Below are 111,339 nucleotides of genomic sequence, written 5' to 3'. Positions count from 1 at the left end.
AAAAAAAAAAAAAAAGCATTTTATTTGACAAATTAGATTTATTGCTTATTTAATATTTAAAACTTTATCCTTTTGTTTTGGTCAAGATGTTTAATAAATATTTCATTAGAAAGTAAAAATATTTATGATTAAAAAATTCTTATAAAAATTTTAAACATTAAATAAATTAAAAACAAATTTAACTTTTTGCTTAAATCAACTAAAAATTAAAGCTAAATTAAAAGTAATTAAACATTTAACCATAACGTTAAAAGATTTTTTTTAAAATGTAAAAACCATTAGCAAACTTAATGTTTAAACAATGAATTAAATCTATAACAAATTTTCGAAAAACAATTTAAATTGACTTATTAATACATATAATCTTAATTTAATTATTTTAAAAGTAGTTTAAAAAATCAAAATTAAATAACTCTTTTTAAACTAAAAAAATAATTTAATTAAACAATATTATTTCTAGAATAAAATTTTGTGTTTGATTTTGCGAAGATGAAATATTATTAACTGCTTCAATTGCAAAAGCGCCACCAACAATTGCACCAATGGCAAAAATAATTAAAATACAACTAACTAATATTTTTACTCACAAAGGCAATCCATCAAGTTTAGATTTTGTTTGATAAGAATAGACATCCTTAATAACTTCATAGTCATTACCATCTTTTTTATTTTCATCAAAATCGAATTTTTTTGTAATAACTACTGGTTCTAATGGTGAATTATTATTATTATTATTATTGTTGTTATTGTTGTTATTCATCTTGGTTAACAGCTTGTCAATATAGAGTTCTTAGTAAGACTGCTTGACCTAAACCATTAATATCTGCAGTTCCAGCAATATCCATATGAACTAAATCAATTCCCTCAGTAAATTGAGTTAAAAACATTGCTGCACTACTTGAACCTGCTCCTGGTTTTGGAGCACAATTAACTAAATCAGCCAATGAAGAATCTAGCATTCTTAAATAATCCTCATGTAATGGCAAACGTCAAACTGGTTCACCAGCTATTTTGCTAGCACGATGAAGTGCTTTTCAATGAGCATCACTAGTTGCTCAAACACCACTATAAGTATTACCTAATGAATAAAGCATTGCTCCTGTTAATGTTGCAACATCAAAAATCCTTGTTGCTTTTAAATCTTTAGCAGCATATGAAATTGCATCTCCTAAAACTAAGCGACCTTCTGCATCTGTATTGTCAATTTCAACACTTTTACCATTGTAAGCAATTACAATATCATCTGGTCTTTGGGCAGTTGGGCTTGGTAGATTTTCAGTTAAAGGAGCAACAGCAATAACATTAGTTTTAATTTTATTCTTTGCAAGTGCTAAAACAGTTGCAACTACAATAGCAGCACCTGACATATCATACTTCATTGTTCTCATGTGTGCACCTGGTTTCAAATTCATGCCACCAGAATCATAGGTAATTCCCTTGCCAACATAAGCAAAACGATTTTTAGATTTTGGATTATTTAAATATTCAACCACTAACAAACGTGCTTCGCGAATTGAGCCCTTATTAACTCCTAACAACATACCCATTTTCTTAGCAGCAATTTGTTTTTTATCTAAAACACTAATTTTAACATTACTTATATTTTTAAATTCTTTTTTAAAGCGTTCAACAAATGTTTCAGGATATAAAACATCTGATGGTGTATCTTGCAATTCACGAACTAAAGTCATCGCTTTAGCAACATTTAAAGCAGGACCAATAATTTTTTCATATTTTTTATTAATTTTTAAGATAAAGTTTGGTTTGTCAACTTTTTTAGTTTTTTTAGAAAATGGGGTGCTTTCTACAAATTCAACAATAGCAACAATTAAATTAACAATTTGTTCAGCAGAATCATTGCCAATAACATTAATAAAACTATCTACATCAATAACATTTGTGTCATATTGTGATACTAAATAACTTTTAAATTTTGTATAAAAAACATCACTACAAAATGGTAGAACCACTTTAAATTCTACTTTTCCTGGTAAATCATTTTTTTTATCAACACCATAACCTTGTTTTGAATCAACTTTTTTAGCAACAATTGTTTTAATTGTTTTATTTGATGTTATGTTAATCTGCATATGCTAATTTTATCCTAATATAAACATGAAAATTTATTCACCGAAAACATTATTTTTTTCATTATTTTCTTTAATATCATTAATTGCTACTTCTGTAGTAATCATTAATCCTGCAACACTAGAAGCTTTTTCTAATGCAGTTTTAGTAACTTTAGTTGGATCAATTATTCCACTACGGATCATATCAACATACTCACCAGTTTCAGCATTAAAACCTATACCAACACCTTGATTTAAAATATAATTAATGGTTTTTGAACTATTAAATCCTGCATTTTCAATTATTTGTCTAGCAGGTGCTTTCAAAGCCTCACGAACAATGTCATAACCAATAGCAACTTCACGATCACTAGATGTTAAGTAAGCAATAGAAGAGATACTATTTATTAAAGCAATTCCACCACCAGAAACAATACCTTCTTCTACAGCAGCTTTGGTAGAATTCAAAGCATCTTCAATCCTTAATTTTAATTCTTTTTGAGCAATTTCAGTTGCCCCACCAACACGAATCACAGCAACACCTTGAGATAATGAAGCAATTCTTTCGCGCAATATTTCAGCACTATATTTGTCCTCATTGCCAATAGATCTTAATCTAGAATCTAATGTTTTAATATGGTTTTTAATAGCATCTTGGTTATCTTTACCACCATCAATAATTGTTGTTTTTTCTTTGCCAACAGTAACTTTACCAGCAGTACCAAGATGTTCCATTGTTACATTTTTCAAATCAACACCAATTGCAGAATCAATTAAAGTTGCACCAACAGTAATTGATAAATCTTCTAAAACAGCTTTTTGTCGTTCTCCATACTCATTACACTTAACAGTAATAACATTTAGTGTTCCTCGTAATTTGTTAACTGCCAAAGTGGTTACAACTTCATCACTAAAATCTGTTGAAACAATTACTAAAGAATCATTAGATTCCATGCAAGCTTCAAGAATAGGAACCAATTCTTTAACAGTATTAATTTTGTTAGCACTAACTAAAATTTTAGGTTGTTCTAAAACAGCAACCATTTTTTCATGATCTGTTACCATGTAAGGTGAACCATAACCGCCTTTAAATTCTAGACCTTCAGTTGTATCTAAGGTAGTTGTTAAGGTTTTTGCATCATCAATTGTAATCACACCTTGCTTACCAACAATTTGCATTGCTTTAGCAATTAGTTCACCAATTTGTTTAGAACCTGATGAAATAGCTCCAACTTGTGCTATTTCATCAGAAGTTGTAATTGATTTTGAAGCTTTTGTTAAAGCTTGAATTATTACTTGAGTTGCTTCTTCAATTCCACGACGAATATTTACCGGATTAGAACCACTATTTATTGCATCAACTGCCCGATTTACCATTTCTTGAGTCAAAATCGTTGCAGTTGTAGTTCCATCACCAGCAATATCATTTGTACTAATAGCTGCTTCAGCAATTAATTTAGCACCCATATTTTCAATTGGATCAGATAATTCAATTTCTTTAGCAATTGTTACTCCATCATTTGCAATTAAAGGAGCTCCATATTTTTTTTCTATTACAGCATTTCTACCTTTAGGACCTGCTGTAACTCTAACTGCATCAGCTAATTTATTTAAACCTACCATCAAACGGTTTCTTGCATTTTTTGCAAATGTTAGTTCTTTTGCCATAATATTAATATAAACCTACTCTTTGTTAAAAACTTCTATTTTAAAATAAACTAATTGCTTTCTTCAACTGCAACAATATCTTCATATGATAAAATTTTGTAACTTTTATTATCACTATCAATAATATTGGTTCCACTATATTCTTTAAAAAAAATAACATCACCAACTTTTACTTTAAAAACTACTTGAGTGTTTTTTGCATAAGCTAATCCATCACCAAGACTTACAACAACACCTTTTGTAGTATTTGAATTTTCATCATTATTTGTTGATAAAATTATGCCTTTTTTGGAAATTTTTTCTTCTTCAACTAATGGTTTTATTAAAATGTTATCATGTAATGGTCTAATCATATAAATTATTAACCTTTCACAGTTACTAGTTTGCTATTAACCAAGACAATACTTGGTAATCTCGACTTAATTATACCAAATTTTTTATATTTATTAATAGCCCTTAAACTAACCTCTTTTCATAATTTTTTTGCCATAGTTAAATCATCAACTTTGTAGGTAAAAATCCCATAATCAATACCATGACTAGTATAAACTTTATCATTGTCTGTAATTATGATAACACCTGCTGCTAAACGAATATTGGAAAGACTATAAATTTCATTTTCATCATTTGTAAAATGAACAATAAATTCATAACCAAATTCACCATTAACAACAATTCTTTTAGGACAAACTTTCTTAGCAATACTATTGACAATTTTACCAAATTTAGTTTTACTAATTTTTCCATTAGAATAATAATAAGTTGTTGCTCTTTCATAATCAAATAAAATTTCAGATTGCTTATTAATAAGTTGCATTACATTTACAGCTACCAATGGATATAAACCATTTGCTGTTTCTCCAGATAACATTGTTGCATCAGTACCACGATCAACAGCAAAATAAACATCAGTTACTTCGGCCCTAGTTGGTTGAATATTTTTTTCCAAAGAATCAAGCATTTGTGTTGCAACAATAACACGTTTATTTTTAAAGCGACATGCTTTAATAATATATCGTTCTCAATGTGGAACTTCATAAAAAGGTATTTCTAATGATAAATCACCCCGTGCAATCATGATTCCATCAGAAGCATCAATAATTGAATCAATATTTTTGATCGCATAACTAGATTCAATTTTTGAAATAATTTTAATATGTTCAGCATTATGCTTTTTTAAAATAGTTCGTACTTTTTTAACATCTAAAGCATTGTTAACAAAAGATAAAGCAAGATAATCAACTTTATTCTTAATTCCAAATAAGATATCAGCTTCATCTTTTTTTGACAAAAAAGGAATTGAATAATTAGCATTTGGTAAATTAATGCGTTTCCTACTTGTAATTGTGTGAGTATTTTGAGCAACACAAGTAATAATGTTATTTTTGTAATCAAATTTTTTTACTATTAAATGCAATTTTCCATCATCAACTAGAATGATAGAACCAACCTTTAAATCATTAATCATATTGTAAGTGCCAGTTGAATCACTTGCATAAAATGATTGTTTAGAACCAATTATGTTTTTAACAGTATAAATTTGGACTAAATCATTAGTTTTAATTTGACATCCTTCATCAACAACACTACCAACTCTAATTTCTGGTCCTTGAGTATCTAACATAATTGAAATTGGTATTTCTAATTTTTCTGCTACATCACGGCAAATTTTTATTCGAACTAACTGTTCTTCTTGATTTCCATGACTAAAATTTAATCTGATTGTTGTAACACCATTTTTTAAAATATTTTCAATATTTTCATATGCTTTTTTCTTTAAATCTTTGTTCTTTAAATTTTCTAAGTCACTAAGAGTTCATAATTTTTGAGTTAAAGATGGTCCGCAAGTTGCAATAATTTTTGTTCTTTTTAAATGGTTCATGATTTAAATTTTTTCCTGAATGCTGTTTAATTTTTGAATTTCTTTTAAATGTTTTGGTCTTTTTAAATTAAATCCAATCTTAAAATCTACATCAACAATTTTGTCATTTTTAATTGAAACAATTCGATTGTTTTTATTTTTGCTAATTAGATCAATTGCATACATACCCATTTTAATTGCTAAAATACGATCCATAAAATTGGGCATTCCGCCGCGCTGCAAATAACCTAAACGATTAATATTAGTTAAATGACCAGAAGTTTTTAAAATTGAAGATGCAATATCTTCTAAGGTAGGATTGTTATTAGCTCCATACATTCTTTCTGTAATAACAATAGTAAATGTTCTTCTTTTTTTGTTTTTTGTAAATGCATCTTTAACTTTTTTAGCAATTTCATTTGGCTGCATAAAATTTTCAGATGTAATGATTAAATCAGCACAACTAGAAATGGATGAATACATGGCTAAATCACCACAATAACGACCCATTACTTCAACTAATCCAACACGATTATGAGAAATAGAAGTATCTTTAATTTGACTAATTGCTAAATCAATTGATTCTAGTGCAGTATAAAAACCAATTGTTCAATCTGATGAGGCAATATCATTATCAATTGTTCCTGGCAAACATATACAATTAATTCCAAGTTCAGATAATAATTTAGCCCCCTGATAACTACCATCTCCACCAATAACAATTAAAGTATTTATAGATCTTTTTTTTAAATTTAGTGCAGCTTTTTGTCTAGTTAGCAATTCTTTAAACTCTAATAATCTTGCAGAGTATATGAATGAACCCCCTAAAAAAGCATTCTTTTTTACTTCCTCATAATTAGCAATAACAATATTATCTTCAACCAAACCTTTATAACCTTCAAATACTAAATAAGGTTCATAATCATAGTATAAACACTGTCTAACTAAAGAATAAATCGCAGTATTCATTCCGGGGCAATCTCCACCAGATGTTAAAATAGCAATTTTTTTCTTATTGTTTTTTTTGATTTTTTTATGAATAATTTGCTTCATTGTAAACAATCTAAATCCCAATTTTTTAAAAAACAAAAATGTTATTGTTTAAATTAAATACATAAACTTGATACATAATAAATATCTAATTAATTATAAATTCATTAAATATTAATCTAATATTAATTTTATTCACACTTAAAATCACTATCAAATATTAAGTAAAAATCTAATTTTTAAAACAAAAAAATAAAAAGGAATTAATTTATTATTTAATAAAACCTTTAATTTTGTTTGAAAACATTTGTATAGTTAGCATAAAATGGATATTCATTTTTTGAAATAATTTCTGTATCCTTATGCTTATTTGCAAATCCAATTAGCAAATTATTTTTATAAAAAATAATTTCAGCAATTCCTATTGTATCTTTGGTTATATTAACAATTAAAAAACCACGATTTTCTAATTCTTTGATGGTTCCAGAAGTACGTTGTGAAAAATTAAACAATTTTTTTAAATCATTTGGTTTTTTACTTAAAATTTCTTTAATAGATTGTTTTTTCTCAGTTGGTGTAAAATTTTCATCATTTTTTAAATTTGAATGACCGATTTCATATCAATCCAAAGTATCTATAATACTTGCTTTGTTATTTTTATCAATACTTGATTCAGAAATATAGTAATAAATTTTTTTGTTAAAAGTATCATAAACTTTATACCATGTAGCTTCAATTTTATTAATACCATCAAAACTACAAATTATTTGTTTATCTATCATTGAACCACTATCAATAAAAGTAAAACTATTTAATGACATTAAAAATTTTTTGGATATGTTTTTTGCCACTGGTAAATTATCATCTAAAATGATCGAATAAATATTTTCATTATCAAAATAACTTAAAATTTTACTTTGATTATCATAAGTGAAGTTAACTAATGTAGGTGTGAAATAAAAAGCACCTCCAGAAATAAATTTAATTCAATAAAATTTATCTCTAATAAAAACTCCTCATTTTTCATCATTGTAAGTTGCACCATTAAAAAAAACTAAAATTTTATTTTCTGAAAAAAAATTGCCAACAAAAGGTTTAGAAAAAATTGGAATATCAGCTTGTTCACCAGTTGTATAAGAGGAACTAATTAGATTTGTTTCAGATGAAATTATAGGTGTTGCATCATATAAACTAGTTGAATCATCATTTTGAAAATAATCAAATTTACAATATAAATATTCGCATACATTTTCGCATAAATAACCTGGGCCAGCAAAAAGTGAATAGTAATTTTTTGAATTTTCATCATATGATATTGCAACTGTATGAAATCAAATATTCAAAGGTTTTAAATCGCGTTTATGAACAAAATATGAATATTTAACGGATGAAGTTCTAGGTAAAAACAAAAATCATCCAGGTGTAAAAATATAAGTTGAACTATGAACTCAATCAAATTGATGATGCATTACATTAGGATAATAAATTTGAGATTTATCACCAAACGGTACTGGATTTTGAATAGCAAAATCCATCATAAATGCAATTGATATAGCTGCTTTTGTTGTTAATGAATCTTCATCAGATGCATTTCCAATATGACCATCTGGATATTGAATTGTATATGAGAATTTATTCTTAGATTTATATTGTTCATTTATTTCATATGCATGATGAAAATCTGATGGTGTGTGTCAAAAAACACTACTTAATTGATCATGCAAAAACATATCATTGTCTAATGCTGACATGCATGATTTATATTTTTTGTTGTAATATGCATACAAATTTCCCATTTCAATGTCAGGTCCTAGTTGCGAACTAATTAGTGCAAATTCATCTTCGTTTAAATTTTCATAATTATAAGCAAACAACTGACCATAAAACAAATATTGATAATATCCACCAGCTCCATAGTAAATATGATTGTTAATATCCTGTTGATTTTTAGTTGAGCAAAAAATACCTAAACGATCAAAAAAAAGTAATCCTGCATATTGTTTAATTGGTCCTGGAGAAAATTGATCAGAAAATTCTGGATAAACAAATTCATAGTAAGGATCATCTAAATCTGATGAAATAATATCATTATCAACATGAATTTTAAAAATTTTGATAGATGGAGCATGATCTAAATTAGTTTTAACAACATCATCAAAATAAATTTGAGATGAATTATAATAATCATAAACAATGTTTAAAGCCTTTGCTAAATTACTTATACCAGCTAAAACAAAAAAAGTATTTTGATTTTTTCCAGGAATAATATTTGTTGTGTAGTTCAAACTAGTATCAATGTTTTCTACATTTGATAGTAATCAGTTATTTATGATGTTAAGATGATCATCAACTAAACCAACTCCATAAAAATTTGTTTTACCAATTTTTTTTGTTGTTAAAACTAATTTTTTAGCTTTTTGATTATTATTTTTAGATACATCAAGACCACTAAAGTTATTAATAGGATTTCTTCTTATAACAACATTTGAAAAATCACTATCAATTGATTTTTTTGTTTTATTTAGTGATAAAGAAGATATTTTTTGGTGATTAATTTTTTTTCGATCTTGACTGATAGTAAAATAATTAAAATACAATAATGAAATTGTTGATAATGCTACAATAAATACTAAAAAAAATGAAATAAATAGTTTTAAACTAAACCTTAAATGCTTAAATTTTTTTAATTCATTTTTAGATTTATTAATATTCATACAAATTCAATCCATTCATAAAAATTTAAAGATAAAGATTTAATAACTAAATGTTTATGTATAAGACAATAACACAAAAAAGAATTATTAGTAACTTTATTTAAAAAATTTAAATAATTAAAATCTATTTAAAATAATTTAATTCTTAAATAATCTTTTTTAGGATTAGAATTAAAAAAGTATTCTTTAAATTTTTAAGTTAACAATTTTTAATTTTAAAAGAATACAAAGATTTAAAGCACTTGGTTTTTGCCTTTTAAATTTAAAAATAATTAGCAAATATAAATTACTTAAATCATATAAATTAATGTGTGAATCTCTTTAAATGAATAAACTTTTAGTAACCAAAATACCTTTTTTTAAAAAAACTTTATTTAGTTTTTTTATAGTTGCTTCTTCAATTAACATTGGAATATCTGCAAGCAATCAAAATTTGTTGCATAGTGAATTTTTAAAAAATGAAAAAATGAATTATTCTCAAAATAATTTTGATCTTTTGCAACAAAATAAATTAACTTCAATAAAAACAGAATACAAAAGAATTGAAACTAATATCCCAATAAATGAAGCATTAGTAATGACTGATTTAGAACCTTTTTGTACTTTTCAAGTTACAAATTACAAATATTTAAGTAATGTTAAAGCTAAAATTAATTCCTTAGATTTAGCTGAAATAAAAGATTATGGTAATGGAGAATTTGAAATAAAAGCACTAAGAACTGGTGTTGGTTTTTTAACTATTAATGCAGATGAAGTTAAGATTCCGTTTGTAACTAAAATTTCAATTGGTCCATTTAAAAAAGCTGATATCATATACTTTTCAGAACATTTTATTGCTTCAAAAAGAGGCTGTTTTTGATACTCATATTCATATCCAGATAAAAAAGTAATTATTAAACATCTTTTCAATGATATTTGATCAAAACCTCAAATTGATGATATTTTATTTCAAACTTCAATTATCCTTGTAACAAAATATGGTATTTTCAATACAGAAAAAGGTATCAAAATATTAAATAATGAATTTCCAAATAATATAAAAAAAGATGAAATTATACAAGTAACACCTTATATGATTGCAACCACTAAAGGTATTTTTAAAAATGATGGATCAAAGCTTCTTGTTTATGAATTTACTGGATTGGTTAGAAAAAGTGATGTTATTTTAATGGGTGGAAAAATTATAGTAACAAATAAAGGTGTTTTTAATAGTAATGGCACAGAAATTTTAATAGACAAATTTAGGGTTCCTGGAAAACTAAATTTACTTAATTTTTTTGACATTAGTTCATCTTACTCTCAAACCTTGGTTGCAACTTCTGATGGTGTATATAATTCAGATGGTATTCAAATATGCACACCAGATATTTTATCCAACTACAGAACAACTGTTTTGAATCAAAAAAGTTTTTACAAAATAACATATGCATATATTTTTACTTCATATGGAATATATTGATTTGCTGGAAAATTTCAATCAATGCCAAAAAATATTATAGATAAATTTGACTGCGGAATCGTTGCAACAGATGGAATTTATGGATTAAAAGGTAAAAAATTTGGTGAATCTTTGTATCCAGGTAATATATCAAGTGATGATATTCTTTTATCAAATGGCTCTATTGTTTTTACTAAAAAAGGTATTGTTGAAGTAGGTTTTTTATATGAATATAAAACTGCATTAACATATGATTCAATATATGCAGTCAATTCACTTGAAAATAATTATCCTGGAAAAACATATGTAACATACTCAGGTTTATATACTTCTACGAATAAAAAAATGAATCAAGTTTGTGATATAACTAGTAAACCTATTCAATTATTAAAAAATGAAATTGTAGAAATTAACGATAACAATATTATCACACCATATTCTTTAATATTTTTTGATACCTATGATCCAAGGAAATCTTATGAATTTGATATTTTAAAACCAAATGAATTGCATTTTCCAACAAAATCACCATCAAACTCTGAAACTATTGTACCAATTGATAAAACTTTTTTTATCATTTCGATTTGACTAATTATAGGCATGACAATAAGTTTATTAATACTAATACTTTATGGAGCAATAATCAAAATAAAAAAGATTATTAAAAAATAAATTTAATAAAACTAAAAAATTAATTTGTTTTCAACTAATATCTAGTTACTTATAAATTTCATATTTTTTTAATAAAGTGGTAAACGCCACTATTATTATTGTCCAAATCAGTAATGAATGTGGCAGCATCTTTAACAAATTGGGCTGCATTTGATAATGCAACACTATATTTTGCTATTTTGAACATTGGGATATCATTTCCACCATCTCCAAAAACCATAATTTGACTTGGATCAATATTTAATTTTTGCATTAATTTAACTAATCCGCTACCTTTATCAACCATAGGTTTACCAATATCAATTGAACTAGAAGTGCTTTTTGCCAAATATAACTTATCTCTAAATATTGATTTAATTTTATTAAATACCACATCTTGCTCCGAACTAGAAACCAAAAATTTAGTAACTGGATCATGAAAATTGTAAAAATTAATACCATCTATTTTTCATTGATAGTTTAATGGAAGTTTTTGAATAATTTCTTTTCATCTATTTACATGCGCAAAGTCATTAGGAAATGTATAAATTTGAGTAGAAGTATACAAATAAAAATTTAATTTTTCTTTTATTAAATAATGAATTAATTCATTAACAACATTTTGATCTATAAATGTTGAATACAAAATCTCATTACCATCAAAAATATGGGCACCATTACAAGCAATAATAGGAATTGTTGGTTTAATTTCATCAATTTCTTTCTGAAACATAAATGAAGGTCTACCAGTGATAATTGAATGTTTTAAATTTAAAGATGGCAATAAAGTTGATAATTTAGCATTTTCATCAGTCAAATAGCGTTCATTATTAACTAATGTCCCATCTAAATCAAATAAAAGATACTTAACATCATTTCGAATATTATCAAAATTCATAAATTTAATAAATAACCTTTAATAAATATAAACCTGATGAAGGTGCTTTAAAAATTGCACTTCCTTTCTTAGGATTTTTAAACAACTCAAGACAATCATCAAAAGTTATTTTACCACTAGCAAAACTTACCATACAACCAACAATCATTCTAACCATATGTCTTAGAAATCCAGAACCATTTATTTTTATTTGAATTAAATTTTTTTGTTTGGAAATTTTAATATCATTTATTTTTTTAATTGAATTTTTAGAATATTCAGTTGTAAATGACAAAAAATCATGTTCACCTTTAAACAATTTTGTAATATCTCTTAATTTTTTTAGTGATATATTTTCTAAAATTTGTCAAAAAAAATCATAACTTAAAGGGTCAACTACATTTACTAATTTTATTTTATAAAGATAAGTTTTGTTTTTAACATTAAATCGAGCATGAAATGGAGTATTTAAGATCTTACCCCCAAATACGTGTCACAAACCTTTATTGTAATTATTCAATTTAGAAAGAATTCCTTTAATTGATATATAACTTGGAGCATCAAAATGAAAGACCTGCTCAATGGCATGAACACCTGAATCAGTTCTACCAGAACCATACACTATTATTTTTTGTTTATACAAATCAAATAAAACATTTTGAAGGTCACCTTGAATTGTTTTATAATTTGTTTGAATTGCTCATCCATTAAATTTTGAACCATTGTAACTAATTTTAAAACAATACCTAGTTAAGTTATTTTTTGATTTAAGAATTGAAGACTTTGACATTGCTTCCTATTCCCTGAGTCATTCAAGCTGCTGAACCAAAAAATGCAAAAAAGACTAATTTAATTGTCACAAATATTCCAAAACCTAAAAAAATCATAATTAATAAATAAATTAATCAATCTTTAAAATGGATTTTAAAGATCCGGTAACGTGTTCTTGCATATCTAGAATTATAAGCACGAGCTTCCATTGCATTAGAAATTTCATTAGCATTTCTAAAAGCAATTGAAACCATTGGCACAATTAATGAAACTAAAGCATGCCCACGTTCAATAAAATTACCATTTTTAAAGTCAATTCCTCTAGATGCTTGTGCATTTAAAATTCTTTGTGATTCAAGCAATAAGGATGGTACAAACCTAATTGCAATACTAATTGTCATTGCTAAAGCACTAACAGGAAGTTTAAAAATTTTAAATGGTGATAACATTTGTTCAATCGCAAATGACAATTCAATTGATGTACTTGTTGAAGTTAAAATAATTGCCAAAATAATCATGATATGGATTTTCTGAGTAATAAATAAAGCCATAATTATCGCCCGAACAGAAAAAGAATATCCATTAAATTGCATTAACGGTTCAATGATATGCATATTATTATTTGTAACTAGATTTAAACCAACAATATTAGAACCAAAAAAATGACCAATTATTAATTTGTAATTATCACTAAGAGCTAATTGACCATTATGATCTATTACATTATCAAAACCTTTATTTTTTAGTAACAATAAAAAATCTTGATATGAATTAACTGGTTGATCAATACCATCTAATCGAACATGAAAATTAGGAAATTTTTGTGGATCGAAAAAAAAAGCAAAATTAGTTTGATCATAAATATTTGATAAAAATGTATCATTATAATAACCAATTTGTAGAAAATTATTTCTACTATATCCATTAAAAATTTCAATAAATCCTGGGTTACGGTAAGTAAATCAATTAATAAAAAGCAAAATAACAAACATAAAAATAACAGGCTTTAAGTTATTTAAATAAATTCGGTATGGTAATTTTGCAATAAAAAAAATAGCAGTTGCTAAAATAAAAATAAATGATTGAAAAATTAGTCCTAATGGTAATAAAATTAAAATAACAAAACAAATAAAAATTAAAATTTTTAAAACTGGGTTCATTTTATGAACAAATGAGTTTCTTAAAATATAACCATTAATAAAACTATTCATTATTTTCCTCATTAATTATTGAATTAATTGCAATAGCTAATTGTTTGACAGTCCTTGGTTCATATTTATAAAGTTTTAAAAATTTTGGATTTTTATTTACAAGATCCTTAATTACCTTAATAACTGGTGGAATAATAATTGTGGTGTTCTCTAGTAAATAATTATCAGTAAAAATTTCATATGGTGTTCCATGCTTAATAATTTGACCCTTTGACATAACAATAATTTCATCAGCAATTTCAAGAACTTTTTCCATTTGATGAGTAATAACAAAAACAGTTTTATTATTGGCTTTTTCTTCAAAAATAATTTTCATCATTTCATTCTCGCCTTGTGGATCTAATCCTGCTGTTGGTTCATCAAAAATAATTGCTTCAGATTCAATTGCCAAAATACCAGCAATTGCAACCCTTCTTTTTTGGCCGCCTGATAATTCAAATGGACTTTTTTCTAAATATGAATTGTCCAAACCCATTTTATTCAAATAAATTTCTGCTAACCTTTGACCTTCTTGTTTAGAAGCGCCTAAGGCAACTGGACCAAACATGATATCATGTTCAACTGTGTCTTTAAATAATTGATATTCAGGAAATTGAAAAACCATAGAAATAATTTTTCTTAATTTTTTAATGTTTTTAACTTTACGTTTATGGCCTCCTAAATAAAAATCACGAATTCAAATATCACCATACTTAGAAACTAATAAACCATTAAAATGTGAAACTAATGTAGACTTGCCGCTACCAGAATCTCCAATAATGCAATAAATTTTGTTTTCTTTAAAGGTATAACTAATATTACTTAAAGCAACAAAAGCATCTGATGTCTTTTCATTAAATATACAAGATAAATTATCAACTAATAAGAATTCATCACGCTGAAGCGGTGATGCTAGTTTTGTTTTTTTAAGCATGATGCAATCCCTTCAATTAGTTCATTATAATCTAATGTTGGTTCAATTTTATTATTAAATTCACTTAATTGCTGTGCCAATGACAATGTAAAAGGAATATCCAATTTAATTTTTCGTAAAAAAGACGTGTCAGCAAAAATTTCTTTTGGAGTTCCTTGTTTAATTAAATTGCCTTCATCCATAACAAAAACGCGATCACAATAAATAACTTCTTCCATATCATGAGTTATAGAAATAATTGATTTACCACGATTTTTTAAAGAAATCATAAATTGTTTTATGTCCATTTTACCCTTAGGATCAAGCATTGATGTAGATTCATCAAAAATAATAACATTAGGATTAATTGCTAAAATTCCAGCAATTGCTACACGTTGCTTCTGACCTCCAGATAATTTATGGGGTTCGTATTTAAGAATATTTTCAATTTGAACTTGCTTTGCGACATCATTTACAATCTTAATCATTTCTTCCCGAGGAATCTTACGATTTTCTAATCCAAATGCAATGTCATCCTCTGCAGTTATTCCAATAAATTGATTATCAGGATTTTGGAAAATAATACCAATGTTATCACGTAAAAATTTAACACTATTTTTATCAACTAAATGATCATACAAGTAAATATTACCTAATTGAGGTCTCAAAATCCCAGATAACAACTTAGAAATTGTTGATTTACCAGAACCATTATGTCCAATGATGCAAACATATTCATTTTGTTTAATTTCAAAAGTAACATTTTTAACAACAAAATCTTCACTATAAGCAAAACTTACATTTTGAAATCTAATTACTGCATTAGATGATGAATTTGTTTCCATTTTGTTTTACTCTATGTTATTTTGAAATATATGTTTAATATTTAATTATTACATTTAATGGCAATTTATTATTCAATAATTTTCGACCTTTTAAACTTTCTAGTTCAATTAAAAAACTATAACCAGCCAGCTTTCCACCAGATCTCTTAATTAAACGAGAAATAGCTTTAACAGTTCCTGCTGTAGCTAATAAATCATCAACAAGTAATAATTTTTGATTAGGTAATATAGCATCTTTGTGAATTTCTAGAGCAGCATTGTCATTATATTCTAATGAATAATTTTCACGTAGTGTTTTCCTTGGTAATTTATTTGGTTTACGAACAACAATAAATGGTAATTTAGTCGCATATGCTAAAGCAGAACCAAAAATAAAACCACGAGATTCAGGAGCTATAATTGCATCAACATCAAGTTGTTTTGCAAATCTTTTCATTTGATCAATAATTTTTGAAAATAATTCAGCATCATTAATTAATGGAGTAATATCATAAAACAACATATCTTTAATTGGAAAATTAGCAATTTTAAAGATTTTAGCATCAATTTTTTGTTTCATTTTTTCAGTCATAGAAATTAATATTGTCTTCCTATTCGATTGTCATTAATTCCAGGAATAATTTGTTCATCAAAACGGTCATAATCAGTTCTTTCATAACGAACTTCTAATTTTTTCTTTGTTTTATTCATAAGTGATTGGCGCGCAAGCATCATTAAACCTAAAAGTTGACTAAATAATATTTGGACTGCAATAGTCGAAAAGAAAATTGAAATAGCTAAAATTGCTAATAAAACAAACATAAAGCCATTCAAGGAGTCACTAGTAAGCATTCCATCACCACCTAAATTAAATAATGACAGAATTAACATCCCAATTAAAGGTAGTGCCATATAGCAAGTAAACATTTCTTTAGATGTAAAAATATTATTATTAGTTAACTTTATTAATGATTCTTTTTTGTAAATGACATAACTATATCAATAATTATAGTTTCAAGAAATCGAAAAAATAATTCCTACCTGACTAAATACTCAAGCAATTAACAAAACAAAAATACTTTCAAATTGCACATTTAAAGCAATTACGCTATTAAAAATTAATAATGTTGAAATTAAAATAAAGAAAATAACTATACTTGTTACCAAATATGGAAGAACAACAATTCAACGATACCTAACAATAAGATAAAGTGCAGTTATTCCCATTGCACCTAAAATTGAAATGAACATCAATAAACCAGAACGTTGAACACTAGCATCCAAAGGTAAAACAATACCAAGACCGAACAATATTAAGGTAATAACTCCCAAAACAACAACACTTGCTCAAATTAACAAGCATCATAAAGTTCTATTGTTGAAAAAAACATTTTTGAAACTTTGCTTAAATAAATTTTGCAATTCATCATCAACATTCATTAAAGATGAAGTTAAAATTTCTTTATTGCGAATTTCAGTTAAATTTAATTGTCCAGTAATTTGATTTAATCATTTTGCATCTTTTTTAAACACAAATAAATTTGGATTTGATCAATTATTCATTGACATAAATAATTTAATATAAATTGTTGAAGATCCATAAACAACAAAGAAAGATATAAATGTACCAACAACTAATAAAACACCAAAAGCACTTTCTTGGTATTTACCAACATACATTAAAAATAAACCTAAAATTAATAACACTAAATGAACATCAACAATTTTCATAAAAGTGTTTTTATAAGCTAACCTACTAGCCTCAATAATTGAGGTACTATTCCGGACATTTCGCCTAAATGTTTCAAAAATTAAAAGTAAACAGCCAATACCTATTGAAATGAGTCCTATCAAACCAATGAAGGTAAATAAATCTATAATTCCACCAAATTCATTGTAAAGTAATAAACTTAAAACTGCTCCAAGTAAAATTGGTAAAAAACTAAACAACCCTGGAATGCGATATAAAACACTAATAATAATTCCAATTAAAAGAACAAAAACTCCTAAAGCAATTATTGAAGCTGCAAATGCATCAATTTCAACAAAAGTTGATTGTAAAATTGGTAAATTATCGCTTGAATTAGCACTAATAATTTGAACATTATTGTTAAAATTACCTGAGTTGATTAAATTAGCAAAACGACTAGCAGTAGCAAAATCTAAATTTGCATAAGATCCAGTATCATTTAAAGTTTGGGTTAAAACAAACTTAGTATTTCCTCCATGACTAAAAGTTTGATTTTTAGGAAAAAGACTACTCAAAGTGGAATTTTGAGTGCTATCTTTAGCATTTGTTGTTCTAGCCTCATATAAAATGTATGGACTAAACAAAGAAGAATAATCATTTGGTGAACCACGACCAGTACGAGTTTCAAGTGGTGTAGAAATTTCTGAAGTTGATGAAGAATCGTCAGCAGCTGCTGATTTAAAAGCACTAGGGGCAGCATAAATATAGTAAAGGTTATCTAGTGTAATTTCGTTAGCACTTGAAAAAGAACGTTTTAATGATGTATTTTTAGTTGTATCAGTAGAACCATCATAAGGATCTCTGCGGTGTAAAAATTTTCAAAGATTTAGCTCTGGGGTACTAAAACTAATGAATTCTAAACTAGATTCAGTAACATTAAAAATATGACGAACATATGCCAAAGCAGCATCTTTGTCACTTCATAATATTAAATTACGATTACCTTCAACTGTTGTTCCATTGGCACCAGGATTAAAAAGACCTGTTGCAGTTCCTTCAACACTAGCTTGTCCATTCCCTACAAAATAATCACTAGAACCATGCCCATTATCATTAAGAAACTTGTTAATGTATGTCAAAGCACCATCATCAGTTACATTTAGATTACTTCCAGGAATGTTTAATTCTAATGTTAATGAACTATCAGTAGAACTTACAGAAGGTCTTGTTGCAGTTGCTGAACCCTGAATAAACTTAGCAGCTTGATTAACTGTTGATTCTGATTGACCAGTTAATGCAGAATCGAAAACAGAAATACCATCAGTTGTTTCAAATGATAACTTGAAACTTCTTGCAATATCAAAAGTTGTTTCTCTAATTACTTGTTGAGTATAATTTAATTCTTCACGCTTTTCAGGATTAAGTTTATTAACAGTAACTGTAATTGAAGGTAATGAATTATTAACCAATCATGAAGGATTCATTAAACTACTATCAATATTTTTCGCATTTGTATCAGCAACATTTGAACTAATAACAACTTGACTAAATCCTTGAGCATATAAACGATTTGCATAGACATCTGATATACCTTGAAGCATATTTGGGATATCTTGAATTAGTTGTGTATCTGCACTAACACGAGGTTTAGTAAAATCTAAAGTAGATTGTGATGAAGTGTTAGTAGATTCATAAGGAGAGAAGTAAACAGTTGTAGAAATCGTTCCTTCATAAGAAGGACCACGGTTAACTTTATCAGCAATCCTTAAAGACCCAAAAACAATACCAATGATACTTAAAATCATTAGTACAAAAATTATTGTACTTTTAAGTATCAAATCAAATGACAATCTTTTTTTTGACATTTTAAACTATTACCACATGTCAGTTATCATAAAATATCTTATATGAAAAATCACTACATATAAATATCAACCTATGATTATACCAAAATTAGCATATTTATGACTAAATCAATTAATACTATTTATATCTTTTAATGCTATCTGCATTTTAGAGTATTTATACCTTAACTTGATTTGTAAATGCAGATAAAAAAATACTTAATCATGATGTAATGAAATTAATAGACTAAATTTTAAATTTAATGAAGCTAACGTAAAACTGGTTTTAATAAAAGTTTAGTATCAAGGTAATTAAAAATTTTATTTTTTGTTATAATTATTATTCCAAGTTTAAAAAACTTGTGGTTGATGTTTAAATTGTTTTTATGTTAGATAAAAGAGGATGTAAAAATGAAAAATAAGAAGTTAAAGTTATCGTTCTTACTACCTGCTTTATCAATTGTCATTTGCTCAATTGGTGCTATTGCAGTTTCTTGTAATAATGTACAAAAAAATGATGAAAATAGTAGCAGTAATGATAATAGTTTAAATGATGCAAATGTAAATAATAACACAAACAATAATACTAACAACAACAACAACAACAACAACAATAATAATAATAATAATAGCAACAACAGTAATAGTAATGATAGTAGCTTAAATGATACAAATGTAAATAATAGTACAAACAATAGTAATAGCAGTAATAGTAGCAGTAATAATAATAGTGGTAGTAGTAGTAGTGGTAATAGTAGCAGTCTAGACAATGGAAACATTGATAGTAGCAATAATAGCAATAATTATTACCCAAATATTTCTATTAATGATAAAGTAAGAATTACATTAAATGATAATTCATATGTTTATGGTATTGTAGAAAACATCAATGGATCTATTTTGCAAGTAAACAATACAAATTACCCTAAAAATCGCATAAAAATAGTCGAACCAATTTCATTAAAAGAGGGTGATCAAGTTCGAATAACATATAAACATTATTTTAAAATAGGAATGATTAAATCAATTGATAGATTAGGAATATCCTTAACATTTAATAATCAAATAAGAACATATGAATGAAAAAAAATAGACAGTATTATTTACCAACCAATTAAATTTAATTTTAAAGAAAATGATATTGTTGAAATTCCCAATTTAGGAATATATGGACCAATATCATGCATTTCTCCTGATGGTTTTTTTATTAATAAAAATGCTCCTGCAGCAAAATATATTGTTCAATATAATTGAGATAATATGCCAACAAGTATAAAACAATTTTCATTCAAAATTGGTGATACTATATCAATTAACTTATATGATAAGAATTATATTGGTAAAATATCAGATATAAGTATTGATCAATTAGTAGTTGTAAAAGATCCTAGAGAAACAATGAGTATTAACAAAGAATGTCCTTGATACATTATAAAATCAATCACAAAAAAATCATAATATAAATTATGAAGTACTATTTTGCATTGTAATTTAATACAATACTTTGAATAGTTTTAAAATGATTTATTAATCTAATTGGATTTTTTAAAAGTTAATTAATCAAATAAATATTTGAATAAAAATATTGAGCAATTAGTGGTTTTTAATTCCTAATTAAAATCATAAAACTTGTTTACACTCAAATTTAAATTGAATAAACTAACATAAATTTTCTAAAAATAGTTAAAATTCATATTTCAGAACTAATAAATTGATTCAAATAATTTATTTACAATTGATCAATTTATTAACTAGATATCTACACTGATTTTGAGTTGATTATTATTTTTAAAATTGAAAATAATTTTTGAAAATTTGAATATAATATAAATTCAATAGTTCTATAGTATTCTAATTAAAGTTCTTAAAAAGTGTTATACCAAAAAAATTATTAGAACTAGTTAAATTTAGTTTAATTCAATTAAAAATTAAAATTTTATTGTTTTTAGTATTTTTGCAAAATAATACCCATCTTTGATAATTTTACCTATCATTAGTTTTGATGTAAATTGTTTTTTAATAAAATTTAAAAATATTAATTTTATTGATTTAACTAATTATAGATGCTTCATATTATTTAAAAAGTAAGTTTTTACTCTCTTGAAATTAATCCATTAGGAAAAAGTCTAGTTTTAAAATTAGAATCCTTACCATATAACTTTACTAAACCATCATAATATGAGCCTTTTTGTTTAGGATAGCCTCCACGAATTAAATCATATTGTGGTAAATTATAATTGCCATAATAACCTTTATAATCATAACCTTTGCAATAAAATGCTTGTGCACTACCTGTAGCGGCATTATTGTCACTACTAAAATGAATTCCTAAAGCATATCCATTTTCATCAACTACAAGAGCACCAGAAGAACCAGGTGCCATATTTCCATTATCAATTGCATAAATAAGTCCATAAGTTGAATAAGGAGTTTTTTTAATTGAACTTTCATTGGGCAAATATTCAATTGAATTATCAACCCATTCATATTGATATCCAAAAAATGGCATTGCTATATGCCCATCGTATGTGCCTTCACTATTTATTCAAGTATTGTAATTTATTGAACGACTAAAACCATTAGGTTCATCTTTAATGCCTGAATTATAACTTTGCTTGTTTAAATTAATAGAAACACTCCTAGTAGCAGTATATCCTCCTTGAACTTGAGGATATCCTAATTCATAAACTCTATTAGTTCTTAAAGATGGGTTATTTAATAAATCATCTCTATGGTATTTAAATTTTTTATTTTCGGGTCAATTATAATAATCATTTGTTGCAATTCTTGCTTGTTGTTCATTCTCAAATGTTAATTCAAAAACACCAAAATCAGCATATTCTTCTCTATCTGAATATGAATTAGTTGAATCATCTTTAGGAGATGTTGTTAAAAAATCATTTCCTGTAAAAATTGTTTTAAGAGGTGTTTTGTTTAAATAATAACCTTCTTCAATTCCATGTTCACCTCATTTATCATTATTACAAAAACTAATTTGAGTTTCTGCTCAATATTCAGAATTATTGCTACTACCACTATCAACAACTACTCCAACTTTAGGATTAATTAAACGTCATAATGAAATTGAACTAGTATTTAATGTTCTATAAGTATTAGAAACTGGGTTATACTGGCCAAATTTTTCTGGGTATAATCTATCATCTGCAACTTTTAAATCATCTAAAACGTGGGCATTTGTTCCAAAATATCATGTCAAAGGGTATGATTCATCGTCAGTGAGTTTATAATCTAAAATTCAACATGTTCCAATCATTTCTGAACCATTATGAAACCCAACACTAAATACTTGTTTAGCTAATTGAACATGTTTTTCAGTTGAAATAAATCCATCTTGTGAAAACTGATTTGGTCCACTTTGAACTCCTGGTGAAGGATAATTATGCACTGGTTCACCATCAGATTTTAAAGTAGCATATTTTCCTGTTGAGTCATAATGTGGATAATTAAAAAAAATTGGTTTATTACTTGGATTAGTACTTAAATTGTTAGAACTACCAATTATGTGACCAATAGGGTATTGATTTGCTTGTGCTGCTGTAGCATTATTTTTAACTCATCAACCTTTAGGAATATTACTTGAATCTATATTGGGTTGTTCAGGTTTTAAATTAGTATTATCATTTGAATTATTATCACCATCAACATCATTGTTGTTAGGTGGAACATCTACATTCTCATTACTACAAGAAACCAAAATAATTACAATAGAGAGAGAGAGAGAGAGGACCTATAAAAAGTAAAAATAATGATAGAACTAATTTTTTAATTCTTTTTTTATTAATTATGTTTTTGACATCTATCATAATATTTATAAGTTTTAAATTACTTTAATAACTAATATTAATTATTTTTATTACCTTTAATTTTAGCAAAATAAACATGACCTTAAAATTCTTAATTATTGTTTTAGTTATCGTTATAGGATCAAAAAATTTATTTGAATTCATTTAACCAAATGTCACATAAAAATAAAATTACTATGATTTTAAAAGAAAAGAACCATAAAACAATATCAAATTTATAACATTTCTTATTTTTTCAATTGACCAAAAAATAATTAATGTTTGTCAACTTATTGCTAATAATTAAATTTAGCAACAAATTATTAAAATTTAGAAAAAAATTTAATCAAAATTCTCATTTATAAATAGTAAAAATCTTATAGAAAATATTCAATTTTTATTGATTTAGTAAATTCATTTAAAATATTAAAATAAAAAATAATTTAGATTTTTTTACTTGCGAAAGATCATGAAGCATTATGACTAATAAAAACATGCAAATATTTTTTTAAAAATTATTGTTAAATAATAAAATTTTAATTAGATGTAAATAGTTTTATGAAAGTGGAATTAATAAAATCTAGTTTTAAGCCAAAAATATTTTAGTGAATTTAAATGTATTAAATTTTTTCTTAATAAATGATATTCTTAAAATTTAATTTAATATAGTGATTAAAATTAACCTTGATATTTATGGTAATAAAAGTTATAAAACAAAATTATATTTATTTACTGAAAGTAATTAAATAAAGTAAATTTTTATAACATTTTTAGAGTAATAAGAATAAGTTTTATTAAAAAGGTTATATTAATGAAAAAAAAGAAAATAATTGCTTGATCAAGTGTTTTAGCAACTTTGTTTGCCCCAGCTATTTTATTAGCATCTTGTAGTGAACAAAAAACTTCATCTTCATCAAATGATGGAAATTCTAATGATAAACCAAATACTCCTCCAACTGAAAACCAACCAGAGGATAATGGAAACATTCCAAACAATCCAAATGTACCACCGACAACTAATACACCAAATATTGAACCAGTTACCCCCAATTCAAAACATGATAATACTACAATTAATAATTTAGTTGATAGTAAACATTTGGGTTTAAATGATTTAACTATTTTTGATGCTTATTCGAACTTAAATTCAAAAAATCTTAACGAATATGTTTTTAATAATTTAAAGTTTTTTATTAGTGGTGATGTAAGTTTATTAAAAAGTGCTAATGATATTAGTGTAAAAATAGATGATAATTCCAATCAAATTGCTACTCCATATATTAATTTAGAAATAACAATTTTGCCTAATCGTTGATATAACAATAACCAAGTCCAAATAACTTCTTTAGTTAAGTTAGTTAAAATAGTTAATTTTAAAGAAACTCCTAAGTCATTGGAATCAAATGGTGGTCAATTAATAGGTAGTAATTTAAATGCAACAGCATATAAAAATATTATTGATTTATTTGGTTTAAATGATGATACAGCAATTAGTTCATTGACTGATCAATGATTTAATAATATCTTACAAAAGTTAAATGAATTTAGTGGATTAAAAATTAAAATCCTTGATGGTTCAAGCACATTAGATGGAAAATTAAAACTTCAATTAAATGGTACTTATAAAGATCAAGAAATTAATAATCAAGTTATTGAAATTACTGGGTTTAAAACATGTAAATCAAGGCAAAATTTTTATGTTTCTCAAATTGAATTAAATAAAAATGAATGATTTCAAAATAATTTACCAATTGACACATTTAATGTTAAGAGTGAAATTGATAAAATTACTTCTGAAGATTGGTTATCAAAATATTTATTAAACTTTTCAGTTTATGATGGTGATACAAATATTTTGATTGGAAAAATGCAAGATCTTATAAATTTTGGTCTTATTTTTAATGTATCTGGGAAAGTAAAAGATAATAAAATTGAATTTACTATAGGTGCAACTTACCAAAACAAGGTTTATGATTCTTCAACTAATTTATGAAAAAACATAGATGGAGTTATTGAATGGACTCAAACAACTCAGCATGGTAAATCTGCTAGTATTCCTAATGCAAATGATGCTAAAAAATACTTAATTGATCAAACTGCAATTAATAAAGAAGAGCTCGCAAAACACTATCCATCTTATTACTATGGTTTAGGATTATGGTGTAAAATTAATTCTTTTAAATATTTTTTTCAAAATAATTTAATTAAAAATGATAATGTCAATAATATTAAAAACAAATATTTTAATAATCAAGAAAACTTTACAATTAACATTGATCCTGAATCAATTTATGCTGATGATTTTAGAAATGATTTAAGTTTTGATGTTGTTTTATACATTGGTGATCAAAAGGATATTGTTAGTAAAAAATTTAGTTTTCTTAATGCTACAAAGAACATTAACACTTTAGATCTTTTAAATAAGACAAACAATATATCTATAAATGAACATGCTACTGGTGATACAATCTTTCCTAGAATAAAAAAAGAATTGACCAAAAATAAGGATAAATTAGATAAATTATTTAATGAAACTAGTGGCAATGCAGTTAAAATATCAGCAAAAAAGAATGATATTATTCCAAGTTCTATTAGTGATGGAATAAATTTTAATTTAAGTAATTCAATTGATTCAATTGATTCAATGGATCAATTAGTAAAAAATGTTTCAAATAAATTTGAACAAATAAAGAAATCTTTTGTTGATGTAAGAGTTTTTAATTTACCAATTAACTTATCAACTCAAAATGAATCATCATATACCAATGATAATACCTTAAATTTATACACTCAACTATTTTGGGTAGATAAAGATACTTCATTTATCATTGATTCAATAACATTTGATTTTGCAGATAATATTGAATTGACAATTAGTAATATTCATGATAATTTACTATCAATTCAATTTGCTGGAAAAACTAATATTGCATTTCATAATGCTAGTAATATTATTTCACTTGATACAAATTACTCATTTAATCTAAGGAAAGCATAGGTAAGTATATTCTTGAATAATTTTGTCTACTTAATTAAATTTATTTAGTTGTTTGTAATTTTTTCTTTAGTTTTAATTAGTATGTTATTGATGCATTTGATTGATAAGTAATTCTTAAAAACTATATTTAATTTACTTATTAGATTGTTTATAACTTCTCTAAAGAATAGTTTTTTATAAAATATATGTTATGTTCTAAATTAAAATTTATGAATACAAAAGTTTGTTATATTTTTTAGTTTTTTTATTTAAAGTTGCTAAATTCTAAAAAATAATTCTTTTATATTTATAATGAATAATCATTAGCTTGTTTTTATATTGGAGCTTTTAACATGACCAAAGTTTTAGTAATTAAATCATCAATGATTGCTGAAGAAAAATCATTTTCTATTCATTTATTAAATAAATTTTTAGAGTATTACAAATTAAAAAATCCTAATGATGAAATTATTGAATTAAATTTAAATCATTTGCCAATTTCCAGTAAAACATTAACAACAAATAATTTTGACTCTTTTTTTAATGAAGAGGATAGTGATAAATATATTTCTCAATTAAAAGAAGTTGACAAAGTTATTATTGCTTCACCAATGACAAATTTTAATTATCCTGCATCATTAAAAAACTATTTGGATCATATTTTAGTTGCTAATAAAACTTTTTCATATAAATATTCAAAAAAAGGCGAAGCAAAAGGTTTATTACCTCATTTAAAAGTTCAACTATTAACAACCCAGGGAGCGCCATTTGGTTGATATCCATGGGGCAATCATACAGAAATGTTACGTGGCACTTGAGAATTTGTTGGAGCTCATGTTGTTGAGCCTCTTTTGATTGCAGGCACAAAAGTTGATTATGCACAAAAATTACCAATAGATGCAATTAATGATTATGATGACAAAATCAAAAAAGCAGCTGAAATGTTTTAAATTATCATAATATTTACAACATATAACAAAAGTTATAACACTTTTATTAATTTATTTGTAGTTAAATTAAATTCTTAAAATTTTTTATTTTATTTGTTGTTAAATGTACAAACTAAACCTATAAATGATCTTTAAGTTTGCATATTGAATCAAACAAAGAATCAAAGATCAAAAGTACTTATTATATAAATAAAAATTCTGTTAATTATATCTATTATTTAAAAATTTCATAATAAAGATTAATATTTAATCTATTATCTTTTCTTACTTAACTATTCTTTTTATTTTTTCTTTTTTTGTTTAAATACAAACCAATTCCTAAACTAGAAATTACTACTATACTAGATATCACAGTAGCCAAAATAATCACAAGATTTTGGTTATTATTTGCATTTGTACTTGAATTAGATGAAGTTGGAGATTCTGGTTTGATTGAAATTATGTCATCACTTGGTTTATTTCCATTAACTTCAACATCTGGTAATGTTGGAATACTTGTTGATGAAATTACATATTTAAATGGTTTACTTTCTACTGGTAAATAATTACTTGTTCCATTAACATAAGCTTTAACCCAGTAAGTACCTTGAGTTGTAGGTTGTTTGTTTAATTGTTGAGTGCATTGTTCATTACTAAAATACTTATAGTAAACCTTACCATTGGTTGTAGTTACATTATATTTGTCTGTTGATTGATCAAATTCAACTTTAATTGAATTAGGTGCTTTTTTAATTTGAAAATTAACTACTTGTTCATTCACATAATTGCCAATTCCAGTTACAACAACTTCTGCAGTTCCAGCATTAATATTATTTCTATATGAAATTGTGTAGTCAACATCTTTGATAAGTGGTGTTCCACCATAATTTACCATAACAACTGGCACCTTTGCTTTACCATCATATGTAAAATCACTAGATGAATCAACAGTTACTTTTGCCATTTCTATATTTTTAATTGTTTCAGTGGAATTAGTTTTAGTTAAAATAACATCAAACATATCATTACGGTAACATTTTACATCACTGCCAACATACTTAATATAGTTCCCAGTATTTTCACCTAAAGAAATATTTTTATCAGGGAATGCTCATTCTCAATTTGAAGGTAGCGGAACACTTTTATATGTTGAATAAGTAGCATCAATAGTCATTAAAACTTTTGGATTAGCATTTCCATTTTCTTGAGTTTTAAAGTTTTTTAAATCTGGTCTCAAACCAATTTTAATTGGATAACCAATTTCTTGATGACCACTATATTTACCTAAACCTTCAACAGTAATTTTTCCATAACCTATAACTTCATCATTACTGTCATTATTAATTACATCATTAAAAGTTTGATCATATGAAACTGAATAATCAACATCTTTAACTAAAATTTCATCATTAAATTTAACTATAACTTCAGGTTTGTTTATTTGACCATATCGATAAATAGTATTACTATAATATTGATTAAGTTCTAATTCTAAATTTGAGTATTTTAAATTAGATTCAAGATTTTGATTATCAAGTTGTTGAGTCGTAGTAATAGCTCTAATTTTTGCTACATAATCATTAACGTTATCATTTGAATTTTTTCAACTACCATCATAATAGTAGGTCATATCATTATATGAATTATGTTCAATAGAAAAAAGCAAATTACTATCACCATCACTTTTAACTATTTCAACAACAACACTAAAATACTCACCATTCATAACTTCAGTTTGTTTATTCAAATCAATTGTATAAAACCCAGGTTGTTCAAATGTTTGAGTTTGAGTTTCAACTAATTCTCCACTAGTTGGATTATTTATCTTATCTCAAGGATTTGTTTGATTAGCAGAAACATTTCTATAAAGACTTACCTTAACTTCAATATTTTTACCACCTGAAAGTCCAAAACCAACAGCTTTAACAAATTCCTTTGTATTATTTGTTGCTTTTTTTACAGGGAAAATTGCTGCTGCTTTCTTTTGTTGAAATTTTGAATCAACTATTGAAGAACCATCTCAAAAATAAGAATTTTGATAATCTTTTGTTTGTCCATAAGAAAAGGCTGTTGTTTCACGAATTGGTGAATCATATGATAAATAAAAGAAACCTTCCATTGGTTCATAATTTCCCCTACTATCTTTACAAATCCAACCACCATTTTTTGATGGCATTTTATTTTCAAATTTATCCTTAGAAATTGTATCATCTCAACCAACAATAGAGACTGCATGTGGACCTGTTTGTGATCCATTTGCATTGTAGTATTGTCGTCATTGTTGACCACCTGAATAATATGAAACAGTAACTGCTCCATATTCAACTATAGCTTTTTTAATAGCATTAATATCAGTTGGATCAATAAAAATGGCATTTTTTAAAAAAGCAACAGGCTCATAATTACTACCAATAGTAGTACTTTCACTAACTGGACCCATTCTATTCATTAACATAGATGAAGCAATATTCATGTATTCACCTTGGTGTAGTTGATTCCTAAAGGTGTCATATAGTGTAAGACCTAATTGATCATCATCTTTTGTTCTAATGTGAGTAACATAATCAATCATATCTTCATTGATATCTAAATTATTTTTATTATATTGATTACCATAAATGCCACTTCGCAAAATAGATGTTTCTGAGGCACCAGCAATAGCAAATGTTCAACAAGTATTCCAATATTGTTTTTTTGCATTAGTTACTATATCATAAGTACGACTATCAAATTTAGATAATTTAGCAATTTTATTAGGATCAGCATTTCTTAATTCTTGTAAAGTTTTTGGTGCTTCTGTTAATGTTGTAGTAGATGCATCATTTAAAACTAATGAATTATTTTGAACTGTAGAAGAAATTCCAAAAGGAATAATAAACAATCCACTAGAAAGTATTAGTCCACTAATTAATAATTTATTCTTAATAATCATGATCAAACCTAAGTCCTTCTCACAAATTTAAGTAGTAATTTTTTTACTAATAAAAAGAAAAAATTATTCGTAAAAATAATATTTTACTAAAAAAAAGGAAAAAAGAAAGGGCAAAAAATAAATAGATAGTTCTTATTTACATAAAAAAATCTTTTTGATAAAATTAACTATCAAAAAAAATATTCAAAAAAAGTAATAACTGGTAAATGCTATTTTTGTATTACAGTTTCTAGTATTCTTACTTAACTATTCTTTTTATTTTTTCTTTTTTTGTTTAAATACAAACCAATTCCTAAACTAGAAATTACCACTATACTAGGTATTACAGTAGCCAAAATAATCACAAGGTTTTGGTTATTATTTTCATTTGTACTTGAATTAGATGAAGTTGGAGATTCTGGTTTGGTTGAAATTATGTCATCACTTGGTTTATTTCCATCAACTTCAACATCTGGTAATATTGGAATACTTGTTGATGAAATTACATATTTAAATGGTTGACTCTCTGCTGGTAAATAATTACTTGTTTCATCAACATAAGCCTTAACTCAATAAGTACCTTGAGTTGTTGGTTGTTGGTTTAATTGTTGAGTGCATTGTTCATTACTAAAATACTTATAGTAAACCTTACCATTGGTTGTAGTTACATTGTATGTATCTGTTGTTTGATCAAATTGAACATTAATTGAATTAGGTGCTTTTTTAATTTGAAAATTAACTACTTTTCAACCGCCATAATTGCCTTGTCCTCTAATAATAATTTCCCCAGTGCCAGCATTAATATTATTTCTATATGAAATTGTATAATCAGTACCTTCAATAAGTTGGCTTCCATTACAACTTAATATAATATTTGGAGTTTTTGCTTGACCATTATATGTGATTTCAGTAGTTGAATCAAGACTTGCATTTACTAAATTTATATTAGTTTTATCACTTGGAACTAAATCAGTTTTAGTTAAAATAACTGGCAACATACTTTTACGATAATATGTTGAATCACCATTGTATTGAATGTAATTACCAGTATTCTCTCCTGGTAAAATTTCTTTATCTGGTTGTACTCAAACTCAATTTGTTGGCAATTGGATATCTTTATAACTATTACAATCTAAACCTGCAGACATGATTACACTCATTACGCCATAAATGTCAGTTTTAATATCAAACATATATGCATCAGGAACTAATCCAATCTTAATTGGATAAGCTATTGTTTGTTGCCCACTATAATTTCCCTTGCCTTTTACAGTTATTTGACCATAACCAACTAGATTATTATCACTATTATTTTGAAATGAATCTAAAAATCTTTCTGGGCCATATGAAACAGTGTAATCTTTATTTTCTACTAATGGTGTAGATTCATCTCTATATTTAACAATAACTTTTGGTTTAACTAAATCATTATAACGATAAATACGATCAATAGTATATTGATTTTGGTCTAATGATAAATTTGCATAACTTAAATTATTTTCACTAGTTGCACCAGATATTTTTTCAGTTGTAGTTATAGCTCTAATTTCAGCTACAGCATGATTATCATTAATATTTGAGTTTCGTCATTTACCATTATCATCTTGATAAAATGTCATGTCATTATATGAATTTTTTTCTTTATTAAATGTTAACAAACTTTCAGTAGAATTAGGATTTGTTATTTCAACAACAACACTAAAATATTCACCATTTTGAATTTCAATTGGTTTAGGTAAATCAACTGTATAAAAACCGTGATTAGTAAAACTTTTTGAAACTGTTGAAACCAATGTGCCACTTGTTGGATCATTTGAATCATCTAAAGGGTTTAATTCATTAGCATGGACATTTTTATAAACATCAATTTTAACATCAATGTTTTTTCCTTTTGAAAGTCCAAAACCAATAGCTTTAATAAATTCTTTAGTGTCATTTGTTGCTTTTTTTACAGGAAAAATTGCTGCAGCCTTTTTTTTATCAAATCCCGAAAATGTTGGTCTATAACCATTTCAATAGTATGAATTTTGATAATTTTCTGTTGGACCATAATTTAAAGCCACTATATCAGAAAGTTTAGATTCATATGATAAATAAAAACAACCATCGCCTCTTCCAGAAGTTGGACCACGACTATTTTTAGCAATTCAAGCGCCACCATTTGTAGGAGTATTAAAAGTAAATTTATCTCTTGAAATTGTATCATCCCAACCAACAAGTGTTATAGCATGATCACCATAATTTCTTCCATTAGAATTCCAATAGACATCACTTGAAGATTGCCCCCCCATATAGTAAGCAGTAGAAACTGCTCCATATTTTGATATTGCTAATTTAATATCATTAATATTTTCAGGATCTACAGGAACAATATCCTTTAAAAAAGCAACTGGTTTTTTATTAAATAATTGGTCAGTACTTGATGGTCCACTAGCATTTGGTGTTTCAACACTCACTGGGCCTCCATTTCTCATAATCATTTGAGCAGCATAATAGATGCTCTTGCCTATGTTCCAATTTTCAGAAAATTTATCATATAGTGTCAATCCTAATTTATCTGCATTTTCTGTTCTATTAGAAGTTATATAAGCAATATTATTTTGATCAATATCAAAAGTATCTTTAGTATAACTTGGTGATAATTCACTTCTTAAAATAGAAACTTCTGAAGCATTAGCAAGTGCAAAAGATCAACAAGTTCTAAGAGATCCTTGATGTTTTGCTTTTGTTACAATGTTATATTTGCAACTATCATATGTTGGTAATTTAGCAACTTCATTAGGATCAGCTTCTTTTAATTCTTTTAAAGTGCTTGGGGCTTTTGTTAATGTTGTAGAAGATGCATTATTTAAAACCAATAAAGAATTATTAGTTAAAGAAAAAATTCCTAAAGAAGTAATTGACAATCCACCAGAAAGTATTATTCCAGTAATTAATAATTTACTCTTAATAGTCATAAATAAATCACTTTATAAATTAAAAAATAGGTATATATACACTTTAAAGAATGGGTATATGTACATTTATAATTTAAAAAAAAAAAAAAAAAATCAACCTTATTTTAGATACTAAAGATAAATATTGTGCATATCAATCATCTATTTATTTAGTTTATTTATGAATAAAACAAAATTATGATAACAATCATCTTTTAAAGTAGACAGAAATAAGTAATTTTGTAATTAAATTTTGCACTTACTTTTGAGAAAGGAAATATACAAAGTTAATATCATTTCTCAAAAACTGATATCAACTAGTAAATTAATTAAAAATAAATTTTTTCATAAAGTAATATTTTTATTTTCTAATTAATAATAATAATAATGTTGTTGTTGTTGTTGTTGTCTTTTTTATTTTTTTAATTCATTGAGTAATTTAATAAGTTTTTATCACATAAATATTTTTACTCTAAAAACTGCTTATTGAAAGTCTTAATCAATATTATTAAAAAAGACTTAAATATTAGACATAATAACAGTTCTAAACAAATGTAAAACTTGTATTTTACTTTTAGTAATGTTATAATTTAAGACCTATTTCAATCTTGCTATTTTAATCAGATAATAACAATAGGTGTGTTAGTTTTGAAAAGGAGATAAGGTAAGATGGGTAGAAAAGAGAAAAAAAGAATTTTTAAACCGATTTGATTGCTACCACTATTGTCAATTGGAATTATTTCTGTTAGTAGTGTTTCAGCAGTGGCTTGTAGTGAAAGTGTTCAAACAACTACAGATTCTAATACCAATACTGGAACTAAGTATTCTCCTAATCTAGGTGAATGTGTAGTAGTTACCCTAAACAACAATAGCACTGTTTATGGTATTGTTAGTCAACCATTAACAAATAACTTTATATCAATAAATGGTAAATCTTATTACTATGAAAATATTCAAATTCAACCATTTCCATTTAAAGTTGGGCAAAATGTAGTTGTTACTTGTAATCCTTATGGTGAATATTATGGTAGCATTTCTCAAACTAATAATTTTTCTAGTTTAGTTTTAAAAAATAACAAAACTATACCTTGAGTAAATATTGCTAAAATTTCATTGTCAACAGAACCAGTTCAAACACAATTTAACATTGGGGATTATGTAAGCATTCAAACTAAATCTGGTAGTACGTATTGTGGATTCATTAGTAAAGTTGATGTTACTAATAGTGAATTGACGTTAAGTTTAAATGGGTTTACATGTGTTGTTGCTTCATCTGATATTAGTAATATTAAACTAGCTGAACAATTGCCATTTAAAAATGGTAGTTTTGTTCAAGTTCAAACTACTCCAGATTTAATAATAAGAAATGGACGTATTTCTAGCAAAACTAATCCTGAGCAATTAGTACTAACTAATGTTTATGATAGTAATTGAACTAATTTAAATGGAGATTATGCAATCAATTGAGGTTCTATTGGAAAAATTTCTCCACTCTTGGATCAATTTAGCATTGGCACATATGTAATTGTTACAGATTATTCAGGTTCAATATATTATGGAAGGATTGATGCAAAAGATGCTAATACTATAACATTAGCTCAAAATAAAACTAAGACAATTAACATAAATGATATTAAAGATATTAGAGCAGCAAAAGAATTTCCATATACAATCAACAATTTTATTCAAGTTACACCAAAATCAGGTTCAATAAAATGAGGTAATATTTCTAACATTACTCCATCATATTTAGAAATAACAATTGATAGTAGTACGCTTAATGTACATAAATTTGCTTGAAGTGACATTAATGATATTATAAGCATACCTGATTTTAAACTTGGCACATGAATAAGTTTTGTAACAAATGATGGTAAAACATATTATGGAAGTTTGTTCCAATATAACACTACTAACATAACTTTAATTTTTAATGATTATAACCACTATAAAATTGTTCCTGTAAGTGAAATAGATCTAAATACAATTAAATTAGAACCTCAATCTCCATTTAAAATAGGTGATACTGTTGAAGTTAAAACTAAATCAGAAGTTTATAGAGGCGGTATTTCTGACATTGGTACTAGTCCTGAAAAACTTCAGTTATATACAGTATCTAGTTTTATTAATATTCCATGAGGCGATATTACTAGCATTGTCAAAATCTAATAAAATTACCTAAATTAATTTAATTAAGACAATTTTTGTTTTTTACAAGAATTGTCTTTTTTTATTCTATAACTAAAATAAAAACAAAAAATTAATCTAAATCCTTATATCCTTCTTGTTTAAATTTAATACTTGAATCTAAATTACGATTACGTGCGTTTTTAGACTTAAAATATAAAGTTATTGGTGTATTTTGAAACCCAAAACTTTCACGAATCCTTTTTTCTAAATATCTAGAATAAGAAAAATGTAAGAATTTAGGATTGTTACAAAATAAAACAAATGTTGGAACTTGACCATTTGCTTGTGTTGTATAAGTTATTTTTAATCGATCCCCATTAAATATTGGGGCCTGATTAGTCATTTGGGCATTAAGAATAACATCATTTAACAAAGATGTTGAGACTTTTTTTTGCATTTGTTTTTTTAACATTTCAATGGTTGAAAAGATTGTATTTATTCTTTGTTTTTCTTTTGCACTAATGAATATGATAGGAGCTCAATAAAGATATTTAAAACGTGCCTTAATTTTTTCTGTAAATTCATTCATAGAATGCTCATTTTTTTTTACATTATCTCACTTATTGATAACAATAATTGTTGGAATTAATGCATTATAAGCCAAACCGCCAATAACTTCATCTTGCTCACTAATTTCCTTAGTTGCATCAAGCATTAATAAAATAAATTGACTTCTAGAAATAGCTAATTCAGTTTTAATTAAAGAATATTTTTCAATTTTTGATTCAATTTTACCTTTGCGCCTAATTCCTGCTGTATCAATAACTTTATAAAATTTATTGTTATATTTAAAAGTCGCATCAATAGCATCTCTAGTTGTTCCAGCAATATCAGATACCAAAACTCTATCTGCATTTAGTAATGTATTTAATAATGAAGATTTGCCAACATTGGGCTTACCAATAATACAAAAAGTTGCCTCATATTCAATATCTTTTTGTTTACTTGTTTTACTATTACTAAAACTAATTATTTTATCTAATAAATCACCGATACCAATTCCATGCTCTGCAGAAATAGCCATTGGACTGCCAAAACCAATTGAATAAAATTGTGAATAGTTAAATTGATTAAGATCAACTGATTCAGTTTTATTTAAAACAAAAATAATTGGTTTATTTTTCAATTTTTTGATCATTTTAGATGCATAAAAATCATCATTATTTAAACCATCTTTATATGAACACATAAAAACTATAACATCAGCTTCATTTAAAGCGAAATTAATTTGCTCTTCAATATTTTTTTGCAATGTATTTTTATTATTAACCAAACCACCAGTGTCAATAATTTTAAATTTTCTAGTTAACCATTCAGCATTACCAAAAACTCGATCTCTAGTAACTCCTGGTGTATCATCAGTAATTGAAATTTTTTCTTTAATTATACGATTAAATAAAGTAGATTTACCTACATTGGGGCGCCCAACAATAGCAACTGTCAACATAATATTTTAAAAATTTATATCCTTTGTTTATAAAGAGTAATAATTTGCTCTTTCACTTCATCAAGTGTTAAATAAGATGAATCAATAATAATTGCATTTTTTGCTTTAACTAATGGATCAATTTCCCTATTTTTATCACGGAAATCACGTTCCTCAATTTCTTTTTTGATTTTTTCTATACTATCAAGATTTAATCCCAATTCTTTAATTCTTCTTTTAGCTCTAATTTCAGAATTTGCAATTAAAAAAATTTTTAATTGAGCATTAGGTAAAACAACTGTTCCTATATCTCTTCCATCCATAACAACATTAAAATTTTGAGCAATTTTTTTTTGTAATTTAATAGCATGATTACGAATATCTTTATTAGTAGCAATTTCACTTGCTATTTGACCAATTTTCTCAGAGTTAATTTCTACACTAATATCTTTATTATTTATAAAAACTTGATTTTGATCAACAACTATTTCATATGTATCAATTAATTTTAAAAATTCATTTAATGACAAATTATTGCTATCAATAATATATGCATATGCACGATAATATTTACCTGTTGATACATAAACAAAACCTAATTCCTTTGCAACAAGCTTAGCAATTGTTGATTTACCTGAACCAGCTGGACCGTCAATAGCTATTTGAAACATAGTTAATTTAACCAGATACCATTACTATAAGTGCTATTAAACAACTAATTAATGAAATAGCAAATAAACCGATTGAAGAACAAAATAATAAATGTTTAAGTTTATTATTTTTAAAAATAAAAATTTTGCCAATTTCTTTAGATTTTAAACTATCAATACTTTTTTGGGCAGTATGTATAGTATTTAAAAAATTATTGTAACTAGCAAGTGATTTATTATCAAATTTTAAATTTTCTTTTTGGACTTCATTGAATGTTTTGTTACATCAACTAATTTTTTCAATGCCTTGATCATTATTCAATCAACCTTCTTCAAATTCTAAATTAGATTTGTTATTCTTAATTGATAAAAACAATAAATTAGCTTGATCTTTCATAATCATTAATTCATTAAAATTTAAATCTGATAATAGATTTTGAATAAAAAAGGTATTATCTCGAACAGAAATATCAGAAGATAAAAATTCAAATAGATTAATGCTAACTGGTTTATATGATCACAAAATTTTTGAATTTATTTCATTTATTGTCTTTTTAAATTCTTTAACTTTTGGACTAGGATTATTTAAAACATTTGTAATGCTATTCTTGTCTCTAATTTTATCGCGGTAAGCACGATACTTTTCAATTCGCGACATTTTCTTCCTTTTTACAATATATAAAAATTAAATAAATTTAATTCACAATAACATCAAAAAATTACAATGATTATGGTTAAAATGCAAAGAAACAATCTAACATAATACATTATAATAAACAAAATTTAACAATTTAATAAAAAAATGTTGTAAAATTGTATAGGTCAATAGTGCCTAAAGTTATGATGGTGCCTTAGCCAAGCGGTAAGGCATGAAGCTGCAACCTTCAGACGCGTCAGTTCGATTCTGACAGGCACCTCCAGTTGTGCTGAGTAATGGTTTACTATCAAACGTATAATGGGTTCGATTCCTATGGCAGCGCTCCTTAACATTAGGACTCGGGAAGTAGCTTAGCTTGGTAGAGCACTTGGTTTGGGACCAAGGGGTCGCAGGTTCAAATCCTGTCTTCCCGACCATGATGGCTGGGTACCTCAGTTGGTTTAGAGGGCTCGGTTCATACCCGAGTTGTCGTGAGTTCGAATCTCACTCCAGCCACCATTTATTTTAGGATCTATAGCTCAATGGTTAGAGCCACCGACTCATAATCGGTTGGTTACAGGTTCGAATCCTGTTAGATCCACCAATTAAATTTATCAAGATTCAAAGATGTAAGCAGATTTAATTTTATTAAATCTGCAAGATGTGGAGATTTACCCAAGTGGCTGAAGGGTTCGGTCTTGAAAACCGAGAGGTGCTTAATAGCACGCGGGGGTTCGAATCCCTCAATCTCCGCCATTTATTTTTATTTAAATAGAGAAAGTTAAATTTCTCTTACATCGCGGGATAGAGCAGTCCGGTTAGCTCGTCAGGCTCATAATCTGAAGGTCGGTGGTTCAAATCCATCTCCCGCAACCATGGTTCTGTGGTGTAATGCTAACATATCTCCCTGTCACGGAGGGGTCGCGGGTTGGATTCCCGTCAGAACCGCCATTTGTGGTCTTGTAGCTCAGTCGGTAGAGCAACGGTCTGAAGAACCGTGTGTCGGCAGTTCGATTCTGCCCGAGACCACCATTTTTTATTATATAAACAAATAACAATAAAAGTATGTACACATATAGCAAGTGTGCATACTTTTTGTTTTATATTTTGTAAATATTTGTTTATATAACAAATTTTTTAGAAGGAAAAATGAAATTTTACTTAAGCATACTGATGCTTGTGAGTTAATACAAAGATTAGATAAAAACAATTTGAGTTAATGGCAATTACACTAATATAAAAATAATAAATAAAATAGATTTGCAATAAGCAGGTGTAATTTATAAAAAAAATAACTCATAAATAAAAATTTACTTAAATTTATATTCATGAAATTAATTATTAATTTTTAATAATTTTACTAACATTACTACTACTACTACTACTACTATCAATAGTTCCACAAGTCCCATCATAAGTTGATTTAACAAACAACTCTTGTTGATGATCACCAGAAGTAGAAGCAATACTTACTCTAATAGTATCATTATTTGTCAATCAATGTGGTTTATTTCCTGATCCTCATGAAAACTGCAATGATTTAACTTGAAATAAAAAGCATGCTGTTTGGTCATTGTTGATAGTATTAACTTGATTTGATTTTTTTACAATAGAAAAAAGAAGAATAACTTGACTAACTTTCTTTAAATCACTATTATCAATTGCTGGACTACTACTATTTGTTGTACGTAATAATTGTCTTTGTTTCGTTGAAGATGTAGTATTATTCCCAACAATGTTATCTCAATCACAACCAAATATATTTTTACACCTTGCATTAACATTTTTTGATACAGTAATACGATAAAGTCCATCACTACCTAAGGTTATTAATTGATTACCTGTTTTTGTGTTACTACCACTAGTAGTACTACCATTATATTTGTTTTCTAAATATTGAATAATAGCTTTTTTTTGTGATTCTTCTAATGATTGTTGTTGATTAGTTCCTAAACAGATAGGATTTAAATTATTATTTTTTATATCTTTAAAATGATTGAAACCAGAACGAATAACATCATTTTTAAATTTTTCTCTTTCACTTGGTGCATTATATGGATTGAAACCAGTTATAGATAACTCAAAAGAAGTGTTTTCTGCTGTAAGATTTCCATTTGAATCATAAATTTTGCCAGGCAAGATATCAAAGTCTACTTTTAATGTATCCCGGATATTTCTAGATTCATCAATAGATTTTTTTATATTAACAAAATCACTTTTATTTGTTATTTTATCCAAAGTTCCTTCTAATATTTTCCCTTTGTTTTGAAAAAGTCATTCATCATTAATATCATTTAATGCACTATAAGGATCTTTGTTTGTAAAGTTATTAAATTCTGCAGATGTGCAATTTTTAACTTTAACTGGCAAGGTAGAAACTAAGCCACTAATTTCCAAAGTAAAGTTAGTAGAATTATTGTTTACTGAACCAACTTTTGTATATAATTTTTTAGGTGCAACAGTAAAACTTAAACTAAATGATTTAGAATTTTCAGAACTTTGTTTTAATTCATAACTACTAAAATCATTTGGGGTGCTTATTAAATCTAATGAACCATTTAAAAGTTTATTTTTATTAAGAAAAAGCCTTTGTCAGTAACTTCCTCAGCACTAATCGCCCCAGTTTCTAAAGATGGTGAAGTTATCTTAAGATCACTAACTTGATTTAAAGGTTTTGGAGAAACAGAATTTTTAATTTGTCTTGTATCATCTTGTATTTGCTTTGACTTTATAGAGTTATGAACAGAAAAAGAATTACTAATTGATGATAATGGTTTAATTAAAGCAAATAAACTAGTTACAATAAAAATTATGGGAATAAGTACAAAAACATGTAAAAAATAAAATTTTCTATGTTTATTTTTTTGCATAAAATTATTTTTTTCTCTGAAAATTACTAAACAAATTACTCAAAAGCAATAAGAATAATATTTAATTTAGCAAAAAAAAAAAAAAAAAAAAAAGTTTTTCACTAAACTTGCTTATTACGCCATCTTTTTAGACTGATCCATTTCAATAATTTGTTATGTTAGAACTTATTAGATTTTAATGAACTATCGGTAAAATATTTTAATAAAACCGTTACATTCTGGCTGTTCTAAAGGAACTAATCTTTTGATATTTTCTTTTTTGTTTAAATTTTTAAAAGTTTTTATCTTTTTTGATCTTAGTTTATTAAATCTATCCTTAAAATACATTATGCCATCTTCAAAACTATTATGTTCATTTCAAAACTTTAAATTTTGAAATGGACACTATCCTCTTATCCTGTCTGCATGCACTCGCATATGCAAATAGTCAAATTTTTTTGGAAAGAGTAATATCAACCTTAATAATGATTCTAAAAAAGGTTTAACTGGATGTTAAAGTGAAATGTTACAATTGACTTAATATGTTGTCAACCCATCACTTTGTGTACTCTCTCATTTTTTAAAAGATTTTGGTGCAGGTGGTAGTTTGCGTTTATGATTAGAATTTTTTATTAATTCTTTTAAATGCTTTTCTTTTGATTTACTTAAAACTTTTTTATTTAATCAATAAAAATCAAGTTCATTATATTTTAATTTTAAATCATCTTCATCAGTTTGATTTGGAAATAATGATGCTGTTGGTTTTCTATTAATAATTATGTTAGGAACTAAGTAGTGTTTGGCTAAAGCATAAACATCATTTTTTAAACAATTGCGCAATAAAGATATATCACATGCTGAATCACCATATTTAGTGAAATAACCAGTCATTCATTCATCATAATTACTAGTTCCACAAACTATGTAATTATGTTGTTGAGCTAATGCATATAAACTAATCATTCTTAATCTTGATTTTAAATTACCAATAATTTTTAAATCAGAATTCAAATCAAGACGTAATGCATTAATATGATTAAAAAGAACTTCATTTAAATTTAGTTCTTTAACATTTAATTTAAATTTTTCAACAATTTCTTTTGTGCATTTTAAATCTAAGGTAGAATTATTAAGATGCATAGTAATAGCTATATGATTTTGTGGGAAAACTGATTTAGCTATACCAGCAACTACTGCTGAATCTACGCCCCCAGATAGTCCAAAAACAACTCCGTCACTATGACTTTTTTTAACTTGTTTTTCTAACCATTTTTCTAAATAATTAGCATACTTTTTAATATCATTTGTTTTATTATTCATCAATTAAAAATTCATAACCAGAAATGACAATTACATCATTAGGTTTTGCTCCCATTGCTTTTAAACTATCTTCAACTCCAATAGCTTTAATTATTTGACCTAAGCGAGAAATATTATCAATTGTTGTTTGAGGAATTTTTCTAAATCAATAATCTAATTTCTTGGAGTTAACCAATCACCGTCCAAGGTTATCTCGAGTTACATCCAAAATATCATCATTTTGATTATCATTACTATTGTTTTCATAAGAATATAGGCGATTAACATTAATTGGTTTGTTAAATGAACTTGCTTCAGATAATTGAAATGTTTGATTATATAAATTAAAAACTGTTTCTATTAAATTACTTAAATTACCATTAATTGCACTAATGCTAATTATATTAATATTTTTTAAATACTTTTGCAATTGATTTAATCTTTCATTAGCACCATCTACATCATTTTTGTTTGCAACGATGATCATTTTTTTATTAATTAGTAACTGTGAATACTTCTTTAATTCTGTCATAATTTGATCATGTGCTAAACAAATATCATCATGATCCATTGGATTTAATGAAATTAAATGAATTAAAATTTCACATCGTTCTACATGCCTTAAAAAATGATGCCCTAATCCATACCCTTCTGATGCTTTTTCAATTAAACCTGGAATATCAGCAAACACCAATTTTTGATTATTAAATTCTACAACACCTAAAACTGGGACCAAAGTAGTAAATTGGTAATTAGCAATTTTAGGTTTAGCATTTGAAAGTTTTGATATTAACGTAGATTTACCTGCATTAGGAAAACCTAAAATACCAACATTTGCTAAATATTTAAGTTCTAACTTAACACGCTTTTTTTCACCAAGATCACCATTCTCATACATTGTTGGTGCTCTTAAAGTTGGTGACTTAAAAGCTGCATTCCCGCGGCCACCTTTGCCACCATGGCAAATAATAAATTCTTGATTTTCATAAACTAAATCAATTAATAATTTACCAGTTTCAAAATCAACAACAGTAGTACCTACTGGAACATTAATATATTTATCTTCTCCATTCTTGCCAAAACCTAAATCTGGCTTGCCATTTTCTCCATCATCAGCTTTAATTTTTTTTGTATATTTTAAATTTAACAATGATGCTGTATTATGACTAGCAACAAGAATAATATTGCCTCCATTTCCACCATTGCCACCAGCAGGACCACCTTTATCATAGTGAGCTTCTCTACGCCAAGCTACAATGCCATTGCCCCCATTACCAGCACATAATTCAATTTCACAGTAATCAACAAATTGCATAGTTATTTACTTTTTTTCATAAAAATATTTTGAGGATCAATGTCTATAATAGAATTTTTAATTTGATTATTCCTTAATAAGGTTTTGAAATTTTTATTAAAATTTTTGTTTTTTAATTCTTCATCAGCAAATCCTATAAATTGATCAAAATTTTTATTTGAATTCAAAAAATAATGATTTAACAAAAAATTAGAACAAATAAACAAAATAAAAAAAGTTGCGCCAACAATTATAATTCTAACTGCAATCATTAGTATGGAATATGGCGATGGCAATGCAGCTGATAAGATAAATGCAACTCATGATAATCAAAAACTTAAAAAAAGTGGAATTGTATCTCAAGCCATTTGTTTAAATAATCTTAAAGACACAATAACTAAAAAATAAAAAATACCAGGAATAAATAAGAAATAATATATCCTAGAATCAATTTGTGCAAAAGAAGCTACTTCTTTTGAGTTATCAGGATTGACCATGCCAGGATAAACAATTAAATTAAGTTTTAATAAATTAAATTCACCAAATAAAATTCAAATAATAATATAGTAAACAAAAACAAAAACCAAAATTAAAATAGTTGTAATAATTGGTTTAGTTTTTATACTTTTTTTGTTAATGAGAAAATCAAAATTGTTTTTCATATCACTCAATTATATAGAAAAATATTACTATAGCAAGAACATTATTTTTTGAATTCTTTTAAAGCTTTTTCTAATTCTAATTCATAATTTTTTAATTTATCTTTTTCTGCATTTACCTTTTCTATTGGAGCATTTTTAACAAATTGCTTATTAGATAATATTTTTTTGCTTCTTTCAACCTCAAATTTAAGTTTTTCAATTTTTTTCATCAAAATTTCTTCAATTTTATTGTTAAAGAGTTTACTATCAATCAACAATTCAAAATCACTACCAACTAAACTTTTGCCAGAAAAGTTTATTGGTTTACTATCTAAAACATTTTTTAATTCACAACCAACTAAAGATAAATATAATGAAGAATTCTTAAATAAGTTTGTTAGTTTTTTGTTAGTTGAAACAATGTCGATTTTTAAAATGTCTTTATTAAGCATTTTTGTTTCATTTTTAAAATTACGAATTATGGTAATAATTTCTATTACTTTATCAAAATTAGAATTTAGTTTTATCCCAAGTGGTTTAGGTCATTCATTTGATAATAAATATTTTTTTGAATCATTAATTAGTGCTTGATATATTCTATCAGTAATAAAAGGTGCAAATGGATGAAGCAAATGAAGAATTTGCAAAAAAAGATACTTTAAAATTTTTAAAGTGTTTTTCTTATTATTCGTTTTTAAAATTGGTTTACAAAATTCTAAATAAGTATTACAAAAATCATTTCAAATAAAATTATAAAGATACAAATTAGCTAAACTAAACTCAAAATTATCTAATAATTTAGACACTTTAATTAAAGTTTTGTCAAATTTTATTAAAATTCATTTATCTAATTCATTTAAATCTTTTACATCAAATTTGTTAGTAAAAGTATTATTTATTTTATTGCTATTGAGAAATGACAAAATATAATTAGCAGCATTTCACAATTTGTTTAAAAAATTAGATGCTTCTTTTAATTTATTTTCTTGGTAATTGGTATCTTCACCTAATGAAGTATTTGATGTTAAATAAATTCTTAAAGCATCAGCGCCATATTTATTTATTATTTCAATTGGGTCAATAACATTACCCAATGATTTAGACATTTTTCTACCATCTTTATCACGAATTAAACCATGAATTAACAAAATATTAAAAGGCAGTTTATTTGTGTGAAACATTCCTTGAAACATCATTCTAATGCCTCAAAAAAATAAAATATCAAATCCCATAATCATTAATGAGTTGGGATAACCATTTTTAAATAATGAACTATCTGTTTTGGGTCAACCATAGCAAATCATTGGTCACAATGATGATGAAAATCATGTATCTAAAACATCATTATCTTGATAATAATTTTTAATATCTTTAGGTGGAATAACATCAACATATATTTTTTTAGTTTTTTTATGATATCAAACTGGAATTTGATGCCCTCATACTAATTGTCTTGATATACATCAATCTTCACATGTATTTAATCATTGATTTAAAAGATTTAAAAATTTCTTTGGAACAATTTTAAAATTTCGTGATGATTCAATGGATTTTTTTAATTTTGATGAAAAAGAGGATAATTTAATAAATCATTGTTTGGAAAGTAATGGTTCAACAATTGCATTAGATCGTTCTGAATAACCAACATTACTAATAATTTTTTCTGTTTTTAATAACTTGTTTTTAGTTTTTAATTCATTTGCAATTAATTCACGACTTTCGATTCTATCAATACCAGCAAATTTACCAGCACATTCATTTAATTTTCCATCAAAATCAATACAAGATTTTTGTCTTAATTTATATTTTTTTCCTAACTTGTAGTCATTAATATCATGTGCTGGCGTGCACTTCATTACTCCAGTTCCGAATTTAATATCAACATATGAATCAGATAAAATTTTTATAAACTCACCTGTTAATGGATTAATTGCTTCAGAATTAATATATTTCTTATAACGTTTATCATTTGGATTTACAAATAAAGCTGAATCTACAAAAATAGTTTCAGGTCTAGTTGTTGCAACAACTAATTTTTCTTTAGTATTTTTAACCTCATAAGACACATAATACATGTATTGTTCAGTTGGTTTATTCTGAACTTCAATATCAGAAATTGCAGTTTTTAAATTTATATCTCAATTAACAATTTTTTCTTCTTGATATATAAATTTTTTGTCATATAAAATTTTAAATGCTTTTTTTACTGCAATATCAGAATTCTTATCTAATGTAAAATGAAAATTATCTCAATCAGAACTAACACCAATTAATTTCATCTGTTCAATTATTTTAGAACTATTTTTAATAGATCATTTTTCAATTCATTTAATCTTTCCTTTTCTTGATAAGGAAAAATATTTCTTATGTTCATCTGAAGTTAGTGATTTTTCAAATTTAACTTGTGTAGATATTCCAGCATGATCATAACCTGGCGCTCAACTTACATTAAAACCATTCATTTTTTTCATTCTTAAATAAGCATCAGCTATGCTCAATTCTCAAGCATGACCTATGTGTAAAATTCCTGTTAAATTCGGAGGGGCCATAACACAACTATATAAAGGTTTTTCATAATTTGGAGTAAATAATTTTTTATTTGTCCACTCATCATAAATACCTTCAGAAATTATTTTGTGATTATATGGTTTACTAAAATTAATTTTTTGAAAATTACTTATTTCTTTTTTACTCATACTTTTAAAACTTATTAACAATTAGATTAATATTTTTATTTTTTATAGCACTAATCAGAATTAAATTTTCTGAACCAATTTTTAAGTAATTAGTTATCTTAAATGATAAATTAGACAATTGACTTTGATTTAATTTATCAATTTTATTTGCAACAACATAATATTTTAAATTTGTTGACCGACGAATAAATTGACTTACTCACTGATCATATTCAGTAATCACACAAGCATCTACAATGTGAAAGATTGTTGTTAAATTAGTACGTTTTTGAATATAATCACTAATTAAATCAGTTAACATAATTTTTTTAGAATGATCTAATTTAGCATACCCATATCCTGGTAGATCAACAAGTCTACTTCCACTAATAAAATAAAAATTTAAAGTTTTTGTCATTCCAGGCTTTTTTGAAGTTCTGGCAATTTTAGCTTTGGCAATTGCATTTATCAAACTAGATTTGCCAACATTGCTTCTACCTATAAAACAAATTTCTTTCAAAGAATCTTGTGGACATTGATCTAGTGATAAAGCACTTTTGATAAAAAAATTTTTCAATGTTATTATTTCATATCCTGCTTAAATGATCTCATAATTTCTCGAATTTGAGCTTCAGTGGGTTTGCGCCCCATTTTAGCATACATACTTCGAATTTGATTTTCAGTAATAGGAGGATTATTTTTTAATTGTTTTTTAAAAATTTTCATTGAAACAAAATAACCAATTACTAAACCTGCTATTAGACTCAAAGGGATACCCAATCCTAATGCCAAACCTAATTCCATAAACAACTCCTATAAAGATAATATTTCCTTACATATTTTTTGAAAACTATCTTCATTAAATTCTACTAAATATTTTTTATTCTTTATGTCCAACAAATTTTGATTAAATCAATGATTTTCATTAATATTGATTAACAATAAAGGTACATTTTTGTTAAAATTATTTTTTTTATTAAGTAACTTGTCATCTTCGATTAAATATAAATTAAATTTAATGTTTAATTTTTTTAAAAAATAATCAATGTTATTTAAATCATCAATTATTAACCCTTGAGCTAGAATATTTAAATCTAAATCATCTTCTTTTAAAAGAATTTTGTGTTCTCAAGTATTAACTCTTAATGAAGTTTCATTTAGAAAACAAATACTTGAAAACTTATTTTTACTTCAAGAATTTCAATAATTGTTTAATCCAAAAATGTCATATACAAAAAAATTACTAATAGTTGAATAGTAAAGAGTATTTCAAATACCATCATAAGAATAATTCTTATATTTATCATTAATTACAAATGTCATAAAAGGATTGGTTATAAAACTACTATTTAAAACATGATTAAAACTAGCCAATCAATTAAAATCTGTTATTAAAATTGGATTAAACAAATTAACTTCTTTTAGACCTTGAATAATGTTATTTATTACACCATATCGACTACCACAAGAAATAAGACGATTTGTTTTTAATAGTTTTGGATTAATTTTTAATAAATTTCCTAATAAAAAAACAATATTTAAACTATTTTCTTCAATTAATGTTTCTATCAAATCACAATTTTTATAAAAAATATTTTCTTTTGAAGGACTTTTCTCTAAAACAAAAAAATGCTTAATTAAATCATTAGATTTAATTAGATTGTCATAATATCATTGTCTTTTAAAGACTCTATAATTAAGTGCATTTTGTAAATCATTTTTAGTAATTTCTAAAATTTCATTACTTTGTTTGTTGTAATTAAAACGATTTTTAATTAAATTTAATTCTTCGAAACTAAGATTATAACCAATACCTTCTATTGAACCAGCATAAGATGATCCATGATAATAAATTGTATTAACAGCTATAAAAACAGGCTGGTTGTGTATTGAATGAGCTTTAGCAAAAACCTTATTTATCAATTTAATGTTTGAACCATCATTAATTAATAAATATTTTCATCCTAATGATTCTAATAATTCTTTATAATCAATACTAGTGTGATTGCTTATAAAACCACTATTATCAATTTGAGAAAAATCAACAATGCAAATTAAATTATTAAGTTCTTGATGTCCAGCAAAACTTAAAATTTCATAAAGAGCACCTTGAGATAATTCTTCTTGTCCAAAAATACAATAAGTTTTATTAATAAATAAATTCTTTGCAAATAATTTATTTATTAGTTTTTGGTTTAGTGAAAGTCCAACAGCAAAAGAAAAAGCTTTACATATTGAATCATCATTAAAATCATAAATATTATAACTAGATAATATGTCATTACCATTTTTTACTTTTACATTTATAGCTAGTAAAAAAGATTTTAAGAAATCAGAACCGTAATTTTTTCCAAGAACTAAATTATCATTAAAATAAGCTTGTTTATTATCGAAAGTACTAGTCAAATAATTTCTAAATAAAATGTAAAAAAAAGGTGTGCTTCGTAATATAACATTTGATTGGTTATTTTTATTACAAAAAACATTATCAATAGTATAAAATCTTAAATTGTTTATTATATCTTGACAATCAAGAGAACTAATTTTTTTATATTTACTTAATTTAAAATTAAATTTCATTATATATGACTAAACTTATGTAACTGCAATAAATTCTAAATTTAAACAAAACAATATGCTAAATACTTCTTCAATATTTTACTAAATTTTAAATTGATTATTACAACATATCATAAAAAATAATGCTTATATAAACTGCTAAAAATTTACATTATTAATTTTTATCAAAAAAAACTAAAAAAACTAATTTTAACTATTAAAAGATAAAATTTTTATAGCAAGAGAAACAAGCATTTTATTTTTATTTATTTTTTAAAATATATCATTTATATTACATCTATTTATGCTTACATACAATAAATCTATAGGTAATTAGGAAGAAATTTTACTAATAGCACCTCAATTAATTGCATATTTACCAAGACTAATTCCACTACTAGAAGTAGTTTCAGTCAATATTAACTGTTCAGGATTCGTTTCACTAGAAACATGCCCAGTTATTATTGATGCATCAATAATTGTTTGTATTTTAATACTACTGCCAATTTTTAACGAAAATTCTTCATTTTGCAACTTAATACTACTAATTTTTATATTACTTAAAGAAACTGTTTTAGAATTACTTCCCAAAGTTAAAGTTAAATCATAACTACTATATTGTTTTAAACAACCATAATAAGCTTTGCCTTCAATAGTTGTAAAACTTATTCATGAATTAAGTGTTAAATTGGGCATGCTTTTAATGTCAACAATATTGTTCCAACCAAAAACAAATTTATCAATAGTAGTAGTGTTGTTAACTACTACTTCTAAGTATAATGGTGTGACTTTAGAAATAGTACCTCAACTTATTTTATTTGAATTTAATTTTGATGTAATTTGAACACAATTTCCTATTGCAAATGGAAACTGATTTGTTTTTTCAATATTTTTAATATCACTCACATTTATTGTGGATAAATTATTATTGTATTGTGATAATACAACACTATCATTACTTTTTTTAGAAATTACTCCATAATAAAGTAAATTTGAATAGGTTGCAATGTTAACATAATCACCAACATTAAATGGATCTAGAATTGAAGGCAAAGATGTTGATGAAAATGGAGAAATATTGCTAATTAAACCTCAATTAATTGCATATTTACCAAGACTAATTCCATTACTAGCAACAGTTTCAGTTAATATCAGTTGTTTAGGATTAGTTTCACTAGAAATGTGCCCAATTCTTGTTGATGCATCTATAGTTGTCTGTATTTGAACTAAACTATCACTTTTGAATGGAAAAGCTTGTGTCAAACTTATGCTATCAATATCATTTGAACTAATATCATATGTGTTATTACTTAAACTTAATGTCAAACCACTACCATTTGAATCCATTTTACTAATAGACCCATAATAAGTAATATTAGATTTAGTTTTAACATTTACATAATCACCAATCTTAAATTGTGTTTGAGTTGGTTTTGTTGATAGTGAAATTTTAGTAATATCTTTTCATGGTATATTTTCGCCATTGTCTAAAAACAAATAAGAAGGATCATATATTTTAATTATGCTTCCATAATGTTTAGAATTGTTATAAGTAACAGACACATATTGAGATGGTTCAAATGGAAATGGCTCTACTTTAATGTTATCCTTGTAATAATATGATTTTCCATTAATCAACAAACCTGCATCACTATCTAACAATTTTTCAACATGACCATAAACAACATCATTATTATCTAAAGTAATTACTATACAATCCTTAACATCAGGCAAGTATTTCGTAGTGGTATCAGCATCTGTAGTTGTTTGAACACTTTCACTACAAGCTACTACTGAAATACTACCAACAGAAATAATACCTATTGATAGTAATGGCAACAATCAAACTGATTTAAAAACTCTTTTTTTTTCTTTCATAATATTTTTCACTTCATTTTCATTAAAACAAGCAACACTCATTACCTATTAGTTTAAGCAAGAATAGTAATGCAAAATAAAAGGTATTAAATTATAAATTATTAGAAATAAAATAAACATATTTATTTTATTTTTAGATGATTTTTTTAATTTTAGTTTGAGGTTAAGCATTTTAATGCTAGACTATTTTTAATAAAATCTAATTAACAAATTAAAACATTTTTTTATACATTTATTAATAAATAAAGTTTAATTATTAATGTTTGTCTAGATAATGAATTTATGACAAAAAATAGAAAAAACTTAATAATATAAGAATTAACTAACTCAAATTTACTTATATTATTTGTATGTAAATATTGTATTTTTGTGTGTTTTGAATTCTAATTAAAAATATTCACACTAAATTTATTTATCAGCATCATCTTGGAAATCATAAATTCAAGATTCTGCATTTGGTTCAGAATTAATACAAATAATTTGATTTGTTTTAACAAAATTTTTAGAAACATTATCTAAAGTTGAAAAAACTTTTACATCAATTTGAATTGCAACTTCAAATAAAAAATCTTTATTTGTGATGAGCAAAGTTTCTGAAGGCTGACATATTTGATTAGAAATAAAATTCAATATTTTATCTTTTGCTTCATCAATATCATTATTATTAATTTGAATAAAAAATTTATCAAAATTTTTATTTTCATAATTCTGAAATATATTATTTGAAATAGAAAAAATACTTATTAAACCAATTTTAATTTGATGGGATGTTAAATCATTAAAGGTATTTAATCAATTTAATGGTAATTTAAATTTATTTGTAGACAATAATTTATTGCCAATGTCTATAAAAATTTGTGCTAATTTTTCATCATCTATTTTTCATTCTTTACTTAGTTCTTTAATCAATGAATCATAAATATCTATATCTTGAATGAAAATATTATTTAATTTGTTCTGTAATTTTTCATTAATTTCAAAATTAAATTTTATAGCAATTTCTTTAATAATTTGATTAAATAAATTAGTTTTTTTAAAAATAAATTCATCTAAACTAATTAAAACTAAATTTAACATATTTTTACTTTAAAATTACTCATTTATTAATTAAAAAATTTTATACTTTTACAAACCATTAACAACTAATGTCATATCAATTACCTAAATATAATAAAGCAAAACTAAGGAAATTTTAAGCATTTATTAAATTAATAACATTAATAACTCCTAATATAATACATTTTTATTTAAAAACAAATAAACTATTTTTCTCTTGCAAAAAAAATCAAAAATTAAAATAAATTTTTGTTTTCAAAATTAATTAATCTATTTTTTATTTTTTTATTTTTAATTTTTTGAAATTCATATAAACGCTTTTTATGTTTTTTAAGTAATTGCAAATGTTTTTCATATTTTCTTAAACTACTTCTAGTTTGAGTAATACTTTCACAAACTGTAGCTCTTGAAACTTTAAAAAAAGCTGAAATTTCAGCATAGGACCAATTATTTTCATAATAGCATTTAAAGTATTTGATTTGTTTTTCTTTAAGTAATGGTGAATAAAATGCTAATAATTCAAGCAATTCAATTACATTTTTTATAATTTCAGGACTTTCTTTTTTAATTGGCATTAATTATTCCTAAATTTGAGGTTATACCCAAAATATATTTTTCCAAATCAAAATTAGCTAAATCATCAATTTTTTCACCAAGACCTATTAATTTTACTGGTACATTAAAAAGATCTTTAATTGCTAAAATTATACCACCTTTAGAAGAGCTATCTAGTTTGGTAAGTACAATACCACTTATAGGTATAAGTTCACTAAAAGTTTTGGCCTGATTTAAACCTGACTGTCCTGTTGTTGCATCTAAAACTAATAAAGTTTCGTGTGGAGCATCAGAAATAAATTTTTTAATGACATTTGAAATCTTTTTTAATTCATTCATTAAGTTAATTTTATTTTCCAATCTACCAGAAGTATCACAAATAATTAAATCGTAATTTTCATCTATTCCTTTTTTAACTCCACGATAAATAACTGTTGCAGGGTCTTGTTTATCATTCTCTGGCAATAAGATATCACAATTAGTTTTTTCAGCTCAAACTTTTAATTGTTCAACAGCGCCTGCTCTAAAAGTATCACCAGCAACTAATAAAATCTTATAATTCATCTTTTTATAGCGAGCAGCAATTTTTGCTATTGTTGTAGTTTTCCCAACACCATTAACTCCTATCATTAAAAAAATATTTGGCCGGTTAAGTTCAAAATTTAAAGCAGTGTCTAAAGAAGAATCTTGAATATAATAAACAAAGAGTTTATCTATAATTATTTCTTTAATTAGATTCGGATCACTTATTCTTTGATATTGAACTTCTTCTTTAATTGCTTTTACAATTTTTTCACTTGAACTATACCCAATATCCATTGAAATAAAAATATCAATTAAATTATCAAAATATTCATCATTAATTTTTACATAATTTTTTGATAATGAATTTATAGCATTTGCAAATGAAAAAGAAGATTTTTTTAGACCAGCATCATAATTAGTTTGGTCACTATTAAAAACTCTATTATTTTCATTTTGATTTTTGATTTGTTCAACAACACTGGAACGCTTTTTCAATTTATCAAATAACTTATCAAAAAAACCCATAATTAAACCTTAATAATAGTTAATCATTTGTAGTTTCAGAAACATAATTTTCTGCTTGCTCCAAAGTAACAGATAACATTTTTGTTACACCTTTTGTTTGCATTGTTGCCCCTAACAAACGATCACATTTTGTCATTGTTCCTTGACGGTGTGTAATAACTAAAAACTGCGTGTTATCACAAGACTGACGAATAATATTAGCAAATCGTTCAACATTTGCTGGATCAAGTGCACTTTCTGCTTCATCCAAAATAACTAATGGAAAAGCACTAATTTTCAAGATACTAAATAAAACTGACAAAGCAACTAAAGTTTTTTCACCACCAGATAATAACATTAAATTACCAACATTTTTGCCTGGAGGATTAGCATAAACTTCAATACCAGTTGTTAAAACATCTTCAGAATCAGTATATCTTATTTGGCATGAACCGCCACCAAATAAATAATAAAAAGTTTTAGGTAATTCTTCATTTAATTTATTAACTAAAGTTGAAAAATCAATTCGAGCCTTATCATCAAGTTCATTAATAGCAATTTGAACTTGTTCTTTTGCAGTTAATAATTCTTGCTGTTGACTGGATAATTCATCATAACGCTTTTGTTTTTCTTCCAGTTCTGAAATAGCATCAATATTTACTGGACCTAAATTATCAAGTTGGGATTGCAACTTAGCAATTTTTAAGCGAACTTGATTTTCTGGCATAGGCAATTCTTTTTGATAATTTTCAACCACAAACTCAATTGCTAATTTATAGTATTCATTAATTTTGTTTTTAATATTTTCCATTGCATTTTCATTACGAACAGAAGTTTCATTAAAATTAACTAATTTTGTTTTATCTTCATCTAAAATGCCACGAATTTCATTAAGCCGAGATGATAAATTTTCAATTTGGATTCGATACATACTTTTAGTTTCTTGATTTAGACGTAAATCTTCATTAAGATTTTCTTTTTTAATTAAAAGTTCATTTAAACTAATATTGATTTTATTTTCATCTCAAACAACATTTTTGCCATCATATGTTTTATTTGTAAGTTGTTCATATTCAATTTTATATTGATCAATTTGTTTTTGTAGACTAGATATCAAATCATTGTATCGTTGAAATGACATTTTTCGTTCATTAATTTTATTTTCTAAATCAGTAGATAATAAAATCAATTTATCAATTTCTGAATTAAGAGTTTTAATTTCAGTATTTAGCTGATCCACTTCTTGTTGCAAACTACTAATCTTTTTTTCTGTGTTCAGAAAAGTTGCTTGTACATTACGATATCCACCAGTTATGGCACCACCTGCTGAAACAACATCCCCATCTAATGTTATCACTCGATAAAGTTGATATGTAAAACGAGAAATTTTAAAAGCAGCATCTAAATCCTTTGCAATTAAAATTTGACCCATTAAATATTTAACAATAATAGTAAACTCATCATCAGTTGAAACTAAAGTATCAGCTGAACCTAAAAAACCATCAATTTGATTCAAAATTTCATAATGGTCATCTTTTACAAAACGAGCTTTAATGTTTTCTAATGGCAAAAAAGTTGCCATACCAGAGCGATTATTTTTCAAAAATTCTACTGCTTTTTTTGCATCATTGTTTGTATTAACAATAATGTTATTTGCTGCCCGACCCAACGCAATAGAAATTGCTTTTTCATATTCTTTTTCCACACTAATGCAATTTTGAACTAAATCAATAATTCCTGAAAGTGCAAGTTTGTTGTTTAAAATAGTTTTTACACCAACTTCACGTTCTAATTCAATTTCTTTTTGCTTGATTAAAAATTCTAGTTCAGCAGTTTTACGATAATAATCATTAGTTAATGACAAATTGTTTTCACGAAAGTTAACTATTTTTTGATTTAACTCTTGATAATTATTATTTAAATCTTGAAGATCATCATCAATTTTTTTTATTGCTTTTGCATATTGTGACAATTGTGTTTCTGAACTTTTAATTACTTGTTTTAATGCTTTTGATTTAGTTTCCTCATTTTTAGAAGATAAATCATTTTTTAATCGAACATCAACAATTACTTTACGTTGTTCTAATTGACTAATTTCTGAATATAAATTTTGAAGTTCATCTTGAATAATTGAAATATTTTTATCTGCAGTTTCAAATCGGTCCTTAGCAATTTCTAATTTTTCTTCACAATCTTTAGCTTCTGGTTCATACTTTTCAAAATTTGAAGTAATTTCATGAATATTTTTTTTTGCTTTATCAAACTCTTGTTTGTTGCGTAAATAATCACGAACTGAAATAATTAAATCTAATTCTTTTAATTCTTGGTATGCCTCTGCATAATTTTTTGCTTTTTCAGCTTGAACACCTAATTTTTTCAAATCCCTTGAAAGTTCATTAACAATTACTGTAACTTGACGCAAATTGTCACTTGTTCTTTCTAATTGTCTAATTGCATCTTCTTTTTTCTTGGAATAACGTCCAATGCCTGCTGCTTCTTCAAAAATTTTACGACGATCTTCAGGTTTTGCTTCAACAAATCATGAAACAGTTCCTTGTGATATTATTCCTAATGAACCACGTGCTAAACCAGTATCTAAAAAAATATCAGTAATTTCTTTAAGAGTTGATGGTTGATTATTGATAAAATACTCACTAATACCACTCCCACGATGTACTCTTCTAGTAATCGCTAATTCTTTTCTTTTATCATGTAATTTTTTTAACGAATTATCAAAAACTAAAGTCACTTCAGCGAATTTACTTGCTGGTCTATCTTTTGAACCGAAGAAAATAACATCATCTGCACTTTTACCACGTAATTGTTTGATTGAACGCTCACCAAGAACTCATTTCAATGCATCAACAACATTAGATTTTCCTGCACCATTAGGTCCAACAATCCCAGTTAATGGCTTGTCAAAAACTAATTCAACATTTTCAGCATAAGATTTAAAACCATTAGCACGAAAACTTTTTAAAAAAATCATAGATTAGTTGACCCTACCATTAAATAATAAACATCTTGAATATTATAAATTTGATTATTCACTATCTTTAAGAAAAGAATTATTACTAATTTTTTCACAAGCTTTTTTTGCTGCAGCAACTTCAGCATCATGTAATTTTAAACCAGTACCACGACCATAAATAATACCATTGTATATTAATTCAACCTCAAATAAATTAGAAGTAGTTTTTTTATTATTTTTATCAATTTGACGATAAATAATTTTTTTATGCTTTCCGTGTTCTTGAACTGCTTCTTGAAATTTAGTTTTATAATCAATTGTTTCTTTCAAATCATCATTTAAATAATATTTAAAAATAGTTCTAAATAAAATAGAATTTACTTTTTTTTCATCCTGATCTAAATAAACAGCTCCTATAAATGATTCAAATATATCCTCTAAAATTTTTTCACTTATAGGTCGCTTGTGCAAACCTCGACCTACACGAACATAATATCCTAAATTTAAATCTAATGAAGCTCGTACAAGCGTTTTTGCTTGAATAATAGAAATCCTATCTTTAGTCATTTTCCCTTCATCATCATCTGAAATACTAAACAAAAAAATTGCAACTAATTTATTTAAAACAGCATCACCTAAAAATTCTAATCGTTGGTAATTAGTTTTTAAATTATTTTCATTGCTATATGAACTATGAGTTAATGCATCTATATAAAAATTAATGTTATTAGGTTTAATTTTTAATTCTTTTAATAAATCACTAACATTTCTCTCAGAATCAGCATAAACTTCATTATTTTTATTACTAATATTTTTTCTTTTTTTTATATTTAAACTATTTACAATTGCTCAATCAGGTAAATTAGCTTTGAGTTCATGTGAAATTTTTTTAGAATTTTCATTTGTATACTTTTTTTTACAAAGATTATATACATTGAGAATATCTTTATTTGATAATTTAATCTCTGCAATATTTTTGAATTTACTTTTATTAGTTGTGAATTTATCTTTTTTATCATTAAAAGAATTCAAATGTTTTTTTAAATTATTATGCACTATATTAACTCTTTCATTTCTTCTAGTTTATTAATAAGGTTAGTATTTAACATATCTCTTGTCATTCTTAATGAACTAAAAAATTGTTTAAAATCTGCTGATCCATGGGTTTTCATTGCAATTTTATTTAAACCAAGAATCAAAGCCCCTGCATTATTTTTATAATCAAAAGTTTCTGTTATATTTTTTATAATACCTAGACTAAATAATGCTGCTAATAAATTGCGCTTATATGATTTTTTTAAAATTTTACCCATTGTTTTAAAAGAACCTTCAAGTGATTTAAGGACTAAATTACCGCTATACCCATCAGAAACAAGAATGTCACATATACCTTCAATTAAATAACGTGGTTCAATAAAACCAACATAGTTAACAGAATTATTTTCTTTAAATAATTTATTAGCTTCTTGATGATAAGCAAAACCTTTAAAATCTTCACTACCAATATTTAACAAACCTATTCTTGGATTAGTTTTATTAGTACATATTTTTACAAATGTATTTGCCATTAAACCTAAATTATATAATTCAGATCCACTAAATTCTTTATTAGCTCCAACATCTAAAAAATAAAACCCGTTTTTATCTATTGTTGGCACTCAAGACATAAAACCAGGTTTAACTTTAGAAGAAATTTTACCAATCATACTATAACACAATGTAGTATAAACGCCACTAGAACCAGCAGATAAAACTGCATCTGCTTCGCCATCAACAACACATTTAATAGCTCTGTACATAGAACTATTAGTTTTTTTTCTTGCAGATATTGGAGTATCATCCATTTCAATAATTTCTGTTGTGTCTACACAGCTAATATATTGATTGTTTTCAATATAGGGTTTAATAATTTTTTTAGAACCAAACAACATAAAACGAATATTAGGATTCAAAGCATTAAACTTAATGGCTGCAATGATTGCTTCTTTTGGATCAGACTCAAAACCCATGCAATCAAGAGCAATGGTAAAATTTTTCATATAATAATTTATTCAAACTTTATTCAAAAATTAAAAAATTTAAAACTTTTTTTAAAAATATATTTTGACTAAAAATAATACTATTTTTAAAAAAAACTAAAACTTTTCTTACATTGATTTTAACAATTAATTTTAATTTTAAACAAAATAAATTAAAAGACTATTGAATACCGATAAAATAAGAATAAATTTTTTGACCTCCACTAATAGACTCGCAATAAATTCCGTATTTTTTACTAATAATTTTTTCTACTTGACGCACTTCATTAATCTTAACATTAGAACCATAAATAATAATAACTAATTCTGGTTTCTTAATCCGTTTAATCAATTGATTAATAGTTTTATCAATTGAAAGTAAAATTTCACTTTCAGATGAAACAATCTTTCCATCTATAATTCCTATATAATCATCTTTTCTTACTGTAATGTGAGGATATTTAGCATTTTTAACTGATTGCGAAAATGTAGCTGAAACAGTATTACCCATCACATACATCATTGTTTTAACATTACTACGAATATTGTTATTTTCAGGAATAAATGCTGAAAGAGCTGCCATTAACTCCACAAAGTTACGACCAATAATCAATTCACATTTAATGTAATTTTTTAAACTAGAAATTGCCTCTTTAGCTGCTAAAGCAATATTACGATCATCAATAACAATTATTACATTTTTAGATTGACATTTTTTAATTGTCTTAACAAGATGACCAATAGATGGATTGCCATAAACACTTGTATCAATATATTCAGTTACATTATAATTCTCTTTGATCATCTCGCCCAAAGTATTTGAAGGTGCTGTTGCAATAATTTTAATTGATTCACTTAAAGAGTTGTTATCAGGGATTTCATGGGTATTAAAATTATCAAAATTTAAATCATCTTTACTTTGTTTATTTCGACTACGGACTTGGAGATTCATATTATCAATTTTAATTTTGATAAATTCACCATATCTTCTACCAATTGCAAGAACCTTCTCAGGTTCTAGAGTATGTGCATGCAATTTAACAATTTTTTCATCTAAATCTGTTACTAAAACAACTGAATTTGTAAAACGATCAATTTCTTTTCTCAAGCGACTTTCTGAAAATAAAAATTTTTTTTGAGATTCATCAGACTTTAATCCTAAAAAAAGTAAAAATTCAGTACAATAACCATGCCCATCTTCTTCATGCTCTATATCACTATCAGGATTATATTTTAATGAAATTGTGTTATTATTACCAACTCCATCAATAAGACGAATTGTATTTGATTGTAAGTTATTATTTATTAATTCATTATTTCCTGTTAAAGCTAATTGCATTCCCTCTAAAAATTGCATTAGTCCATATCCACCTGAATCAACAACACCTGCATGTTTCAATTCGGGCAAAATGTTAGGTGTATCTAGTAATGTTTTATTTCCTTCCTCAATAATGTCTTTAAACAAATCACCAATTTGTTTATAGGTATCTGATTTTTGTGTTATAAATTCACTAATTTTTCTTATTACTGTTAAAATTGTTCCTTCTACTGGTTGAACAACAGATTTGTAAGCAATTTCTTTTGCAGTATTAAAACACTCAATTAATGTAGGGATATTTAATTCCACTTCATTTTCAGGAAATGGTTTTGTAAATCCTTTAATTATTTGACTAAAAATTACGCCAGAATTACCACGTGCATTCATTAATGTAGCACGAGCATATGCTTTTCCTAAAGATGACAAATCTGACAATTCACTATTATTCTTAATAGATAAAAAAGCACTATTTATAGTTATTTTCATATTTGTTCCTGTATCCCCATCTGGCACAGGAAAAACATTTAATTGATTTATATATTCAAAATTATCACTTACTTTTTTAGCCCCAAATTCAAACATTTTCAAGAGCATTTTTATATTTAACGTTTCCATGTGAATAAAAAAAGCAATTCCTTATTTAAGTGTGATTAGGTTCTTCTATTGAAGAAATTAATATGTTTACAATAAACTTCTTACCATCGGTTTCTCTAAACAAACCATAATAAACAGTTCTTTGCGCCATTAAAGAAACTTCTCTATAGTGAACATTTGGTAAACACGCTATGTTTATAGAAACTACATTATTATTAATTTGTATTTGATCTTGTGAAACTGGGTTACTTATTCCAGGTACATATTTTAAAGCTTCTATCAAATACTCTTTAATAACTTTATCACTAAATTCAGTTTTCATAACTTTAATCCCTTAAATGTTTTTTAAACTAAAATAGCGATAGATTATAAAAAACATAGCAACATTAAATTTATTTAAAATTATTATAAAATAAAATGACATGAAATTTATGCTAGCATGCTATTTTTTGAATATCTAACAATAGTTTATTCTATAAATATATTTACTTAATTAAGTTTAAAAACTAGTATGTAATTTACTAAATACATAATATTTTTCAATCAATATTTTAAAAATAAATTATTGCTTAATTGAATTAATGTAGTTTATAAATCAAGGTTTTTCTTTTGAATGAAATTCCTTATTTGATAAGTAATTTAATGTTGGATAATTTAAATTATTTAAATCAGCAAACTTAATTTTATATGCATGCAATGCTTGATATTTAAAATTCTTATTTTCTTCATGAAAATTATTTAAACCATATTTATGATCACCAACTACTGGATGACCAAGATAACTAAAATGCGCGCGAATTTGATGTGTTCTACCAGTAATTAATTCAACATCCAATAAAGACATATTAACATTTTCAAATTTAAATTCATTTATTACGTGATATTTAGTAACAATTGACAAATAATTATTACTTAATTTATTTGAATTAATTTTTACTAATTTATGTTTTGAATCTTTTAATAAATAAGCAGTTTCAGTATTTATTTTTTTTTCAAAAATACCAAACACTAATGAATGGTAGTATTTGCTAATATGTCTTTTTTTAAAAATTGCATTTAATTCCTGCAAAGCTGAACCGTTTTTGGCTGCAACAACAAGACCAACTGTGTTTGTATCTAATCGATTACAAATACTTGGAGTAAATGCCTGATCTTTAAATCAATTATTTTTTAAAATCATATGTTTTAATAACAATTCTTGTATTGAAGCTTTACAACTAGATGGAATTGGTTGGCAAGGAATTCCTACTTTTTTGTCAATAATTATTAAATTCTTATCTTCATAAAGAATATTTAAATTACCTTTAATATTTAAAGAATTTTTAATTTTTTTGTCATTTAAATTTATTTCAAAATTTTTAGGGAATCAAACATTAATTACATCACCTGGTTGAATTTTAAATCCTTGATTAATTTTCATTCCATTTACTTTAATTTCTTTTAATCTCAATAATTTAAATACTTTAGATCGTGATAATGAATCAAATTTTTTTAACAAAAAATTCTCAATTCTTTGAATTCCTTCATTTTCAGAAACAATAATTGTTTGTAGCATTATTTACTTAGCTCGTGAAATAGTATAGCACTAGTTGCAGCAACATTTAATGAATCAACCTTTTCATTAATTGGAATTTTGCAAGATACATCTAAAGAATTTAATAAAAAATTACTTATACCATGACCTTCGTTTCCTAAAATAAACAAATTACCATTTTTTTTTCTAAAAATTACATCAACAAAATGTTCTGATTTAGAAGTATTTTCTAAGCCAACTAATTGAATATTTTTAGATTTTAATGCTTCAATTAATTCATCTATCTTATTAATAATAGAAATAAATACATTAAATACATTACCAGCACTAGATCTAATTACTTTTACACTATAAATTGAAGCGCAATTTCATAAAAAAATGCCTTTAATATTAAAAGCGGCAGCATTTCTAATAATAGAACCTAAATTGTCTGGATGTTGAATGTGGTCGCACAAAACATAATTAAAGTTGTTGTTTAAAATAAATGATTGCTTTGTAAATATTGTTTTTGGATAGTAAATAAAAATATCATTACCCATACCAAAATCATTTAATTTATCAACTAATTTAGAATGCAATTGAATTCATCGAATTTTTCAATTTTTAGTTAAAACTTTTAGTTGATTAAAATCTTTATTATTAATATCAGAAGAAAAAAATATTGTATGAGGTTGTATTTTATTTTGCAAAGCAACTAAATTGTTTTTAAAACCAGCTACACAAAAAAGTTCATTGTAATTTTTATTAACACCATTTTTAACAAACAATTTTAAATCCTTAAAGATTAAATTGGATGATGAATTTATTACATGAAACTTCAACATAATTAATTAGCACTATTTATAGATTTCAAATAATTGTCTAATAACTCAACAATTTTTTTAAAATCCTTTTTATTATCTAAACTAAATCCAGAGGCAAATTTATGTCCACCACCATTGAACATTGAAGCAAAATGATTAATCGGAATATCTCTGCTTCTGATAGATCCTTTTCATTTACCTGAATCATTATCATAATATAATGCAGTCCAAATTTTAACATCCTTGATGTTGTTTAAAGCATGAACCATAGTAACTGGGTAACTGATTCCAAAACGACGATGTGAATTTTTTGGCAACAAAACATATGCTAAACCATTTGGTGTAAGTTTTGCATGCTTTAAAGTGTAAAAATGATAATGATGTTCAAAAATAGGTTTGTTGTAAATTGCATCATGAATAACCATCCGATTAAATCCTGTTTGTATTAAATTAGATGTAATTCTAAAAGTATTTGGAGTTGAAGATAAATATAAAAAGCGGCCAGTATCAGTAAGAATGCCTGCATAAATGTATTTAGCAATTGTTGGTGTTAATTTGAAATTTAAAGCTTCTAAAAATGTACCAATCATTTCTGAAGTTGAAGAAAATGTTGGATCAACTCAATCAATATCACCAATTTCTTCAATCTTTGGATGATGATCAAAACGAATTAATTTTTTAGTTTCTTTGTGCTTTCCTGTCAAAATTCTTGCAGTGTTAGCTGTATCAAAAATAATGCCTAATGATGATTTTAAAAAATTTTCATCAATATCTTCTTTTTCAAATGGAAAAATGTCAGAACCAAAAGAATCATCCAACTTGTATGTCCCCATAACATAAGCTTTTTTGTCTGGAAAATATTCTTTTAAAAATTCTTTAAAAGCATATGCTGAACCTAATGCATCAAAATCAGGTCTTTCATGAACAAACAAAGTAATATTATTAAATCCCTTAACAAGACTTAGAATGTGATTTTGTATTTTAATTTCTTGTTCGATCAATTTCTTGCACCTTTATGATTTCTATATCATTATGATCTAACTTGCTTATAAGTATATCAATGTAATTAAATTCTTGATCAATTTTGTCTGCAATATTTTTTTTAGGCATTGTTATTGGATTTTTTGGCACAAATAAAGAACAAGTATCATCATAAGGCAAAATAGAAGTATCATATGTTTTAATTTTTTTTGCAATTTCAATAATTTTATTTTTGTCCATTCCAATTAAAGGTCTTAAAATTAATAAATTTGGCGTTGCACTAGAAATTGTTTTTAAACTAGCGATTGTTTGTGAAGCAACTTGACCTAGTGACTCGCCTGTGGAAATTGCATCAAAATTATCCCTATTTGTTAAAATCTCTGCAAATTTTAAAAAATAACGGCGTAACATTACAATTTTGTAACTTTCAGGATCAATATGATTTAATTCTCTAATAACCTTTGAAAAGTTTACAACATATAATTTTGAATCACAAAGTAACCCATTGTTAGTAATAATTTGTGTTAATTTTTTAACTTTATCTAAAATTAATTCAGTTGTATGAGGCGGAGTTATAAATGTTAAAAAGTCAACTTTCATACCACGATTCATCAATGTATAAGCAGCGACTGGACTATCAATACCACCGGATAAAAGAACAAGAACTTTGCCACTAGTTCCTACTGGTAAACCACATGCTCCAGAAATTTTCTGAACAAAAATCAAAAAATAATTTTTATAAACTTCAATAAATATTTTTTGCTGAGGATTATGTAGATCAACTTTTAAAAATTGTTTTTTCTTTAGAACAAATGCTACTATTTTTTTTATTATCTCAAGTGAAGTTAGGTGATAAGATTTATCTTTACGAGAGCACTCTAATTTAAATGAAAGATTCTCATTTAAATTAGATAAAACAATCTGACTTAATAAATCTAAATCAAGTGATAACTTATATCCAATATTGATAACACTAATACCTGGAATTTTTGTAAGAATATTGATAATTTCTCGAATTTCATTTTGATTAAAGTCATCAATTTCCATAGAATCATATTTAATTTTTAAATTAAAATTAAAATTACATAATGCTTTTCTAATATTTTTTGCAAGCAAATTAACAAAACTTGATCTATTTTTACCTTTTAATGTTAATTCACCATATCTAATCAAAATAATACATTTTAAAAATAATTTATTCATAATTTGGAAGGCACTCTCTTAATCATTCAATATCTTTACTAGTTAACTGGGGACTAAAACCTGTATAAATATAATCTTCATATCATTTAATACCATTTTCTATAAAAGGTTTTATTTTGTTTTCTGTTAAATGCATTTCAACAAAATAAATTTTGCGATTTGATATATCAAATTTTTCTGGTTCAACATAGTCACTAGTTTCTAAAAAACAAATTGCAAATAATCCTTTATTAATTTTTCTCAAATACAAATACAAACCTAATTGAAATTTATATTCAGTTTTTACAACAATTTTTCCATTTTCAAATCATTCTTCAAATTTACCAAAACGTTTTTTTACCAATGGATAACCATTTTTATCTAAAGTCATTTGTAATGAACCATCAATTTTTTCATATACTAAACGATCAATTGATGATGTTTTAATCTCCAGCATAGGATAATTGGGATAATATAAATTACCATTGTCATCCACTGGTTCTCCATCAGGAATCCCTCCATAAATAGGGTTATCAGGAAATTTATCTCATTTAATTTTTATTGGATCATAAGAAATGAAATTTACATTTAATTTTCTAGAAGCATAGTCACGAATTTTAGGTTCAATATAATTGCCAGTTTTTGCTAACATTGGGTCTATTTCATCTTTATAAATGTTTACCATACTAGCTCAAGTCTGAACAGGGGTATTGTATTTACTTAATCCTAAAATATTGCAAAATCTACTTCCAGTAATTTTTTTAAAATTATGACGGTTTTCATTTAAAAATTCATTGGACAAATATATTCTATTGTCTTTGATATAAAAATCTTTTAAAAATTTTTTAATAAATGGCATACATTAGGTATTTAAATTTTTGTCCTTATATTTTAGAGAGTAATTTTTACTATTTTAGTCAAAAATTTTATTTTGTGGACATTGATAATAACTTTGTATTGTTATGAGATTATAATGACTTTAAAGCAAATTTAATTTGAATGTTTTTAATGGATTAGAATATTAAATATAATTAAGTTTTGTGGCATTAAAAATCTATTTTTTACAAGTTTAATTTAATAAAAATTGCTAATTTTTATTGTATTCTATTGCAAAATAATTTTTTAACAATAAATTAATTGCAATTTTAATCTAAATGTTATTTAAAAATTCAATAAGTTGATACAAATCTTTTTTTAATGTTATTAAATTTGTATTTATATCTTTTTTTGTTTGATAATTTAAACCCTTACTCATTTTTTTAAGTGTAACTTTAATTGCTTGTGTATTTCTTTCCAAAATATATTTAATTGTCAGCAATTCTTCTCTTGTTTTAATTGATTCCATAGGTTTTTTCCTTTTAGTCATCATAATAATTATGAATTAACCCTTTCATTAGACCACAAAACCACCTCTTTAAAATTACTAAGCATTTAGAGAGGTTATAACAATTCCAAATAATGTTACTAATTGTAATGAAAAATTATATTTAATGATTATTTTTTTTATTTTATTACTTTTTTATAAATTCAAATTTTTATTATATTTCACATATAATTTAAAACAAGTTTTTTGATGTTTTAAAGTATTATTCTAAAATTTACAAACTAAATTCATAATTTTTATAAATGTCTAAATAACTACTTTTTTTATCTTGAAATTTTTGTTTGTAGATATTTAAATAAATTTATTTTCATAAATAAAATTAATTTCTGTAAAAATCATTGCATTATGAGCTTAAATTAATTTAATTTAAATTTTATTTTGCTTAAAAAATCAAATAACTTTTTATTATTTCTAATATAAATTTGTAAAATTTATCTTTGAAATACATTATGTTTCTTTCAAAAATATTATTTTCAAAGAAAGAAATTATAGTAATTGATGGTTTTTATTATTGCTCTATTAAAATCTTAATTTAAGTATTTTAGAAGTTACCTAAAAAGTTTGTGATTAAGAATTTTTTTATTATTAACATCTTAAATAAATATTTTTTTAAAATTCATTCGTTTAAGGATTTGAATCAAAATTGAAAAATCTTTTGATAAACAAATATAATAAGACAATTTTTAATACTTTTAAAGTAATAGGTTTGTATTATGTTTAAATCAAACTATCAAGTAAATCAGTTTATTTCATTAAGCAAAATTGATATTAGTTATACATCAGAAATAACTAAATTAAGAAAAATAAACAAGTTACATTTACCTTTTTTAACTTGAATAAATAATCAAGAATTTACTGATAATGAAACTTTATTATACATAAAGGAAAAATTATGAAAATGAAGTAAAAATGAAGAATGAACATTTGCTATTTTTTATAAAACAAAAATTATTGGTGATTTTCAAATTAGAAAAAGAATAAATCCTGTAGAAATTGAAATTGGATACTGATTAGATTATCATTATCGATTAAAAGGAATTATGACAAATATTATTAATTACATTTCACACATATCTAAAAGTTTAGGTTTTCAAAAAATTGTTATTATTACTGACAAAGCAAATGTTGCATCAATTAATTTAGCTTTAAAACTAAATTTTATAAAAGATAACCATACTAGTCATCAATATTCAGACAAATCATTGCTTGTTTTTACTAAAAATATTTAAAGTGAATTTTATAAAAATGTTTATTTAAAGTATAATTTTTATTAATCATGCGCCCATAGCTCAATGGATAGAGCGTCTGGCTTCGGACCAGAAGGTTATGAGTTCAAATCTTATTGGGCGCGCCATTTTTATAAAAACTATATTTTACTAAATGATCAAAAATACAACCACTAACTTTTTTAATTTTAGTGGTTGTATTTTTTAATGTAAAAATTAAATTTTAGTTAAATTAAATGATCATTTACTACCATTTAATAAATTTTCTGTTGCAACTTGGAAAGTTGAAGAACCTCCAAATGCTGAAATAATATCATACTTATTATTTGTTGTTCCTTCAGTTGGATCAATTTTAGGCATATAGTTATTTGCATCATTAAAAGTTAATGATAATTCATTCCCATTAATTGTTCAATTGTGAATTAATGAATCAGAATATTTGATTTCAACATTACCATTTAATAAAGTTGAATATTTTTGTTTAATTGAATTATCATCCTTTGCCTTAGGAATATCAGATAATTTAAATTTATTGTCTGTAGAAGCATCATAAGTTGTTTTTTTATCACTATTAATTGGTTTTGAGTCAAAAAAGAAAGGATCAATTAAATAACTTAAACCAGCGTCAGAAATTCCTACACCATCATTATTTAAATCGGCAATATTATTTCAACCAAAACCATGATAACCTGTTTGACTACCTGATGGTATATATTCTTTGTTGGTTTTAATAGCTTGTAAAACGGCATTAACACTAGTCTCAATATTTTTTAGAGATGAAAAGATTAGTATATTATCATCTTTACTTAATGGTTTTGGCATTGGTTTTTGTAATTCGGCAATATTTTCTTGTGCAGTATCAACACCAATAACAGCAACATTAGTTTGCTTTTGAGAAATTGTTCCAACAACTAAAGCAGTTTGAGGACCAGCAATAGGGAAAATTGCTTTTGCTCCTTTATCAATTAAATTTTGAGTTATAGTAATTGCTTTAGGTTGATTAGCATCAAATGATCCAGAAACAAATGAATCCATTGTATATGTGTCATATGGACTAATTCATTTAATGGGAATTGCATTGCCACCATCATCTAAAGTTATATGATTAACAATACTATTTCAATACATTAAACCAAGTCTGAATCCATTAAATAAAGATATAGTTGAATCTATTGCTAAACCAACAAATGAACTTGCACCTATTGATTCTGGCTTTTGCGAATAAAATAAATTTCAATTTTCATTTAAATAAACTGCTGTTGCTAATCCAACTAAAAAAGAACCTTCGTCGGCTCGATATGAAATACTAGCCACATTTCTAGGATTTGACTTATCATCTTTAGGCATTGCGCCATCAACAAATATGAATCCTGTATTTTCAAAAAGCTTTGAATTTTGATCATTTGTTTGCGTTATTTGTTGCAACGCTTTTTTATGACTATTACCAGCAGCAATAATAATATTGCTGCCATCATTTTTAACATTTTCATATGCACTAATTCTAGATTGATCTGTAGAACCAGGTTTTTTTCAAATACCATTCCCTTCTACAATATCAGAACTATTAGCATTAGGCACATTATTAATACCAAGTCCTTGATAAAAAGTTTTTAAACCATTATATGTCGATTCACTAAATGATTGATCAGCTAAAACAGCATCATTTTCAGAAACAACAATTTGTGCAGTACTTTGCCAAGAAGCACTAGAACAAGAAGTAGCAACTGCTGCTATTGAAACTACTAAAGCAGATAAACTACTAAAAAGTAAAATTTTAATAACATTTTTTTTGTAACCTTTTAATGAATCCACATTTTTATTTTTTGATACATAACTTTTAATCATATAAAACTGCTCTTTAATAATGTTCTAGGATAAATTTATGTTAGTTATTAAAAATTATTTAATAACTTACCCCCATTCAAATTATAAAGATATTCAACAAAAAATCAAAAATTAATTAAAAACTTAACAAAAAAAAGAAATTTTTAAAAGTTTTAACTACGAGTTATATCATAAGTTCATTTAGTGCCATCTAATAAAGTTCCTGCTGTTGCAACTTGGGTTGTTACAGTTCCACCAAAAGCACCATCAATTGTATATTCATTATTACCACTTGTTCCAGTTATAATTGGCATATATCTACTTATATCCCCAATACCTTGTGTAGAACTTGTATAATTAAGAGTTCATTTTAATTCTGAACCTTGAATTTGCCAATTTTTATCTTCTCCTAAACTAGAATATTTGACTTGAACATTGCCACCTAATAATTTAGAGTATTTTTGTTTAATTGAATTATCATCCTTTGCCCTAGCAATAGTTGATAATTGAACTTTATTTCCTTTTGAAGCATCATAAGTTGTTTTTGTATCATCATTAATTTGTTCTGAGTCAAAAAAGAAAGGATCAATTAAATAACTTAAACCAGCGTCAGAAATTCCCACACCATTGTTACTTAAATCAGCAATATTATTTCAACCAAAACCTTGGTAGCCTGTTTCACTACCACTTGGTTTAAATTCTTGACCACTTTTAATTGAATTTAATACAGCATTTACACTAATATCAAGATTTTTTAAAGATGAAAAAATTAAAATTTGATCATTTTTTCCATTTCGAGGTTTTGGCATTGGTTTTTGTAATTCAGTAATATTTTCTTGTGCAGTATCAACACCAATAACAGCTACATTAGTTTGTTTTTGAGAAATTGTTCCAACAACTGAAGCAGTTTGAGGACCAGCAATAGGGAAAATTACTTTTGCACCTTTGTTAATTAAACTTTCAGTTATTGTAACTGCTTTAGGCTGATTAGGATCAAATCCACCTGAAATATATGCGTCCATTGTAAATGCATTTTCTGGACTAATTCACTGAATAGGAATTGCATTGCCACCATCACTCAAAGTTATATGATCAGCAATACTATTTCAATACATCAAACCTAATCTAAATCCATTAAATAAAGATACTGTCGAATCTAAAGCTAAACCAACAAATGAACTCGCACCTATTGATTCTGGTTTTTGAGAATAAAATAAATCTCAATTTTCATTTAAATAAACTGCAGTTGCTAATCCAACTAAAAAAGAACCTTCATCAGCTCGATATGAAATACTAGCCACATTTCTAGGATTTGACTTATCATCTTTAGGCATTGCACCATCAACAAAAATAAAACCAGTATTTCCAAAAAGTGATTCATTAGAACTGCCTATTTGAGTCACTTGTTCTAAAGCTGATTTTTGATTAAAACCAGTTGCAATAACAATATTACTACCATCATTCTTAACATTTTCATATGCGCTAATTCTAGATTGATCTGTTGAACCCGGGCGCTTTCAGATTCCATTACCTTCAACAACATCTGAACTATTTGCATTAGGAATGTCACTAATTCCTAAATTACTATAAAATGATTTTAACCCATTATAAGCTGATTCACTAAATGCTTGATCAGCTAAAACTGAACTTGAATCAGACACAACAATTTGGGCCGTACTTTTTCAAGAAACACCTGCGCATGAACTTGCAATTGCAGCAATACCAATTGCTGAAGCAGTCAAACCACTAAATGTAGATATTTTTATTATTTTTTTGGTTTTTTTATTTATTTTATTTTTTTGGAATGAATCGATTTTTTTCATAAAATTACCTTATCAATCTAAATTAAAATCAAATCTAAGGAACCACATGATCAACAATTAAATAAATTCATTTTAATTATAATCAAGTTGTAAAAAAATGTTGTTTAAATGCTTAGTTATATTTTTTTAAAATTAAAAATTTTTTAAAAAATTTTTAATTTCATCAAAATTTAAAGCTGAACTAACCTTATCTGCTAATTGAAAGTAAACAATTTTATTGTTTTCATCTAAAATAAAAAGACTACGGTATAAAAGATTAGCATTATCAATAATTATGCCTAGTTCATGACCTAAATTCATTCCTAAATAATCAGAATACAAATTAATATTAGGAAGTTCATTAGAAATACATCAACGCCCAAGTGCAAAAGGTAAATCAACACTAACATTAATCAAAGAAATTTGTTTTTCTTTAATAAGTTCATATAAAGACTTAGTTTGAGTATCACAAATACCTGTGTCAATTGAAGGAAAACAAGAAATAATTTTTTTGCCTTTTAAACTATATAAATTTATAAAATTTAAATTTTTATCAATCAACTCAACATTTTGAACTAAATAACCAATTTTAACCTTTTCATTTTTTGGCTTTGTCAAACTAAACTCTCTAATATTTAAAATTTTCATAATAATAACCTTAAAATAAAATGCATCTTGACATTATTTTAAATGAAATAAGTAAAAAATGTTTATACTGAGTAAATGAATTTTAATAAATTAAGATTTATTGTTATGTAATTAAAATTTTGGTAATTTTAAAAAATTGATTGAGCAGCAGTAATTACAGCTACATTTATAATTTCTCGTACTGATGCTCCGCGTGACAAATCATTTATAGGTTTATCTAGTCCAACTAAAATTGGACCAGTAGCATTAAAATTGCCTAAACGTTGAGCAATTTTATATCCAATATTACCAGCATCAATATTTGGAAAAATATAAATATCTGGTCGCTTCTCTAAATTTAAATGGGGAGCTTTTTGTCTTCTTATATCATCAACATAAGCGGCATCAAATTGAATTTCACCACAAATTTGAATAGGCGTATTTTTAAAATGATTTTTAAGAATTTCACAAGCTTGCTTAACTTTATCAACTGATTCTCCAGATCCAGAATTTAATGTTGAATAACTTAACAAAGCAACTATTGGATTAACTATTTTCAAAACTTTAGTAGTAAAATCAATTGTGTTTTTTGTAATTTCAACAAGTTCTTCTGCTGTTGGATTTATATTAATAGCACAATCAGCAAAAATTAATTTTTCATTCATGCGTTCTAATAAAAATACACTAGAAACAAGTTTACTTAATATGCTAGTTTTAACAATTTGTAATGCAGGTTTTAATGTGTCTTTTGTTGAATATTCTTTTCCACAAACTTCACCATCAACTTCATTCATTTTAACCATTAATGAAGCCAAAACATTTGGTTTTTGAACTTCTATATAAGCTTGATCTAATGTCATGCCTTTTTCTTTACGTAAACTATACAAGAAATTAGCATATTTAGATAGATCTATTGAATCAATAATAATTTTTTGAATGTTTTTATGAATAAAAATTGGCACTTCTGTTTTTGTTTTAAAAAGTAAAACAGGAATAATAGGATAATTTCTAACTAAATCTTCAGCAGCTTGCTGAACATCCTTAGATCAACCTTCTACTAAAATAATTCTTGAAATCTTATTTGTATTAATAAGAAATTGACTTAAATCTTTAATAATTGAACTCATTTTAACTAATTACAACCTATAAATTTGTACAAATTTAAACATTTTTTTCTTCAATAATTCTAACAAATAAAGGCATTGCTGTGGAAACTAAAATGTTACTAATCAAACTAATATTTGATAAGCTTTCTATCGTTGTCATAGATTTATTAAAATTCATTTGCTTAAAAACTTCTTGTGATTTATTAATTAATACTGGTTCCAATAAAACAAAAATAGTTCTAATTGTAGCAGATGCTAAAAATAAAAGATTTGCTATTAATTGTTTGTTATCAGTTTTAAACAATTCTCATGGTTTTCTATTTTCAATTAATTTATTAACTGCATAAACAAGTTGTAAGCATTCATCAAATGCATTTTTGAACTTATTATTATCTATAAAACTATTTCATTTATCTGGTAAATTTTTAATTATTTCCATAAGTTCTAATTCATTTTCATCTAAATTATTAAAAGGAAGAATAATTCCTTTTTGGTATTTTCATAACATTCCAATTGTTCTATTAACCAAATTTCCCAAATTATTAGCTAAATCAGCGTTAAAAATATTTATCAATAATTTTTCACCACATCGATTATCTTGATCTAGTGACATTTCTTTTAATAAATAATACCTTACAGCATCATTTCCATATTTATCAATCCAAACATTAGGATCAATTACATTGTTTAATGATTTTGACATTTTATTTCCATTTTGATCAATAATTCATCCATGAGATATAAACTTTGTTGGCATTTTTAAATCTAATTTTTTTAAAAAAATAGGTCAATAAATACAATGAAAACGAGTAATTTCTCTTGATAACAAATGAATTTTTTCACATTCATCATTATTTCAAAATTTTTGAAACAAATAATCATCATTTGATAAATAGTTTAATCCAGTAATGTAACTAAATAATGCATCAAACCAAACATAAATTGTATGATCTAAGTTAATTGGAACTTGAATCCCTCAAGAGATAGATTTTCGACTAATAGATAAGTCCTTTAAACCAACATTTAAAAAATTATTAATCAATTCACTTATTCTAGTAGTTGGATAAATATTCATTTCATTTTGAATTAAAGTATTTTTAATTCATGATGAACAATCATCAATTTTTATAAAATAAGAATCTTCATTAATTGAAATCAATTTATGACCAATGGCACAATTATATGAATTATCTTCTTTCCTAGTAGCATTGGTTAGAGAATAATTTTCCTCACAATCGACACAATATCAACCTGATCATGAATCAAAAAAAATTGAACCACTATCATATAACTTGTTAAAAATTTTTTGTACTGCTAGTTTATGATGATCATCAGTTGTTCGAACAAATTTATCATAACTAATTTGCATGTGATTAAATAAATTTCTAAAATTTTCACTCTGTTGATCAACAAATACTTGTGGATTTAAATTTTCTTTGAGAGCTTTTTCAGCTATTTTTTTTCCATGCTCATCAGTGCCTGTTAAAAGAAAAACATCATAATTTCTTTGAAGTTTATATCGTTTTAAAAAATCACCCAAAATAATAGTAAAAGCATGTCCAATATGGGGTTTACCAGATGGATAAAAAATAGGAGTTGTAATAAAGCATTTTTTTTTAAAATTCATACCTAAATTATTTCTATTAAAATTTTATTTATCTTTTAATTTTTGAGCATTTTTGGTACTTGCACTATTTTCTTCATAATTTTTTAAATCTTTTTGATGTTTACTAATAAAATCACGAAGTTGAATCAAAATTAGATTTAAATTTTTTTTATCTTCTATAAGATTGTTAATTAATTTTATTCCATCTTCTTTAATTAAATTATCCAATAATTCAATGTAGTTTAATAATTTTATTAATGAATCTAAAGAGGGTGAGATTTTTTCAGATTTATATGACAAATCTTCAATTAAATAATCAATTTTTTTAACTGAAATGCTCATTCTTCTAAAAGCAATTATCATATAAATTACAAGAATAATTGCCAAAATAATTAAAATGATGACCGGAATTGTTCATCACTCAAAAGTCATTGAAATAACCTCACTTTGAAAAAATTTTTAACTATAAATTCCTTAAAAACATTAAGAACTAATTTTGAAACTCTTTTTCAACTGCTTTAATATAAGATTCAACATCATGGTTTTTTTGAACAAATTCAGATAATTTTTTTAAATCACTTTTAGAAAAATTAGCAGGTTTTGCATAATTGATAATAATAACTAAATCACCTGCACGATTGTTTTTGAATAGACTACGTTCATTGCTAGTTTTAATACCACCACCAGAAATTGTTATACATTCACCATTAGCAGTATATGGTTTCAAAGTAATTTCTTTATTACCATCTAATGTTGGAATCATAACGTTACCACCAACAATTGCTAAAATTGGATCCACCAAAGGACGAACAATGATGTCATTTTTATTTCGCTCAAAAATTTTGCTAGGTAAAACAGTTATACGTACATATAGATCACCTTTTTTGTCATTAAAAGAACTACCTTCATTTTTAATAACAATAACATCCTGATCATATGTCCCTGGCTCAATTTGAATTTTTCTATTAATTGTTTCGCCAATAACTTTATTTCCATTGCAATTGGAGCACTTCTTCGTAATAATTTTCCCTTGACCTTTACAATTATTACAAGTTCTTCTGGTTTGAAAAACCACAGCAAAAGGAGTTTTCTGACTTTGAACTACAAAACCCTTACCATCACATTTTGCACAAGAACTTATATTATTATATCCTGGTTCTGCTCCACTACCATCACAAGTTACACAAGTTTTATCACGAGAAAACTTAATATCTTTTATAGTACCTTTGGCAGCTTCAATGAAATTAATTTGAATATCAATTAATTTATTTAATTCAATTCCTTCTTGTTGTTGGTTTGAATGTCCTCCAAAGAATGATGAAAAAACACTTCCAAAATCATCATCCATATCCATATCAAAACTAAAACCTTCACCAAAAACACTATTAAAAATATCAAATGGATTAAATCCACCTTGGTGAAACCCTTGAGCATTAAGTCCTTCATGACCATGCATATCATAAAAACGACGTTTTTCAGGATCATCTAAAACTTCATATGCTTCATTAATTTCTTTAAATTTTTCTTCGGCATCTGGGGCTTTATTGCGATCTGGATGATATTGCATAGCAAGTTTTCTAAATGCTTTTTTTATTTCTTGTTGAGTTGCATTCCTGCCAACTCCTAAAACTTCATAATAATCGCGTTTTTGTGCTGCCATAAACAAACCAAAATAAATTGTTAAATTATAATAATTAGCACTCTAACATAAATAGTGATAATCTAAACTATTATAACAACAATTTATTTATTTTGTTTAATTGATAAATTAAAAATTATTAATACTTTATTTGTATTTAAAAAATAATTAAATTCAATGCATAAAAAAATAGGTAAAACCTATAAAAATAAGGTTTACCTAAATTTTATGAATAAAAATTATTATAAATAATTTACTTTTATAAAATCCAATTTAACAGTTGGAGTACCATCCATGCCTGTGTACTTATCAGCAATTGCCTTATTTACAGCATCAATTAATTCATCGAGAGTTTCATCATTGCTGAATTGCAAAGCACTTATATCAACAACCTTAATATTTGGGTATTTATTAATAAATCCTAAAATTTCTTGAACTGTATTATTAAAATTTAACTTAACATTGTCTTTTGCAGTAATTTTTACTTCAGTAATTGTAGATCAACCATTTTGATTTCAATCAAATCATTCATTAATTTGTGAATCATTAGAAGGTTTGCTGGAATTATCAGAGATAACTTCATTAGCAATTGGACCTTGGTTACCATCAGTTTCAACTGCTACATAAGCAATGTAAAAACGACCAGTACCATCAGTTAACATTGGAATAGTTACATTGTTAAATGAATAAATTCCAGTATTACGTAAGTTTCAAGAATAAATATATCCACCAGCAAAATCACCTTGGAAAGCACGTTCATGAATACGTTGTTGGTAAACAACATTTACTGCTTTTTGAAGATCTTCATTACTCATACCCTTATGAGTACTTAAGTCAATAGAAGTAAAGTATGAACTATAACCTTGTTCATAAATAATTGCAGCAGATTCTGGAATTTGCAATGGGTCAACTGCTTTATAATTTTGACTACTAAATTCAAGTTCTAAAACAGATGAAGGGAAAACAAAACCATTTAAATTAGAGTAATCACCACGAATTGATATTTTTTTAATGTTAGTATTGCTAGATAAATCTGGTAACTTATCTAAATTTGAATCACTAACACCTCAGAAATTAACTAAAGATGGGTTCACAGCATCAATTAGTTGGCTTAATACTTGCTTAGTTTGATCACCATAAGTACTAATTAAATTAGATAAACTAATGCTTAAACCAATAATCTTATCAGTTACACTTGGATATGCTGTTTTTAAAACTTCTGTAGGAGTGTATACTAAAATGTCAACTCCAATCATTTTATTTTGGTTGTGAGATGATAAATTAGATCTATTTAAATTTCATCCAGGATAAATAGAACGATTTACATCATCTCAAGTTCTACTTTCTGAATAACTATAGTAGGTGTCATTATTGTAAGTTAAAATTGGCATATATTTACGATTATTGTCAAAACATTTAGTTGTAACAATTTTTCTATGTGCACCATCCATGTCAATAACTTCACGAACTTCATTGTATTTTGGATCATAACTATTGTCCAATAAACCTTGACTCATTGCATCAACAAGTCCCATACTAGAATCAATGTCATTTAATCCATCTACAGTTATAGCTCTAGTTTGTAAAGATGATTTAACTTCCTTAGATCCTGAAGCAGAAAAAACTAAACTATTACTAGTCAAAGTTCCATCATAGTTATTAACAAAATTGTCATATGAATAATTAATTGGTGCCAATGAACTTCCTGATGGTTTTGATACATTAGGAATTGTTGAATTAGCATTATTAGTATGTGTGGATTGAATAATAAATGGAATTGAAATGCCAAGTCCAACTGCAGTAACCAAACCACTAAGTGTTAACAACATTACTTTCTTTGATACTTTAATTTTTCTACTAGACATACATTTTCTCCTCTCAAAAGTTTAGGTGTATGTAGTTTTAAGTATACTTGAAAAATCAAAAAAAACAATAATGCTATAAAAAAGACATCATTTAAAACTTAAATAAAAAAAAGCAAAAAATAACTACTAAACTAGTAGTTATTTTTACTTTAAAATTTGAATCAAAAAACTAAGCAAATAAAATTATTAGACAACAAAAAATTATTCCTAAAAAAATCCCAAAAATCATTAAAGAACAAAAACAAATAGCATGAAACCAATTAAACTTATCACTACTTCTTTCGTTTTCATATTTATTGCCATCATTATTATCAATTGAAACTTCTTTAAGTTTATTATTATCAATTGCAATAACGATAGTTGTATTGTTTTCTTTTTTGTTACTATTTATTTTCATTAAACTAACGTGCTTTAGTTATCCTTAAATCATTATACATGCCACAAGAACAAACACGATGAGCTTTTTTTATTTTTCCACACTTTTTACATGCGGTCACAGTAGACAAAGTAAGAGCATCATGTGAACGTCTTTTATCACGACGATGTTTACTGGAACGACGTTGCTGAACTGCCATTACTCAATACCTTCCTTAATGTTAATTTAAAATTATAAAATTACTTAATTTCAATAGTTGCACCAACAGCTTCAAATTTTTTCTTAAATTCAGCTGCTTCCTCAGGTTTAATTCCTTCTTTAATTGTTAATGGACATTTTTCAACTGCAGTTTTTGCATCCATTAAACCTAAACCTGAAATTTCACGGTAAAGTTTAATTACATCAATTTTCTTGTCTCCTGCATTAGTCATAATAACATTAACTTCAGAACTTGCTGCTGCAGTAGGAGCAGCAGCTGCAGCTACAGGGGCAGCAGCTGAAACGCCAAATTCTTCTTCAATTGCTTTAATGACATCATTAATTTCAACTAATGTCATTTCTTTTAAACTTTCAATAAATTGTTCTTTGGTCATTTTTGCCATATTAAAGTAAACTCCTTAAATAAAATTAGATGATATAAATAAATTTATTTCTTTTCGCCAATTGCTTTCATTGCATACATAAATTTTCGTAAAGGTGCTTGCATTACAGATAGTAACATGCTGTAAAGTTCATCACGAGTTGGCAACAAAGCAATTTGCGTTAGTTCATCAATAGATAAAACTTTATTTTCTAAAAAACCAACTTTATAATTAATTTTTTCCTTATCTTTAACCAATTTATAAATTGCTTTAATTGGTTGAAAAGCATCTTTAATGCCAAAAACAATTGCTACTTGACCTGTTAACTTGTCAGCTGGAATGCTAATGTTACTTTGTGCTAGAGCGCGAGTAAGAATATTGTTCTTTAGAACAAGCATCTTGTTACCAACCTTTGTTAAACTACTACGCAATTCACTAGCTTCCAAAGCAGTCATTGTTGTATACTCAAAAACAACAAATGATTTAGCACTAGACAAGAGATTAATTACTTCATTAATTTTTTCAATCTTTGCCTGAATGACTGCTTTCATTCTAACTCCTTAAGCAAATATATTTTTTAACAATAACAAAAAAATTGCTTTACTTACAATGTAAGACCAAAGCAATTAGATTATTCAAAATTAAACTTGAATTTCACCTCGGCAACAATTTAAAACATAAATACTGTTCGTTGCTTTCTTTGGTTATTGCATTCTCCATTGTATCATAAAAAATTAATTTATTACTTAAATTAAACCTGTTAATGATTCAGAAACATAATCTGCTATTTGTTTGGCAATTGCATTTTGAATTTTTATCAAGCGTGTTTTTTCATTATCAACAAAATCAATAAATTGCTTAAAAGTTAAATAAGAAACACAAAACTCATCAATAACATCTTGATTTGATTTAAACAAAACAAGCAAATCTTCAAAACTATCACATTTTGATATCAAATTTAAGTTATTATAAAAATATTCTTTAATAGTAGATGTTTCTAACAATGATGATGGCGCTATCAAAGACATAATTGAATTTAATTTATCTAAATCAAAATTCATATTAGCAGCACCATCAGTTTCAAAAATTTCTTTAATGAAAACTAATTTCATATTTTGATTTGTACAAATTTCATTTAATATCTTTACTGCTTTTTGCACATTGTTTTGATAGTTAATTATCGCCATTTTTATCCTAAATTCTACTTTAAAACTCACTTACAACTTATTTTAGACACAATAAATTTAATAGAAATTTATTACATCTATCTATAAATTTTCGGAAGTTATTATAAATCATTTTAGAAAATATTTAAAAAAATTAAAATCTTTATTTCAAAATTTTTATTTTTACAAACATTAACAAAAAAAATATGTTAATAATTCTGATAAACATTTCACTATATTTTTTTAAAATCAATCAATTATTTGAAATTTGTAAAAATAAACTTAAACTTCGTGTAAAATTTATGCAGTTTTTTAACTTAAATATATAATCTATATTGTCTTCCTTTCATTTGAGGAATATAAATTTTAAAGGAAACATTGTTAAATTTATGCTATCAAAATCAGAAATATTAAAAATTATTGCTGAAATTACAGGAACTAATCATAAGGTTGTTGGAAATATTTTTCAAGCTTATACTGATTTATTAAAAAATGAATTAAAAAAAGAAGGTGCAATTAGATTGCCAAACATCGGTAAATTTAAAGTATCACTTTCTCAAGAAAGGATAGCAAGAAATCCACAAACAGGAGAACAAACTAAAATTTTACCAAGAGCAAGATTAAAATTTGCTCCAATCAAAGATATAAAAGATACATTAGGAAAACTTAAATGGGAATATGAAAAAGAGGAAGAAAATTAAAATTTTGCTTTTTCCAAAGTAAGTTTGTCTAGAATTTCTTCAAGATCTAAAATTCCAGGATAAATCAATTCCAATAAAAATCCTTTGCTTTCAAAAAAATTTATTGGAATTGATTTTTGTTTACTTGAATTAATGAATTTTAAAAAATCATTAAATTTTAATAAATAAAATTTTTCATAATCTTGAAAATAAGTTATAAAAAATGTAATTGCACCAAATTTTACAACATTTTCCATGTGCTTAATTTGATGAGATTTAATGTTTACTAATGGTAAACTATTGCCTTTTGTTTGCTTAGCTTCAAAATCAAAATATCTTCCTTTAAAAACACCATAATAATCAGTTTCGGTCTTTGAATTAACTCATCCTTTAACATGATTTCCTGTAAAGGAATAAATTTTAATTGGTAAATTTCGCTTAAACAAACAAGCAATTCCTTTTGATGAATAGTATTCAATTGTTCTATTAATTATTGTTTCTAAAAACATTCCTCGATTAGCATTCATAATTTTACTTATCTATTTTTTTAAAAATTTCTTTATACTAGTTTCATCAATAAATTTATCAAATATATCTTTATCGTTTTTATAAGTTAAAAAATCTTTAACTTTTCCATAATCTACTCAAATAATCTGAGAAATTTCTTTAACCTGTGGAATCACTACTATATTTAATTCATTTTTTGGTTGAAACCAAAAATATGTAACAGTTTTTTGAACATTTGAAAATGGTTGATAATTACTTGTTCATTTTAAATTGTTGCTAGCTAAAACAACATCTAAACCCGTTTCTTCTTTAATTTCACGAATTGCTGTTTCAATTAAATTTTCATTTTTTTCTACATGTCCTTTAGGAAATCCTCAATAACCATTGTAACTTTTAGTATGCACTAATAAAATATCAATTGATTGGGTTTGATTATTAAAAATGGAAATAATTCCACCAGCAGCAATTTCTTTTTTTAAAGTATTTTTTTCACTATTTATTTTATTGGACATACTTTTGCAACATTTCGCGCATAATTTGACTAGCCAAACTAGGATTTGCTTGTCCATTAGTAGCTTTCATTAATAATCCTAAAATCATGCTTTCAACTCTTTCAGGACGATTTTTATAGTCTTTTTGAATTTTAATTTCATTATTTAGAATAATAGGTTCTAATAAAGAACGTAATTTATTTAAATCAGTGATTTGTTCCATTTTTAAATCAACAATCAGAAAACTTGGTTTTTTCTTAGTCTTATAGGTATGCTCTAAAATAACTTTTGCTTGTTTTCCATTGATTTTTTGATTTTCTAACAACATAATCATTTCAACTATATTATCTAAGTCATCAACTGTAACATTCTTTTCAAAAGTATAATTGTTTTCATTTAGTATACCTAATAACTCAACCAATAATCATTTAGATGTTTCTTTAAAATTTTTAGTTTTTTCAGCAACATAATTAAAAGCTTTAAGTAATGCAATATCATCTAACAAAAGATTAATTTTTTGTGTTTCAATTCCAACTGATTGCAACTGACTAGCAATTTCAATTGGATAAACAATTTTATTATCACTATATATGCTATCAACTCAAATTTTATCCAACTGAATCTGAATAATATTAGGTTCACGCATATATCTATAATCAATATCATTACTTTTATCACGCATATAAATAGTTTTATTTGTAACATCATCATAATGCATTGTGCTTTGAATAATTGGTTTACCTAATAGTAGTGACTCAATTTGGCGATTTGTTTCATACTTAATGGCTCTTTCAATGTTGTTTAAAGAATTAACATTTTTAATTTCAACACGAGTTCCAAACTTATCAGAACCAACTGGTCTAACAGAAAGATTAATATCAGCACGCATAGATCCAGCTTCCATTTTTGCATCTGAAATATCATTATGAATTAAAATGTGACGTAAAGTTGTTAAATATAGTTTAACTTCTTCAGCATTATGAAAAATAGGATCAGTAACAATTTCTATCAAAGGGGCGCCAGCGCGATTATAATCAAGAAATAAATGATTGTTAATGTTAAATTGCTTGGCAGTATCTTCTTCAAGGTGAAACCTTTGAATTTTAAATTGATATTTTTTCTTGTCACTAAAAACTTCAAGATATCCATTTTGAGCAAAAGGATGGTATTGCTGAGTAATTTGAAAACCTTTTGGTAAATCTTGATAAAAATAATTTTTACGGTCAAATCTTAATAAATAATCAACATTTTCCATGTTTAATGCTTTGGCTAAAATTAAAGCTTTTTTAACTGCAGCTTTGTTAGGTTGTGGCATTGTTCCGGGCAAACCTAAATCATTAATATGTAAATTTACATTTGGATTAGCATCATGATTGTTCAATGCTGATGAAAACATTTTAGTAAGGGTATTTAATGCAACATGAACTTCAATGCCAATTACAGTTTCAAAATTAAACATTAATTATCCCCTTAATATTAATTAAATTTTCAATTTCATATGCAACTTTTAAAAGTAAATCATCATTAAATTGTTTAGCAGTAAAATTAACACCTAAAAATAAATTTTTATAACTCTTTGCAAAAGGAATTGTAATTGATGGAGCACCTGCAAAGTTAGATATTTGTAAAAAATCATCAATAACATTTGATAAAGGTTTTTTGTTTTCCAAAACATCTTTAACCAAGGGGGCCAATGAAGAAGCTCCAATTGACATAATGACATCAACATCTTTTAGCAAATCATTAAAATGATTTATTAATTTAGTTCTAACTAACTTAGATTTTAAAAAATACTTATCAAAATTTTCTTTTTTTAATGCGAAAGAACCAATTGTAAAACGTCTTTTTAACTGTTCCCCAAATAATAGATCTCGCGCTTTCCCTGTAACTTCTTCATAGCTTTGACCTTCTAAATGTTTACCAAATGGAATTCCAGTAAAACTAGAATAGCAACTAACTGCTTCAGAATAAGAAATAATTTTATAAATAGGGTCAATTGCATTAATTAATTCCATGTCAAGTTGCAATGGAATTAATTCAATATTAACTGAACGTAATAAATATTTAAAACGATTTCAAGCACTTACAACTTGTTCATCCATTAAATTTTCTAAAGATTCAGGAAATCCTATTTTAAATTTAACATTTTCTTTTTCTAGATTTGTGAATAATTTTTTATTAAATTTTTGACTACTAAAATCATTTTCATCATATGCAATAATTTCATCACCAACAATAGCAATGTCAGCAACTGTACTAGCAAAAATCCCAACATGATCTAATGAAGGGGCATAAGGAAATACACCATAACGAGAGATCAATCCATATGTTGGTTTGTATCCAACAACACCACAAAAACTAGCTGGTCGGCGAATTGAATCACCTGTATCAGTACCAATTGCAAATGGAACCGTTCCTGAAGCAACTGCAACTGCACAACCAGATGAACTACCACCAGCAATATGTTTAGGTTCAAATGGATTGCTAACAATTCCATAAGCTGAAAAAGAACCAGTGCCTCCTAAACCAAATTCATCCAAATTTGATTTACCTATTAAAATGGAATTACTTTGTTTTAACAAACGGTAAACTGTTGCATCATATGGAGGTAAATAAGTTTCTAAAAATTTCGAACCACCTGTTGTAATAATGTCTTTTGTTGAAATGTTATCTTTTAATACATAAGGGATGCAAGTCAATAATGATTTAGAAAAATATTCCTCACTATGCAAATGTTTAGCTAATCTTAAACTTTCAACATGATTTATGTTTATCATAAAATTAGTTTTTTTAAATTTTTTGCATAAATTTAAAGACTTTTTAATTAATTTACTAGCAGATAAATTGTTGCTTTTCAATTTTTGATGTAAATCAATAATCTTTGATTGCATTCTTAATACACCTTAACAAGACCATTTTCTACCAATTCTGGACAACGCATAATATCAGCAATATTATCAGATCGTTGAATTACATCTTCACGTAGATTATGAGCAGAAATAGAAATTGGATAATTTGAAGGTTCTAATCCTGTAGTATCAATTTTTAACACTTTTTCAAATTGAGAAATAATATCATTAAACTCTAATTTAAGTTTTTTTAATTGATTCTCATTTAAAGAGAATAAAAGTGATTCACTACATTCAATAATTATTTTTTCCAAATTATGCATATTTACCTCTTTAAAACTTAAATTCTCATACTTTGTTGAAGCTCTTAAGTCCTCAATTAATTCACTTTCATAATTATATTTAACAATTGGTCCAATAATTAAAAGTACAGGATAAATAACTAAGATATCCAAAGCAATCAAAAAGAACATTACAAAAAATCTTAATATTACTCAAAAAGTATATGGTTGACTTGTAATTTGTGCATCAAAAATTGGCAAAAACAAGACATTAACAATTAAACCTGCGCTTGCAGCTAAAGTAATTGTACTAATTAATGGTGTATACCATTTGTTTCTTACAACTAACCAAATTCTATTACTATGATTACCATGTTTATATGATCTATATTTAAAATTTGTTAAAGCAAAACTATGATATCGATTCCTCATGTGTTGAACTATATAAACAATTCATATAATTATAATAAATAAAATTGTTGATGCAATTAAGGCACCCAAAAATTCTCATTGACTAAAATGCAAATCATTAATTAATCCCGGAAGTGATACAACAAATCCAAGTGTTTTTAAATTAGGAACATTAATAAAAACAGCAATAACAATTGAAGTTGATAAAATTAAAAATAATGTTGAAAAAATTGCTAATAACAAATCATGATATTTTGATAACTTAGATGTAGTAATAACAGAGCGAATAACACCAGCAATTAAACCAGTTAACATAGCAGCAAGAAAATAACCATAATGAAAAAAACCAGCTGAAAGAGCAACAGCTAGCAAATCAATACATGCTCCTGAAATTAAACCTACAATTGGACCAAACAATAATCCAGAAATTTTAACTAAAATAACTTCAATTGTAACTCTAGTTCCGGGATAAGAACGAAAAATTACACTAGCAACTCCCCCAGTAATTGCCATAATGATAATAATGATACTAACGGCCATGGCAATAGTCATTGCAATATTAGTCATTCCTTGAACACTAACCCTAGGAATAATGTAATAACGTTTTTTATGAATAAAATAAAAATATATTTTTTTAAAAAAAAGAAGTAAGAAAGTTGAACCAAAAAGTATAGCAAAAATAACAATTGCATAAACAGGACTAACCTGAACAGAATCAATTTCTCTTATCAATGAATTATTTAAAATAGAAATATTCATAAATACAATTTTACCAACTAATTTTTGTTTGATTTGTTTGATTCAAATACATATTAATTTTACTAAAAGGTTTAGTGTTAAAAAAATTCTTTGCACTAAATGGTGAAGGATGTGCTGAAACAATAAAATATTTAGGTCTTAAAGGTAAAATCATTTCTCTTGCATGTTTGCCTCAACACACAAAAATTACTTCTGGTTTGACCTGTAATAAATTAAATAAAACATGACGTACTAAATTTTCTCAACCAAAGTTATTATGACTTAATGGTTCATGCGCTTTAACTGTTAAATTTGTATTTAATAATAAAACACATTGCTTTGCTCAAGATATTAATGAGTAATCTACTAATTTGATGTTTAAATCATTTTTTAACTCAATTGCAATATTACGAAGACTAGGAGGCAATTTTGCATTATCATTAATTCCAAAAGATAAACCATTAGCTTGATTTATATCATGGTAAGGATCTTGCCCCAAAATAACAACCTTAGTTTCTTTCATGTTAAAAAAATTAAAAGCATTAAAAATTTTATTACTTGCGGGGAAAACTTCTTGTTTCTTATAAGCTATGTTAATATGCTTATTTAAATCAAAAAAATAAGGTAAATTTGTTTCTTTTAACAAACAACAAGTTCAATCTGTCTTAATAGATTTAATTAATTCTACAAGCATAAAAAATTTAAGTTTAATCTTTACTAATATCTTGAACAAAAGGAATTGAATTATTATCAACAATTAAAGCTTTAAAATATGATTTGTAATAATCTCCAATTGTAAAATTTAAAGGATTATTTTGATTGCCTAAAACAGTTGATGTTTGCGGAACAGTTAAAATTTTATTTTTAATATTTGTAAGTGATGGATTTGTATTGGTAATTTGATTAATAAATGCAGAGGATTGTGCATTTGCTCAATTACTATGACCAATAAAGGTTTTACGAATATCTTCTGGAGTTGCAGAAGATTCATTGGCTAGTTGAAATTGCTCTTTTGATAAAATTTTAGATTGATCAACAAGGGTGGTCAATAAATTTGAATCTAACTTTAAAATGTTAGGTTGACTTTTACCATTAACCAAAGTAAATGTATCGTTTGTTAATCATGAAAGTGGCAAAAATGATTGAACAATTGATGGTGCTAATGTATATGTTACTTTGGAAGATTGAGTTTTATCTGGATTATCTTTAATATCATTGGCTGAATAAAGAATTGTTGCAACCATATCTTGCATTGTTAACTTATATGCATATGAAGTTAAAGTTTCATTAAAAGTATTTTTAAATGCATTATCTAAAAGATTTTTATTATTTTTGCCAACAGAATCAACTGGATTTGCGACAACAATTTGATTTCTAGATGGTGATTCACTACCCATATCTACTCCAGCAACATAAAAACGGAAATAAATGTTAATATCAGTAACTGCAAAAATCTTACTTAAACGATTATTGACAGAGTTATCAGACATAGCTTTTGCATCAGTTGTAATGTCATTAGCTTCATTTTTAAACAAAGTGTTATTTTTGCGCACATCATAAATTGATTTAGTTGTATCAATAGTTCCAGTTGAAGTTAATTCTTTAAAATTAAATGATAAATCAGAAATACCAAATCCGATATTAGTATCATTATTAGCAATTAGCAAATTATTAGACATTGATTTATAAAATTGACTATTATCAAAACTAACTGGTTGATTTTTATCATCAACAAACAAATTAATTCGATCATCTAAATTAGGCAAAGTTTTGTTGTAATTACTAACAATTGTTGCAAAAATACTTGCAGGAGAAACTAAATTATAAGCAATAATATTTGCTAAATTACCATACAAAGCTGAAAATGATGAATCGACTTGGTTTGTTAAACCTTGTGGTTTTGCAGTGCTTCCTGCAGAACTTTTATAACTTCATTGACTAATACTACTAGTTTTATTCTTAGATAATAATGAATAATGAACATTAATTTTTTGATTAGCTTGTTGTTTTTGTTCATCAGTTGTTGGATTAGGAAAAAGTGATAAATCATTAAATTCAGCAACCATTGTTAAATATTTATTTGAAGTAGGTGCTCCACAAGATACCAAGACTAAAACAGGAATTAAAGAAAAAGATGAAAGAGTAATCATTCTTTTAAGGAATTTTTTAGATTTTTTTTGCATTTTGTTTACCATAAGATTAATTTAATTTGGAAATAAATTTACCAATTGTTTTTTGAAAAGTTAATTCTGCTTTTCCAGTAGCACCATTACGGTGTTTTGCAATAATAAATTCCATATCAACAATTTCATTATTTGCATATAAATCATCTTCATTGTTATCAACCATATGTAAAAAACAAACTAAATCTGCATCCTGTTCAATTGCTCCAGATTCCCTTAAATCTGATAAAATTGGTTGATTGTTAGCTCCTCGCCTTTCTTCAATCTTTCTTGATAATTGAGCAATTGCTAGTATTGGTAGTTTTAACTCTCTTGCTAATGATTTTAAACTATGAGAAATCATTGAAACTTCTTGTTGACGACTCATATTAGAATTACTTCGCATTACTTTAACTAATTGTAAATAATCAATAACAACTAATTTGATCTTTTTTGTGCTAGCAATTTGTTGTAATCGACTACGAATTTCTGTTAAAGAAATGTCACTTGAGTCATCAATTAAAATTGGTAAATCTTTGATTTTATTTAAAGTCATTACAATTTGATTGCTAGAATCAGCATCTAAATTTTTCACATTAGCTAAATTAAAACTTACCATTGATTCTGATGAAACAATTCGGTGAACAATTTGTTCACCTCCCATTTCTAAAGAAAACATTACAACAACTTCATCTTGTTCCAAATCTTTAGCAACATTAACAATTAAATTAACAGCAAAAGCTGTTTTGCCACGTCCTGGACGGGCAGCAAGAATAATTAAATCTCCTGGTTGAAAGCCATTAGTTAAATCATCAATTTTCTCATAGTTAGTTTTGGTTCCAGTTGTAATACTATCTAAATAAGAACGTTCAAATTTGTCTTTATAAGTATTAACATAACCTGAAATTGGAATTGTAGAATTTTTACTTGTACTCTTAATTATATTTAAAAAACGTTGTTCGAAATAAACTAGTTGATCATCAAAATCTAAAAAACTAACATGAGTTTCTCTAATCTCTTCACTTAAAATTTTTAAATTTCTCAAAATAGCTGCCATCTTAACAATTTGGATATAATTGTCTATGGCAGATGGATTTGGATTCTTGGTGGCTAAAATATTAATATGATGCTTTAAACTATTAGACAATTGATTTTCAAGATTTAGATTATCATTAACAATTGTAAAATCAAATGGTTCATTTGCTTCATATAAAGAAAGCATCGTATTAAAAATTAAACGATAATCAGCAATACTAAAATCATTTGAAGTTAATTTTGAAAACACATTTGACCCGTGTACAGAGTTTTTTAATAACAAACTTAATACATTTTCCTCAGATTCATTACCAAGTTCTGGTGTTATTTCTGGTGATGTTAACTTGCTATCATTAACTTCTTGGTTTTGCATTTCTAAATTACCTCAACATAAATTTTAAGTAATGCATAAATTTTTTCAAAAATTTTTATTTTGATTTGATGATTACCAACTGTTAATTTTAAATTTTCAGGCAAATAAATAGAACTACAATCAATATTATTAGTTATTAAAGCATCTATAATCTGTTTTTTAGATATTGAACCAAAAATTTTATCATTTTTATTTTTAGTCAAACTAAACTTTAATTCAACCTGTTCAATTTGTTTTTTTAAAAGATTAGCTTGAACTAAAGCAGTATCATGTTCTTGAGCAACTCTTTTTAAGTGGTTTTCTAATGTTTTTTGATTGCTTTCAGTTAGAGGAACAGCAAGTTTATTTTTAAACAAGTAATTTTTTGCATAACCATCTTTAGCATCAACAATTGAATTAGCTTTGCCTAACTTAGGAACGTCATGTAATAAAATTACTTTCATAAACATATTTCCTCTCTTTCTTTATATTTTAATCTTAATCACGAACAAAAGGTAATAATGCAATAATACGCGCTCGTTTAATTGCATTTGATAAATGTCGTTGATGCAATGCACAAGTACCAATTTGACGTCGAGAAAGAATTTTAGCATATGAATTGATATATTTTTCTAACAATTCTTTGTCTTTATAATCAATTTTTAAAACACCACTTGCGCAAAAATGACAAATCTTTCGACCTCTAGGGCGATAAAATTTTTTACGAAATCCTGCGTTTGCTTGAGTTCCTGTTGTATTAATGTCTTTAGGCCTAAAATTTCTTTTTGTATAACTACCTAATGAATTTTTATCTTTATTTTCATTGTTTAGTTGAACTTTTTCAGCATCTTGCTCAGAAATATTATTTGCTGGTTGCTTAATGTTTAAATTATCACTCATGTTTTTAACTCCTAATTTTCTAGATCATCTGATCACGGTATGTCTTTATCTGAATCATTCTTATCATCATTTAACTTATTATTTAAATCATTAATTTCATTTAAACTGAAGGCATCATCTAAGTTAATGTCAATATCGGCAGTATCAGGAAAAGCATTATCAATATTTGTAAGTTCCTTTGTGGAGAATTCTTGTGTTATTCCACTGCTATTTCTACGCGTTCCTGGTGAATTAATTGAATCAACAACAATTTGAATTTGGGAAATTTTTTTACCTTCTTTATTAATGAATTTACTTACTTGCACTCGACCATCAGCAACAACAAAATCACCACGTTTTAAATTTCTCTGCACATAACTAGCAACATTATTCCATGTAACACAATTAATGAAATGGGTATTATCATTAAAATCTTTAGAATCTTTAATCGCAATAACAATTCTTGCCCCAATAAAATTACTATTTGAAGAATTTAAAATTTTTGGATCATCTGCTAAATAACCAGCTAGAACTACTCGATTCATTAATTATTTATTACCTTTTTTATTAATAGTTTTTTTTGAATTACTAACTGTTTTTGTAGATTTTGATTTCGAAGATACTGGTTTTAAATTAACCTTTTTAACATTTGTACCATCATTTTCAATAATTTGTTTGCTAGTTACTTCTTTTTTGGGTTTAGTAGGATTAATTGTTTTTTTAATAGAAGTTTTAGGTTTTGTTGTAGTTTTTTTATTCTTTTTTAATTCCAACAATTCTTTATCCTTAAAATGTTCAATAATATGACGGTGTGGTTTGTGGTTGTGTGCCTGATTGTTTTTCTTATCAATATCACTATCAATAACATTTTTAATTTTTGATTTTCTTAAAGAAGACTTTTCAGTCATTTTTTGACTATTTTCATCATTTTCAAAATAATCATCAAAATCTTCTTTAACATCAGAAGAAACTATTTTTTCTTTGCGTCTCACATTATTGTGTTTAATTTTACTCTTTTTATCATTTTCATCTTTATGATAATCATCATTAAATAAATTTTTAGTTGTTCTTTCTTCAACAATTATTTCAACAGGATTGTTTTTAGTTTCAGTAATCTCAGAAACTAAAGTATTTTCATCTTCATAAGTATCTTGTGGAAATAAACCATTAGAAGCATTTGTAGTTTCCTTAACTAAAGTACCTTCTTGTTCCTTTGCAATAATTGTTGTTTTTTCATCACCAATAGAATTAATAAGTTGGTTATTTTCTTCAACTAAAACTTTGGTTTTCTCAAAAGATTTTTCTTGAATTTTAGTTATTTTTAAATCATTTTCTAAAATAACTTTATTATTATCAATAACTTCAATATTTTCGTTACTAGAAACATTTTTTTCATTTAAAGAATTTAAATTTTCTTCATTTTTAATTTGTTTTTTTGAATTTATTCTATATTCAGGTAATTCAGAATATTTATTTTTTCTATGTTTAGGATTCTTAATGGTTATATCTTCCAATCCATTAGCACCAACTCTGCGAATTAAAGTTCATTCATCACGCTTTTTCTTTTTAAAAACAACTTGATGATTTTGCTTAGGATGAATGTAATCTGGATTATTAATAATTTCATCATATTTAGCTTTTTGAATAGCTGAAATCTTTAGTTTCTTTTCATTATTGGAAGCGCGTCAACCATAATCTTTAGATAAATTGATTATTAAATGTCTAAGAACAAATTTATTAATAAGAACCAAACGTCTTCAATCAACAAAAGAATTACCCTCACCATCAAAATTAATTTGATAATAATGTCCTAAAGTTTCATTATTAATAGGATAAGCTAATTCCTTTGTTCCTAAAAATTTAACATTAAGATTTTGACTTTCAATATTTTTGTTTAAATCTTCAACTATTTTGTCTGACTTAGCAGTATCCAATTTACCACTAACTATGACCATAATTTCATATTTAGATATCATTTTATAAGTTCCTTATGGGTGTGCAAATAATATTTGCAAGTTAACTTTTAAATTAAGCAAAAAATGCTTAAAAGATTATAACATTTTGTTAATTTTTTTTGACATGTTTATTGCACTTAAAATAGATGTATCCATATCTAGATATTTATATTCAGCTAAACGACCTAATAAATATAAATTTTTAATTTTTTTTAATTCATTATAATATTTATTATAAAGTTCATTATTTTTTTTATTGTTTATAGGGTAATATGGCAAATTTCATTTTTTACCATTAATATCAAAGGCTCCAGGATATTCTGTTGAAATAATAGTTTTTTCACATTTTTGTTTAGTCATTTGTTTATATTCAACTGTTCTTGTTTTTGCTTTATCTTTGGGCAAATTTATAATTGGAAATTTTTGCTTTCTTTTTGTATTAAAAGTTTGGAATTTAAATTCCAAACTACGATAAGGTAAAACGCCATATTTATAATCTAATAATGCTTCAATGGGACCACAATAAACAATTAAATCATTGCAAATTGATTTATTCCAATAAATTTGATTTTTAGCAATTTTTAAATAATCAAATGCATTAACATTTAAATGCAAATTAATATTTGGATGATCAATCATTTTATACATCATTTTTGTGTAACCACCAATTGGTAAGCCTTGAATTTTAGCTGTAGGAAAATAACTTTCATTTTCGCTCAAAGTAATTCCGACACGTGCAATTACACTTTCATCAATATCTTTAATATCAATGCCTCACATTTTTGCTGTGTATGGTGCATAAACATTGTCATAAACTCAATCAACAATTTTATTAAGTGGTTTATAATCTCTAAACTTTCGTAATTCTAAAATTGATATTTTAGGTTTATTTGGAAATTTTTCTTTTAAATATGCAACAATTTCATTACCATTTTTTAAATCCATTTTTTTAATTTCACTAAAATTAAATGGCAATCTTGTGGTAATTTTGTTGGGTAATTTAACTTGAACTTTATTAATATATCCATTAAATTTAGCAAACTGAGTAATAAATTTAATTACCTCATCATGCTCAGTATGAAAGATGTGGGGTCCATATTTATGATACATAATTTTATCTTTTGATAAAAGGTCATAACAATGTCCACCTAAATGATTTTGTTTTTCATAAATATCAACTTGATAAGAATTATTTGCTAACAAATTAGCCAAAGAGCAACCAGAAATTCCAGCACCAATAATAATAACTTTTTTCATTTTATAGTATATCCTTTTTATGTTTTAAAGTTTTTTCATAAAAATCATCTCCATATGGACCAGCAAAAATTTCTGAAGCATGTTCTTTATCTAAAAGTCAAACTAAAATATTAGCTAAATTAATATGAACAACATATGATCATTCAACATTTTTTCAAACTTTAAACAACTGTTCATCATACAATGAATTTTGTATCATTTCTGTTTCAATTAAATCTTCATTTGTAGGATGTAATGCAATATGAAAAAAATTTAATGGCAAATTTTTATTACTTAAAAACTGAAAAAATACTGCATTAACTTGATTATGTAAAAAATTATTGTTTGCAAACGATAAAAAGTTTTGAAATTTTGTATTTTTTATAAAATCTAAAATTAATATAGGATTATTGGATGCATTCTTAATAAGAATTTCTTTCAAATTTATTTTTTTAGATCCTTTAAAAATATCTATTGCCTTGAAACATTTAAAATTTAAAAGACGGTGTTTTATTGAAAGATTATTAAAAAGAAGTTTAGATATAACACAATTAATAATATTTTTAATCTTTACAGCTTCATTTAAAATTAATTCTTCACAATAGTTAACTTTTGATATTGCAACTGAAAAACTAATATATGGTGTACTAATTAAATCTATACCATTGCTAATATCTGCATCCCGATTAATTTGATTATTTAGTGAAATAATACCTGAATTTAATTTAATATTCGATTGTCTTAAATAAAGATATAATCATTTATCAACAAAATCAATTGCTTTAAAAATATCACCAGAATTTAAGTTATCAAAATCAATTGTTCTAAAATTATCATTAACTATTAAATTATGTTTACTATTAGTAAAAATTGGAGCAATGGCTGGTAACAAATTGTATTGTAAAATTAATTCATTGAAAAGAAGATTAATAAAAGTTCCTGTAAAATAGTTAGTTTGTTCTCGATTATATTTTGGAAAATATTCATTATTAAAAATAGGCATGATTTTTATTTAGAATCACGCATGTGTGGAAATAATAAAACATCACGAATTGATGAACTTTCAGTTAACAACATTACTAAGCGATCAATCCCAATGCCTAAACCTCCAGTTGGAGGTAATGCATATTCTAAAGCTTCTAAAAATTCATAATCAACATCAATAGCCTCATGATTTCCTTTATCACGTTCTATAATTTGATTTTCAAATCTTTGTTTTTGATCAATTGGATCATTCAATTCACTGTATGCATTTGCAAATTCTTTGCCAAAAATAAACAATTCAAATCGCTCTGTAAAACGTTTGTCTGAATAATCCAATTTAGCTAATGGTGACACATCAACAGGATGACCAATAACAAATGTTGGCTCAATCAATTTGTCTTCACAAAATTTTTCAAAAAATAAACTAACAATATGACCATAAGTTGCTTGATGCTTTTCAAAATTGATAGAATATTTATTTGCAATGGCAATTGCTTCTTCATCACTATGTATTTTACTGAAATCAATTCCTGTGTACTCTTTAATCAAATCAACCATTTTTACTCTTTTAAATGGTTTAGATAAATCAATAGTTTGATCATTAATTTTTATATGAAGGCGATTTAATTTATTAGCAATAAAACGAATAACATTTTCTGTAATGTTTAACACAGAAATCATGTCACCATAAGCTAAATACAATTCCATTGAAGTAAACTCAGGATTATGAGTTGAATCCATGCCTTCATTTCGAAAAATTCTTCCTATTTCATAAATTTTTTCAAATCCACCCACAATTAATTTTTTTAAAGGAATTTCAGTTGCAATGCGCAAATAAAAATCTTTTTTTAATGTATTATGATGTGTTACAAATGGTCGAGCATTAGCACCACCTAATGTAGCTTGTAAAACTGGTGTTTCAACTTCAAAAAAACCAATACTATCTAAATATTCTCGCATTAAACGAATAATTTTTGATCGAGTTAAAAAAGTTTCCATTGATTTAGAATTATAAAGTAAATCAAGATATCTTTTACGTGCCCGATCTTCTTCATTGGTTAAACCATGAAATTTTTCAGGTGGAGTCTTTAATGATTTACTAATAATTTTTAACTCTATTAAATTCAGTGTTAATTCATTAGTATTCGTTTTCATAGGATGACCAATTGCATAAACAATATCACCTAAATCCAAGTATTTATCAAAATACTCAAATAAATTAAAATGATCTTTTTTATTAATATAAAGTTGAATTTTTCCAAAAAAATCTTGAATTAGAATAAAAGTATGTCGAATACCTACAACGCGCCCGGCCAAAACAATGGTGTCCTTGCTTGATTCTAAATCAACTTTCGAAAATTGAGAATATTGCTCCTTAAAAGTCTTAGAATCATGAGTTCTTTCAACTTTTGTAATTTCATAAGGGTTACAATTATTTTTTTGCAATTCATTTAACTTTGATAAACGAATTTTTTCTTGATCTGATAATTTTTCTTTCATATTTTTAGATATTTAGTAAGTTAATTCAATATTAAAACAACAAATTTAAAACAATTAAATAAAATTGTCAATTTGAGTAATTTTAATATGTTTAAAATCAGAATTACAAATTGTTTTTAATTTTTCTACATCTATATCCTCAAGATTATTTAATTTAAGCAAAATTCCAGAATCTGGAAATAAGTTGTACATAATATTAGATATTTGAAAAACTAATCAACGATCTGTCAAGGATAATGATTCAACATTGTCAATTAAATAAAAAATATCTGGTTTTATTTTTAAACCATTTTTAGAAATTTTTTTATTAATTTTTTTTATTTTTTTGTTAGCTTTTTTTAAATTATCACTAATTCTTAACATGTTTTCAAAGCGATTAACAAAACTTAATTTTTGAATTACAAAATCTTTAAGTGTTAGTTTCTTATTTACAGCAACAATCTTTCTCATAACGTAAATATAACTCATGGAAATAATAAAAGCAACTGCTGACACAATGAATAAAGTAATTGTTATTGGATTCCCAAAAGCAGCTTTAAATGAATTAATAAATCCATCAAAATTACCCTTAATTGCACCAGTAATACCTTCTATAATTGGTTGTGCAATTCCTGTAATTAAAGTAAAAATAAAAATAGCTAAACATAATCAACAAAAAACATCGATTAATGTAACTCATTTAGGTTTTCCCTTAACAATTGATGTTGAATGCTTAAAATTATATGAACGAAATAAAAAAATAGTCATTATATACAAAATTGTTGAATACTTAATTAAACCTTCATCAATTTGACAATTAGTCAAAGTATAAAAACGATCATCGCTAAAAAAATCCCCAATTTTTTTAGAATTGTTAAAAATTTCTAAAGATTCTTTTTGGGCATTTTTGCATGATATTAAAATTTGTTTCATAAGTAATAATTTATCTTTAAATTTATATTGTATAAAGTTTAGTTATTATATAAGAAAGTTAATAAAATATAAAAAATCTAATATAAATTTTAATAGAAACGTATGATCTTAATATATTCAAAATAAAATCAAATTAAAGTCATTACACAAAAATTTATATAACAAAAGTGCATTTTAATAGAAATTTATAAATAATAACATCAAGAAAGTAATAGAATAATACTTGATTTGAAACAAACCCTAATTGAAATATAAATTTAAATACAATAGCTAGAGAATTCTGAATATGAACTCAAATTCATTTGGCTATTAGAAATAAAGGTTTTAGAAATTTAATTAAAAAAAGCAAAAAAAATTATATTAACTATGCAACACTAAAAGAAATTAAAACTTTTTTAAGAAAATATAAACCACTTAACGGAATTAAATGAATATGTATGAAATTTATGGTTTCTATTAGTATTTGTGATAAATTGTTTCCTTTATTTTACAAGAGATTTATTTAAATAAATGAAGTTAAATCAAGTTAAAAATAATAAATTTATTTTACTTCTAGTGATTTTATTTTTTGAAATAAGGAATAACTATAAAAAAAAGATAATAATTTAAGTATAAATCTATTTTTTCAAAACAAATAACCATATAAACCAACTAAAAAGGATTTATGTTTGTGCTTATAATAATTTTTAAATGCTTTTAATCATGTTTTTTCATTCTTTTTTTTATTTTTTTTTCAACTTCCTTGAAAAGAATAATAAAAAACATTTTCTAAATTATTTTTGTCAATAAATGTTAATGGCAAAAATTGAAATAATTCATTTTCACAAAAATCATAATTAAAAATAAATAAATCTAAATTTTTAAAACTTTGTGTAAATTGTAATGGACCAACTTCTATGTTATTGATATTTTTAATATCTTTATACTTTATATATCGATTTCATAAATCCTCAGTAATTTTTTGTGATTTTTCATCAGCTATATAAAAAACACAAGGATTAACATAATACTTATCTTCTCTAAGAATAAAAGATTTTTTTTTTGATTCAATTGCATTTAAATATTGCTTAATTTTTGCTTTATTAACACCAATTAAAGCATCCATATACATACCAGTGTTTTTTAACAATTTTCAAATTCGATAAACATCAGCCATACGAACATATTTTTTTTCAACCAAACATTTTTTATAATATTCAACATTTTTAAGTAAATAATTATGCTCTTCACTAGAAGGGCCTAAGATAAATTTATGATTTGGGGCAACAATTTGATTTAATTCATCAAATTTTTGCATTAATTCATTTTTTTTAATTTCATCACCAAACCAAAATGTATAAATATTCATATTTAAACTTTATTATTTCAATTTTTCATTACAGATTAATGATATATTTTTTTGTAGTTGAATCAAAACATTTTTTGGCGATACAATTCATTCAGAAGTTCATATTCTAAAATGATTTCAGCCTCGTTTTTTCATAAACACATTTTTGTATACAAAATTTTCATAAAAAGAATTTAATGAATTAAATTCAGGAATATCAATATCAATTGCTAAAATTGGACTTCCGTTCCTAAATAAAACAAAATCAAAAACATATTTACCTTCAACAACATTCATGTTAATATCAAAAAATTTATCAAAAATTTTAAAAATATTTTTCTTAACAGAATTAAAAATATATTCATTAGTTTTCTTTACTAAATCTATATTTGAGTGATTTGATGTAACAACATAATTTTGATTATGATTTTGCCTTTCAATTAGGTCTTGCTTTTCACAATAATCTAAATATTCAACTAATAATCTTGTTCCTGGAATTTTACTTGATCATCCATTATACTCATTAGCCATATTTGTTTTGAATAATTCAATACGGTGCTTAGAACGAGTTATTGCAACATTTAAACGATTTTCACCTTCATTTTTACTTATTGGTCCATAATTATTTACTGATTTGTCATAACCTAATGAAAACAGTATAATGTCTCTTTCATCACCTTGAACATTTTCAACATTTTTAACAAATAATCCAATATATTCATTATTATCATTATAACGATCACGCCATTCATTAATTAGTGGATCATTTAATTTATCTAAAAGATTTTCAATTAAATCACATTGTGTTTTATTAAAAGTGATTACTCCAATAGTTTTTTTATAATCTAGTGTTTTACTTAATTCTTGTAAACGATTTACTAATGCTTGTGCTTCTTCATAATTACGGTTATTCTGTCATTTACCACTTTTAACATTATGAACAATAAAGGTTCGTTCAGATTTAATTGCTTTATCCATAAAAATTAATTCATTTTCATATATATGGTCATTTGTAAAAGCAATTAAATTGCTAAAATCAGATCGATAATGATATCGAAGCATTGTTGTGATTCTTGCACGTTCTTTTAAAAAGTGAATTAAACTTATAGCATTAACTGCTTCATTGGTTTCAATAACACTATTGCTATCTAATTCTTCAAATGAATCATCATCATAATTAGCCCGAGATTGAAAAAAATTAGAAGGATGTAATTGTTTAGTATCACCAGCAACAATATACTTACTGGATCTATATAAAGCAGGTAAAGCTCGTTCTAAAAAAACCTGACTAGCTTCATCAATAATGACATAATCATAAAGATTTTTTTTATTTTCCAACAAAATAGAAGCACTTTCAAACGACATGATATGTATAGGGTATAATTCTTTAAGAATTGATCTGTACATATTAAATCACCAAGAAATATCTTTAAAATTAGAGTTACGACCATGACGGCACATTTCTAAAAGTGTTGTCTTGTCTTGTTGATAAAGATTGTAAAACTTTTTAATAATAAAAGCGTGTAAAGCATCTTTACAATTAGAAATAAAATTACAAATTTCTTTCTCAAATTGATGTGAAAATTGATCAATATCAACTTGCAAATGCAACAATTTTTTTAAATAATTTGGACTTTTATTTTCCATGTATCATGAATAAAAATATAATTTATGATTTTTTAAAATGTTATTAGAAATAACTCACTGAATTGTAATTGCTTTTTCTTTTGAAGAATAATCTTTTAATTCAAAATATTGCTTAATTTTTTTTTCTAATTCAAAATAAAACTTCTCATCAGTTTTATTGAATTTAAAAAAATTAACAGTCATCTTGTTGGGTATTTCAATAACTTGATTTTTTAAAAAATTGTGAATAATTCAACAAATTATTTTTTTATTTTTGTCTGTTTTATCTGCAAAAGTAGAACTATAAATGTTTACAAATTTTAAAAAATCAGAAATTTTTCAATTTTTAGTTAATTCTTTTTCAAAACTTAAATATTCATTATGTTTTTCCAATCATTTTTCATTGGAATTTTCTAAAACTCAATTATCGAATAATTTAGGATCACTTAGATTTATTGGAGTAGTATCAATAATTTGAAAATTAAATAACATATCTTCAAAATTATATTCATTCTTACCTGAAGATATTTTCATTCCATAAATACTTCAAATTACTTTAGATTTTTCAAATGAATTACTAATTAAATCAAAATTAAATGTTGGTTTTTTTAATGAAAGCAATTCACTTTTATATTCTTTTTCAAAATAAGATTCATACTCAACAAATTGTTGATAAAATTTTTGCTTGTCATCAATTAAATTAGGAACATACAAAGCAATATGCTTCAATTTGCCTAAACGATTATAAACAACATCCATAGCTGTTGTTTTTTCACTAACAAACAATGCAGTTTTATTATTTAGTGCAATATTAGCTAAAATGTTTAAAATTGTTTCTGATTTTCCTGTTCCGGGAGGACCTTCAATAACAACATCTCCTTCTAAAGCATGTTTGATGGCTAATTGTTGATAAATATCAATATTACTTATTAATGATATTTCACCAACTTTAAAATTATTTTGAAATTCTTTATGATTAAATAATAAATCTTTTTTATTTTCAAATACTTCATCAATTGCATTTGGATCTTTACTCATTATTGTAGTAAAATCTTGAAACAATTTATCTCCTTTTACATCAAAAATACCTAATAAAACATTATTAATAACAGTATTTTTACTAGCTGTTTTTGAGTCATCAGAAAAATCTAAACGGTTTTTCTTTTGGAATGGAATGACTTCGTTAGTTAAAGGCATTTTAAAGTGAATATCTAAATCTTTAAAAACATTAAATGCACTTTGAATATTCAAAATAGAGTTATCATAATTATTTTGGAACAAGATATTTCTCTTGTTTACTTCAACACCAAGAATAGTCGGATTAATAATGAATTCATCACGGTTAATAATTAAATTTATTTTTTGAAAACGATTAATGGGTTCTAATTCAACTTGAACATATAATAATGGAGCTCGATAATAATCGCCAAATTCATTAATTCCTTCAACCAAAGGAAGACCAATAAATAAACTACTATCTCCAAACTCTCTAACTTGTTTTTTTAATAATTTGTGTAAGCGAACAAAATCATTTTGAAAAGTTTTAAATAAATTATCTACACTCCCAAAACGTCGAATACTTTCTGAATCAGGAATATCATTTAAACGTTTTAAGTCAATTTCAATAATATCATTTGTATTTATAAAATTAACAATACCATTAATTGAATGATCATAGATATTTGAAGCACATTTTAATAATTCACCAATATCCATAACAGTTTGTGACAAAGCAGGCAACCAAAAACTATTTGATTTTGTTTTTGCTGAAACTAAACGGTTTTTTAGTCATGATCAATCAGCTGACATACATTAAATTCCTATTCCACTAATAACTATTAAATGAATACAACATAAAAACATTATAAAAAAATCAAATTAATGGAATTTATGTTTTTTTAAATATTTTTTCTTTCAACAAATCAAAAGAACTTGTTAATTTAGTGATAACAACTTTTCTAAATGACGGATTTATTACCACTAAAACAAAAGTAACAATTGCAACAACAGTTGAACTAATTACAAAAACTAAAAATAGCATTAAAATTGTTTGAGAATTTAATGATAAATGTGTTGGTTTATTAGTAAAAATAAATGATGCAATTAATGTAAATGTAATACCAATAACTAAAACAAAAATAAGTTCAATAAATATAAATTTTAACAATGCAAATCTATACTCTTGTTTATTAATAAAAAATGTTTTAATAGTAGATAATTTAATGGCTATGTACCTAAAACCAACTGCTAGCAAATTAGATAATATTAAACCAAATATTAAATATAAACCATTCATTAAATTTGGAAAATAAAAAGCAATAATTGTATTAATTATTGATAAAGCTACATTAATAATAGCTTCAACTATTGCAAATTTAAACTTTCATTTATATTCACCACTAATACTCTTTGTATTTTCAGGTGATGATCTAGCTAGATCAATAAAACAAGATAAACCAACCAATAAACTAATTCATAAGTTAAATGAGTTATTTAATAATTGATCAGGTGTAGGTCAATTATTTATTAAATCTGTTTGATTTAAGTTGCTTAAATTTGTTGAAGGATTGTTCACTATAAAAGATGTTAAGAAAGGCGAACAAAGCATCACATATATCATTGAAACTATTGCAAATATAAAACACGAATAATCATAAATATTATATGCAAATTTTACATATTCTTTATTAGTGCTATGATAAATTCGAGCATATGAAGTGGCTGGCGTTGAAACAACTATTGACAAAATAGATGAAACAGAATTTTTTACAACAAAATATGTCCCAAAAATACCTGCTAAAGTTGATGCAATTTGAGGCGTTGTAAATTGCCCAAAAATACCAAAAATAAAAAAAGAAGTATTAACAACAAATTGAGCAATAAAAGCATCAGCTAAAATTTGCCTTCGAATCACTTTATCACCAACTTCTTTTTTTAGAATTTTAGGAACAAATCATGGAGCAATTTTTTTTCTTAAGCAAAACGCAATTATAATCCCAAAAGATCCTAGTAAATTTCCTGAAAAAGCAGAAATAATTAATAATCATTTGTTGTTGCCTATAAATTGATAAGTGTTATTGGCAAGGACAATAGCTATAAAAATGCTATTAAAAAAAATTTTTCCAAATAAATCAAAAGTTTGTAATAAATATCCTCTTCTTTCAACATAAAGAATTTGTTGATAAATTGGTGATAATAAAAACGAAAATAAACTTGATAACCCAGCTGCTAAAATGATTAAAGAACTAATTAAACTATCAGTTGGATTATTTAAACCAATAATATATGGATATACAACAGCAAGCAATAATAAGAGTAAAAAAGAAATTACTCCCCTAGTTCGATATTCATATAATGATCTCTGCATTAATTCATTTGCAAGCAAATAATTTTTTTTTGATAATGGTTCATATAAACGATAAACAGTTAATGAACCTACTCCAGATAATAATAAAGAAATATATGGTAATAATGCAGTTGCAATACCCATAAAACCATAATTAGTTGTACCCAAAAATTGATTAGTAATATATGATGTTGCAAATGAAATTGCAAGTGATATTACATTTACTATAAAACTAATGTAAATATTTTTTATTACAACCCGATATTCTGACATATTGCTAACAAACCAATTTTATTTAAAAACATTCTAAATAAATAAAACAAAAAACATAACTAAATTAATATTTACATTTATTCATTAATAACATGATTTAGTTTTTTTAAATAAATTTTTTTAACAATTGGGAACAAACAAAAGCAATAAAAAAGCAAATAAATTAATTTATAAAAAAATTTAATTTCTTTCAATTTTATAAAATGCTTTCTTAAATATCAAAGAACAAATAATCTCGAAATAACAACTTTTAAATGAGGATTTGTTTTTAAAACAAAGTGTGATTCCCATATATAATATTCATAATTTGTTAACTTATCATTTAAATTATTAAATGAAGTACCATCTTTATTGTAAAAATGCTTAATAACTGGATTGATCTTAATTGCTGGCAAATCATAATAATAGAATAGCAAAACTACTTCATAAATTTTTGTTTTGAAATTTAAAAATGAATTAAATCATTCTTTATTTTTCAAAATGTGATTACTATGAATTAAAATGAATTTATCTCCAACTCTTCCTTGTTTAAAATAAAAATCTTTTAAAGTATTAGCATTATCAAATTTGTCACCAATAATTTTGTTATTTTTGGATAAATTATCAGCAACATAAACAAAATTTAAATTTTTATTAGTCTTAAATTCATTTAAAAAAGAATCAAAATCTATAATTTCATCTTTGTCATCACACATAAATATTCAGTCATTTACATTATTTTTAATAATGTAATTTAAAAAAGACTTTACTTTACCTACATTGGAATTATTATTAATAAAAGTTAAATTCAAATTATTTGAAGTAATAAATGAATTATCTTCAGAATCATTAATAAAAATAAAATCTATATCTGGGTATTTTTTTGCAAAACTAGTTCATTTATTTTCATACAATTTAAAATTTTTGGAACAAATTAAAAATTTCATTAAATTAATGGACCGCCATTTTATAAAAAACGCAATACATTTTTTGCAATCATTAATTCTTCATTTGTTCTAACTTGATATAAATTGTATTTTGAATTATTATTACTAATTTTTTTAATATTAGTATATGAAAGATCATTTAATGCATCTTGATCATAAGCTAAGTTAAGTAATGGTAAAAATTCAATAATTTTTTCGATAATTGGTGTGCAATTTTCTCCAATTCCGGCCGTAAAAACAATTCCATCTATTTTACCGCACAACTGATTAGCATAAGAAATAACATAGTTAGCTACACGTTGCGCATACATTTCAATTGCAACTTTATTTTTAACTTTATCTCTAAAAATATCACGCATATCTGAACTGCCTGTTAAAGCTAGCATTCCAGACTTTTTATTTAAAAAATTAGTTATATCTTTAGAAGATTTATTTAATTCTTCAGATAAATAATCAATAACTGAAGGGTCAATATCTCCTGATCTTGTGCCCATAATTAAACCTTCTAATGGAGTAAATCCCATTGATGTATTATAAGATTTACCATTTTTAACTGCACAAATAGAAGCGCCGTTACCTAAATGGCAAATTATCATATTTAAATCTTTTTTATTCAAATAATTTTGCATGTTTTCAGTTACAAAATGAAATGAAGTTCCATGAGCACCATAACGACGAACTAAATATTTGGATTCTCATTCTAAGGGAATTGCATAACGATAATTAATTTCAGGCATAGTAGAATGAAAAGTTGTATCAAAAACAGCAACATTTTTACAATTTGGTATTAAATCTAATAAATCAATAATAACATCAGCTTCATGTTTATTATGTAAAGGTGCAAGTTTTGAATATTCAATAATTTTATTTAAAACATTATTATCTACAAAAACTGAATCATTAAAATAATTTCCACCTTGAACAACTCTATGCCCTGCACCTATAATTTCTTCAAAGTTTTCAATAATTTTTAATGAAATTAAATGATTTAAAATGCATTTTAAAGCATCTTTATGATTTGATAAGGGGGTACTTTTTTGAATTTTTTCATTTGTAAGAACATTTGTTATTTCAAAAGCACCATCAATAAAAATTCTCTCGCATAAACCTTTTGATATTAAATTCAAATTTAAATCAAATAATTGAAATTTAATTGAACTTGAACCAGCATTTAAAACTAAAATTTTATTCATCTTTTTTAATTTCCTTAATTTACCTTAAACCTTTATCAAAATGTAATCCTGCAGATTTTGGACCTTTAATAAATTTACCAAATAACAACATAACCACAAGTGTGACAATAAAGGGAATCATTCTAAGCATATAACCAATAGATACATTCCCTAAAGTTTGTTGAGTATATGCTAACAATAATGCAAATGCTAAACCAATAATAGTTCCAGGAATAATTTTTCAAGAACTAACAATTAATAAGGCAATAGCAATAAATCCTAATCCATTAACATCACCTGTAAATTTTGCATTAGTATAAGCAAAAGCAAATAAACTACCAGATAAACCAGCAATGGCTCCCACAACCATTAATCCAATTCATTGATATTTAATTACATTTACCCCTTGAGCATCCACAGCATTTGGGTTTTCTCCACAAGCTCTATAACGTAAGCCTAAACGTGTAAAATTCATAATTAAATAAACTAAAACAATAATTAACATAGCAATTAAAAAACAAATAAGAGATTCTAGACGGATTCCACCATTTTCGCCTGAAAAAATTATTGTTTTTGGCACATATCTATTAGATAAAACTGATGTGCCAAAAAGAGTACTAGAACGATCTGCAATTATTAAACCAATTCCAGTTGATAATAAATTAATTCCTGTTCCAGCAATAACATGATCAGCTTTTAATTTTACTGTTGCTAAAGCAAATAAAATGCCAACAACAGTAGATAATAATGATGATATTAAAAAACTAAGTAAAAATGTTCATTCATAGGCATTATTATTTGGAATTAATTTAAAAAAAACATTAGAAAAAATCATAAAAAACAATGAACCAAAAGTCATCATTCCATTGATTGCAATATTAACAATGCCAACTCTTTCTGAAAGATAACCACTAAGAATTGCTAAAACTAATGAAGGGCCTAAAACAAGTCATGTGTTAATTAATGTTATTTCCATTTAAGCATCCTCCTTTTTAATTTTTATTTTTACAAAGTAGTTATCAATAATTTCCACTTTATTTATAAACTCAGATTTAATATGTTTATCTGTTATTTTATTCATTAAATCATTTAGTATTCTTAAATTTGCATCTCAATCTTTTAATACAATTTTTTCATCTGATTTAATTTTATCTAACCAAGTATTAATTATAATCTCAACTCTTTTGATAATTATTTTTTCATTAATAATAAGTTTATGTTTATTTATTTGTTCTAATATTTCTTTGTTTAAAATGTTAGTAGTTCATTTATCAATTTTAGTTTTATCATGATCTCATTTTGATAACATTAACTCACTTTTGTAATCAAAATTATTTAATTTATTTTCCCAATGAATAATTAAATTATAAGCACATGAATATTTAAATTCATTTATAATTTCATTTCTTTTATTTAGATATTCATCATTAATTTTTTGCTTTGATAATTTTATGGATGAAATTTTTTTCCCATTTGGATAAATTGAGTTTGATTTGATGAAATAAACACCAATACTCTTATAATAAAGTTTTATAAAAAAAAGTTTAAATTTATTTTTATTATTCCAATTAGAATTAATAACATTATTTATTATGTCATTTTTATTTTTTTTAATTAAAAATGTTCGACCTTCAACGTTAGAACCCATAAAATTTTCAAAATTTAAATAACTATCACTATTAAATTTTCCATATTTTAATAAATAAATCCAACGCCAAGGTCGAACATAAATTGACAATTGATAAATTGCAATCATATACATCATTATTCCTGTAATTAAAGAAATGGTAGATCCTGGTAACCCCGCTGGTTGGGAACCAACATTAACAAAAGAAAACAATATAGAAATAACAATAATTCCAAAAGGGTTATTTAGTGCAATTAATCCTATTGCAATTCCATTAAAACCTTCAGCTGGAACCATGTTTAATGATGTTCCGCCTGAACTATTAAAATTTAAAAAATCTGATTGACCAGTATAAACAATTACACCTAATATCCCAGCTAATACACCTGAAATAACAAATGATGCTAATTGCAATGAATTTTGATTGTAACCAAAATACTTTGCAGAAGTTGTTGATAATCCTGTTGTTTTTAATTTATGCCCAAAAACTGTAAATTTCATTAAGACTCAAACAATAATGACAGAAATAATTGCAAAAATGATTGATCATAATCAACCGCTTTTATTGATAAAAGGGGTAGAATTTTGTGTAGAAATATAAAAAGCAAAACTTTCTGGCAATGGGTTTGTTGCTAACTTACCAAGTTGTTGAGCATTTGGATCTCAATCATAATTGTAAACAAGATATCCAACAATAAATAAAACAATTCAATTAAGCAAAATAGCACTTACAACTTCATTAACTTTTAAATATATTTTTAACAATCCTGTTACTAATGCAACTGTAACTGCCCCAATAACTGAAAGAACAATTGTTAAAAACTGTCCTCCATACAAAGCATTAGCAGTAAATTCTTTTGGCAAAGCATTTATAATTAAAATAGCAGTTGAAGCACCAGCAAGCATTTGACCAGAAATACCTATGTTAAAAATACCAACATTCATTGCAAATGAAAAAGCCAAAGCGGCAACAACATAAATTGCAATTTGATATATAAAATTTTTTGTATTATCTGAAGACAAAAATAAACGACTAAAAATATTGAAAAATCCTTGTGATGGAATTCCAATTAATGAACCAATGATTAAAGATAATAAAAAAGAAATAATAACAAAAAATACTACAGAAAAAACTTTTCTTCTTGTTGAAATATTCGATGTTCTAAATAAAAATTTATCTGAATTAATTTTAAAAATATTTAAAAAATTACTGTACATACTATTAATTCCTTATTTACCAATTAATTCACCAATTTTTTGTCTTGTCATTTCAGATATTGGACCAATACCCACAATTGAATTGCGGTTCATTACAGCAACTGTATCAGAAATTGAAAGAATTTCATCAATTTCATAAGAAATTAAAATGACAGCATTACCCTTATCTTTTTCTTTTAAAGCACACTGATGAATATATTCAACAGCGCCCACATCCAATCCTCTAGAAGGTTGTACCATCAATAATAATTTATGATTTTTTGTTATTTCTCTTCCTAAAACTAACTTTTGTTGATTACCACCAGATAAAGAACGAACATTTGCTGTTCCATTAACTGAACCCCTTACATCAAAATTTCTAATAACTTCATTAGAATATTGAGCAATTTCATATTCAATAATAAAACCATATTGACTAAATGGTTTTTTAGAAATTAAGTTATTGACAATATTTTTTCTAGAAGATTGATCTAAAACAAGTCCATATTTATGACGATCTTCTGGAACATGACTTATCCCTAATTCATTTCTTTTCTTAATTGACATTTTAGAAATATCCTTTCCTAAAAAAAGAATTGAATTAGGTTTTGACAATTTTAATCCAGATATAATTTTTGCAACTTCACTTTGTCCATTTCCTTCAACTCCTGCAATTGCAAAAATTTCACCTGCATGCACTGAAAATGTATTATTTAAAGATTTGTTATTTGTTTTATTATTTTCAAAATTATTTTTAAAAAAATTTTTGTTTTCCTTTACTTTATTTTTTGATCAAACATTTTTAATTTTTTTTAAATAATTTTTAATATTTCGTTCAATATTTTTGAAAAAAACTTCAAAAGGAGGCATTCAAAATAAGTCTAAATCTTTTACTTCTAATAAAACATCATTAGATTTAACAATTCCATCATTTTTTACTGGCACAATTTTTCTGCCAATCATCAATTCTGCCATTTTTTCAATAGAAGTGTTCGCAACATCAATTGTGTCAATGTATTCACCTTTTCTAATGATAGTTGCAGTGTCTGCTATTTTTTTAATTTCATTTAATTTATGAGTAATTAAAACAATTGTTTTACCATTTTCTTTAAATGTTCTTAACATTTTTAAAAATGATTCAATTTCATTATCAGATAAAACAGATGTCGGCTCATCAAAAATTAAAATATTAGAATCACGATATAAAACTTTTAAAATTTCAACTTTTTGTTGTTGGCCAACAGTTAAATTAAAAATTTTGTCATTTAAATTTATATTGAAGCCATATTGATTAATTAAATCATTAAGTTTTTGCTTACTTTTATTTCTTGTTAAAAATCCAAACTTAGTGTTTTCAGAACCTAAAATTATATTGTCAATAACAGTGTAATTATCAATAAGTTTAAAATGTTGGTGAACCATTCCAATATTGTATTTAGCAGCATCCTTTGAAGAATTAAATTTAACTTTTGATCCTTCAATATATATTTCACCTTCATCTTGTTCATATAATCCGAACAAAATTGACATTAAAGTTGATTTTCCAGCACCATTTTCGCCAATTATTGCATGAATTGAGTTTTTAACAACAGATAAGTTTATCCCAACATTAGCTTTAATCTGTCCATTATTAAAAGATTTATGAATGTTAATCATTTCAAAAGCATACTTACTTTTATCAGAATGTAACGAATCATTATTCATGATTAATTTACCACTAAATGAGTTTAACAAAAAAATAAATATACTTACAATATACAATAAAAAAAATTAATACATGTAAAAAAGCAAGAGAAATTAAGTTTATGATAATAGATTAAAAAATTAAATCACTATTATTTAATTAACAAAAAGTTAATCTTTTTTAGAATCCTGATTGCCAAAAATGTTATCAGCATCTTCACCAGAAAATTGATCTAATCAAGCATCAACATCAAAATTATTATCATCTTTAGCATCAGCAACTTCATCATCTGATTTGCTAATGTTTGATTTGTTTTGATTTTCCTCAGTTAAAAGAACTCAATTCCCATTTTTGTCAAAATCACCAGCATACCAATCTCAATTACCATCTTCATCATAATACCCAAAATTAGGATTTCCTGCATACTTATTGAAATCAATATCACCATTTTCATCTGCATAGATGATATCACAATTAGGTTTTACATAATCTGGATCATGAATTCATTCATTGTTATCACCAAAATAACCTGATCAAACTCAAGAACCATTTTCTGGGTCATAATGACCATAATTTGAATCACCTACAAATTGTTTTCAATACTCATCATTTTCTTCATCTTTGCTTGTTTCTTCTGCCACAACTTCTTCTTGAATTGATTCAGCTTGTTGTTCTTTTTGTGGAGCATCATCAAAACTAACTTCTTCTTCAATTGGTTGTTCCACTACTTCTTCAGCAATTGGTTCATTTGATGTTACAACTTCTTCTTGAATTGATTCAACTTGTTGTTCT

89 protein-coding genes, 9 tRNA genes and 1 other annotated feature are annotated in these 111,339 nt (G+C 25.2%); of the genes, 16 read left to right on the top strand and 82 right to left on the bottom strand.

All coding sequences use genetic code 4. The features are described 5' to 3' along the window. Positions 1–436: 436 nt before the first annotated feature. The 7 genes from T383_RS0102825 to T383_RS0102795 all read right to left on the bottom strand — a co-directional run bounded on the left by T383_RS0102825 (position 437) and on the right by T383_RS0102795 (position 9,302). Entirely contained in the window at positions 437–760 is a 324-nt protein-coding gene (locus T383_RS0102825; protein ID WP_033160153.1) for a hypothetical protein, read from the bottom strand. Then, positions 753–2,090 (bottom strand): leucyl aminopeptidase, encoded by a 1,338-nt coding sequence (locus tag T383_RS0102820; RefSeq protein WP_033160152.1) that lies wholly within the window; start codon positions 2,088–2,090, stop codon positions 753–755. Before T383_RS0102820 ends, T383_RS0102825 begins: the two co-directional genes overlap by 8 nt. 33 nt (positions 2,091–2,123) lie before the next feature. Then, positions 2,124–3,737, bottom strand: coding sequence for a chaperonin GroEL (groL, locus tag T383_RS0102815; RefSeq protein WP_033160151.1), 1,614 nt, complete (start codon positions 3,735–3,737; stop codon positions 2,124–2,126). A 50-nt stretch (positions 3,738–3,787) separates the two neighbouring features. Next, positions 3,788–4,090 (bottom strand): co-chaperone GroES, encoded by a 303-nt coding sequence (locus T383_RS0102810; protein ID WP_033160150.1) that lies wholly within the window; start codon positions 4,088–4,090, stop codon positions 3,788–3,790. A gap of 8 nt (positions 4,091–4,098) precedes the next feature. Next, positions 4,099–5,622, bottom strand: a complete 1,524-nt coding sequence (gene pyk, locus T383_RS0102805) for a pyruvate kinase (RefSeq protein WP_033160149.1) — start codon at positions 5,620–5,622, stop codon at positions 4,099–4,101. Beyond that, positions 5,623–6,651 carry an ATP-dependent 6-phosphofructokinase gene (locus T383_RS0102800; protein WP_052664042.1) on the bottom strand — a complete coding sequence of 343 codons (1,029 nt, stop codon included), beginning with the start codon at positions 6,649–6,651 and terminating at the stop codon, positions 5,623–5,625. It abuts the gene before it with no gap. Positions 6,652–6,875: 224 nt separating this feature from the next. Then, positions 6,876–9,302: a hypothetical protein gene (locus tag T383_RS0102795; RefSeq protein ID WP_033160148.1), complete on the bottom strand. Its 2,427-nt coding sequence runs from the start codon at positions 9,300–9,302 to the stop codon at positions 6,876–6,878. Between the two features lie 325 nt (positions 9,303–9,627). On the opposite strand from T383_RS0102795, the gene T383_RS0102790 reads away from it, so the two are divergent. After that, positions 9,628–11,412, top strand: coding sequence for a hypothetical protein (locus tag T383_RS0102790; RefSeq protein WP_033160147.1), 1,785 nt, complete (start codon positions 9,628–9,630; stop codon positions 11,410–11,412). A gap of 49 nt (positions 11,413–11,461) precedes the next feature. Here the strand turns inward: T383_RS0102790 and T383_RS0102785 are convergent, their stop codons facing one another. The 7 genes from T383_RS0102785 to T383_RS0102755 are packed head-to-tail and all read right to left on the bottom strand — an operon-like array spanning position 11,462 to position 19,521. After that, on the bottom strand, positions 11,462–12,289 hold the full coding sequence (locus T383_RS0102785) for an HAD family hydrolase (protein WP_033160146.1): 828 nt from the start codon (positions 12,287–12,289) through the stop codon (positions 11,462–11,464). Between the two features lie 4 nt (positions 12,290–12,293). Beyond that, positions 12,294–13,058: a tRNA pseudouridine(38-40) synthase TruA gene (gene truA, locus T383_RS0102780; RefSeq protein ID WP_052664041.1), complete on the bottom strand. Its 765-nt coding sequence runs from the start codon at positions 13,056–13,058 to the stop codon at positions 12,294–12,296. Continuing rightward, positions 13,036–14,250: an energy-coupling factor transporter transmembrane component T family protein gene (locus T383_RS0102775; RefSeq protein ID WP_033160145.1), complete on the bottom strand. Its 1,215-nt coding sequence runs from the start codon at positions 14,248–14,250 to the stop codon at positions 13,036–13,038. Before T383_RS0102775 ends, truA begins: the two co-directional genes overlap by 23 nt. Further along, complete coding sequence (locus T383_RS0102770; RefSeq protein WP_033160144.1) at positions 14,243–15,163, bottom strand: ATP-binding cassette domain-containing protein; 921 nt, start codon at positions 15,161–15,163, stop codon at positions 14,243–14,245. Before T383_RS0102770 ends, T383_RS0102775 begins: the two co-directional genes overlap by 8 nt. After that, positions 15,142–15,987 carry an energy-coupling factor transporter ATPase gene (locus tag T383_RS0102765; RefSeq protein WP_033160143.1) on the bottom strand — a complete coding sequence of 282 codons (846 nt, stop codon included), beginning with the start codon at positions 15,985–15,987 and terminating at the stop codon, positions 15,142–15,144. The genes T383_RS0102770 and T383_RS0102765 overlap by 22 nt, the downstream gene beginning before the upstream one ends. Positions 15,988–16,021: 34 nt before the next feature. Next, positions 16,022–16,546, bottom strand: coding sequence for an adenine phosphoribosyltransferase (gene apt / locus T383_RS0102760; RefSeq protein ID WP_033160171.1), 525 nt, complete (start codon positions 16,544–16,546; stop codon positions 16,022–16,024). A 17-nt stretch (positions 16,547–16,563) separates the two neighbouring features. Beyond that, a complete protein-coding gene (locus T383_RS0102755; protein ID WP_033160142.1) occupies positions 16,564–19,521 on the bottom strand; it encodes an MPN396 family protein in 2,958 nt (985 codons plus the stop codon). Positions 19,522–19,911: 390 nt separating this feature from the next. On the opposite strand from T383_RS0102755, the gene T383_RS03905 reads away from it, so the two are divergent. Beyond that, the gene (locus T383_RS03905; RefSeq protein WP_052664039.1) at positions 19,912–20,958 is read left to right on the top strand and encodes a hypothetical protein; all 1,047 of its coding nucleotides are present in this window, start codon (positions 19,912–19,914) and stop codon (positions 20,956–20,958) included. A gap of 634 nt (positions 20,959–21,592) precedes the next feature. On the opposite strand, the gene T383_RS0102745 is transcribed toward T383_RS03905, so the two are convergent. Beyond that, positions 21,593–23,215: an MIP family Ig-specific serine endopeptidase gene (locus T383_RS0102745; protein ID WP_033160141.1), complete on the bottom strand. Its 1,623-nt coding sequence runs from the start codon at positions 23,213–23,215 to the stop codon at positions 21,593–21,595. Positions 23,216–24,114: 899 nt separating this feature from the next. On the opposite strand from T383_RS0102745, the gene T383_RS0102740 reads away from it, so the two are divergent. Further along, on the top strand, positions 24,115–26,301 hold the full coding sequence (locus T383_RS0102740; protein ID WP_033160140.1) for a hypothetical protein: 2,187 nt from the start codon (positions 24,115–24,117) through the stop codon (positions 26,299–26,301). A gap of 332 nt (positions 26,302–26,633) precedes the next feature. Then, a complete protein-coding gene (locus T383_RS0102735; RefSeq protein ID WP_033160139.1) occupies positions 26,634–27,230 on the top strand; it encodes an FMN-dependent NADH-azoreductase in 597 nt (198 codons plus the stop codon). A gap of 268 nt (positions 27,231–27,498) precedes the next feature. Here T383_RS0102735 and T383_RS0102730 read toward each other — a convergent pair whose 3' ends face one another. Together T383_RS0102730 and T383_RS0102725 are read right to left on the bottom strand one after the other, a co-directional pair. Next, positions 27,499–30,141 (bottom strand): lectin like domain-containing protein, encoded by a 2,643-nt coding sequence (locus T383_RS0102730; RefSeq protein WP_033160138.1) that lies wholly within the window; start codon positions 30,139–30,141, stop codon positions 27,499–27,501. A 242-nt stretch (positions 30,142–30,383) separates the two neighbouring features. Further along, complete coding sequence (locus T383_RS0102725; RefSeq protein WP_033160137.1) at positions 30,384–33,077, bottom strand: lectin like domain-containing protein; 2,694 nt, start codon at positions 33,075–33,077, stop codon at positions 30,384–30,386. 648 nt (positions 33,078–33,725) lie between these two features. Here T383_RS0102725 and T383_RS0102720 point away from each other — a divergent pair. After that, positions 33,726–35,225 carry a hypothetical protein gene (locus T383_RS0102720; protein ID WP_033160136.1) on the top strand — a complete coding sequence of 500 codons (1,500 nt, stop codon included), beginning with the start codon at positions 33,726–33,728 and terminating at the stop codon, positions 35,223–35,225. Positions 35,226–35,316: 91 nt separating this feature from the next. Here the strand turns inward: T383_RS0102720 and der are convergent, their stop codons facing one another. The 3 genes from der to T383_RS0102705 are packed head-to-tail and all read right to left on the bottom strand — an operon-like array spanning position 35,317 to position 37,980. Then, positions 35,317–36,693 (bottom strand): ribosome biogenesis GTPase Der, encoded by a 1,377-nt coding sequence (gene der, locus T383_RS0102715; RefSeq protein ID WP_033160135.1) that lies wholly within the window; start codon positions 36,691–36,693, stop codon positions 35,317–35,319. 14 nt (positions 36,694–36,707) lie between these two features. Beyond that, complete coding sequence (cmk, locus tag T383_RS0102710; protein WP_033160134.1) at positions 36,708–37,343, bottom strand: (d)CMP kinase; 636 nt, start codon at positions 37,341–37,343, stop codon at positions 36,708–36,710. A 7-nt stretch (positions 37,344–37,350) separates the two neighbouring features. Then, positions 37,351–37,980 carry a hypothetical protein gene (locus tag T383_RS0102705; protein WP_033160133.1) on the bottom strand — a complete coding sequence of 210 codons (630 nt, stop codon included), beginning with the start codon at positions 37,978–37,980 and terminating at the stop codon, positions 37,351–37,353. 187 nt (positions 37,981–38,167) lie between these two features. Here T383_RS0102705 and T383_RS0102700 point away from each other — a divergent pair. The 8 genes from T383_RS0102700 to T383_RS0102665 all read left to right on the top strand — a co-directional run bounded on the left by T383_RS0102700 (position 38,168) and on the right by T383_RS0102665 (position 38,991). Beyond that, positions 38,168–38,242: transfer RNA gene (locus T383_RS0102700), tRNA-Cys, on the top strand. Between the two features lie 77 nt (positions 38,243–38,319). Continuing rightward, positions 38,320–38,396 (top strand) — tRNA-Pro (locus T383_RS0102695). A gap of 4 nt (positions 38,397–38,400) precedes the next feature. Continuing rightward, positions 38,401–38,478: transfer RNA gene (locus tag T383_RS0102690), tRNA-Met, on the top strand. Between the two features lie 9 nt (positions 38,479–38,487). Continuing rightward, positions 38,488–38,563: transfer RNA gene (locus T383_RS0102685), tRNA-Ile, on the top strand. A gap of 61 nt (positions 38,564–38,624) precedes the next feature. Beyond that, positions 38,625–38,715, top strand: a tRNA-Ser gene (locus T383_RS0102680). 42 nt (positions 38,716–38,757) lie between these two features. Further along, positions 38,758–38,835 (top strand) — tRNA-Met (locus T383_RS0102675). A 1-nt stretch (position 38,836) separates the two neighbouring features. Further along, a tRNA-Asp gene (locus tag T383_RS0102670) sits at positions 38,837–38,910 on the top strand. A 5-nt stretch (positions 38,911–38,915) separates the two neighbouring features. After that, positions 38,916–38,991, top strand: a tRNA-Phe gene (locus tag T383_RS0102665). 309 nt (positions 38,992–39,300) lie between these two features. Here T383_RS0102665 and T383_RS0102660 read toward each other — a convergent pair. From T383_RS0102660 to T383_RS0102545, 24 genes are all read right to left on the bottom strand, one after another. Then, positions 39,301–40,356, bottom strand: a complete 1,056-nt coding sequence (locus T383_RS0102660) for a hypothetical protein (protein ID WP_156940251.1) — start codon at positions 40,354–40,356, stop codon at positions 39,301–39,303. A 161-nt stretch (positions 40,357–40,517) separates the two neighbouring features. Beyond that, on the bottom strand, positions 40,518–40,829 hold the full coding sequence (locus tag T383_RS0102655; protein ID WP_033160131.1) for a hypothetical protein: 312 nt from the start codon (positions 40,827–40,829) through the stop codon (positions 40,518–40,520). Positions 40,830–41,345: 516 nt separating this feature from the next. Next, a complete protein-coding gene (gene nadE, locus T383_RS0102650) occupies positions 41,346–42,128 on the bottom strand; it encodes an NAD(+) synthase (RefSeq protein ID WP_033160130.1) in 783 nt (260 codons plus the stop codon). Then, positions 42,121–43,422 (bottom strand): GTPase ObgE, encoded by a 1,302-nt coding sequence (gene obgE / locus T383_RS0102645; protein WP_033160129.1) that lies wholly within the window; start codon positions 43,420–43,422, stop codon positions 42,121–42,123. The genes nadE and obgE overlap by 8 nt, the downstream gene beginning before the upstream one ends. Before the next feature lie 2 nt (positions 43,423–43,424). After that, positions 43,425–44,063: a hypothetical protein gene (locus T383_RS0102640; protein ID WP_033160128.1), complete on the bottom strand. Its 639-nt coding sequence runs from the start codon at positions 44,061–44,063 to the stop codon at positions 43,425–43,427. Positions 44,064–44,104: 41 nt separating this feature from the next. Next, positions 44,105–46,738 (bottom strand): valine--tRNA ligase, encoded by a 2,634-nt coding sequence (valS, locus tag T383_RS0102635; RefSeq protein ID WP_052664038.1) that lies wholly within the window; start codon positions 46,736–46,738, stop codon positions 44,105–44,107. 4 nt (positions 46,739–46,742) lie between these two features. Beyond that, complete coding sequence (gene yihA / locus T383_RS0102630) at positions 46,743–47,294, bottom strand: ribosome biogenesis GTP-binding protein YihA/YsxC (RefSeq protein ID WP_033160127.1); 552 nt, start codon at positions 47,292–47,294, stop codon at positions 46,743–46,745. Between the two features lie 5 nt (positions 47,295–47,299). After that, positions 47,300–47,521 (bottom strand): YneF family protein, encoded by a 222-nt coding sequence (locus T383_RS0102625; protein WP_033160126.1) that lies wholly within the window; start codon positions 47,519–47,521, stop codon positions 47,300–47,302. A 9-nt stretch (positions 47,522–47,530) separates the two neighbouring features. Next, entirely contained in the window at positions 47,531–49,297 is a 1,767-nt protein-coding gene (locus tag T383_RS0102620; RefSeq protein ID WP_033160125.1) for a thiamine pyrophosphate-dependent enzyme, read from the bottom strand. Positions 49,298–49,609: 312 nt separating this feature from the next. Beyond that, positions 49,610–51,196 carry a hypothetical protein gene (locus tag T383_RS0102615; RefSeq protein WP_033160124.1) on the bottom strand — a complete coding sequence of 529 codons (1,587 nt, stop codon included), beginning with the start codon at positions 51,194–51,196 and terminating at the stop codon, positions 49,610–49,612. Between the two features lie 366 nt (positions 51,197–51,562). Continuing rightward, positions 51,563–52,231, bottom strand: a complete 669-nt coding sequence (locus T383_RS0102610; RefSeq protein ID WP_033160123.1) for a hypothetical protein — start codon at positions 52,229–52,231, stop codon at positions 51,563–51,565. A 215-nt stretch (positions 52,232–52,446) separates the two neighbouring features. After that, entirely contained in the window at positions 52,447–52,785 is a 339-nt protein-coding gene (locus T383_RS03775; RefSeq protein WP_052664037.1) for a helix-turn-helix domain-containing protein, read from the bottom strand. Continuing rightward, positions 52,775–53,815 (bottom strand): signal recognition particle-docking protein FtsY, encoded by a 1,041-nt coding sequence (ftsY, locus tag T383_RS0102600; RefSeq protein ID WP_033160122.1) that lies wholly within the window; start codon positions 53,813–53,815, stop codon positions 52,775–52,777. The genes T383_RS03775 and ftsY overlap by 11 nt, the downstream gene beginning before the upstream one ends. A gap of 19 nt (positions 53,816–53,834) precedes the next feature. Then, the gene (locus T383_RS0102595; RefSeq protein ID WP_033160121.1) at positions 53,835–56,783 is read right to left on the bottom strand and encodes an AAA family ATPase; all 2,949 of its coding nucleotides are present in this window, start codon (positions 56,781–56,783) and stop codon (positions 53,835–53,837) included. Positions 56,784–56,837: 54 nt separating this feature from the next. Beyond that, entirely contained in the window at positions 56,838–57,821 is a 984-nt protein-coding gene (rnc, locus tag T383_RS0102590; protein WP_052664036.1) for a ribonuclease III, read from the bottom strand. Continuing rightward, positions 57,821–58,804, bottom strand: a complete 984-nt coding sequence (gene plsX, locus T383_RS0102585) for a phosphate acyltransferase PlsX (protein WP_033160120.1) — start codon at positions 58,802–58,804, stop codon at positions 57,821–57,823. Before plsX ends, rnc begins: the two co-directional genes overlap by 1 nt. Positions 58,805–58,964: 160 nt before the next feature. Further along, entirely contained in the window at positions 58,965–60,695 is a 1,731-nt protein-coding gene (locus T383_RS0102580) for a DAK2 domain-containing protein (RefSeq protein ID WP_169735594.1), read from the bottom strand. A 46-nt stretch (positions 60,696–60,741) separates the two neighbouring features. Then, positions 60,742–61,017 (bottom strand): hypothetical protein, encoded by a 276-nt coding sequence (locus T383_RS0102575; RefSeq protein ID WP_033160118.1) that lies wholly within the window; start codon positions 61,015–61,017, stop codon positions 60,742–60,744. A 240-nt stretch (positions 61,018–61,257) separates the two neighbouring features. Next, entirely contained in the window at positions 61,258–62,250 is a 993-nt protein-coding gene (locus T383_RS0102570) for an RluA family pseudouridine synthase (protein WP_033160117.1), read from the bottom strand. Continuing rightward, entirely contained in the window at positions 62,250–62,996 is a 747-nt protein-coding gene (locus T383_RS0102565) for a TrmH family RNA methyltransferase (RefSeq protein ID WP_169735593.1), read from the bottom strand. The genes T383_RS0102570 and T383_RS0102565 overlap by 1 nt, the downstream gene beginning before the upstream one ends. 59 nt (positions 62,997–63,055) lie before the next feature. Then, positions 63,056–64,033 carry a DHH family phosphoesterase gene (locus tag T383_RS0102560; RefSeq protein ID WP_408631966.1) on the bottom strand — a complete coding sequence of 326 codons (978 nt, stop codon included), beginning with the start codon at positions 64,031–64,033 and terminating at the stop codon, positions 63,056–63,058. After that, positions 64,014–65,216 carry a tRNA uracil 4-sulfurtransferase ThiI gene (gene thiI / locus T383_RS0102555; protein ID WP_033160115.1) on the bottom strand — a complete coding sequence of 401 codons (1,203 nt, stop codon included), beginning with the start codon at positions 65,214–65,216 and terminating at the stop codon, positions 64,014–64,016. Before thiI ends, T383_RS0102560 begins: the two co-directional genes overlap by 20 nt. Next, positions 65,209–66,054 carry an MPN551 family DNA-binding protein gene (locus T383_RS0102550; RefSeq protein ID WP_033160114.1) on the bottom strand — a complete coding sequence of 282 codons (846 nt, stop codon included), beginning with the start codon at positions 66,052–66,054 and terminating at the stop codon, positions 65,209–65,211. Before T383_RS0102550 ends, thiI begins: the two co-directional genes overlap by 8 nt. A 291-nt stretch (positions 66,055–66,345) precedes the next feature. Further along, positions 66,346–66,540 carry a hypothetical protein gene (locus T383_RS0102545; RefSeq protein ID WP_033160113.1) on the bottom strand — a complete coding sequence of 65 codons (195 nt, stop codon included), beginning with the start codon at positions 66,538–66,540 and terminating at the stop codon, positions 66,346–66,348. 752 nt (positions 66,541–67,292) lie between these two features. On the opposite strand from T383_RS0102545, the gene T383_RS0102540 reads away from it, so the two are divergent. Together T383_RS0102540 and T383_RS0102535 are read left to right on the top strand one after the other, a co-directional pair. Next, positions 67,293–67,808, top strand: a complete 516-nt coding sequence (locus tag T383_RS0102540; RefSeq protein ID WP_033160112.1) for a GNAT family N-acetyltransferase — start codon at positions 67,293–67,295, stop codon at positions 67,806–67,808. A 49-nt stretch (positions 67,809–67,857) separates the two neighbouring features. Continuing rightward, positions 67,858–67,933 (top strand) — tRNA-Arg (locus T383_RS0102535). Positions 67,934–68,021: 88 nt separating this feature from the next. On the opposite strand, the gene T383_RS0102530 is transcribed toward T383_RS0102535, so the two are convergent. The 13 genes from T383_RS0102530 to T383_RS0102470 form a co-directional block, all read right to left on the bottom strand. Then, positions 68,022–69,650: a BMP family lipoprotein gene (locus tag T383_RS0102530; protein WP_033160111.1), complete on the bottom strand. Its 1,629-nt coding sequence runs from the start codon at positions 69,648–69,650 to the stop codon at positions 68,022–68,024. A 152-nt stretch (positions 69,651–69,802) separates the two neighbouring features. After that, positions 69,803–71,452, bottom strand: a complete 1,650-nt coding sequence (locus T383_RS0102525; protein WP_033160110.1) for a BMP family lipoprotein — start codon at positions 71,450–71,452, stop codon at positions 69,803–69,805. A gap of 132 nt (positions 71,453–71,584) precedes the next feature. Continuing rightward, positions 71,585–72,079 (bottom strand): redoxin family protein, encoded by a 495-nt coding sequence (locus T383_RS0102520; RefSeq protein WP_052664034.1) that lies wholly within the window; start codon positions 72,077–72,079, stop codon positions 71,585–71,587. A 128-nt stretch (positions 72,080–72,207) separates the two neighbouring features. Further along, entirely contained in the window at positions 72,208–73,185 is a 978-nt protein-coding gene (gene pta, locus T383_RS0102515) for a phosphate acetyltransferase (protein WP_033160109.1), read from the bottom strand. Between the two features lie 34 nt (positions 73,186–73,219). Then, positions 73,220–74,791 (bottom strand): methionine--tRNA ligase, encoded by a 1,572-nt coding sequence (gene metG / locus T383_RS0102510; protein ID WP_033160108.1) that lies wholly within the window; start codon positions 74,789–74,791, stop codon positions 73,220–73,222. Between the two features lie 24 nt (positions 74,792–74,815). Further along, the gene (locus T383_RS0102505) at positions 74,816–75,202 is read right to left on the bottom strand and encodes a hypothetical protein (protein WP_033160107.1); all 387 of its coding nucleotides are present in this window, start codon (positions 75,200–75,202) and stop codon (positions 74,816–74,818) included. Positions 75,203–75,260: 58 nt separating this feature from the next. Continuing rightward, positions 75,261–76,430 carry a DnaJ domain-containing protein gene (locus tag T383_RS0102500; protein WP_033160106.1) on the bottom strand — a complete coding sequence of 390 codons (1,170 nt, stop codon included), beginning with the start codon at positions 76,428–76,430 and terminating at the stop codon, positions 75,261–75,263. A gap of 221 nt (positions 76,431–76,651) precedes the next feature. Further along, a complete protein-coding gene (locus tag T383_RS0102495) occupies positions 76,652–78,274 on the bottom strand; it encodes an IgG-blocking protein M (protein WP_033160105.1) in 1,623 nt (540 codons plus the stop codon). Between the two features lie 169 nt (positions 78,275–78,443). Continuing rightward, positions 78,444–78,671 carry a hypothetical protein gene (locus tag T383_RS0102490; protein WP_033160104.1) on the bottom strand — a complete coding sequence of 76 codons (228 nt, stop codon included), beginning with the start codon at positions 78,669–78,671 and terminating at the stop codon, positions 78,444–78,446. Positions 78,672–78,675: 4 nt separating this feature from the next. After that, positions 78,676–78,849 (bottom strand): 50S ribosomal protein L32, encoded by a 174-nt coding sequence (gene rpmF, locus T383_RS0102485; protein ID WP_033160103.1) that lies wholly within the window; start codon positions 78,847–78,849, stop codon positions 78,676–78,678. Positions 78,850–78,889: 40 nt separating this feature from the next. Further along, on the bottom strand, positions 78,890–79,252 hold the full coding sequence (gene rplL / locus T383_RS0102480) for a 50S ribosomal protein L7/L12 (RefSeq protein WP_033160102.1): 363 nt from the start codon (positions 79,250–79,252) through the stop codon (positions 78,890–78,892). 44 nt (positions 79,253–79,296) lie between these two features. Next, on the bottom strand, positions 79,297–79,782 hold the full coding sequence (rplJ, locus tag T383_RS0102475) for a 50S ribosomal protein L10 (RefSeq protein WP_033160101.1): 486 nt from the start codon (positions 79,780–79,782) through the stop codon (positions 79,297–79,299). Between the two features lie 29 nt (positions 79,783–79,811). After that, positions 79,812–79,953, bottom strand: a sequence feature (ribosomal protein L10 leader region). A 24-nt stretch (positions 79,954–79,977) separates the two neighbouring features. After that, positions 79,978–80,418 carry a DUF1951 domain-containing protein gene (locus T383_RS0102470; RefSeq protein WP_033160100.1) on the bottom strand — a complete coding sequence of 147 codons (441 nt, stop codon included), beginning with the start codon at positions 80,416–80,418 and terminating at the stop codon, positions 79,978–79,980. 368 nt (positions 80,419–80,786) lie between these two features. On the opposite strand from T383_RS0102470, the gene T383_RS0102465 reads away from it, so the two are divergent. Then, a complete protein-coding gene (locus T383_RS0102465; protein WP_052664033.1) occupies positions 80,787–81,098 on the top strand; it encodes an HU family DNA-binding protein in 312 nt (103 codons plus the stop codon). Here T383_RS0102465 and recU read toward each other — a convergent pair. The 25 genes from recU to T383_RS0102335 all read right to left on the bottom strand — a co-directional run. Continuing rightward, positions 81,095–81,604 (bottom strand): Holliday junction resolvase RecU, encoded by a 510-nt coding sequence (recU, locus tag T383_RS0102460; protein WP_052664032.1) that lies wholly within the window; start codon positions 81,602–81,604, stop codon positions 81,095–81,097. The genes T383_RS0102465 and recU overlap by 4 nt on opposite strands. A 12-nt stretch (positions 81,605–81,616) precedes the next feature. Next, entirely contained in the window at positions 81,617–82,096 is a 480-nt protein-coding gene (locus tag T383_RS0102455; protein ID WP_052664031.1) for a bis(5'-nucleosyl)-tetraphosphatase, read from the bottom strand. Further along, a complete protein-coding gene (gene gatB / locus T383_RS0102450; protein ID WP_033160098.1) occupies positions 82,086–83,534 on the bottom strand; it encodes an Asp-tRNA(Asn)/Glu-tRNA(Gln) amidotransferase subunit GatB in 1,449 nt (482 codons plus the stop codon). The genes T383_RS0102455 and gatB overlap by 11 nt, the downstream gene beginning before the upstream one ends. Then, on the bottom strand, positions 83,527–84,966 hold the full coding sequence (gene gatA / locus T383_RS0102445; RefSeq protein ID WP_033160097.1) for an Asp-tRNA(Asn)/Glu-tRNA(Gln) amidotransferase subunit GatA: 1,440 nt from the start codon (positions 84,964–84,966) through the stop codon (positions 83,527–83,529). The genes gatB and gatA overlap by 8 nt, the downstream gene beginning before the upstream one ends. 2 nt (positions 84,967–84,968) lie before the next feature. Continuing rightward, on the bottom strand, positions 84,969–86,375 hold the full coding sequence (locus T383_RS0102440; RefSeq protein WP_052664030.1) for a hypothetical protein: 1,407 nt from the start codon (positions 86,373–86,375) through the stop codon (positions 84,969–84,971). A 10-nt stretch (positions 86,376–86,385) separates the two neighbouring features. Further along, positions 86,386–87,048, bottom strand: coding sequence for a uracil-DNA glycosylase (locus tag T383_RS0102435; protein ID WP_033160096.1), 663 nt, complete (start codon positions 87,046–87,048; stop codon positions 86,386–86,388). A gap of 13 nt (positions 87,049–87,061) precedes the next feature. Next, positions 87,062–88,537 (bottom strand): MG095/MPN233 family lipoprotein, encoded by a 1,476-nt coding sequence (locus tag T383_RS0102430; RefSeq protein WP_033160095.1) that lies wholly within the window; start codon positions 88,535–88,537, stop codon positions 87,062–87,064. 16 nt (positions 88,538–88,553) lie between these two features. Further along, complete coding sequence (gene dnaB / locus T383_RS0102425) at positions 88,554–89,924, bottom strand: replicative DNA helicase (RefSeq protein WP_033160094.1); 1,371 nt, start codon at positions 89,922–89,924, stop codon at positions 88,554–88,556. A gap of 2 nt (positions 89,925–89,926) precedes the next feature. Continuing rightward, positions 89,927–90,367 carry a 50S ribosomal protein L9 gene (gene rplI / locus T383_RS0102420; RefSeq protein WP_033160093.1) on the bottom strand — a complete coding sequence of 147 codons (441 nt, stop codon included), beginning with the start codon at positions 90,365–90,367 and terminating at the stop codon, positions 89,927–89,929. A gap of 34 nt (positions 90,368–90,401) precedes the next feature. After that, positions 90,402–90,803 carry a 30S ribosomal protein S18 gene (rpsR, locus tag T383_RS0102415; protein WP_033160092.1) on the bottom strand — a complete coding sequence of 134 codons (402 nt, stop codon included), beginning with the start codon at positions 90,801–90,803 and terminating at the stop codon, positions 90,402–90,404. Between the two features lie 11 nt (positions 90,804–90,814). Continuing rightward, on the bottom strand, positions 90,815–91,327 hold the full coding sequence (locus T383_RS0102410; RefSeq protein ID WP_033160091.1) for a single-stranded DNA-binding protein: 513 nt from the start codon (positions 91,325–91,327) through the stop codon (positions 90,815–90,817). A 3-nt stretch (positions 91,328–91,330) separates the two neighbouring features. Beyond that, positions 91,331–92,758 (bottom strand): 30S ribosomal protein S6, encoded by a 1,428-nt coding sequence (rpsF, locus tag T383_RS03770; RefSeq protein WP_052664029.1) that lies wholly within the window; start codon positions 92,756–92,758, stop codon positions 91,331–91,333. Between the two features lie 75 nt (positions 92,759–92,833). Then, positions 92,834–93,994 (bottom strand): UDP-galactopyranose mutase, encoded by a 1,161-nt coding sequence (glf, locus tag T383_RS0102400; RefSeq protein ID WP_033160090.1) that lies wholly within the window; start codon positions 93,992–93,994, stop codon positions 92,834–92,836. Position 93,995: 1 nt separating this feature from the next. Then, a complete protein-coding gene (locus T383_RS0102395) occupies positions 93,996–94,976 on the bottom strand; it encodes a hypothetical protein (protein WP_033160089.1) in 981 nt (326 codons plus the stop codon). Between the two features lie 5 nt (positions 94,977–94,981). Then, positions 94,982–96,457 (bottom strand): lysine--tRNA ligase, encoded by a 1,476-nt coding sequence (lysS, locus tag T383_RS0102390; protein WP_033160088.1) that lies wholly within the window; start codon positions 96,455–96,457, stop codon positions 94,982–94,984. Between the two features lie 54 nt (positions 96,458–96,511). Beyond that, positions 96,512–97,369, bottom strand: coding sequence for a hypothetical protein (locus tag T383_RS0102385; protein ID WP_033160087.1), 858 nt, complete (start codon positions 97,367–97,369; stop codon positions 96,512–96,514). A gap of 541 nt (positions 97,370–97,910) precedes the next feature. Further along, positions 97,911–98,717 (bottom strand): hypothetical protein, encoded by an 807-nt coding sequence (locus T383_RS0102375; protein ID WP_033160085.1) that lies wholly within the window; start codon positions 98,715–98,717, stop codon positions 97,911–97,913. Between the two features lie 12 nt (positions 98,718–98,729). Next, positions 98,730–102,131, bottom strand: coding sequence for an AAA domain-containing protein (locus T383_RS0102370; protein ID WP_033160084.1), 3,402 nt, complete (start codon positions 102,129–102,131; stop codon positions 98,730–98,732). A 79-nt stretch (positions 102,132–102,210) separates the two neighbouring features. Further along, positions 102,211–103,941 carry a hypothetical protein gene (locus T383_RS0102365; RefSeq protein WP_033160083.1) on the bottom strand — a complete coding sequence of 577 codons (1,731 nt, stop codon included), beginning with the start codon at positions 103,939–103,941 and terminating at the stop codon, positions 102,211–102,213. Between the two features lie 77 nt (positions 103,942–104,018). Further along, the gene (locus T383_RS0102360; RefSeq protein WP_033160082.1) at positions 104,019–104,867 is read right to left on the bottom strand and encodes a hypothetical protein; all 849 of its coding nucleotides are present in this window, start codon (positions 104,865–104,867) and stop codon (positions 104,019–104,021) included. Between the two features lie 20 nt (positions 104,868–104,887). Continuing rightward, complete coding sequence (locus tag T383_RS0102355; RefSeq protein ID WP_033160081.1) at positions 104,888–106,060, bottom strand: acetate kinase; 1,173 nt, start codon at positions 106,058–106,060, stop codon at positions 104,888–104,890. 19 nt (positions 106,061–106,079) lie between these two features. Next, positions 106,080–107,015, bottom strand: a complete 936-nt coding sequence (locus T383_RS0102350; protein WP_033160080.1) for an ABC transporter permease — start codon at positions 107,013–107,015, stop codon at positions 106,080–106,082. Next, a complete protein-coding gene (locus T383_RS0102345; protein ID WP_052664028.1) occupies positions 107,016–108,884 on the bottom strand; it encodes an ABC transporter permease in 1,869 nt (622 codons plus the stop codon). Between the two features lie 12 nt (positions 108,885–108,896). Beyond that, on the bottom strand, positions 108,897–110,567 hold the full coding sequence (locus T383_RS0102340; RefSeq protein WP_033160079.1) for an ABC transporter ATP-binding protein: 1,671 nt from the start codon (positions 110,565–110,567) through the stop codon (positions 108,897–108,899). A gap of 150 nt (positions 110,568–110,717) precedes the next feature. Next, on the bottom strand, positions 110,718–111,339 hold a 622-nt coding region (locus T383_RS0102335; protein ID WP_033160078.1), incomplete at its 5' end, for an EAGR box-containing protein.

It is taken from the genome of Mycoplasmoides alvi ATCC 29626, from assembly GCF_000701785.1.
GTDB classification, from domain to species: domain Bacteria; phylum Bacillota_I; class Bacilli_A; order Mycoplasmatales; family Mycoplasmoidaceae; genus Mycoplasmoides; species Mycoplasmoides alvi.
Note: the sequence above shows the minus strand (reverse complement) of the source record. Positions and strands in the feature narration are given on the sequence as shown.